The organism is uncultured Algibacter sp., assembly GCF_947487605.1.
GTDB lineage: Bacteria > Bacteroidota > Bacteroidia > Flavobacteriales > Flavobacteriaceae > Algibacter_D.
On sequence record NZ_CANKXK010000011.1, the window covers coordinates 1 to 115,343 of the forward strand.

Annotated in this window: 114 protein-coding genes, 2 tRNA genes and 1 pseudogene (1 of these 117 running past the window's edge); 63 read left to right on the plus strand and 54 right to left on the minus strand. The window is 32.2% G+C overall.

Translation table 11 applies throughout. The annotated features are described in order from the left end of the window. Nucleotides 1–106: 106 nt before the first annotated feature. The 4 genes from rocD to Q0739_RS12220 form a co-directional block, all read right to left on the minus strand. On the minus strand, nt 107–1,351 hold the full coding sequence (gene rocD, locus Q0739_RS12205) for an ornithine--oxo-acid transaminase (RefSeq protein ID WP_298239022.1): 1,245 nt from the start codon (nt 1,349–1,351) through the stop codon (nt 107–109). Between the two features lie 140 nt (nt 1,352–1,491). Continuing rightward, a complete protein-coding gene (locus Q0739_RS12210; RefSeq protein ID WP_298239023.1) occupies nt 1,492–1,878 on the minus strand; it encodes a DUF6768 family protein in 387 nt (128 codons plus the stop codon). Continuing rightward, the gene (locus Q0739_RS12215; protein WP_298239024.1) at nt 1,868–2,419 is read right to left on the minus strand and encodes a sigma-70 family RNA polymerase sigma factor; all 552 of its coding nucleotides are present in this window, start codon (nt 2,417–2,419) and stop codon (nt 1,868–1,870) included. Before Q0739_RS12215 ends, Q0739_RS12210 begins: the two co-directional genes overlap by 11 nt. A gap of 5 nt (nt 2,420–2,424) precedes the next feature. After that, nucleotides 2,425–2,904 (minus strand): hypothetical protein, encoded by a 480-nt coding sequence (locus Q0739_RS12220; RefSeq protein WP_298239025.1) that lies wholly within the window; start codon nt 2,902–2,904, stop codon nt 2,425–2,427. A gap of 121 nt (nt 2,905–3,025) precedes the next feature. On the opposite strand from Q0739_RS12220, the gene rlmD reads away from it, so the two are divergent. The 3 genes from rlmD to Q0739_RS12235 are packed head-to-tail and all read left to right on the plus strand — an operon-like array spanning nt 3,026 to nt 5,686. After that, complete coding sequence (rlmD, locus tag Q0739_RS12225) at nt 3,026–4,438, plus strand: 23S rRNA (uracil(1939)-C(5))-methyltransferase RlmD (protein WP_298239026.1); 1,413 nt, start codon at nt 3,026–3,028, stop codon at nt 4,436–4,438. An 8-nt stretch (nt 4,439–4,446) separates the two neighbouring features. Further along, nucleotides 4,447–4,989: a DUF6452 family protein gene (locus Q0739_RS12230; protein WP_298239027.1), complete on the plus strand. Its 543-nt coding sequence runs from the start codon at nt 4,447–4,449 to the stop codon at nt 4,987–4,989. Beyond that, the gene (locus Q0739_RS12235; RefSeq protein WP_298239028.1) at nt 4,955–5,686 is read left to right on the plus strand and encodes a DUF6048 family protein; all 732 of its coding nucleotides are present in this window, start codon (nt 4,955–4,957) and stop codon (nt 5,684–5,686) included. The genes Q0739_RS12230 and Q0739_RS12235 overlap by 35 nt, the downstream gene beginning before the upstream one ends. Nucleotides 5,687–5,706: 20 nt before the next feature. On the opposite strand, the gene ychF is transcribed toward Q0739_RS12235, so the two are convergent. Continuing rightward, nucleotides 5,707–6,801 carry a redox-regulated ATPase YchF gene (ychF, locus tag Q0739_RS12240; protein ID WP_298239029.1) on the minus strand — a complete coding sequence of 365 codons (1,095 nt, stop codon included), beginning with the start codon at nt 6,799–6,801 and terminating at the stop codon, nt 5,707–5,709. 128 nt (nt 6,802–6,929) lie between these two features. On the opposite strand from ychF, the gene Q0739_RS12245 reads away from it, so the two are divergent. The 3 genes from Q0739_RS12245 to Q0739_RS12255 all read left to right on the plus strand — a co-directional run bounded on the left by Q0739_RS12245 (nt 6,930) and on the right by Q0739_RS12255 (nt 9,914). Further along, on the plus strand, nt 6,930–8,405 hold the full coding sequence (locus Q0739_RS12245) for a carboxypeptidase-like regulatory domain-containing protein (protein WP_298239030.1): 1,476 nt from the start codon (nt 6,930–6,932) through the stop codon (nt 8,403–8,405). A 374-nt stretch (nt 8,406–8,779) separates the two neighbouring features. Then, nucleotides 8,780–9,274 carry an RNA polymerase sigma factor gene (locus Q0739_RS12250; protein ID WP_298239031.1) on the plus strand — a complete coding sequence of 165 codons (495 nt, stop codon included), beginning with the start codon at nt 8,780–8,782 and terminating at the stop codon, nt 9,272–9,274. A gap of 4 nt (nt 9,275–9,278) precedes the next feature. Further along, nucleotides 9,279–9,914, plus strand: a complete 636-nt coding sequence (locus tag Q0739_RS12255; protein ID WP_298239032.1) for a hypothetical protein — start codon at nt 9,279–9,281, stop codon at nt 9,912–9,914. On the opposite strand, the gene Q0739_RS12260 is transcribed toward Q0739_RS12255, so the two are convergent. The 7 genes and pseudogenes from Q0739_RS12260 to nirB all read right to left on the minus strand — a co-directional run bounded on the left by Q0739_RS12260 (nt 9,911) and on the right by nirB (nt 18,916). Next, nucleotides 9,911–10,501: a pseudouridine synthase gene (locus Q0739_RS12260; RefSeq protein ID WP_298239033.1), complete on the minus strand. Its 591-nt coding sequence runs from the start codon at nt 10,499–10,501 to the stop codon at nt 9,911–9,913. The two genes, Q0739_RS12255 and Q0739_RS12260, sit on opposite strands and share 4 nt — an antisense overlap. Next, complete coding sequence (locus Q0739_RS12265) at nt 10,488–12,782, minus strand: type IA DNA topoisomerase (RefSeq protein ID WP_298239034.1); 2,295 nt, start codon at nt 12,780–12,782, stop codon at nt 10,488–10,490. The genes Q0739_RS12260 and Q0739_RS12265 overlap by 14 nt, the downstream gene beginning before the upstream one ends. Nucleotides 12,783–12,923: 141 nt before the next feature. Further along, nucleotides 12,924–13,172, minus strand: a pseudogene (locus tag Q0739_RS12270) (cytochrome-c peroxidase); the annotation flags it as partial. A gap of 87 nt (nt 13,173–13,259) precedes the next feature. Further along, nucleotides 13,260–15,080, minus strand: coding sequence for an ATP-binding protein (locus Q0739_RS12275; RefSeq protein WP_298239035.1), 1,821 nt, complete (start codon nt 15,078–15,080; stop codon nt 13,260–13,262). Between the two features lie 12 nt (nt 15,081–15,092). Further along, nucleotides 15,093–15,677 (minus strand): DUF4202 domain-containing protein, encoded by a 585-nt coding sequence (locus Q0739_RS12280; RefSeq protein WP_298239036.1) that lies wholly within the window; start codon nt 15,675–15,677, stop codon nt 15,093–15,095. A gap of 24 nt (nt 15,678–15,701) precedes the next feature. Then, nucleotides 15,702–16,079 carry a nitrite reductase small subunit NirD gene (gene nirD, locus Q0739_RS12285; RefSeq protein WP_298239037.1) on the minus strand — a complete coding sequence of 126 codons (378 nt, stop codon included), beginning with the start codon at nt 16,077–16,079 and terminating at the stop codon, nt 15,702–15,704. Between the two features lie 323 nt (nt 16,080–16,402). After that, entirely contained in the window at nt 16,403–18,916 is a 2,514-nt protein-coding gene (nirB, locus tag Q0739_RS12290; protein WP_298239038.1) for a nitrite reductase large subunit NirB, read from the minus strand. Nucleotides 18,917–19,269: 353 nt separating this feature from the next. Between nirB and Q0739_RS12295 the strand changes: the two genes are divergently transcribed. Then, on the plus strand, nt 19,270–20,433 hold the full coding sequence (locus tag Q0739_RS12295; RefSeq protein WP_298239039.1) for a glycosyl hydrolase: 1,164 nt from the start codon (nt 19,270–19,272) through the stop codon (nt 20,431–20,433). Between the two features lie 7 nt (nt 20,434–20,440). Here the strand turns inward: Q0739_RS12295 and Q0739_RS12300 are convergent, their stop codons facing one another. The 3 genes from Q0739_RS12300 to Q0739_RS12310 form a co-directional block, all read right to left on the minus strand. Next, complete coding sequence (locus Q0739_RS12300; protein WP_298239040.1) at nt 20,441–20,668, minus strand: hypothetical protein; 228 nt, start codon at nt 20,666–20,668, stop codon at nt 20,441–20,443. A 115-nt stretch (nt 20,669–20,783) separates the two neighbouring features. Continuing rightward, nucleotides 20,784–20,858: transfer RNA gene (locus tag Q0739_RS12305), tRNA-Pro, on the minus strand. Next, complete coding sequence (locus Q0739_RS12310) at nt 20,849–21,088, minus strand: GIY-YIG nuclease family protein (protein ID WP_298239041.1); 240 nt, start codon at nt 21,086–21,088, stop codon at nt 20,849–20,851. The genes Q0739_RS12305 and Q0739_RS12310 overlap by 10 nt, the downstream gene beginning before the upstream one ends. Nucleotides 21,089–21,386: 298 nt before the next feature. Here Q0739_RS12310 and udk point away from each other — a divergent pair, with 298 nt between their 5' ends. The 12 genes from udk to Q0739_RS12370 all read left to right on the plus strand — a co-directional run bounded on the left by udk (nt 21,387) and on the right by Q0739_RS12370 (nt 32,267). Next, entirely contained in the window at nt 21,387–21,992 is a 606-nt protein-coding gene (udk, locus tag Q0739_RS12315; protein WP_298239042.1) for a uridine kinase, read from the plus strand. Continuing rightward, nucleotides 21,993–22,322: a septum formation initiator family protein gene (locus Q0739_RS12320; protein ID WP_298239043.1), complete on the plus strand. Its 330-nt coding sequence runs from the start codon at nt 21,993–21,995 to the stop codon at nt 22,320–22,322. After that, entirely contained in the window at nt 22,315–23,679 is a 1,365-nt protein-coding gene (locus Q0739_RS12325) for a methylmalonyl-CoA mutase subunit beta (protein WP_298239044.1), read from the plus strand. Before Q0739_RS12320 ends, Q0739_RS12325 begins: the two co-directional genes overlap by 8 nt. Before the next feature lie 21 nt (nt 23,680–23,700). Further along, entirely contained in the window at nt 23,701–24,372 is a 672-nt protein-coding gene (locus Q0739_RS12330; protein ID WP_298239045.1) for a hypothetical protein, read from the plus strand. Then, nucleotides 24,373–26,493: a methylmalonyl-CoA mutase gene (gene scpA, locus Q0739_RS12335; protein WP_298239046.1), complete on the plus strand. Its 2,121-nt coding sequence runs from the start codon at nt 24,373–24,375 to the stop codon at nt 26,491–26,493. A 113-nt stretch (nt 26,494–26,606) separates the two neighbouring features. Beyond that, the gene (locus Q0739_RS12340; protein WP_298239047.1) at nt 26,607–27,371 is read left to right on the plus strand and encodes an AAA family ATPase; all 765 of its coding nucleotides are present in this window, start codon (nt 26,607–26,609) and stop codon (nt 27,369–27,371) included. Between the two features lies 1 nt (nt 27,372). Beyond that, nucleotides 27,373–28,284 carry a ParB/RepB/Spo0J family partition protein gene (locus Q0739_RS12345; protein ID WP_298239048.1) on the plus strand — a complete coding sequence of 304 codons (912 nt, stop codon included), beginning with the start codon at nt 27,373–27,375 and terminating at the stop codon, nt 28,282–28,284. Continuing rightward, on the plus strand, nt 28,274–28,891 hold the full coding sequence (locus Q0739_RS12350; protein ID WP_298239049.1) for a DUF5683 domain-containing protein: 618 nt from the start codon (nt 28,274–28,276) through the stop codon (nt 28,889–28,891). The genes Q0739_RS12345 and Q0739_RS12350 overlap by 11 nt, the downstream gene beginning before the upstream one ends. After that, on the plus strand, nt 28,892–29,596 hold the full coding sequence (dapB, locus tag Q0739_RS12355) for a 4-hydroxy-tetrahydrodipicolinate reductase (RefSeq protein WP_298239050.1): 705 nt from the start codon (nt 28,892–28,894) through the stop codon (nt 29,594–29,596). Between the two features lie 67 nt (nt 29,597–29,663). Continuing rightward, nucleotides 29,664–31,241 (plus strand): signal peptidase I, encoded by a 1,578-nt coding sequence (gene lepB, locus Q0739_RS12360; protein ID WP_298239051.1) that lies wholly within the window; start codon nt 29,664–29,666, stop codon nt 31,239–31,241. A gap of 94 nt (nt 31,242–31,335) precedes the next feature. Then, on the plus strand, nt 31,336–31,953 hold the full coding sequence (locus Q0739_RS12365; RefSeq protein ID WP_298239052.1) for a WbqC family protein: 618 nt from the start codon (nt 31,336–31,338) through the stop codon (nt 31,951–31,953). Nucleotides 31,954–31,958: 5 nt separating this feature from the next. Beyond that, nucleotides 31,959–32,267, plus strand: coding sequence for a DUF6122 family protein (locus Q0739_RS12370; RefSeq protein ID WP_298239053.1), 309 nt, complete (start codon nt 31,959–31,961; stop codon nt 32,265–32,267). 92 nt (nt 32,268–32,359) lie between these two features. Here Q0739_RS12370 and Q0739_RS12375 read toward each other — a convergent pair whose 3' ends face one another. From Q0739_RS12375 to Q0739_RS12405, 8 genes are all read right to left on the minus strand, one after another. Continuing rightward, complete coding sequence (locus Q0739_RS12375; protein WP_298239054.1) at nt 32,360–33,385, minus strand: endonuclease/exonuclease/phosphatase family protein; 1,026 nt, start codon at nt 33,383–33,385, stop codon at nt 32,360–32,362. Between the two features lie 153 nt (nt 33,386–33,538). Beyond that, nucleotides 33,539–33,664, minus strand: a complete 126-nt coding sequence (locus Q0739_RS15070; protein WP_366140801.1) for a four helix bundle protein — start codon at nt 33,662–33,664, stop codon at nt 33,539–33,541. Between the two features lie 48 nt (nt 33,665–33,712). Then, nucleotides 33,713–34,555, minus strand: a complete 843-nt coding sequence (locus tag Q0739_RS12380) for a rhomboid family intramembrane serine protease (protein WP_298239055.1) — start codon at nt 34,553–34,555, stop codon at nt 33,713–33,715. Next, complete coding sequence (locus tag Q0739_RS12385) at nt 34,552–35,343, minus strand: rhomboid family intramembrane serine protease (protein WP_298239056.1); 792 nt, start codon at nt 35,341–35,343, stop codon at nt 34,552–34,554. The genes Q0739_RS12380 and Q0739_RS12385 overlap by 4 nt, the downstream gene beginning before the upstream one ends. Nucleotides 35,344–35,442: 99 nt before the next feature. Beyond that, the gene (mutL, locus tag Q0739_RS12390) at nt 35,443–37,293 is read right to left on the minus strand and encodes a DNA mismatch repair endonuclease MutL (protein ID WP_298239057.1); all 1,851 of its coding nucleotides are present in this window, start codon (nt 37,291–37,293) and stop codon (nt 35,443–35,445) included. A gap of 3 nt (nt 37,294–37,296) precedes the next feature. Further along, nucleotides 37,297–37,599: a hypothetical protein gene (locus Q0739_RS12395; protein ID WP_298239058.1), complete on the minus strand. Its 303-nt coding sequence runs from the start codon at nt 37,597–37,599 to the stop codon at nt 37,297–37,299. Between the two features lie 392 nt (nt 37,600–37,991). Beyond that, nucleotides 37,992–38,477, minus strand: a complete 486-nt coding sequence (gene ribH / locus Q0739_RS12400) for a 6,7-dimethyl-8-ribityllumazine synthase (protein WP_298239059.1) — start codon at nt 38,475–38,477, stop codon at nt 37,992–37,994. Nucleotide 38,478: 1 nt separating this feature from the next. Then, on the minus strand, nt 38,479–39,249 hold the full coding sequence (locus Q0739_RS12405; protein WP_298239060.1) for a tetratricopeptide repeat protein: 771 nt from the start codon (nt 39,247–39,249) through the stop codon (nt 38,479–38,481). A gap of 133 nt (nt 39,250–39,382) precedes the next feature. Between Q0739_RS12405 and recF the strand changes: the two genes are divergently transcribed. The 4 genes from recF (at nt 39,383) to Q0739_RS12425 (ending at nt 41,403) form a co-directional block, all read left to right on the plus strand. After that, nucleotides 39,383–40,462: a DNA replication and repair protein RecF gene (gene recF / locus Q0739_RS12410; RefSeq protein ID WP_298239061.1), complete on the plus strand. Its 1,080-nt coding sequence runs from the start codon at nt 39,383–39,385 to the stop codon at nt 40,460–40,462. A gap of 7 nt (nt 40,463–40,469) precedes the next feature. Continuing rightward, nucleotides 40,470–40,766, plus strand: coding sequence for a DUF721 domain-containing protein (locus Q0739_RS12415; protein ID WP_298239062.1), 297 nt, complete (start codon nt 40,470–40,472; stop codon nt 40,764–40,766). A 100-nt stretch (nt 40,767–40,866) separates the two neighbouring features. After that, nucleotides 40,867–41,058 (plus strand): cold shock domain-containing protein, encoded by a 192-nt coding sequence (locus Q0739_RS12420; RefSeq protein ID WP_042242688.1) that lies wholly within the window; start codon nt 40,867–40,869, stop codon nt 41,056–41,058. 153 nt (nt 41,059–41,211) lie between these two features. Next, the gene (locus tag Q0739_RS12425; protein WP_298239063.1) at nt 41,212–41,403 is read left to right on the plus strand and encodes a cold shock domain-containing protein; all 192 of its coding nucleotides are present in this window, start codon (nt 41,212–41,214) and stop codon (nt 41,401–41,403) included. Nucleotides 41,404–41,478: 75 nt separating this feature from the next. On the opposite strand, the gene Q0739_RS12430 is transcribed toward Q0739_RS12425, so the two are convergent. Beyond that, nucleotides 41,479–41,898 carry a nucleoside-diphosphate kinase gene (locus tag Q0739_RS12430; RefSeq protein ID WP_298239064.1) on the minus strand — a complete coding sequence of 140 codons (420 nt, stop codon included), beginning with the start codon at nt 41,896–41,898 and terminating at the stop codon, nt 41,479–41,481. Nucleotides 41,899–41,986: 88 nt separating this feature from the next. On the opposite strand from Q0739_RS12430, the gene Q0739_RS12435 reads away from it, so the two are divergent. From Q0739_RS12435 to Q0739_RS12455, 5 genes are read left to right on the plus strand one after another with little or no spacing between them, the layout of a single operon-like run. Next, on the plus strand, nt 41,987–43,006 hold the full coding sequence (locus Q0739_RS12435) for a bifunctional oligoribonuclease/PAP phosphatase NrnA (protein WP_298239065.1): 1,020 nt from the start codon (nt 41,987–41,989) through the stop codon (nt 43,004–43,006). After that, nucleotides 42,996–43,547 (plus strand): gliding motility-associated peptidyl-prolyl isomerase GldI, encoded by a 552-nt coding sequence (gldI, locus tag Q0739_RS12440; protein ID WP_366140802.1) that lies wholly within the window; start codon nt 42,996–42,998, stop codon nt 43,545–43,547. Before Q0739_RS12435 ends, gldI begins: the two co-directional genes overlap by 11 nt. A gap of 1 nt (nt 43,548) precedes the next feature. Next, nucleotides 43,549–44,676: a peptidylprolyl isomerase gene (locus tag Q0739_RS12445; RefSeq protein ID WP_298239066.1), complete on the plus strand. Its 1,128-nt coding sequence runs from the start codon at nt 43,549–43,551 to the stop codon at nt 44,674–44,676. 15 nt (nt 44,677–44,691) lie between these two features. Next, nucleotides 44,692–45,621: a prolipoprotein diacylglyceryl transferase gene (gene lgt, locus Q0739_RS12450; RefSeq protein WP_298239067.1), complete on the plus strand. Its 930-nt coding sequence runs from the start codon at nt 44,692–44,694 to the stop codon at nt 45,619–45,621. A gap of 1 nt (nt 45,622) precedes the next feature. Then, nucleotides 45,623–46,114 carry a DUF192 domain-containing protein gene (locus Q0739_RS12455; RefSeq protein WP_298239068.1) on the plus strand — a complete coding sequence of 164 codons (492 nt, stop codon included), beginning with the start codon at nt 45,623–45,625 and terminating at the stop codon, nt 46,112–46,114. Nucleotides 46,115–46,207: 93 nt separating this feature from the next. On the opposite strand, the gene Q0739_RS12460 is transcribed toward Q0739_RS12455, so the two are convergent. The 3 genes from Q0739_RS12460 to Q0739_RS12470 all read right to left on the minus strand — a co-directional run bounded on the left by Q0739_RS12460 (nt 46,208) and on the right by Q0739_RS12470 (nt 48,440). After that, a complete protein-coding gene (locus Q0739_RS12460) occupies nt 46,208–47,113 on the minus strand; it encodes a TIGR01777 family oxidoreductase (protein WP_298239069.1) in 906 nt (301 codons plus the stop codon). 122 nt (nt 47,114–47,235) lie between these two features. Then, a complete protein-coding gene (mnmD, locus tag Q0739_RS12465; protein WP_298239070.1) occupies nt 47,236–47,934 on the minus strand; it encodes a tRNA (5-methylaminomethyl-2-thiouridine)(34)-methyltransferase MnmD in 699 nt (232 codons plus the stop codon). Between the two features lie 2 nt (nt 47,935–47,936). Further along, nucleotides 47,937–48,440, minus strand: coding sequence for a DUF4920 domain-containing protein (locus tag Q0739_RS12470; protein ID WP_298239071.1), 504 nt, complete (start codon nt 48,438–48,440; stop codon nt 47,937–47,939). Nucleotides 48,441–48,534: 94 nt separating this feature from the next. Between Q0739_RS12470 and Q0739_RS12475 the strand changes: the two genes are divergently transcribed. Then, a complete protein-coding gene (locus tag Q0739_RS12475) occupies nt 48,535–49,602 on the plus strand; it encodes a branched-chain amino acid aminotransferase (RefSeq protein ID WP_298239072.1) in 1,068 nt (355 codons plus the stop codon). A 164-nt stretch (nt 49,603–49,766) separates the two neighbouring features. On the opposite strand, the gene Q0739_RS12480 is transcribed toward Q0739_RS12475, so the two are convergent. After that, nucleotides 49,767–50,153: a nucleoside triphosphate pyrophosphohydrolase family protein gene (locus Q0739_RS12480; RefSeq protein WP_298239073.1), complete on the minus strand. Its 387-nt coding sequence runs from the start codon at nt 50,151–50,153 to the stop codon at nt 49,767–49,769. Nucleotides 50,154–50,222: 69 nt separating this feature from the next. Here Q0739_RS12480 and Q0739_RS12485 point away from each other — a divergent pair, with 69 nt between their 5' ends. Further along, on the plus strand, nt 50,223–50,408 hold the full coding sequence (locus tag Q0739_RS12485; RefSeq protein ID WP_298239074.1) for a hypothetical protein: 186 nt from the start codon (nt 50,223–50,225) through the stop codon (nt 50,406–50,408). 270 nt (nt 50,409–50,678) lie between these two features. Here the strand turns inward: Q0739_RS12485 and Q0739_RS12490 are convergent, their stop codons facing one another. Beyond that, nucleotides 50,679–52,715, minus strand: a complete 2,037-nt coding sequence (locus Q0739_RS12490) for a dihydrofolate reductase (protein ID WP_298239075.1) — start codon at nt 52,713–52,715, stop codon at nt 50,679–50,681. A gap of 187 nt (nt 52,716–52,902) precedes the next feature. On the opposite strand from Q0739_RS12490, the gene Q0739_RS12495 reads away from it, so the two are divergent. Together Q0739_RS12495 and crcB are read left to right on the plus strand one after the other, a co-directional pair. Continuing rightward, nucleotides 52,903–53,922 carry a GyrI-like domain-containing protein gene (locus Q0739_RS12495; protein WP_298239076.1) on the plus strand — a complete coding sequence of 340 codons (1,020 nt, stop codon included), beginning with the start codon at nt 52,903–52,905 and terminating at the stop codon, nt 53,920–53,922. Between the two features lies 1 nt (nt 53,923). Next, entirely contained in the window at nt 53,924–54,289 is a 366-nt protein-coding gene (gene crcB / locus Q0739_RS12500; protein ID WP_298239077.1) for a fluoride efflux transporter CrcB, read from the plus strand. Nucleotides 54,290–54,389: 100 nt separating this feature from the next. On the opposite strand, the gene Q0739_RS12505 is transcribed toward crcB, so the two are convergent. Beyond that, entirely contained in the window at nt 54,390–54,995 is a 606-nt protein-coding gene (locus Q0739_RS12505) for a DUF1684 domain-containing protein (protein WP_298239078.1), read from the minus strand. Nucleotides 54,996–55,255: 260 nt separating this feature from the next. Here Q0739_RS12505 and Q0739_RS12510 point away from each other — a divergent pair, with 260 nt between their 5' ends. From Q0739_RS12510 to Q0739_RS12520, 3 genes are read left to right on the plus strand one after another with little or no spacing between them, the layout of a single operon-like run. Further along, on the plus strand, nt 55,256–56,506 hold the full coding sequence (locus tag Q0739_RS12510) for an MFS transporter (RefSeq protein ID WP_298239079.1): 1,251 nt from the start codon (nt 55,256–55,258) through the stop codon (nt 56,504–56,506). Beyond that, nucleotides 56,497–56,874 carry a VOC family protein gene (locus tag Q0739_RS12515; protein WP_298239080.1) on the plus strand — a complete coding sequence of 126 codons (378 nt, stop codon included), beginning with the start codon at nt 56,497–56,499 and terminating at the stop codon, nt 56,872–56,874. The genes Q0739_RS12510 and Q0739_RS12515 overlap by 10 nt, the downstream gene beginning before the upstream one ends. Before the next feature lie 14 nt (nt 56,875–56,888). Further along, nucleotides 56,889–57,299 (plus strand): hypothetical protein, encoded by a 411-nt coding sequence (locus tag Q0739_RS12520; protein ID WP_298239081.1) that lies wholly within the window; start codon nt 56,889–56,891, stop codon nt 57,297–57,299. 93 nt (nt 57,300–57,392) lie between these two features. Here the strand turns inward: Q0739_RS12520 and Q0739_RS12525 are convergent, their stop codons facing one another. Continuing rightward, nucleotides 57,393–57,836 (minus strand): Lrp/AsnC family transcriptional regulator, encoded by a 444-nt coding sequence (locus Q0739_RS12525; protein ID WP_298239082.1) that lies wholly within the window; start codon nt 57,834–57,836, stop codon nt 57,393–57,395. Nucleotides 57,837–57,959: 123 nt separating this feature from the next. Between Q0739_RS12525 and Q0739_RS12530 the strand changes: the two genes are divergently transcribed. Further along, complete coding sequence (locus Q0739_RS12530) at nt 57,960–58,355, plus strand: hypothetical protein (RefSeq protein ID WP_298239083.1); 396 nt, start codon at nt 57,960–57,962, stop codon at nt 58,353–58,355. A 7-nt stretch (nt 58,356–58,362) separates the two neighbouring features. Here the strand turns inward: Q0739_RS12530 and Q0739_RS12535 are convergent, their stop codons facing one another. Next, nucleotides 58,363–58,791, minus strand: coding sequence for a hypothetical protein (locus Q0739_RS12535; RefSeq protein WP_298239084.1), 429 nt, complete (start codon nt 58,789–58,791; stop codon nt 58,363–58,365). 247 nt (nt 58,792–59,038) lie between these two features. Then, entirely contained in the window at nt 59,039–62,476 is a 3,438-nt protein-coding gene (locus tag Q0739_RS12540; RefSeq protein WP_298239085.1) for a methylmalonyl-CoA mutase family protein, read from the minus strand. Between the two features lie 146 nt (nt 62,477–62,622). Between Q0739_RS12540 and purU the strand changes: the two genes are divergently transcribed. Both purU and Q0739_RS12550 read left to right on the plus strand, forming a co-directional pair. Continuing rightward, nucleotides 62,623–63,477, plus strand: a complete 855-nt coding sequence (purU, locus tag Q0739_RS12545) for a formyltetrahydrofolate deformylase (RefSeq protein ID WP_298239086.1) — start codon at nt 62,623–62,625, stop codon at nt 63,475–63,477. Nucleotides 63,478–63,615: 138 nt separating this feature from the next. After that, on the plus strand, nt 63,616–64,713 hold the full coding sequence (locus Q0739_RS12550) for an OmpA family protein (RefSeq protein ID WP_298239087.1): 1,098 nt from the start codon (nt 63,616–63,618) through the stop codon (nt 64,711–64,713). 59 nt (nt 64,714–64,772) lie between these two features. Here Q0739_RS12550 and Q0739_RS12555 read toward each other — a convergent pair whose 3' ends face one another. Next, nucleotides 64,773–65,900 carry a TlpA disulfide reductase family protein gene (locus tag Q0739_RS12555; protein ID WP_298239088.1) on the minus strand — a complete coding sequence of 376 codons (1,128 nt, stop codon included), beginning with the start codon at nt 65,898–65,900 and terminating at the stop codon, nt 64,773–64,775. Nucleotides 65,901–66,181: 281 nt separating this feature from the next. Here Q0739_RS12555 and Q0739_RS12560 point away from each other — a divergent pair, with 281 nt between their 5' ends. The 10 genes from Q0739_RS12560 (at nt 66,182) to Q0739_RS12605 (ending at nt 81,432) form a co-directional block, all read left to right on the plus strand. Then, on the plus strand, nt 66,182–66,892 hold the full coding sequence (locus tag Q0739_RS12560) for a DUF4197 domain-containing protein (protein ID WP_298239089.1): 711 nt from the start codon (nt 66,182–66,184) through the stop codon (nt 66,890–66,892). Nucleotides 66,893–66,985: 93 nt separating this feature from the next. Next, nucleotides 66,986–67,504 carry an RNA polymerase sigma-70 factor gene (locus tag Q0739_RS12565; protein ID WP_298239090.1) on the plus strand — a complete coding sequence of 173 codons (519 nt, stop codon included), beginning with the start codon at nt 66,986–66,988 and terminating at the stop codon, nt 67,502–67,504. Between the two features lie 232 nt (nt 67,505–67,736). Beyond that, entirely contained in the window at nt 67,737–68,915 is a 1,179-nt protein-coding gene (locus Q0739_RS12570) for a FecR family protein (RefSeq protein ID WP_298239091.1), read from the plus strand. Nucleotides 68,916–69,025: 110 nt separating this feature from the next. Further along, the gene (locus Q0739_RS12575; RefSeq protein WP_298239092.1) at nt 69,026–72,433 is read left to right on the plus strand and encodes a TonB-dependent receptor; all 3,408 of its coding nucleotides are present in this window, start codon (nt 69,026–69,028) and stop codon (nt 72,431–72,433) included. Nucleotides 72,434–72,445: 12 nt separating this feature from the next. After that, a complete protein-coding gene (locus Q0739_RS12580) occupies nt 72,446–74,044 on the plus strand; it encodes a RagB/SusD family nutrient uptake outer membrane protein (protein ID WP_298239093.1) in 1,599 nt (532 codons plus the stop codon). A 20-nt stretch (nt 74,045–74,064) separates the two neighbouring features. Next, on the plus strand, nt 74,065–75,756 hold the full coding sequence (locus Q0739_RS12585) for a hypothetical protein (RefSeq protein WP_298239094.1): 1,692 nt from the start codon (nt 74,065–74,067) through the stop codon (nt 75,754–75,756). Nucleotides 75,757–75,863: 107 nt separating this feature from the next. After that, a complete protein-coding gene (locus tag Q0739_RS12590; RefSeq protein WP_298239095.1) occupies nt 75,864–77,804 on the plus strand; it encodes a glycosyl hydrolase in 1,941 nt (646 codons plus the stop codon). Between the two features lie 326 nt (nt 77,805–78,130). Then, nucleotides 78,131–80,728, plus strand: a complete 2,598-nt coding sequence (locus Q0739_RS12595; RefSeq protein WP_298239096.1) for a glycoside hydrolase family 2 protein — start codon at nt 78,131–78,133, stop codon at nt 80,726–80,728. Between the two features lie 282 nt (nt 80,729–81,010). Beyond that, a complete protein-coding gene (locus Q0739_RS12600; RefSeq protein ID WP_298239097.1) occupies nt 81,011–81,205 on the plus strand; it encodes a Lacal_2735 family protein in 195 nt (64 codons plus the stop codon). A gap of 80 nt (nt 81,206–81,285) precedes the next feature. Continuing rightward, entirely contained in the window at nt 81,286–81,432 is a 147-nt protein-coding gene (locus Q0739_RS12605; RefSeq protein ID WP_298239098.1) for a hypothetical protein, read from the plus strand. On the opposite strand, the gene Q0739_RS12610 is transcribed toward Q0739_RS12605, so the two are convergent. From Q0739_RS12610 to Q0739_RS12640, 7 genes are all read right to left on the minus strand, one after another. After that, on the minus strand, nt 81,392–82,213 hold the full coding sequence (locus Q0739_RS12610) for a helical backbone metal receptor (RefSeq protein ID WP_298239099.1): 822 nt from the start codon (nt 82,211–82,213) through the stop codon (nt 81,392–81,394). The two genes, Q0739_RS12605 and Q0739_RS12610, sit on opposite strands and share 41 nt — an antisense overlap. A gap of 63 nt (nt 82,214–82,276) precedes the next feature. After that, nucleotides 82,277–83,104, minus strand: coding sequence for an orotidine-5'-phosphate decarboxylase (gene pyrF, locus Q0739_RS12615; RefSeq protein WP_298239100.1), 828 nt, complete (start codon nt 83,102–83,104; stop codon nt 82,277–82,279). 92 nt (nt 83,105–83,196) lie between these two features. Next, nucleotides 83,197–84,273: a peptide chain release factor 1 gene (gene prfA, locus Q0739_RS12620; protein WP_298239101.1), complete on the minus strand. Its 1,077-nt coding sequence runs from the start codon at nt 84,271–84,273 to the stop codon at nt 83,197–83,199. Nucleotides 84,274–84,725: 452 nt separating this feature from the next. Further along, nucleotides 84,726–87,281 (minus strand): adenosylcobalamin-dependent ribonucleoside-diphosphate reductase, encoded by a 2,556-nt coding sequence (locus Q0739_RS12625; protein WP_298239102.1) that lies wholly within the window; start codon nt 87,279–87,281, stop codon nt 84,726–84,728. A gap of 212 nt (nt 87,282–87,493) precedes the next feature. Further along, nucleotides 87,494–88,453 carry a DUF3078 domain-containing protein gene (locus Q0739_RS12630; RefSeq protein ID WP_298239103.1) on the minus strand — a complete coding sequence of 320 codons (960 nt, stop codon included), beginning with the start codon at nt 88,451–88,453 and terminating at the stop codon, nt 87,494–87,496. Nucleotides 88,454–88,590: 137 nt separating this feature from the next. Beyond that, on the minus strand, nt 88,591–89,769 hold the full coding sequence (locus Q0739_RS12635) for an AIR synthase related protein (RefSeq protein ID WP_298239170.1): 1,179 nt from the start codon (nt 89,767–89,769) through the stop codon (nt 88,591–88,593). A gap of 80 nt (nt 89,770–89,849) precedes the next feature. Continuing rightward, nucleotides 89,850–92,036, minus strand: coding sequence for a glutamine synthetase III (locus Q0739_RS12640; RefSeq protein WP_298239104.1), 2,187 nt, complete (start codon nt 92,034–92,036; stop codon nt 89,850–89,852). 260 nt (nt 92,037–92,296) lie between these two features. Here Q0739_RS12640 and Q0739_RS12645 point away from each other — a divergent pair, with 260 nt between their 5' ends. Beyond that, on the plus strand, nt 92,297–93,319 hold the full coding sequence (locus Q0739_RS12645; protein ID WP_298239105.1) for a glutamine synthetase beta-grasp domain-containing protein: 1,023 nt from the start codon (nt 92,297–92,299) through the stop codon (nt 93,317–93,319). A gap of 80 nt (nt 93,320–93,399) precedes the next feature. On the opposite strand, the gene Q0739_RS12650 is transcribed toward Q0739_RS12645, so the two are convergent. Continuing rightward, entirely contained in the window at nt 93,400–94,347 is a 948-nt protein-coding gene (locus Q0739_RS12650) for a calcium/sodium antiporter (RefSeq protein WP_298239106.1), read from the minus strand. A 293-nt stretch (nt 94,348–94,640) separates the two neighbouring features. Here Q0739_RS12650 and Q0739_RS12655 point away from each other — a divergent pair, with 293 nt between their 5' ends. The 3 genes from Q0739_RS12655 (at nt 94,641) to Q0739_RS12665 (ending at nt 97,471) form a co-directional block, all read left to right on the plus strand. Beyond that, nucleotides 94,641–95,000, plus strand: coding sequence for a BlaI/MecI/CopY family transcriptional regulator (locus tag Q0739_RS12655; RefSeq protein ID WP_298239107.1), 360 nt, complete (start codon nt 94,641–94,643; stop codon nt 94,998–95,000). A 2-nt stretch (nt 95,001–95,002) separates the two neighbouring features. Then, on the plus strand, nt 95,003–96,844 hold the full coding sequence (locus Q0739_RS12660) for a M56 family metallopeptidase (protein WP_298239108.1): 1,842 nt from the start codon (nt 95,003–95,005) through the stop codon (nt 96,842–96,844). Nucleotides 96,845–97,318: 474 nt separating this feature from the next. Next, nucleotides 97,319–97,471: an SsrA-binding protein gene (locus Q0739_RS12665; protein ID WP_298239109.1), complete on the plus strand. Its 153-nt coding sequence runs from the start codon at nt 97,319–97,321 to the stop codon at nt 97,469–97,471. 26 nt (nt 97,472–97,497) lie between these two features. Here the strand turns inward: Q0739_RS12665 and Q0739_RS12670 are convergent, their stop codons facing one another. Genes Q0739_RS12670 through Q0739_RS12680 form a run of 3 tightly spaced genes read right to left on the minus strand, consistent with a single transcriptional unit; the run spans nt 97,498 to nt 99,580 of the window. Next, complete coding sequence (locus Q0739_RS12670; protein WP_298239110.1) at nt 97,498–97,971, minus strand: DsrE/DsrF/DrsH-like family protein; 474 nt, start codon at nt 97,969–97,971, stop codon at nt 97,498–97,500. 38 nt (nt 97,972–98,009) lie between these two features. Beyond that, on the minus strand, nt 98,010–98,318 hold the full coding sequence (locus tag Q0739_RS12675; protein WP_298239111.1) for a TusE/DsrC/DsvC family sulfur relay protein: 309 nt from the start codon (nt 98,316–98,318) through the stop codon (nt 98,010–98,012). A 17-nt stretch (nt 98,319–98,335) separates the two neighbouring features. Beyond that, nucleotides 98,336–99,580 carry an FAD/NAD(P)-binding oxidoreductase gene (locus Q0739_RS12680; RefSeq protein ID WP_298239112.1) on the minus strand — a complete coding sequence of 415 codons (1,245 nt, stop codon included), beginning with the start codon at nt 99,578–99,580 and terminating at the stop codon, nt 98,336–98,338. A gap of 295 nt (nt 99,581–99,875) precedes the next feature. On the opposite strand from Q0739_RS12680, the gene Q0739_RS12685 reads away from it, so the two are divergent. After that, entirely contained in the window at nt 99,876–101,279 is a 1,404-nt protein-coding gene (locus Q0739_RS12685) for an outer membrane protein transport protein (protein ID WP_298239113.1), read from the plus strand. Nucleotides 101,280–101,626: 347 nt separating this feature from the next. On the opposite strand, the gene Q0739_RS12690 is transcribed toward Q0739_RS12685, so the two are convergent. After that, nucleotides 101,627–102,094 carry a c-type cytochrome gene (locus tag Q0739_RS12690; protein WP_298239114.1) on the minus strand — a complete coding sequence of 156 codons (468 nt, stop codon included), beginning with the start codon at nt 102,092–102,094 and terminating at the stop codon, nt 101,627–101,629. Between the two features lie 176 nt (nt 102,095–102,270). Continuing rightward, a tRNA-Arg gene (locus tag Q0739_RS12695) sits at nt 102,271–102,344 on the minus strand. Between the two features lie 83 nt (nt 102,345–102,427). Between Q0739_RS12695 and Q0739_RS12700 the strand changes: the two genes are divergently transcribed. The 6 genes from Q0739_RS12700 (at nt 102,428) to Q0739_RS12725 (ending at nt 106,641) form a co-directional block, all read left to right on the plus strand. After that, nucleotides 102,428–103,057 carry a Crp/Fnr family transcriptional regulator gene (locus Q0739_RS12700; RefSeq protein ID WP_298239115.1) on the plus strand — a complete coding sequence of 210 codons (630 nt, stop codon included), beginning with the start codon at nt 102,428–102,430 and terminating at the stop codon, nt 103,055–103,057. Between the two features lie 44 nt (nt 103,058–103,101). Further along, the gene (locus Q0739_RS12705; protein WP_298239116.1) at nt 103,102–103,650 is read left to right on the plus strand and encodes a YeeE/YedE thiosulfate transporter family protein; all 549 of its coding nucleotides are present in this window, start codon (nt 103,102–103,104) and stop codon (nt 103,648–103,650) included. A gap of 2 nt (nt 103,651–103,652) precedes the next feature. Beyond that, complete coding sequence (locus Q0739_RS12710; RefSeq protein WP_298239117.1) at nt 103,653–104,066, plus strand: DUF6691 family protein; 414 nt, start codon at nt 103,653–103,655, stop codon at nt 104,064–104,066. Then, on the plus strand, nt 104,067–104,858 hold the full coding sequence (locus Q0739_RS12715) for a sulfite exporter TauE/SafE family protein (RefSeq protein WP_298239118.1): 792 nt from the start codon (nt 104,067–104,069) through the stop codon (nt 104,856–104,858). 67 nt (nt 104,859–104,925) lie between these two features. Then, entirely contained in the window at nt 104,926–106,338 is a 1,413-nt protein-coding gene (locus tag Q0739_RS12720) for a rhodanese-like domain-containing protein (RefSeq protein WP_298239119.1), read from the plus strand. Nucleotides 106,339–106,374: 36 nt separating this feature from the next. Further along, entirely contained in the window at nt 106,375–106,641 is a 267-nt protein-coding gene (locus Q0739_RS12725; protein WP_298239120.1) for a heavy-metal-associated domain-containing protein, read from the plus strand. A 7-nt stretch (nt 106,642–106,648) separates the two neighbouring features. Here Q0739_RS12725 and Q0739_RS12730 read toward each other — a convergent pair whose 3' ends face one another. From Q0739_RS12730 to Q0739_RS12760, 7 genes are all read right to left on the minus strand, one after another. Then, nucleotides 106,649–106,924, minus strand: coding sequence for an ATP-dependent Clp protease adaptor ClpS (locus tag Q0739_RS12730; RefSeq protein ID WP_298239121.1), 276 nt, complete (start codon nt 106,922–106,924; stop codon nt 106,649–106,651). A gap of 65 nt (nt 106,925–106,989) precedes the next feature. After that, on the minus strand, nt 106,990–107,826 hold the full coding sequence (gene prmA / locus Q0739_RS12735; protein WP_298239122.1) for a 50S ribosomal protein L11 methyltransferase: 837 nt from the start codon (nt 107,824–107,826) through the stop codon (nt 106,990–106,992). Nucleotides 107,827–108,061: 235 nt separating this feature from the next. Then, the gene (tpiA, locus tag Q0739_RS12740) at nt 108,062–108,811 is read right to left on the minus strand and encodes a triose-phosphate isomerase (protein ID WP_298239123.1); all 750 of its coding nucleotides are present in this window, start codon (nt 108,809–108,811) and stop codon (nt 108,062–108,064) included. A 65-nt stretch (nt 108,812–108,876) separates the two neighbouring features. Beyond that, on the minus strand, nt 108,877–109,359 hold the full coding sequence (locus Q0739_RS12745) for a TlpA disulfide reductase family protein (protein WP_298239124.1): 483 nt from the start codon (nt 109,357–109,359) through the stop codon (nt 108,877–108,879). Between the two features lie 15 nt (nt 109,360–109,374). Further along, nucleotides 109,375–110,451, minus strand: a complete 1,077-nt coding sequence (locus tag Q0739_RS12750) for an ABC transporter permease (protein ID WP_298239125.1) — start codon at nt 110,449–110,451, stop codon at nt 109,375–109,377. 53 nt (nt 110,452–110,504) lie between these two features. Continuing rightward, nucleotides 110,505–111,599 carry a BT_3928 family protein gene (locus Q0739_RS12755; protein ID WP_298239126.1) on the minus strand — a complete coding sequence of 365 codons (1,095 nt, stop codon included), beginning with the start codon at nt 111,597–111,599 and terminating at the stop codon, nt 110,505–110,507. A gap of 3 nt (nt 111,600–111,602) precedes the next feature. Further along, nucleotides 111,603–112,142 (minus strand): DUF1599 domain-containing protein, encoded by a 540-nt coding sequence (locus tag Q0739_RS12760; RefSeq protein WP_298239127.1) that lies wholly within the window; start codon nt 112,140–112,142, stop codon nt 111,603–111,605. A 125-nt stretch (nt 112,143–112,267) separates the two neighbouring features. Here Q0739_RS12760 and folP point away from each other — a divergent pair, with 125 nt between their 5' ends. The 4 genes from folP to Q0739_RS12780 all read left to right on the plus strand — a co-directional run. Next, nucleotides 112,268–113,104 (plus strand): dihydropteroate synthase, encoded by an 837-nt coding sequence (gene folP / locus Q0739_RS12765; RefSeq protein ID WP_298239128.1) that lies wholly within the window; start codon nt 112,268–112,270, stop codon nt 113,102–113,104. A gap of 100 nt (nt 113,105–113,204) precedes the next feature. Further along, complete coding sequence (locus tag Q0739_RS12770) at nt 113,205–113,843, plus strand: hypothetical protein (protein WP_298239129.1); 639 nt, start codon at nt 113,205–113,207, stop codon at nt 113,841–113,843. Nucleotides 113,844–113,872: 29 nt separating this feature from the next. Further along, complete coding sequence (locus Q0739_RS12775; protein WP_298239130.1) at nt 113,873–114,658, plus strand: diadenylate cyclase; 786 nt, start codon at nt 113,873–113,875, stop codon at nt 114,656–114,658. Beyond that, nucleotides 114,658–115,343, plus strand: the 5' portion of a protein-coding gene (locus Q0739_RS12780; RefSeq protein WP_298239131.1) for a DUF3667 domain-containing protein. 109 nt of this gene lie beyond the right edge of the window; only the first 686 of its 795 coding nucleotides appear in the window; its start codon is at nt 114,658–114,660; the stop codon falls past the right edge of the window. Before Q0739_RS12775 ends, Q0739_RS12780 begins: the two co-directional genes overlap by 1 nt.

The window sequence follows — 115,343 nt, forward strand, 5'->3', positions numbered from 1 at the left end:
CGAAACCGATATTGATTATCAGTAAGTTAAAAATATTTCGACAAGCTCAATATGACATCGAACTTACTTTTTAGACAGCCTTTTATTATTAAACTACTCTATAAGCTTACTTTTCGAATTGCCTTAGCGTTTTTATAATAATAGAAACACAATCTAGCAATTGATCTTCTGTCATAACTAAAGGTGGTGCAAAACGGATAATATTACCATGCGTTGGTTTAGCCAACAATCCGTTATCACGGAGTGCTAAACATATATTCCAAGCAGTATCACTATCTTCATCATCATTAATAACTATAGCGTTTAGCAAACCTTTGCCACGAACCAAGTTAACAATAGTACTATTCTTAATATATTTATTTAACTCGGCTCTAAAAACCTTACCTAAATATTCTGAATTCTCGGTGAGTTTCTCTTCCTTAATTACTGTTAAAGCAGCAATCGCTACAGCAGCAGCTATAGGATTTCCCCCAAAAGTACTTCCATGATTACCTGGTCTAATAACATTCATTATCTCGTTATTCGCTAAAACTGCAGATACTGGATATACACCTCCACTTAAGGCCTTTCCTAAAATCAATACATCTGGTTTTACATTTTCATGATCTACTGCTAGCATTTTTCCTGTACGCGCAATACCTGTTTGAACTTCATCTGCAATAAACAATACATTATATTTTTTGCATAATGCCTTTGTTTTTGCTAAATACCCATCACTTGGAACATAAACCCCAGCTTCACCTTGTATAGGTTCTACTAAAAACCCAGCGATATTTGATGAGCTTTCTAAAGCTTCTTCTAAAGCATTTAAATTATCGTATTCTATTTTAATAAAGCCATCGGTAAAAGGCCCAAAGTTTTTACGAGCAACAGGATCGTTAGAAAATGAAATAATAGTTGTTGTACGTCCGTGAAAATTATTTTCGCAAACAATGATTTGAGCTTTATTAATATCTATTCCTTTAACCTCATAAGCCCATTTTCTACATAGCTTTAAAGCAGTCTCAACAGCTTCTGCTCCTGTGTTAATTGGCAGCACTTTATCGAACCCAAAATATTGTGTTATAAACTTTTCATACTTACCCAACATATCATTATAAAATGCACGAGATGTTAATGTAAGTGTTTGTGCTTGATGCGTCATCGCATCAACAATTTTTGGGTGACAATGCCCTTGATTTACTGAAGAATAGGCCGATAAAAAATCGTAATATTGTTTGCCTTCTACGTCCCAGACATGCACGCCTTTACCTTTACTTAATACTACTGGTAATGGGTGATAATTCTGAGCTCCATACTTGTTTTCTAATGCCATCGCTTCTTGCGACGTAATGTGGTCTAAAACAGCCATTTTAATTTAATTTTAAATTGATAAAATAACCATTCCTTCTGTACCTTTATCCTTTCGAAGAGTTCCGAAAATTCAGCGTGGGAGAGAAATCATCCCTAGGAGGGCGCAAATTACTAAATATTAATTATTCTACAAAAACCTTATTCGCACATCCTTCCTCTTAAAGAAGATACCTGCAACTCTAATCGTTTAATTTCTCTTATTATAGCATTTTTATCCATTTGCAACCAAGCAAAAACTTTTAACATACTAACACCAAACAAAAATACGAGTCCTCCAACCCCCCACTTAATCATTTCATTGGTAACATCAGTGTCAAAAAATTGAATAGTACAATACACAAATAATCCAAAGAAAATTAATGTCATAATATTCATTAAATACATGATCCATTTATTCTTTCCTTGAAACAAACCACCTACCATTTCGAAAACGTTTTGCTCGTCTAATTTATCGTAGAATTTTGCCTCTTCTTGCGTTAATGTTTCCTTTATTAACTTGTCAATATCTTCCATATTAGTTTTCATAATCTCTATATTTTATTAATTGTTTTAATTTTTCTCTTGCATGAAACAATCTTGATTTTGCGGTACCTACCGATATATTCAAAATATCGCTTATTTCTTTTAATGAATAGTCTTGTACATAAAACAGCTTAATAATCACTTGTTGATTCTTAGAAAGTGTTTTAATGGTTTTTAATAATTTGATTTTTATTTCTTCTGAATTATGTTCTTCAGATTTAAAGATTTCCTGTTCATGTTTTAAAGTTTCAAGGTTCTCTCGTTTGCGCTTATTATTTTTTAGCCAATCTAACGATTTGGTACACACTATTCGCGAAGCCCAACTCCCAAAACTTTCTGGATTTTTTAGATTATCTATTTTATTAATTATAACTCCCCAGCTATCTTGTGCTATATCTTTAGCAACATCGGCATCTTTAACCAACCAATAAGCTTTATTACAAAACGATTGATGCCAATTTTTTACTAATAAATTTAATGCCTTAACATTACCAGATTGGTATTGAATCACTAAAAGACTATCATTAGCTTTATTTCTTTCCACCTATTTCACTTTAGAATAAATCGCCATAAACGCACCCACATACTCCATTTTGTTACTATTTTTTCTTTTGAAAAATTATTCTCAATTACATCAAAAGCGTTTTCAATTAAGGCATCATGAAGCCATCTTATTATAGAAACCCATTGTAATGTTGCAAGCCCATGAGTTGTCATGATAATACTATGCTTGACTTCTGTCTTATTACCACTGGCTTTTATAATTTCAAATTTATGAATCCCATCAAATCCTTTGGGAGTTAAAAACCTAAAAACTATTAACTCCCCTTGAATATAATCTTCAACAGCATATCTTATTGTTCCATGACCACCTTTTTCTCCTACTTTCAAGCCGTTTTTAAACCTGATTTTTGGCCATTTACTATTTGGCCAAATTTTATCATTTTTTGCTGCTAAGGTTTCTAATAAAGGAGAAACTTCTGTTTTCGGTTGATTAATAATCCGCTTATGTATATTTACTACATGCATTATACTTAATAGACGACAAAAATTATAAAAGGTTCAGTTCATTTTTTAATTAAACTGAAATTCTCCTAAAGTTAATAGAAATAAAGTCATGATTATTTGATGCTATTATTATTTTTGCAGAATGTCAAGAAGAAAAGCAAAAAAACAAGTTTTTGAAAACCTAGAAGTAATTGATGCGGGAGCGAAAGGTAAAACTATTGCAAAAGCACCTGATGGAAAAGTTATTTTTCTTCCTAACGCTGTACCTGGAGATATTGTTGATGTGCAAACTTTTAAAAAGCGTAAATCTTATTATGAAGGAAAGGCTACTAACTTTCATAAATTATCCAATAAACGAACACAGCCTGCTTGCGAACATTTTGGCACCTGTGGTGGTTGTAAATGGCAAGACATGGCTTACGAGCATCAATTATACTACAAACAAAAGGAAGTAACCAACAACTTAACTCGAATAGGACATATAGAACTCCCTGAGGTTACACCTATTTTAGGTTCAGAAAAACAATATTTTTATAGAAATAAAATGGAGTTTTCATTTAGTGACAGCCGTTGGTTAACACTTGAAGAAATTCAATCTGATAAAGATTTAGGTGATAGAAATGCTTTAGGCTTTCATATTCCTGGAATGTGGGACAAAATTTTAGACCTTAATACATGTCATTTACAAGCAGATCCTTCAAATGCCATTAGAAATGCGGTCAAGCAATTTGCTGTTGAAAACGAATTAGAATTCTTTAATACTCGAAATCAAACAGGTTTATTACGTACTATGATGATTCGTACATCTAGTACAGGTAATATTATGGTACTAATTCAATTTTTCAAAGAAGATAAAGCTAAACGCGAGTTAATACTAGATTTTATTTCTGAAACTTTTCCGCAGATAACATCATTACAATATGTAATTAACGAAAAAGCGAACGATACCATTTACGACCAAGAAGTTATTTGCTACAATGGCGAAGATTATATTTTTGAAGAAATGGAAGGTTTAAAATTTAAAATAAATGCGAAATCTTTTTACCAAACCAATTCAGATCAAGCTTTTGAGCTTTATAAAATAACACGTGATTTTGCAGGTTTAACTGGCACTGAATTAGTTTACGATTTGTATACTGGCACAGGTACCATTGCTCAATTTATTGCCAAACAAGCACTTAAAGTCATTGGTGTAGAATCTGTTTCTGATGCTATTAATGCTGCAAAGGAAAATGCACAATTAAATAACATTAATAACGTTGAATTCTTTGTTGGCGATATGAAACATGTTTTTAATAACGAATTCATTAATTCGCATGGTGTACCAGATATTATAATTACAGATCCGCCGCGCGATGGCATGCACAAAGATGTAGTACAGCAAATATTAAACATTGCGCCAAAAAAAGTAGTTTATGTAAGCTGTAATAGTGCTACACAAGCAAGAGATTTAGCCTTAATGGACGCCCAATATAAAGTAACAAAAACCCAAGCTGTAGATATGTTTCCTCAAACTTTTCATGTGGAAAATGTTGTACTTTTGGAAAAAAGGTAAATTAATTAATGAAAAAAATAAGCCTACTAATTGCTGTACTATTTATAATAGTAAATTATAGTTGTGAACGTGACGATATATGTCCAGAAAACACTCCCACCACACCTCGACTTATTATTGATTTATACGACCTAGGGGATCAAGAAACACAAAAGAATGTTTTCGATTTAAGAATTCAAGGTGTTGGAAATGATAATGCATTACCAGGATTTAATGTTGCATCATCTGCAAACTCAATTATTCTGCCATTAAGAACTGATGCTTCATCAACCCAGTATAAATTACATATTAATTATGCAATAAATGATAACGGAACACCAGATAATCCAGATGATGATTTTACTGAAGGAAATGAAGACATAATAACCATAAGCTACACTACCGAAGAAATATATGTTTCTAGAGCCTGTGGCTATAAAACTATTTTTAAAAATGTGTCGATTATACTAGATACTAATGACACAGCCCCTTGGATATTATTAAGAGAAGCTATTAACGACAATCAATCTGTAGAAGATGAAACAACGACGCACTTTAATATATTTCATTAGTAGCATATCCCTTTTGCTTTTATTTAGTGTGTCTGTAAACGCACAAAACGATAGCATCCCTAATGCGGTTAATGATTCTATAAAGATTAAGCAAAAATACGGATTACGTTTTGGCGGCGACATAGGAAAGCTTATTCGTTCTTTTGTTGATGACGACTATACTGGCTTTGAAATTATTGCAGATTACCGTTTGAAAAATAGATTATATATAGCAGGTGAAATAGGTATTGAAGAAAAAACAACCATAACTGATTATCTTGATGTAACAACCAAAGGCACTTACCTTAAAGGAGGTATAGACTATAATTTATACCAGAATTGGTTAGATATGGATAACATGATTTTTGCAGGATTCCGTGTTGGCGCAAGCTCATTTAGTCATACAAGAAACAGTTTTCAAGTGTATAGTACAGACCAATACTGGGAACCCCAATTTACATCAACAGACGGAACTAAATTCAACGATCTTACTGCTATCTGGATAGAACTTATTATAGGTTTAAAGGCAGAACTTTTTAACAATTTATACCTAGGACTTAATTTACAACTAAAAGGATTAGCTAACGAAACAGAACCAGCAGGATTTGAAAACATTTATATACCTAGCTTTGGAAAAACTTTTGACAGTAGTGGTATAGGTGTTGGCTATGGCTACACCCTATCCTATCGAATTCCTCTTTACAAAAAGGATAAATAACCTTTTAGAATAAGTATTGGTTACACATTAAACAGGAAGTGCATTACATCACCATCCTTAACAATGTAGTTTTTACCTTCAACACGCATTTTACCTGCTTCCTTTACTTTAACTTCACTTCCATAAGTTACATAATCGTCATAACCAATTACTTCTGCACGAATAAAACCTTTTTCAAAATCTGTATGAATAACCCCCGCAGCTTGTGGTGCTGTTGCTCCAATATCTACTGTCCAAGCACGTACTTCTTTTACACCCGCAGTAAAATAGGTTTGTTGATTTAATAATTTATAAGCAGAACGAATTAATTTCGCAGACCCAGCTTCATCTAAACCAATGTCTTGAAGAAACATTTGGCGTTCTTCATAATCGTCCAACTCATTAATATCTGCCTCTGTGCCAACCGCAAGAACTAATACTTCTGCTTTTTCATTTTTAACAGCTTCTTTAACTAAATTAACATAAGCATTTCCATTTACAGCAGAACCTTCATCAACGTTACATACATACATAACTGGCTTATCTGTTATAAACTGAGAAGGTTTTACAAAATCATTATAATCATCTTCGCTAAATTCTAAGGCTCTAACAGATGTTCCTGACTCGATACCTGCTTTTATTTTCAATAAAACAGCTTCTTCCTTTTGAGCTTCTTTATTGCCTGTTTTTGCAGCACGTTTAACTTTATCTAACTTTTTTTCAACCGTTTCTAAATCTTTTAGCTGAAGCTCCATATCGATAGTTTCCTTATCGCGGATAGGATTTACATTACCATCAACATGTACAATATTATCATTATCAAAACACCGTAAAACATGAAGAATAGCATCAGTCTCTCTAATATTAGCTAAAAACTGATTCCCTAAACCTTCCCCTTTACTTGCTCCTTTAACCAATCCTGCAATGTCAACAATTTCAACCGTTGCTGGCATAACGCGTTCTGGATTAACTAATGACTCCAATTTCTCTAATCTAGGATCTGGAACGTTTACTACCCCAATATTAGGTTCTATAGTACAAAACGGAAAATTAGCACTTTGCGCTTTCGCATTAGACAAACAATTAAATAGAGTTGATTTCCCAACATTTGGCAATCCTACGATACCTGCTTTCATTTTAAAAAAAATTAAAAATTACCACCTATGCGGCAACTTGTTTTGCGAGTGCAAATGTAATCATTTCCTTAGTTATTATTTGTAACATTATTTAGCTTTAATCGTTGAATATATACAAACCATCACAAATGAAAAAAACTATTCTTTTAACCATCTTCATATTTAGTTTCTTTAGTGCCATATCCCAAAATTTAACAGCGAAACTAATTGATAAAAACACTAAAAACCCAATTCAGTATGCTACTATAAAAACCGGTGAATATAGTGGTGTTATTTCGAATGAAGAAGGATACTTCAGTATAAATTACGAAAAGGATAAGTTAAAATCTGTTACAATTTCTTGTTTAGGTTATCAGAATAAAACCCTTAGCATTCAAGATATAAGATCATTGAATTTTGTTATAACTTTAGACGAAGCCGTTAACAAGCTTAATGAAGTTTATATAAGTAATAGCAAACCCAATGCCGACTCTATTATTGCCAGAGTAAAAGCAAGAATTAATAAAAATTACGATAACAATCTAAACAAATACACTATTTTTTATAGAACTACAGATTATGTCGATTTTAAAAGTTTAGATTTTAAGATTGAAAAAGCATCGCATTTTAAAAAGCAAAGCTTAGAAGAAGCAAACACTAACTTAAGTGCCTTATCTAACAAAATTAAAGTGAGTGATATTAAAAGTTTTTCGGACTTTAAAGGAGAACTCCATTGTTTCAATAGTGACTCTAGCAAACTAATAATCAACAAAGCAACCAAGCTACTAGATTACAAAAACGATTTTTCTATTGACGATATTCAAAAAAAAGCGCAAAAAATTGTGCTTACTTATTTAGATACCACAAAAACATATAAGCTTAAAACTGGACTCTTTAAAATTGAGGACTCATTATCTCTTAAAAATGAAGACTTTAAACAAGAAGAAAATAATGAATATGAAATAAAACACCTTAATCATAATACCCGAAGGCTTTTAAAGAGATCTCAATTTCACAAAAACTCTTTTTTAAACACTATTTTACAAACAGACTTATACAAGTATATGTTTGAAGATTTTACCTATAATAATGGGGAACTCACATATATCATCAATTTTACACCCAGAAAAGGAAAAGCAAAATATTCAGGCAGACTTTTTATTACAGATGAATCCTATGCTATCACAAGAGTAAATTACACCTATTACAAGAACCGACATGGTCAAAAACTCAATCTGCGCTTATTATTAGGCATTAAATACATTGCTAACGTAAGTAAAGGCACACTTATATATGAAAAAAATAGCCGCAGTAAATACCATCCAAAATATTTAAAACGTACAACTGGTAGTTATTTCTATGTGAATAGAGATTTAAAATTTATTGAAAACAGTCCTGCAAAAAACAAAATAGGTTTTAGTTTTAAAATTGAAGGTGATAACCGAAACAAAGAAGAACTACTTTTTACTTCAAATAACAAATTAGAATTAGCAGATTTCAAAGCTATAAAACAGGATAGTATTATTACTTATAAAAAACTTAACAAGTTTGAAAAAACCATTTGGGAAAACGAAGAAACTTTGGAGCCTTTAAAAGAGATGAAAGACTTTAAAGTAGGCGAATAATATGCAGTTAAAAAATACAATTTACAAGAATAAATTAATCTTTCATCTTTTATAATTTCAATTATTATTAGAAGAATATCCTTTCCGAAAAGTTCTAATAAAATGCATTTTTAAGTAAAAAATAAGTTATAGATTTTATTTATAGTTAATACTCATCTTTTTTATTATCAATAAATTACAATGAATATAATAAACAATTAATTTAATATATTTAAATTTTAAAACTACTAACACTTCTACCTCTTTTCCACCTCAAGACACATCAATTAAAACACACTTTACCAATTTTAAACTGTTATTTTTAAAGTATTATTTTTGCAAGTATGTAACGTTTTTAAAATTTAAGCTACTTACACTATAACTAATCCATCACATTGAATAAAGAACTAGAACATAGCTTTGTTGAATTACTTGAAAAGCATCAAAACATCATACATAAAGTATGCAGATTATACACCAATAATTATGATGCTCACAGCGATTTATTTCAAGAAATAACCATTCAACTATGGAAGGCTTATCCTAAATTTAGAGGGGATGCCAAATTTAGCACATGGATGTATCGTGTAGGTCTTAACACAGCTATAACTCTTTACAGAAAATCCAAGCGCTCTATTAGAACGCAAGACTTTGAAGGTGTTGAGTTCAAAATGAAAGCCGAAGATTATGATGATACAGAAGAACAACAATTAAAACTGCTTTACAAGGCAGTATACAAACTAAACGATATTCAAAAAGCTCTTGTTTTTCTTTACCTAGAAGACAAGGACTACAGAGAAATAAGTGAAACAATGGGGATTAGCGAAGTTAATGCACGCGTGAAGATGAATCGTATTAAAAACAAACTAAGAACTATACTAAATCCGTAAAATTATGGATGAATTAGATTTATTAAAGAAGGACTGGAACAAGCAACAGCCTAAAGACAAACAATTATCAAGCAAGGATATCTATCCAATGCTTCATAAAAAGTCGTCTTCTATAGTTAAAACACTGTTTTACATTAGCATAGCTGAACTTATCTTATGGATACTAATAAACACTTTACCCTATATTTATTCTGAAGAATACAGAAACAAACTTGACGCCGTTTACACAAATGAGTACGTATTTACAGGAATTACAATTATTAGCTACGGCATTATACTACTATTTATTTACTTGCTTTTCAAATCACACCGATCAATTTCAGTTACAGATAGTGCGAAAAAGTTAATGGAAAACATTTTAAGAACTAGAAAAATAATTAAATACTATGTGCTTTACAATCTAATTATTGCTGGCATCTCATTATTAATCGGTTTTTACTATGCCTTTAAATTAGATCCAAAAGCCTCAGAAGCATTAGAAGGTCTTAATAACACCCAATTAGCACTTGTTAACCTCTTAATGATTGGAATTACAGCAATATTTATCCTTGTTATTTGGCTATTTTACAAGCTTATTTACGGACTACTACTTAAGCGTTTAAACAGAAATTACAGAGAACTCAAGAAACTGGAAATCTAGAGAAATTTATCAACTTCAATAACATCACCAGCCTTCATGTTGTTTAAATGAATCTCTCCTACCCTAACCCTCACTAAGCGAAGCGTTGGAAAACCAACCGCTGAGGTCATTTTTCGCACTTGCCTAAACTTCCCTTCAGATAAAGTAATGGAGACCCAAGAAGTTGGCCCATGCCTATCATCGCGTATCTTTTTTAATCGAGCAGGCAAAATTGGTTCGCTATCTAAAAGAAACACTTTACATGGCTTGGTTTTGTATTTTCCTCCGTTTAAACCAATTTCAACACCTTCAGATAACTCCTTAACAGCCTCCTGAGAAACAACACCATCTACCTGAGCATAATATTCTTTCTCAACCTTTCTACTGTTAATATAGTCGCTCATTTTACCATCTGTAGTAAGCAATAATAAGCCCTCCGATTTCTCATCTAACCGACCTATAGACATAATACCTTTAGGAAAATTAAAAAGAGTCCCCAAAAACTTTTTATTTTGTTGTTTTGAGGCGTTACTTATAAACTGACTTAAGTAACCATAAGGCTTATAAACAACAAAATGACTATGAATTGTTTGTTTATATGATTCCATTTAAAATATTATGGATCAGGTTTTTGGTTGGTTTATTTCCATTAATCTTACTTCTTACTAAATTATAAGTCATTTTAAAATCGCAACCCATTTTATAATGACTACAACCATATGCCGTTTTACCTTTTATTACTATTCCTTTTTTACATTTTGGGCAAGACAAGCTGTTCGATTTTTCTTTTTCAGCAGTTTTTTTAGGCTCAATTTTAAGTTTAAAATTATCATCAAAACAGAGAAGGCCTTCTATAGTTTCGGAATCTTTTTTAAACCCTTTTAAATTAACTGTAGAACCTTTTGTAAGCAATCTTATATACTGTTTGTCCGATATTTTTTTATTTAAAAACTTAAAAGGCAACACAAAATCACATCCTGATTTATATTGGCTACACCCATATCCTGTCTTTCCTTTTAAAAGCGTACCTTTTTTGCACTTTGGGCAAGCTTCACCTGTAACTCCAGCAAATTTTTTAACCGCAGCCTTAGATTCACGTTTTTTAACCGAAATCGCATGCGAAATATTAGCTCGTTTGGCTTCACTACGAACTTCATACACCAAGGCATCAACCATCCGCTTCATATTTTTTATAAAAGCACTAGCACTAAAGGTACCTTTTTCAATATCTTTTAATTGCTTTTCCCACGAACCAGTTAACTCTGCCGATTTCAATAAATCGTTTTGAATAGTATCTATTAACTGAATACCAGTAACCGTGGGCAATACTTGTTTCTTGTTACGCTTAATATATTTTCTCTTGAAAAGTGTTTCGATAATATTAGCACGTGTTGATGGACGGCCGATGCCGTTTTCTTTCATCAAATCTCTTAATTCATCATCTTCTACTTGCTTTCCTGCTGTTTCCATAGCACGTAATAACGATGCTTCTGTAAACTGATTTGGAGGTTTGGTTTCTTTTTCTAAAAAAGATGGCTCATGCTGCCCCTTTTCACCTTTTTCAAACTGAGGCAGTAATTTATCATTTGAGTTACTTAACGCTGTCGAAGTATCAAACACAATACGCCACCCCTTCTCTAAAACCTCTTTTCCTGTGGTTTTAAACAATACCTTAGCCGCATCACCAATAACTGTGGTATTCGACACTATACAGTCATTATAAAATACTGCAATAAAGCGTTTTACAATAATATCATACACCTGTTGTTGATTATACTGTAAATTGGTTTGCATTCCTGTTGGGATAATAGCATGGTGATCGGTTACTTTTTTATCATTGAAAACTTTAGCAGACTTCTTTATTTTTTTTCCTAGCAAGGGCTGTACTAGTTTAGCATAGTTTGTAAGCTTATTTAAAATACTAGGCACTTTAGGATAGATATCGTTAGGCAAAAATGTTGTATCAACTCTTGGGTAAGTCACCACCTTTCTTTCATACAAGGCTTGCACAATTTTTAAGGTTTCATCTGCCGAAAACCCAAACTTGGTATTACAATACACCTGTAAACCCGTTAAATCGAATAATTTAGGCGCATATTCTTTTCCTTTTTTCTTCGTAATAGATTGAATTTCGAAGTCACTTTCTTTTACCTTATTTGCTAAAACCTCACCATCTTCTTTTTTTAAAAACCTACCTTCTTCATAGCTAAACAACGTATCTCGGTACATGGTTTGTAATTCCCAATACGGTTGAGGCTTAAACTTCTCGATGTCTTTAAACCGATTCACTACCATAGCCAATGTTGGCGTTTGTACACGACCAACCGATAGCACTTGTTTATATCCACCATGTTTTACCGTATATAGTCGTGTAGCATTAATACCCAACAACCAGTCTCCTATTGCTCTGGAAAAACCAGCATAATACAAGTTATCGTAATCTGAAGCTGGTTTTAAGTTTTCAAAACCTTCTTTTATAGCCTCTGTAGTTAAAGAAGAAATCCACAAACGCTGTACTTTTCCCTTATAATTCGATTCATTCATTACCCATCGCTGGATGAGTTCTCCCTCTTGACCTGCATCGCCACAATTTATAACGACTTCTGCTTTATCGAATAAACTTTTTACAATCTTAAATTGTTTTTGTATTCCCGAATTTGCAACTACCTTGGTTTCAAATTTTACTGGAAGCATGGGTAGATTATTCAAATCCCAACTTTTCCAGTATGGTTTATAATCGTTAGGTTCTTTTAAAGTACATAAGTGACCAAAAGTATAAGTGACCGCATATCCGTTACCTTCATAATAACCATCACGTTTAGTATTTGCTCCCAGAACTGAGGCAATTTCCCGTGCTACACTTGGCTTTTCGGCTATACAGACTTTCATTTCTATTAGATAATATTAATTTGCAAAATAGAAATTTTGAAATGGATTTTGAAGCGTAGTTATTAGGAGTTATTAACTACTTTTATATAATAAATACTTTAATACCGAAGAAATACTTTATATCAACCATTGCAAGATTATTTAATAAGTAGCGAACTCTGAAACATCAGTAAGTGATTCCATAAAAACTATTATATCTGCTTTTTCTTGAGTAGTCAAGCCTAAAGGTTCGCTTGAAAGTGTTTGATTTTCTATATCTAAGCCCATACCTGCACCACCTCCGTGATTATAAAATTCCATAACCTCTTCCAAGGTATTAAAAGCACCATTATGCATATAAGGTGCTGTTAAAGCAATATTTCTAACAGTTACTGTTTTAAATGAGTTCTTAAAAAACGGATATTTATGTTATAGACTTGAGAACAAAAAAAAACATTGGTCATTTCTATGCTAGGAGAAATGACAAGCAAACTCCTTTTAATCATTCACCAAAGGAATATTCAAAGTAACCCGAGTACCCTTACCCGCTTCCGAAGATAAAAACAAACGTCCGTCAATATACTTAATACGCTCTTGCATAAAGGTCATTCCCATACCGCCATCACCTGTTTTAACTCGCTTTACTTCATCTGGATTAAAGCCTTTACCATTATCATCAATAACAATACTTAAAATATTTTTGCTATGTGATAATGACACAATTATATGGGTAGATTCAGCATATTTAATAGCATTATTAATAGCTTCTTGAGTTATACGATAAATATTAATCTCGGCAAGCGAATCTAAGCGTTGGCTAAAATCTGTCTTATTAAAAAGAACTATATCCTTACCTGTAAGTTTAGCTAACTCTAAAGTTAATTTACTTAAAGCAGGCACAATACCATGGTCTGTTAGTTCAGGAGGTGTTAGATTAAACGTTGCTGTTCTAACCCCTTTTATAATATTAGTAGTAAGTGCTTTTAAATGCTCAATCTTTGTTTTAGCCTTCTCAATATCTTTTGTATCAATACTTTCTAAATTATATTTTAAACCTGTAAGCATCTGCCCTATACCATCATGTACATCTTTAGCAATACGGTTTTGCTCTTTTTCTTGATTTTCAATAATTTTACTAGAAATAATTTTCTGCTGACTCATTTTTTCCTCAAAGCTCTTTTCAGTCAAGCGTTCAATTTCTAATTGGGCTTTTTTTCGTTTAGTAATTTCAGAAGCAATAATCAATAATTCAGATTTCTCTTCAGTAGGTGTATAAGGAATTACAGCCATTTCTAACCATACGTTATTCCCTTCTTTTGTAGTCGCTTTTACTTCGCCTTGCCAGCCCGTTTTTTTATGTTTATTAATTATATCTTCAATAGCTAGTTGTTCCTGTTCTTCAGTAGATAAAACAGTCCAAAACAGCGTAGCATCTTTAAATTTTGAAAGCTTGAATAGTCGCGAAAATTTGTTACCCATGTGCACTACACTTCCATTAGGCAAAATACGCGCAAAAAGCAAGGTGTCATCCATAGCGCGACTTAACGCACTTAATTCTTGAATATATTTTTCTTTGGCTTTACTCAACTCATCAGCGTCAAAAGCCATTTTTTTGGCACGTTTTTCAGCAAATAACAATTCTGCAAGAGTAGATTTTACAGACTTTGCCGCAGGCCAAAAAATAAACAAAAACTCACCTAAAAGAATCAATAAAGTAAGAGATGTTAACCATAATTCTAATTGACGCAACCACGCTACTTTTTCATCAGCTTCTAAATCGTATTGATTTACAATATCATCCATCATTGTTAAAAAAGCCCCCTCATTGGTCTTTACTTTTTCTATATCAGCCTCATAAAGCTCTAAATCTAAAGGCGGTACATTTTCTATCTTATCAATAATAGCTTTTGAAGCTTTACTTATGGTATCAAAAATGGGGTTTAACCGTTTAAATTTTTCTGTAACTTTTTTACTATTCTTTTTTGGCAACCCTAAACTATCATTACCGTTTTGCAATGCATTATGAGAGAGTTTCCATAAATGGAGTGTTTCTTTAATATTATTTTTTAGTGCTGTTTTTTGAGCAATATTAATTTCAGAAGATAAAGCTAAAATGTCTTTAGTAAGTTTCTGGCTCAACATACGCTGCCTACCTGCCACATTAATTACCGTTGAGTCACTTTCTTGCCCACTAAGATGATTACGAATAAGTAATTGACTTACAACCACTGAAACCGCAATCGTACTCAAAGCAATAATATACAAACGGCGTAGCTTATCAAAAGTCCTTTGGTCTAATGAATTGCCGTGCTTTGTCATACTCAAAAAAATTTATGAAATAGCTAGCTTTACAAGTGCCAAACTCTTATCAGAAAAAGGAAGTTTTAAAGCCGCCTCATGGCCTTTATCAGACATCTTTACCCACGTTTTTTTCAGAATATCAATTATCTTTTCGTCGTCATGCTTAGCAGCAAACTCTTCAAAATAATAATCTAAAAACACTAAGCATATAGTATCTTCTAAAGTTTGAGATTCTTCGTTCTTTTTAATCAACTTCTTTAAAATAATAGCTTTTACCCTATCTGTAAACTGATTATCGTAACCTACTTGCTTTAAAATATCAGCAGTTAAATCTCCGTGCATACGTTTTAAGGTTTCGCGCCATTTTAAATACCCCACACGATCCATTGGATATGTATCACGTGCAATTTTCCAACGACATATATGTTGTGCACGCGCCGCTATTTGCAATGCTTTAGAAGCATTAGGCTCAAATTGCAATAGTTTTCGTGTCATACGTTGCGAGTATAACAATTCCTTTGGGTAATCCATACCAGCAACCTGATAAGTATTTATATCTTCAGAGTTGGCTTTGTCAATTAATGCAATTGCGGTTTCAAATCTGGTAGGCTTCATAAGATGCGTATTTTAGACTGTTCATTAATCTGAAAAGCCAATATACACATTTCCCGCTTCAATTTTAACAGGATAGGTGGCAATTTTCAAATCTTCACCAGCTAAATTACTACCATCTTCTAAAGAGAAGTTCTTTTTATGCATCGGGCAAGCCACCTTCGGGATATCATCCTTATCCCCTATCATTCCTAACGACAAGACCATCTCCATTTTATGCGGACACAAATTTTGCGTTGCATACCATTTCCCTGTTCGTGCAAAATTATATACTGCAATCTGCTTGCTTTTATACTTAATACACGCACCACTATTCTCAGGAAAATCACTCGTCTCTCCCACTCTAAACCACTCTTTAACAGCGTTTTCAGAAACTGTTTCGTATCGACTCAATATATCTTGCATAATTCTATATTTTAATTTTTTGGGCGTTACCTTTTACTCATACCTGCCAGGTTTTTAGAAACCTTGCAGGATCGCAAAAGGTCGGGCTTTACGTTACAAGTCCTCGCTTCTGCACTAAGGTGCAAAAGCTGTGGGCTTTCCACTGCAATCCCTAACGCGAAACCCACCCCTAACCCCTCCAAGGAGGGGAACTCTCACTCATATGTTTATTTTATTCACAAACTAACTTCCACCTTCCAACTTCAAACTTCCACCTTCAAACTTCCAACTTCAAACTTCCACCTTCAAACTTCCAACTTCAAGCTTCCAACTTCTTCACTTCCTTAAACCCATTGCTTCGGCATCTTCTGTCCGCGCATTGGTACAAACTCTATATTATCATCTGCATCATCAGAGTTCACAAAATGCTTAAAGCGTTTCATCATTTCAGGATTTTCAATAGCCTCTTTCCACTCACACTGATATTTATTTACAAGTCCTTCCATTTCTTGCTCTAAATCTTCAGCAATACCCAAAGAATCTTCAATAACTACCTGCTTCAAGTAATCAATTCCACCTTCAAGCTTGTCTAACCAAGGCGCAGTTCTTACTAAAGGACCAGCAGTTCTTATATAATACATTAAGAATCTATCTAAGTATTTTATAGCAGTTACATCATCTAGTTGCTCTGCTAATAAAAGAGCGTGTTTTGGAGTAGCGCCACCGTTTCCACAAACGTATAAATTCCAACCACCCTCCACGGCAATTAATCCAAAATCCTTTCCGCGTGCCTCTGCACACTCTCTAATACATCCTGAAACACCACCTTTTAATTTATGAGGTGATCGTAATCCTCTATATCTATTTTCAATATCTATAGCAAAGGTTACACTCTCATGCATACCATATCTACACCATGTAGAACCAACACAACTTTTAACAGTTCTTAATGATTTTCCATAGGCATGCCCACTTTCAAAACCAGCATCAATCAATTCCTTCCAAATTAATGGCAATTCATGAATCTGCGCCCCGAATAAATCAATACGCTGACCTCCTGTAATTTTTGTATATAAATCATATTTTTTAGCCACTTCTCCAATCACTATCAATTGCTGTGGCGTAATCTCTCCACCAGCAACTCTTGGCACTACGGAATAGGTTCCGTTACGCTGAATGTTTGCTAAAAATCTATCGTTTGTATCTTGTATTGTGGGCTGTCTGTTAGCCGTTTCCATAGTAATCGTAGCAAAAATAGATGCTACTAATGGCTTACACGTTTCACAACCATGCCCTTCTCCAAATAAATCTAAGGCTTCTTGATAGTTAGGCACTTTATTAATTTTAATTAAATCATACAGCTCTTGTCTGCTAAAATTAAAGTGCTCACAAATGGTTTCTTTAACCTCTTTTCCTAGAGATTTTAATGTTTCGTTTACCAAATCGGTTACCATAGGTTTACAACCACCACAACCCGAAGTTGCTTTTGTTTTAGTAACAACATCACCAAAAGTAGTACAATCACCTTCTGTAATTGAGCAACAAATATCACCTTTACTTACACTTTCGCAAGAACATACTTGTGCATCGTCTGGTAAATCTAATACGCTTCCAAAAGACGAACCGCCCTCACTAGCAGGTAAAATCAATTGTGAAGGATCTTCAGGAATAGCCATACCATTTAAGTACACTTGGTGTAGCATATTATAGTCTGCAGCATCACCAACTAGAATTCCTCCAAGTAATGATTTACCATCAAGACTAACGTTTATGCGTTTATATAAATGTTGCGTTTTATTTTCAAAAATTATAGAGTGTCCTTTTGAAGCTGGCATAAAAGGTTCACCAAAACTTGCCACATCTACGCCAATTAATTTTAGTTTAGTGGACATATCAATAGCTTCGGGCATTACAGTTTCAGTATTACCTATAATTTGTTCTACTGCAACAGCTGCCATGTCATAACCTGGTGCTACTAACCCATAAATCATTTGGTTATATAAAGCAATCTCTCCAATAGCATAAATATTTTCATCCGAAGTTTTCATGGTATTATCTACCACAATACCTCCACGAACACCAACTTCTAAACCACAAGCACGTCCAAGTTCATCACGTGGACGAATACCAGCTGAAATCACTAGCATATCAACATCTAGCATATCATCTTCTCCAAACTCCATTCCTGTAATGGCTCCGTCTCCTAAAATCTGATTGGTAGCTTTACTCAAGTGAATATTTAATCCAATAGATTCTAATTTTAATTTTAACACCTGAGAACTTCTAGAATCCAATTGTCGTGGCATTAACTTAGGTGCAAACTCCACAATATGAGGTTCTAACCCCATATCCATTACAGCTTTACCAGCTTCTAAGCCTAACAAACCACCTCCTAAAACAGCACCTCTTGCATTGGGTTTTTCTTCCCTAAGTTTAGCTGCATAAGCTAGCATACCCTCTAAATCTTCAATGGTTCTATATACAAATACCCCTTCTTTTTCAACACCTTTAATTGGAGGCACAAAAGGCGAAGACCCAGTAGCTAAAACTAAGTAATCATAAGAAAACTCGCGGTCTTTTGCGGTAGTAATGGTTTTTGAACTTCTGTTGATATCAGCAACACGTTCTCCAGTAATTAAATCGATATTATTATCAGCATACCACTCTGCGGGTGCCATTTCTAAAGCTTTAGCATCTTGGTTTTCAAAAAACTCGCTTAAATGAACACGATCGTAAGCAGGTCTTGGCTCTTCACCAAACACGGTAATCTTAAAATTGACACTTTTAGCTTGAGCTACAAATTTTTCACAAAATTTATAACCAACCATTCCATTTCCAACGACAATAATTTGTTGCATAATTACGTATTTAAACACAAAACTAAGTATTTATACGTATTTTTTAAATGATTATGATATGAAATTTACGTAGAATGGGAATTATTGCATATTTCACAAATTGAAACATTAATAATTATTTAATAAGAAAATTAAGGGATGAGTTTTTGATGAAATACTAAAAAATAACCTTAAACACTTATTGAGAAATAATTCCATAATGCGCTTCCAGATTATATCATAAAGAATTAATGCTTTTGACTATAAAGTGCAATCTAATGATGTAAAAGTATTTGACAAGTAGTTTATATGTTTCTAAATTAGTACTTTCTATTAATCAAGGCTAACTACTTAAGGCGCGTAACATATTTATAATGAGCAAAATAAAAGCATTTTTATTATCCATTTTTATATTAATATACTCTGGATTAGCCTCACAAGAATTAATTGACAAAAAGGCTACTAAAGAAACAAAATCTCTATACAAAAGCTTGTATTTAATTGGACAAGAACACACGCTATTTGGGCAACAACATGCCACGGAATATGGACACCATTGGAAAGGTGATAAAAACCGATCAGATGTAAAATCAGTTTGCGGCTCTCATCCGGCAGTAATTGGTGTTGACCTCTTAAAATTTTATAATGGGTCTCCTGAAAAAATTGCAAAAGAAAGGGCGTTACTAAGCGAAAATATAATTGAAAACTACAACAGAGGTGCAGTTAATACTTTAGCGTGGCATTTTTCCAATCCGTTTTCAAAAGACAAAAATAAATTTGACTTCTATTGGAAAGACTCAATATCAGAACCAATTCTTCCTAGACTCATACCAGGTGGTGATGGACATGAGAAATACAAAACTATTTTAAATGAAATTGGCGAATGGGTAAAAACATTAAAAGGAAAACATGGAGAAGCAATTCCAATTATTTTTAGACCATACCATGAGTTTGATGGCGATTGGTTTTGGTGGGGAAAACCCCATTGTTCCAAAGAAGAATTTATTACAATGTGGAGGTTTACGGTCAGTTATATGAGAGACACATTAAAACTGCATAATATAATTTATGCGTTTTCGCCTGATTGTAAATTTAATACGGAAGAAGAATATTTGGATAGATATCCAGGTGACGAATGGGTAGATTTACTAGGTATGGATGATTACCACGATTTCAAATTAGGGGATTTAGAAGCTGTTGCTAAAAAACTAAAAATAGTATCTGATTACGCCATTAAAAAAAAGAAACTTGCTGCGTTTACAGAAACTGGATTAGAGTCTATACCAGATCCTATTTGGTGGACAGATAAATTGCTACCCATAATTAAAAGAGAGGATATAAAGCTGTGTTACGTTTTAGTTTGGCGTAATGATGAGGATAGCCCAACGCACTATTATGCCCCTTTTCCAAATCAAGTCTCAGCAGAAAACTTTGTAGCGTTTTATAACGATTCTCATGTTTTATTTGAAAACGATTTGAAGCACATCTATAACAGAAGATGGTGGAAGTTTTGGTTACGCAGATGGCGCTCTAAGTAAAGAAATCTTAAACTTTTTCAATAGTTATTTTCACGCTCTTTGATGCTGGTGTTTTTGCTGTATGAGCAAAACTATCAAGAGGCACTAAAACATTTGTTTCTGGAAAATAAGTTGCGCAACAGTTTTTTGGAATATCATAACCTACGACTTTAAAATTATTGGCTTCACGGATCACACCATTGTATTCTGATTTTAGATTTACAACATCGTGTGCTTCTAAACTGCGTAGTTTCATATCTTCACGATTCATAAAAATGTATCAATTCAATTTTTATGGTAGTCTAAAAACAATAAAACCTTGTAAATCATATGATTTACAAGGTTTTGGTTTCTATTGGCATTCATATTTGTCGGGGTGGCAGGATTCGAACCTGCGACCTCCGCGTCCCAAACGCGGCGCGATAACCGGGCTACGCTACACCCCGAAATGGTTATCTAAATATCTTTTCGCACCTCTTTTCTTAATTTTCTTTTCAAGAATTAGTGCTTCTCTTCTACTAAGAACTTCAATCTTTAAAATCAATTCCCATGGTAAACCATGTTTTGTTGATTTCACATAACCTAAATTATGCCTTTCAAGCCTTTTATCAAAATCTGCGGTTTGACCTACATAATATTTCGATAAACTTTGACTAAAAAGAATATATACAAACATAATAATGTTTCTTTTTAGTTGTGGTGGTCACGCTTCAAGCGTGACGACCTCCGCGTCCCAAACGCGGCGCGATAACCGGGCTACGCTACACCCCGAATTTTGGTTATCTATAACGGGATGCAAATATAGAGTTTTTCTTCAAAATCAAACTACATTTTATTTCTATTTTTAATAGTTTTAAATTTCTTCGATTAGACACATTATTTCTTTATAACTCATTATGAGAATTAATGCCAAAATTAAAAATCATTCTAAGAAATAATCTTAAATTTGTTTAGCTCAAACAAAATAAAAATTCATGCTTGTTATAGGAATTGCTGGTGGTACTGGTTGTGGCAAAACAACGGTAGTAAATCAAATATTAAATGAACTCCCAGATGGCGAAGTAGGCATTATTTCTCAGGACTCTTATTATAAAGATACGAGTCACTTATCTTATGAAGAACGTGTAAATATTAATTTTGACCACCCAAGATCTATAGATTTTGATTTGTTAGCCTCTCATTTAGAAAAATTAAAAAACAAAGAACCAATACACCAACCCGTTTACTCATTTGTTAAGCACAATAGAACTGGTGATACCATATTAACTCATCCCAGAAAAGTGATGATTGTAGAAGGGATTTTAATTCTTACTAATCCCGAATTACGAGATATGTTTGACATCAAAATATTTGTACATGCTGATAGTGACGAACGCTTAATAAGACGTTTAAAACGCGACATTTCTGAACGTGGTAGAGATTTAGACGAAGTTCTTAATAGGTATAAAACAACCCTAAAACCTATGCACGACCAGTTTATTGAACCAATGAAAGAATATGCCGATATTATTATACCAAACAATAAATACAATACAGTAGCTGTTGATATAGTTAGAACGATTATAACTGAAAAATTATAAATGGCCAATCTTAAAAATAAAAGTAAATATCTAAAACCATTTAAAAACTGGTTTGTTATTATTATAATTGGATTCGTTGTTTGGATGTTATTTTTTGATGCCAACTCATGGTTTATACACAACGAATTAAATACAGAAATTGATAACCTTGAAGATGAAAAAGACTATTACAAGCGAGAAATAGAAAAAGACAAAAAATCCATTAAAAAGTTGAAAACTGAGGAAGGTCTTGAAAAATTTGCGCGAGAAGAGTATTATATGAAGCGAGACGATGAAGAGATTTATATTATTGAATATGAAGACAGTTTAAAACTTAAAAAAGATGAGTAAAAACCTGTTTGACGATTTCAACCAAGTTTCTGCAAAACAATGGAAACAAAAAATCCAGTTCGATTTAAAGGGAGCCGATTATAATGAAACGCTAATTTGGCATATAAATGAAGATATAGCGGTAAAACCTTTTTACCATGCTGATGATTTTAGCAAATATCCAGAAGTAACTCACAAAGAGACTAAAGGTTGGAAAATATGCCAAAGTATTTTTGTGACTGATGCAAGAAAAGCAAATTCAAAAGCCATACATGCCATTAAACGTGGTGCTGAAAGTATCAAGTTTATTATACCAGATGACACCCATTCTACACTTGATTTAATCCAAAATATCAATCTGAAGTTAACACCTATCTACTTAGAATTACAATTTCTTTCTGAAGTATTCGTAAAAAACATTGGCAAATCCATTAATAATGAAAAAATTCAAATTGAGATAGATATCATCGAAAACTTGGCTAAAACAGGTAATTGGTTCAAAAACATAAAAGATGACTTTCAAAAACTAGAGAGCGTTATAAAAGAAACAAATTCAATAACTATTAACACCTCAACTTACCAAAATGGAGGAGCAACTATAGTACAGCAACTCGCCTATGCTTTGGCGCACGCTAATGAATATTTGAATTATTTTAAAACAAACAATCAAAAAATTCAAACTCTTAAAACAACATTTAATGTTGCGGTAGGCACCAATTATTTTTTCGAAATCGCAAAACTTAGAGCATTAAGACAGTTATGGAATATTTTGTCTTCAGAATATAACATCAACTCTAACTGTTATATTACTGTTACACCAACAAAACGCAATAAAACACTATACGACTATACCACCAATATACTACGAACTACTACCGAATGTATGAGTGCCATACTTGGTGGAGCAGATACTATTTACAACTTAGCTTATGATACCATTTACCATAAAGACAATGAATTTGGTGAGCGCATTGCTAGAAATCAGCTTTTAATACTTAAACATGAAAGTTATTTTAACATAGTTAATAATGCATCAGATGGGTCTTATTACATTGAGAGTTTAACTAATCAACTAGCAGAGAAAGCCCTAAGCATTTTCAAAAATATAGAGGCAAATGGTGGTTTTTTACATCAGTTGAAAGCTGGTACAATTCAGCGTAAAATAAAAGAGAGCGCTTTAAAAGAACAGCAACAATTTGATTCGGGTACTGAAGTCCTTTTAGGAACTAATAAGCATCCTAATGTAAATGATAAAATGAAAGATGAATTAGAACTTTACCCCTTTGTCAAATCAAAAACAAGGAAAACGCTAATAGAACCAATTATAGAAAAACGATTAGCCGAAACATTAGAACAAGAACGATTAAAAAAAGAATAAACCTTAAATTATATTATTAAAATGAAACCTCAATTATTAAAACTTTTTGTAGTTGCCTTAGTAATCAGTTTTACAAGCTGTAAAAAAGAAAAGACAACTTTATCTGAGTATATATATACCGATAAAGGTGTTGTTTTAACTTGCGATAGTTTAGACTCAAAGCTGTATAACGAAGCTCTTTTTGCTTTTGAAAATGATATGATTAATTTTTACAGTAAAGGGAAACCTAATATTTCAAGAGCATATTCCCAGTTTGTTCGTCAAGCTGTAAGCGGACAAGTAAAATATCAAGATATGATTACACCCCATACAATAGAAGTTTTTAACGTTTTAAAAAAAGAAAATGATTTATGGGATGCCAACAACTCAAATAGTCATTTAAATTATAACAGCAAACTTTTCAATTGTATTGCCACTAATATTCAAAACAAAGATTTAAATACTACTCTTAATGCATTGATTTCAACCAACAGCATGAGTCCTAAACTCTTTGGAACACCTTTAATTTCCAATTATAGTCAAGCTATTAGAGATAAATATTTATCGGCTTATATGGCTTTCGACTTATTTTACGCAAAACTTTTTGATGTTGATTTGTCTCAGGTTAACATGAATGAATCAGAAGAAAAAGTAGACTTTAATAACACACAGCAAGAAACAACACCAGATCCACATGCTGGACATAATCATTAAATGAGAAAAAATCTTCAACATATAACCCTTAATAATAAACCTGAAAGTATAAAAGATTCAGTACATGATTCTTTTTTAACTTCTGAAGGCATTGAAGTTAAATCCGTCTATTCTAAGAACGATATTGAAGATTTAGAACATTTAAACTTTGTCGCTGGAATTGCGCCGTATTTACGTGGCCCATATAGCACTATGTATGTTCGCAGACCATGGACTATTAGGCAATATGCAGGTTTTAGTACAGCTGAAGAAAGCAATGCATTTTACAGACGCAATCTAGCTGCTGGACAAAAAGGCTTATCGGTTGCTTTTGATTTAGCAACACATCGCGGTTATGATAGTGACCACAAACGTGTTGTTGGTGATGTTGGAAAAGCTGGAGTTGCTATTGATTCTGTTGAAGATATGAAAATTCTTTTCGATCAAATTCCATTAGATAAGATGTCGGTTTCCATGACTATGAACGGAGCCGTACTACCCATAATGGCATTTTTTATTGTGGCAGCAGAAGAACAAGGCGTTTCCATAGAACAACTTTCTGGTACTATTCAAAATGATATTTTAAAAGAATTTATGGTGCGTAATACTTATATCTATCCTCCTACGCCATCTATGAAAATCATTTCAGATATTTTTGAATTTACTAGTAAAAATATGCCAAAGTTCAATAGCATTAGTATTTCTGGTTATCACATGCAAGAAGCCGGTGCGACTTGCGATATTGAACTAGCTTACACCCTAGCCGATGGATTAGAGTACCTTAGAACAGGCATTAAAGCTGGTATGGATATTGACACCTTTGCTCCAAGACTTTCATTCTTCTGGGCAATAGGAATGAATCATTTTATGGAGATAGCAAAAATGCGTGCAGCTCGCATGCTTTGGGCTAAAATAGTTAAACAATTTAATCCGAAAAACGAAAAATCCTTGGCCTTAAGAACGCACTGCCAAACATCTGGTTGGAGTTTAACAGAGCAAGATCCTTTTAATAATATAGCTCGCACAACAATTGAGGCAGCTGCCGCAGCTTTTGGAGGAACACAAAGTTTGCATACAAACGCCCTAGACGAAGCAATTGCTCTACCAACCGATTTCTCTGCTAGAATAGCCAGAAATACACAAATATTTTTACAAGAAGAAACTAAAATAACCAAAACAGTTGATCCTTGGGCAGGCAGTTATTATGTTGAAAAACTAACTCATGATATTGCAAAAAAAGCATGGTCTCTAATAGAAGAAGTAGAAGAACTAGGCGGCATGACAAAAGCCATTGAAGCTGGAATTCCTAAAATACGCATCGAAGAAGCTGCAGCCAAAAAACAAGCGCGCATAGACTCAGGGCAAGATATTATTGTTGGTGTCAATAAATATCGCTTAGAAAAAGAAGATCCTATTACCACACTAGAAGTAGACAATAAAACTGTTAGAAATTCTCAAATAGAAAGACTAAACAATATTAAATCGGAAAGAGATTCTAATAAAGTAGAAACTGCCTTATTAAAATTAACAAAAGCAGCTAAAACAGGAGAAAAAAACTTATTATCTTTAGCTATTGAAGCAGCTCGTGAACGAGCAACATTAGGTGAAATAAGCGATGCCTTAGAAGCATCCTTTGGAAGACATAAAGCACAAATAAAATCCTTTTCAGGTGTGTATAGCAAAGAAATAAAAGACGATAAATCGTTTAAAAAAGCGCAAGAACTAGCAGATATTTTTGCAGAACAAGACGGTCGTAGACCTCGAATTATGATTGCAAAAATGGGACAAGATGGTCACGATCGTGGTGCAAAAGTTGTTGCAACAGGTTATGCTGATGTTGGCTTTGATGTCGATATTGGACCACTATTTCAAACACCACAAGAAGCCGCAAAGCAAGCTGTAGAAAACGATGTTCATATTTTAGGTGTTTCATCTCTTGCTGCTGGACACAAAACGCTAGTACCTCAAGTTATTGAGGCTTTAAAATCTTATGGACGCGATGATATTATGGTTATTGTTGGTGGTGTTATACCCAAACAGGATTATCAATATTTATTCGATGCTGGTGCAGTTGCCGTTTTTGGTCCTGGCACAAAAATTAGTGATGCAGCAATTAAAATACTTGAAATCTTGATTGATTAAGCTTAAAAATATCAATATCGTAATTGATTTTCTAATTATCCGTTTGTTAACAAGTTCCATTTTTATTCCTCGTAAATAATCGTATTTTTACCGCTTATTAAACCAAATCATTAATGGGTAAAATCATTGCAATTGCTAACCAAAAAGGCGGTGTTGGTAAAACAACAACGTCAATTAACTTAGCCGCTTCACTTGGTGTTTTAGAAAAGAAAGTGCTTCTAATAGATGCAGATCCACAAGCAAATGCTACATCTGGCATTGGTATTGATGTAGAGACTGTAGAAATTGGAACCTATCAACTTCTTGAACATTCCAATTCTGCAAAAGAAGCTATAGTAAAAACCGAAACACCTAATTTAGATGCTATACCAGCACATATAGATCTGGTTGCTATTGAAATAGAACTCGTTGACAAAGACAATCGCGAGTACATGCTTAAAAAAGCTTTAGAAGAGGTTAAAGATGCATACGATTTTATTTTAATTGATTGCGCACCTTCTTTGGGACTTCTAACACTTAATGCATTGACTGCGGCTGATGCTGTAATAATCCCAATTCAATGCGAATATTTCGCGCTTGAAGGCTTAGGCAAATTGTTAAATACCATTAAAAGTGTTCAAAAAATACATAACCCAGAATTAGATATAGAAGGCTTATTACTTACCATGTATGATTCTAGACTAAGACTTTCTAATCAAGTAGTTGAAGAGGTTCAAAAACACTTCAATAACATGGTGTTTCAAACAATTATACAACGTAATGTGCGTTTAGGTGAGGCACCTAGTTATGGTGAGAGTATAATTAATTATGATGCAAGTAGCAAAGGAGCTACTAATTACTTAAGTTTGGCTAAAGAAATTATCAACAAAAACGGTTAGTATGGCTAAGGCAACTAAAAAACAGGCTTTAGGTAGAGGTTTATCGGCTCTTTTAAAAGATCCAAGTAACGATATTCAGTCTGTTCAAGACAAGAATGCAGATAAAGTTATTGGAAATATTGTTGAATTAGATATCGATTTTATTGAAGTAAACCCTTTTCAACCTAGAACCAATTTTAGTGAAGAATCTTTGCGTGAATTAGCTTCTTCTATAAAAGAGCTTGGTATTATTCAACCTATTACGGTAAGAAAATTAGATTTCAATAAATATCAATTAGTTTCTGGAGAGCGTCGTTTTAGAGCCTCAAAATTAATTGGTCTAGAAACCATTCCTGCCTATATTAGAATTGCCAACGATCAAGAATCGTTAGAAATGGCTTTAGTTGAAAATATTCAACGCCAAGATTTAGATCCTATCGAAATTGCTTTATCTTACCAACGTTTAATTGATGAAATAAACTTAACACAAGAACAAATGAGTGAACGTGTTGGTAAAAAACGTTCTACTATTGCTAACTATTTACGTTTGTTAAAACTAGACCCTATTATTCAAACGGGAATGCGCGATGGTTTTATTTCTATGGGACATGGACGTGCTTTAATTGGTATTGAAGACCAAACGTTTCAATTAGATATTTACGAAAAAATACTTTCTAATAAATTATCTGTAAGAGAAACCGAAGTGTTAGTTCGCAATTTCAACAATAATGTAGATATAAAACCAACTACTCAAAAAGAAACAGAAAAAGATGTTCCTAAATATATTAAAAAAGGGATAACAGCATTTTCAGAATACTTTGGTCACAAAATTGACGTTAAAGTTTCTAATAATGGTAAAGGAAAAATAACAATTCCATTCCATTCTGAAGAAGATTTTAATCGCATTAAAAAATTAGTTCAAGGTGCGAAATAAATTAGTTACTACCAGTATATTTTCTTTTCTGTTTTGCATTTCCATATTTGCCCAAGACAAGAAAAAAAATGATAATGAAAAACTTCCTGAAGCTATAGAAATTGAAGAAGTTACAGAAATTAGAGAACCCATAAACCCATTATCTCCAGCAAAAGCTGCGTTTTACTCTGCCGTATTGCCTGGTCTAGGGCAGGCATACAATAAAAAATATTGGAAAATTCCAATTGTTTATGTCGCTATTGGAACAGGTGTATATTTCTATTTGAATAATAATAAAGAATATAACCGCTATAGAGATGCTTATAAAAGTAGATTAGCTGGCTTTACTAACGATGAGTTTTATTTAGACGCCCAAGGAAATCAACTTAGTTCGCCTCGAGTTTCTGATGATGGATTATTAAGAGCGCAAAAGCTATTTAGAAGAAATAAAGAGTTATCGCTTTTGGTTACAATTGGTATTTATGCTTTAAATATTATTGATGCAAACGTAGATGCGCATTTATTACAATATAATGTAGATGAAAACCTATCTTTGGCCCCTCATTATAAATTAAACGAGATTGACGCAACTGGCAATCTCGGATTAACACTAAATTTTAAATTTTAAATGAATATTGCTTTATTAGGATACGGAAAAATGGGTCAGACTATTGAAAAAATAGCAATTAGTCGTGGTCATAATATTGTACTTAAAATAGATAAAGATGATAAGGAGTATGATATTACTCAAGCAGATGTTGCCATAGATTTTAGCATCCCAAATGTTGCTTTTAATAATATAACAAACTGTATTAATAATAATGTACCTGTAATTTCTGGCACAACAGGATGGCTAGATAATTACGAAAAGGCCGTTGCTTTATGTAAAGAAAAAAATGGTGCTTTTATATACGCTTCCAATTATAGTCTTGGAGTCAATATTTTCTTTGAGCTAAATAAAACATTAGCAAAAATGATGTCCACGCTAAAGCAATACGATGTAAGTATGGAAGAAATTCATCATACTCAAAAGTTAGATGCTCCAAGTGGTACTGCAATTTCATTGGCTAATGATATTATTTCTCAAAGTGAAAAATATGGAGCTTGGGAATTGGATGGTGACACGAATTCCAAAATCCCAATAATTGCAAAACGTATTGAAGACGTTCCTGGAACGCATACCATAAATTACAAAAGCGAAGTAGATAGCATAACAATTGAACATATTGCCCATAACAGACAAGGGTTTGCTCTTGGTGCTGTAATTGCTTCAGAATGGATTGTTGGTAAAAATGGTGTTTTCACTATGAAAGATGTGTTAAATATAGGTTAATACCTAATTAACATGTAACATAAGTCTAAACTCCTACTACTAACCAAAATATTTTAAATTTTAAGTTATGACATTAACACAATGGTTTATATTCATTTTAATAATCCAATTAATTCATGGATTAGGGACTTGGAAATTATATATTAAAGCTGGTAGACAAGCTTGGGAAGCCTTTATTCCTATTTACAATGGTGTAGTATTAATGAAGATAATTAACCGTCCTTGGTGGTGGGTAATCTTATTATTTTTACCTATTGTTAACCTTATTATGTTTATAGTAGTTTGGGTTGAAACCGCTAGAAGTTTTGGAAAAAACACCTATGTAGATACTTTTTTAGCAGTTGCCACATTAGGTTTTTATAATTACTATTTAAACTATGTTGCCGATGTAGAATACATAGAGAATAGAAATATACATCCAAAATCTGGCTCTGGTGAATGGACAAGTTCTATTTTATTTGCTATTGTAGCTGCAACCATAGTACATACTTACTTTATTCAGCCTTTTACTATTCCTTCATCATCGTTAGAAAAATCACTATTAGTCGGTGATTTCTTATTTGTGAGCAAATTTCATTATGGCGCTAGAATTCCAATGACGACTGTTGGAGCACCTATGGTTCATGATACTATTCCTGTATTAAAATCAAAGTCCTATTTATTTGATGACCATATTGGTAGTAACTCATGGAAAAACAAATTACAACTACCCTATTTACGTATTCCTGGGTTTGAAAAAATAGATAGAAACGAAATAGTCGTTTTCAATCAACCAGCAGACACCTTGTTGGACATGAATGATTTTCATCCAGATAGAAACTACTACAAACCCATTGACAAAAAAACTAATTTAGTGAAGCGTTGCGTTGCTGTAGCGGGAGATTCGTTAGAAGTTCGCGATGGTTTTGTTTATATAAATAATAAAAAAAATGAGCTGCCAGATAGAGCACATTTACAGTTTAGTTACCTCGTACAACCAAAAACAAACCAGTTTAATCCAAAACAAATAAAAGACCGTTACGATATAACAGATGGCTTTGGTATTATGCCAAACTCCAATAATACATATTATTTCTCTGCTATTTCAGATGAGGCTTTGGCTAAATTTAAAAACCATCCTAATGTTGCTAGCATAACACCAAATAAAAAAGAAAAAGGTGTTCGAGATCCCAATATATTTCCACATGATCCAAATTATAATTGGAATGTCGATTTCTTCGGCCCACTTTACATTCCAGAAGAAGGAAAAACAATTGCTATTAACTTAGACGTTTTACCACTATATAAACGTGTTATCACAGAATATGAAGGCAACTCATTACAAGTTAAAGGAAATCAAATATTGATTAATGGTGAAGTTGCTAACACTTATACATTTAAACAAAATTACTATTGGATGATGGGAGATAATCGTCATAATTCAATTGATGCCAGAGCATGGGGTTTTGTTCCTTTTGACCATGTTGTAGGCAAACCTGTATTTATTTGGATGAGTTGGGATGGCCTTAAAAATCCGCGTTGGGACCGTTTTTTTACGACTGTTAGTGGTAGTGGTAAGGCAACGTCATACTTTATTCCATTTTTGGTATTACTCTTTGGATGGATTGGTTATAATAAATGGAGGAAACGCAAGAAAAATAGTTGATAAAGATTTGTCATTCCTGCGAAGGCAGGAATCTTATAAATTGAAACTTAATTATAAAAGTGGGTTCCTGCCTTCGCAGGAATGACATCAACAAATGAACATTTTATTACATCCAACTTACTTTCCTAACATCGCTCACTTTGTAGCCATAGCAAAGGCAAAGGAAGTTGTGTTTGAAATGCATGACAACTTTCTTAAACAAACCTACAGAAACCGCTGCTATATTTATGGTGCTAATGGAAAATTAGCTTTAAACATTCCTGTTATTCACACCCAAAAAAACAGACAGAAATACCGTGATGTAAAAGTTTTTAATGCCGAAAAATGGCAAAGCAACCATTGGAAATCATTACTGTCAGCATATAGAACATCACCATTTTTCGAATACTACGAAGATGACTTAAAACCTTTATTTACAGAAAAAGTAGATTTTATTTTAGATTTCAATTTAAGATGCTTTGAAATTATTTGTGAGTGTTTACAATTAGAATTAAAAACATATCATACAAAAGTCTACGAAAATACTTTAGAAGGTGTTAACGATTTTAGGCACCTTGTAAATGCCAAAAAAGAAACTATACATAGTTTTAAACCTTACACGCAGGTGTTTGAAAGTAAACATGGCTTTATATCAAATTTGAACATTCTAGATTTACTTTTCAATGAAGGCCCCAATGCCTTAAATTATTTAGAATCTCAAACTTTAAAATAATTCTAATGCTACAATCTATTGCTCATTATGGATGTCATTTCCTTATCCCTTTAGTTGTTGCCTTAATTTGGTATAGAGATACATGGAAAATGGCTTTTATAATAATGCTTGCTACTTTTCTAATAGATTTAGACCATCTTCTTGCAAGTCCAATTTTCGACCCAACTAGATGTAGCATTGGCTACCACCCGCTTCACTCCTTTTTTGCAATTACTTTTTATTTGTTTCTATTAATTCCTAAGAAATCAAGATTGGTTGCCTTAGGTTTGGTAATTCACATTACATCTGATCTAGTGGATTGTTCGCTTATGTGATTTTTCTTTTAAATTCTCAATGAAAAAGATTGCCACAGTCGATACCTCCTTCGCAATGACTCAATACTTAAAACTATGACTGCGACTGAAAACTAATCATCTAAACTTAGCGTCGTCATCACCGGATAATGATCTGAAAATCGCTCATCAAAAGTTTTATAGCCATTTACTGAAAAGGCATCATCTGCAAAAATAAAATCAATTCGCACAGGGAAAAATTTAAAATCGTAAGTGCGTCCAAAACCATTTCCAGCTTCCTTAAAAGTATCGTTTAAATCGCCTTTAATTTTCCGATAAACATAAGAGAATGCCGTATTATTAAAATCGCCACAAATTATCATTTTATGTTTGCATTGCGATTTATGCATCAAAAAAAGCTCGGTTTGGAATTGTTGCATTTTAAATGTATTTCCAACTCTTTTAAAAAGACGTTCGGAATCTTCTTTTTTTAAACTTTCAACATTGGCGTTAATATGCAACGATTCTAAGTGAATATTATAAACCCTAATAGTATCTGTATTCTTAAGTATATCGACAAAAACAGCGTTATTTCCTGTATTTGGAAACTCGATTGAACCATTATTAATTATTGGGAATTGAGAAAAAATGGCTTGCCCATACTTTGTTTTTTTTCCTGAAAGTTTTTCGAATTTATATTTAAAAAAAGATAAATCGATATTACTATGTGGATGATATTCTTGAATACTAAGAACATCTGGAGCTTCAGTTTTTATTAAATCAATAATTTTAGTTTCCACACCCTTCTCTGGAATCCAATCGTATAAATTAAAAAGGCGCACATTATAATTCATTACTTTAAAATTACCAGTGCTTTCAATGTTTTCTGAAAGAGAAAATTTATATAATGAACCAAAGAAAAAGTAGCCAATTAAAAGTATTACAAATGATAGTATAAATTGCTTCTTTAGTTTTACCAACCAATAAACAAAAAATAAAACATTAGTTATAATAAGAAATGATACACCTAAATTAAGAACAGAAAGAACTGAAAAGGTCTTAGGCGGCAAGAATGGCAAAGCATAAGACAATAATAATAAAATAGCAACACAAGCATTAATACTATATATAATTTTGTTTATGAAACTTAGTTTCTTCATTGAAATATTGCTAGCAGACCTAAGACAGATAACCGATGTTTTATTTTAGATTTCTTTTAAATGCAATCATCATATTCATAAGATGAAATGATTTGTTATAATATTTATCAAACTGTTCTTCAGAAATATTTAAAACTACTGAATCTATGGCTCTTAATAATTGAGTAGATAAATATAATATTCCCTTTTTGGAAATTTAACTATTAACAAATTAATTTCCTCGCCTAAATCCATCGCTTTTTGCCAAATTTGCAGTTTTTCAAATTTAAACTTCACCATAATATCAAATTAGAATATATACAAACTTCTGTCTTTTGTCTTTTAAAGTCACTTTCCCGCTTTAAACAAAAACTCTTTCTCTTCAGCCGTTAAACTATCATAACCACTTTTACTTATTTTGTCTAAAATAACATCAATTTTCTTTTGGTTATTAAACTCATTAAAATCTGCTTTATTATAACCTCCTACTTTACTTTTATTTTTATGAACTGTTTTTAATGGTCCTTTTTTGGATGTTTTAAAGAAGTTCGCAATCTTATCCATAAAACGTTCAAAACCTTTGCCTATGTCATTTCCTTTAAGCAATTGTTTAGCATAAAAATACCCAAGTGCTGCGCCTCCAAGATGCGCTAAATTACCTCCAGTATTATAACCGAAAAGTCCAAATAAATCTAGTATAATAATAGCTACACCAACATACCAAAGTTTTAAGTTAAATGTAAAAAAGTGCATGCTCTTATTTGGCATATAAGCACATAAAAATATTAGCAATGCACGTACAGATGCCGATGCGCCTACCAAGCGTGATTTACCTAATAAATCTGGAAATAAACTATATGCAACTAAATAAACTAAACCACCACAAATAGCTCCTAGAAAATAAATATTTAAAGCTAATTTCGGATTAAATAAATTGAGAAACCACCTTGCAATTACATACAGCCAAAGCATATTAAAGAGAATATGCAAAAAGTCGTAATGAACAAATGCGTAGCTAATCATTGTCCAAGGCTGTATTATAAACTCCCCTAAAGTACTTGGTAATTCCAGCCAGCTAAGGTTTGAACTAAATAGCAACCCTAAAACAAAAATCACAACGTTAATTGCGATTATTTTTTCTAAAACATTAAGCCTATTTAGCTTATCCTTTATATCATCTATCAAGGTCATAAGTCCCATCTATTTTTATTAAACTGCGTTTTTTTCCAATACCACATAATTAGAAAACCTGTTAGTGCTCCTCCAACATGTGCGAAATGACCAACATTGAAACCAAACATTGAACTCCCTCCTGCTACTCCAGATATGATTTCATAACCTAATAATAATGGAATAAAATATTTTGCTTTTATTGGGATAGGAAGAAATAATAACATTAATTCGCTATTGGGGAACATCATTCCAAAGGCTACTAATAATCCCATTAGACATCCAGATGCTCCTAAACTTTTTGTTCTAAATATATTCTTAATATTCTCCCAATCTACTTCTCCTATTATTTCTACCCATTCAGGATTGTATCTATTCATATTCATTGCAGATGTCAATGTTTCCAAATCTAATCCCTTTTCAACTAAAGGAGTTATTAATGAATAGAACTTAATATAATCAATAACCAATGGCAAAAGCATAGCTCCTAGTCCACATGAAATATAAAACAAAATGAATTTGTTCCTTCCCCAAATATTTTCAAGTGGAGAACCAAACATCCAAATTCCTAGCATATTAAATAAAATATGCAAAAAGAAAATGGAAGGTCCATTCCCCATATTCACATATGAGGCATGCATAAACATATGTGTAATGATTTGCCATGGCTTAAATCCGTCATTCATTGGAAAATGCATTGCAAATAAATTATCAAAAACATCTCCGAACTGACCTATCGACAACGTACCAACCCAAAAAACAATATTAATTATTATTATATGCTTAACCGTATTTGAAATTCTCATCATATACTTATCTTCTTTTTAAGACCTTTCGACTGCGCTCAAGGTGACATTTTAATAAAACTTCAACTTTTCTGTCTTCTGTCTTTTGTATTCAGTCTTAATTTATATAAATTTTTTATCCAACTCATCGACCGTCAATGTTATAAATGTGGTGCGATTAGTAGGTGAAACATTAGGTTCTTTGCAAGCAAAAAGCTTGTTAACTAAATGTTCTTGTTCTTCTTTTAAAATGGATTGCCCAGTTTTTATTGCTAAACTTTTAGCCATCGATTTCGCAAGTAGATCGGTAATACTAAAATGACTATCTGGCACTTCGTTTTCTATATCACTAATTAGCTGTTCTAAAATAATTGACACTTCACTTTCTGGCACACTTACTGGCACTCCTGTAATTTCAACTGTTTCATCAGAAATGCTAGAGAATATAAATCCTGTATTCTCTAAATCTTCCTTTAAATTATTTATGATAGCTGTTTCTTGATTAGAAAAATGAAGTTCTAATGGAAACAACAATTGCTGACTAACCGCTTTTTTAACCGTGATATGCTGAAGAAAATCTTCGTACAAAATACGTTGATGTGCCCTATGCTGATCTATAACTAACATGCCAGATTTAATAGTAGTAACAATATATTTATTGTGAAGCTGATAAGTAGAATTACCATTATCAATGGCTTTGTCTTTTTGAAAAATTGAAGCCGTAGATGCCTCGCCTTCAAAATTTACATCGCCAAAGTCACTTTCAATATTGTCATTATTAGTATCTAAACCTTGATACAAACTTTCCCATCCAGCCGTTGCTTCTTTTTTATAAGACATGGTGGATGTAAACGATCTTTTTTCTTCTTGAAATGGATTGAATTCTTTATCAACTTCTACTTTTGGGACAGCAACCACACCTTGATTATATTTGTAAGGCGTATCTAGAGTATTATCACGTTCGAAATCTAAAACTGGCGCAATATTAAACTGTCCTAAACTATGTTTAACAGCAGAACGTAACAAGGCATAAAGTGTATGCTCGTCATCAAACTTAATTTCTGTTTTAGTAGGATGAATATTAATATCTATAGTTTGCGGATCGACTTCTAGGTTTAAAAAATAACTAGCATGTGTTCCACTTTTTAGTAAACCATCGAAAGCTGAAGCAATGGCATGATTTAAATAAGCGCTTTTAATAAATCTGTTGTTTACAAAAAAGTACTGCTCGCCTCTGGTTCTCTTGGCAAATTCAGGCTTACCAACAAATCCCGAAATTTTAAGCACTTCGGTTTCTTCTTCAACGGGTACTAATTTCTCATTTGTTTTATTTCCAAAAATATTAACAATACGCTGTCTATAATTGCTAACAGGTAAATTAAATGTTTCACTTCCGTTATTATAAAGCGAAAATTGGATATCAGGATGTGCTAAAGCTACACGCTGAAACTCGTCGATTATATGTCTTAATTCAACTGCATCAGATTTCAAAAAATTACGTCTTGCAGGAATGTTAAAAAACAAATTCTTTACTGCAATTGATGTTCCCTTAGGTGTTACAACCACTTCTTGATCTACAACAATACTTCCTTCTATTTCTATATTAGTTCCAACTTCGTCTTGCTCCTGTTTTGTTTTTAACTCCACATGCGCAATAGCTGCAATACTTGCCAAGGCTTCACCTCGAAACCCTTTGGTGTGCAATTTAAAAAGGTCGTCTGCAGTTCTAATTTTCGATGTTGCATGACGTTCGAAACTTAAACGTGCATCGGTTGTACTCATTCCCTTACCATCATCAATAACCTGTACGAGGGTTTTTCCTGCGTCTTTTATAATAAGTTTAATGTTGTTAGCGCCTGCATCAATAGCGTTTTCAAGTAACTCCTTTACTACCGATGCGGGACGTTGTACAACTTCTCCAGCGGCAATTTGATTTGCAACATGATCTGGTAATAGTTGTATAATGTCTGCCATATATTACTTTGAAAAGAATATAGATAAATCGAAATCGATTATAAATAAGAAAATTAGAATAAAAAAGGCAATTAAGAATAAGATTGTTTTATTAAATCCTGAATTATCTCTATTTCTACTATTAACTCTGCTTTCATGCCATTGTCCTGAAAAGTCACTTTTATTATAATTATCGGCATATGCATCAAACTTTGTTGCATAATTTAATTCATCAGTATCGTCTTTCCCTTTGTAATATCGCGGCGTATAATTAAACCTTTTGTTTCTCGGCAGTCTTTTAATTAAAGTGAATTTTATAGGTCCCATAATATTAGTTTTTACTTAGTTGATTTTCGAGCCCAACCAAAACATACAAATCAATAATAATACCAAAACAATAATTAACGTTCGCAAAGACATACCGCCTCTTTGCTTTCTAGATCTTCCCTCTTTCCATCTAGAAACAAAATCTGGCTTATCCTTAGATTCATTTAAGGGGCTGCTTTCTTGATCTTGAGAAAACCTAGGTTTATAATTAAAGGTTTTATGCTTACGTTGTTTAAACAAAGTCTATAGTGCTTATCCCTCAAAAATACTTAAAATGTAACAGAAAGACAGGCTAGAAATGCTAAAAATTGTTAACAAAAACATACAAAGCTAGAAGTTGGAAGCACGATGTTAGAAGACTGCCCACTTGACACTGAACACTAAACTGAGTTCTAGCTGTTCCTACGCAATTCAGCCATTTTAATAGCTGCAACAGCAGCCTCGGTTCCTTTATTACCGTGTTTACCTCCAGATCTCTCTTGTGCCTGTTGCAAATTATTATCTGTAAGCACACAGAAAATAACGGGTGTTTCACGAATAACATTTAAGTCTTTTATACCTTGCGATACAGCTTCGCAAACAAAATCGAAATGTTTAGTTTCTCCTTGAATAACACTACCAATAGCAATTACAGCATTTACCATTTGCTCTTGCATTTTCTTGCAACCATAGATTAATTCGAAACTCCCTGGAACATCCCATCTAATAATATTATTAGGCAAAACACCATTCTCAATTAAAGTATTATATGCGCCTTGATATAAGCCTTCTGTAATGGTATCATTCCATTCTGAAACAACAATCCCAAACCGAAATTTATTCGCGTTTGGGATTGTTGCTTTATCGTAATTGGATAAATTTTTATTTACCGTAGCCATATTATTTGTTCGCTAATACTTGCGCTTTTCCTATAAAGACATCAACAGTTGATGCCTCTGTAGAATTAGGAAATTCCTCTTTAACACGCTCAAAATATGCCAAAGCCTCATCTGCTTTTCCTAAATCTAAAGCAATGGCTCCAGCTTTATATAAGTACATTGGTGTAGTGTATGTATTACTTCGCATTGCAGCAGCTTGATCGTAATAATCTAATGCATCTTCAGGTTGATTTAATTGCACAAATGCATCACCTATATTTCCTTTAGCTAAAGGTGCTAGAATTTCATCATCACTTTCAAAATTACTCAAATGAGTAACAGCATTTTTATAATCCTTTAATCTTAAATAAGCCGTACCTGCGTAATAGCTGGCTAGATTAGCCGATTTAGTTCCACCATATTCATTAATAATATCTAACAAGCCAAATTTCCCTTCACCACCATTTAATGCCAAATTATAAAGCGAATCTTTCTCGGTTCCGTTTACGGCCTCATTAAAATATTTCTGTGCTTGAAACATATCGTTCATGGCTTCTACTTGTTTAGGTTTCGCTACATATTCATTATAACCTAAATAGCCTAAAACAACCGCAGCAACAATTCCTATGATAACAAATATATACTTCTGATTTTTCTCAACAAACGCTTCGGTTTTTGATGCCGTTTCATCTAACGTATTAAAAACTTCTGCTGTAGTAGATCCATCTTCTATATTTTGCTCCTTAGCTGCCTTCGTTTTCGGTTTATATCCTCTTTTATTATAAGTTGCCATAAATTCTATATTAATGCGCCGCAAAAATATAATTTTTCTTCTTAACTAAAAGGTAATTTATTTGATATTTTTCAATAATTTGCAACTCTTTTATAGAGTTACTGCTTCTCAATAGCCATAAGTTATCTTTTTTATGATTTTAAAATCACTTTCACTTCTTAATTATAAAAATTTCGATAGTAAATCGTTTACGTTTAATAATAAAATAAACTGCATTGTAGGTAACAATGGCATTGGTAAAACAAATGTTCTAGATGCTATTTATCATCTCTCATTTGGGAAAAGTTATTTTAATCCTGTTGCTACACAAAACATTAAACATGGTGAAGATTTTTTCGTGATCAATGGCGACTATCAAAAACTCGATAAAGTTGAAAAAGTGATTATAAGTTTGAAACGAGGGCAAAAAAAAGTAATTAAACGCAATGCTAAAATTTACGATAAATTTAGCGAGCACATTGGTTTTTTACCATTAGTAATAATATCTCCCGCAGATAGAGACCTTATAACCGATGGTAGTGATACACGTCGCAAATTTATAGACAGTGTTATATCTCAAAGCGACAAAAGCTACTTAAGTAATTTAATAAAGTACAATAAAGTACTCGCTCAAAGGAATGCTTTACTAAAATATTTTGCACTAAACCACACCTATAATAACGATACTGTAGATGTTTATAACACACAACTAAGCGATTATGGTTCCGAAATTTTTAAAAAGCGTAGTGCTTTTTTAGAAGCTTTTATTCCTATTTTTAAAATGCGCTATCAAGCCATTAGTAATGGGAAGGAGCTGGTAAATTTAGTTTATAATAGCGATTTGCTTGAAGACAAGCTTGACAGTCTTTTAAGGCGTGTAATAAATAAAGACAAGGCTTTGCAATATACCAGTGTTGGTATTCATAAAGATGATTTACAGTTTAATATAGAAGGACACCCTATTAAAAAGTTTGGCAGCCAAGGGCAACAAAAATCATTTTTAATTGCTCTAAAGCTAGCACAATTCGATTTTATAAAAGAACAAAGTGGTGTAAACCCTATTTTATTACTTGATGATATTTTTGATAAGTTAGATGAACAACGAGTTTCACAAATCATTAAATTAGTGAACGATGAGAATTTTGGACAAATTTTTATAAGTGATACACATGCCGAACGAACTGAAAATGCTGTGAAACAAGTACATCAATCCTACGAGATTTTTAAATTATAATAGAATTATGGCCAAACGCAATAACGAACATAGAAGTATTCAAGATGCTTTAAAAGAATTTGTTGAAACCAACAAGCTTGAAAAAGGCTTGGATAAAGTGAATGTTGCAGACGCTTGGGTAAAACTAATGGGCAATGGCGTTAATAATTATACAACTGGTATTCAACTAGAGCGCAATACACTATACATACAATTAAGTTCTAGTGTTTTGAGAGAAGAATTAAGCTATGGAAAACAAAAAATTATTAGCATGCTTAACGAAGAACTAGGCAAAGAAATCGTTAAAAAATTGATTCTACGATAATTACAGGCAAAAAATATTTCTAAAAAAGACAACTAAAAGCACAAACATAAAGTAATTTGTAGTACCTTTGGCGCTTAATTATTATTTAATACATATTACAATGAGTAAAGGTACCGTAAAATTTTTCAACGATTCTAAAGGATTTGGTTTCATAGTTGAAGATGACAACAACAAAGAACATTTCGTACACATTTCAGGACTTATCGATGAAATTCGTGAAGGTGATGCAGTTGAATTCGATCTACAAGAAGGTAGAAAAGGATTAAACGCCGTAAACGTAAAAGTAATCTAAGATATATACTTTAACAATTACAAATTAAAAGTCTGTCGAATTTATTTGACAGGCTTTTTTTTATTTATTATCTTTTCAAAGCATATTTTTTGCGAATAATAAATTGGCACTAAGTTTGCAAAGTAATAAGTAATTAATTTAATATTATTAAACATGAGTAAAGGAACAGTAAAATTTTTCAATGACTCCAAAGGGTTTGGTTTCATCATTGAAGAAGGTTCAAGTAAAGAACATTTTGTTCACATTTCTGGATTAATTGACGAGATTCGCGAAGGTGATGAAGTTGAATTTGATTTACAGGAAGGTCGAAAAGGTCTAAATGCCGTAAACGTTAAAGTAATATAATATATTTATCACTTTACTAAAAAAGAAAAGCCTGCAAGTTGCAGGCTTTTTTAATAGTATTTTATTTCTATTTTATTAAAACATCTCTCTTCCAGAAAAATGAAATGCACTTTCAATAGCAGCATTCTCATCACTATCGCTACCATGTACTGCATTCTCTCCCATAGAAGCTGCATATAACTTACGAATTGTTCCTTCAGCAGCATCCGCAGGATTAGTAGCTCCAATTAAGGTTCTAAAATCTTCTACTGCATTTTCTTTTTCCAAAACAGCAGCCACAATAGGTCCACGTGTCATATATTCTACTAACTCACCAAAAAACGGACGTTCGTTATGTATTGCATAAAATGTTTCAGCGTCTGCTTTTGTCATTTGAGTTAATTTCATTGCTACAATTCTAAACCCTGAAGCTGAAATTTTATCTAATATTGCGCCAATATGTCCTTTTTCGACTGCATCAGGCTTAAGCATTGTAAATGTTCTATTTGTTGCCATTATAATTTTATTATTTTTTTGCAAAAATAACTTATTTCACATTATAAACAAGTTTATCCAATTTTAAAAAATTGTATATTCGTCTTCTATGAATACAGAAGAAATTGCTAGTATAAAACAACTACTTTTTACAAAAAAAAAGATAGTAATTGTACCACATAAAAACCCAGATGGAGATGCAGTTGGCTCTACACTTGCATTATATCATTATCTTATTAAAAGCAACCATGACGCTGTGGTAATAGTGCCAAACGATTTTCCCGAATTCTTAAAATGGTTACCAGGAGAAAATTCTATTATAAGATATGATGCCCAAACAGAAACTTGTAATAGTTTAATTAATGCAGCCGATATTATTTTTACATTAGACTTTAACGCATTTCATAGAACAGGTAATATGGAACCTGTTTTAACCGAAAGTAAAGGGCTAAAAATTATGATTGACCACCATCAAGCACCTGACGATTATGCCACTTATATGTTTAGTGATGTAGCCATGAGTTCAACCTGCGAAATGGTTTATCATTTTATCGATATGCTTGAAGACACTGGTAAAATTGATGCTACCATAGCAACTTGTCTTTATGTTGGTATTATGACAGATACTGGTTCTTTCAGATTTAAATCGACCACAAGTACCACCCATAAAATTGTAGCGGAACTAATTGATAAAGGTGCTAACAATACTGAAATTCATAATAATGTATACGATACTAATGGTTATGAGCGGTTACAACTTTTAGGATGTGCACTTAACAATTTAAAGGTGATTCCAGAATATAAGACCGCTTATATTTCTTTATCTCAAGAAGAATTGCATCGATTTAATTACAAAAAGGGTGATACTGAAGGTGTTGTTAACTACGGTCTATCACTAAATAATGTGGTATTAGCAGCCATATTTATTGAAGACAAACAAGAAGGTATTATTAAAATTTCGTTACGTTCTAAGGGAAACTTCTCGGTTAATGAATTATCCAGAACACATTTTAATGGTGGTGGACATACCAATGCCGCTGGTGGGAAAAGCTACGAATCGTTAAACAATACAATTGAAAAATTTATTAGTATATTGCCTAGTTATAATAAAGCCCTGAATGATGAATAAACTAATAACCATAGTACTTGTAGCACTTTCGTTGGTAAGCTGCAAGGCTCCAGAAGCACGTAAACCTGTAACTGTTAAAACAGGTTCTTTTATCGATGCCTCTGTAGAAAGAAATATAAAATTAAATGCTCAAGAAAAATCAAGTATCACTAAAGTAATGGAGCAACAACCAGAAATGGACTTTATAGCTTCAGAAAGCGGGTTTTGGTATTACTATAATTCAAAATCTGAGATTGACTCTTTAAATACACCAAATTTTGGAGATATTATTGATTATAATTACAATGTTAAATCTCTTAATGGAACACTCGTATATTCAAAAGAAGACATACAAGCACAACGCTATGTTATGGATAAACAAGAGTTGTTTACTGGTTTAAGAGAAGGATTAAAACTTATGAAAACTGGTGAAACTGTAACTTTCTTATTTCCTTCTCAAAAAGCCTACGGTTACTATGGCGACCAAAATAAAATTGGTAGTAATATGCCTTTAATATGTGAAGTTACGGTACTCGCCATTAAAGAAAATCAATCTAATTAATATGAAGCAAATAGAGTGTTCAATAAAATTTTTAATAATTGTAATTCTTTTAAGCCTTACTTCCTGCAAAGCGCAGTACCCAAATCTTGAAGACGGTATTTATGCAGAATTTGTAACGACTAAAGGTATAATGGTTGCTAAATTAGAACACGAAAAAGTACCAGTAACGGTAGCTAATTTTGTTTCGTTAGCAGAAGGCACTAATACTATGGTCGACAGTATTTATAAAGGAAAAAAGTTTTATAATGGTTTAACTTTTCATCGTGTTATGAATAATTTCATGATTCAGGGTGGCGACCCTTTGGCTAATGGTACTGGCAACCCAGGATATAAATTTAAAGACGAATTCCATCCTGACTTAAAACATGACAAACCAGGCATCTTATCAATGGCAAATCCTGGGAAAAACTCTAATGGTAGCCAGTTTTTTATCACTGAAATTCCAAAACCTCATTTAGATAATATTCATAGTGTTTTTGGGGAATTAATAATTGGATTAGACATACAAGATTCTATATCGAATGTTAAAGTAGAACGCGGAAATAAACCAGTTCAAGATATCCTTATTGAAGAGTTAAATATTATAAGAAAAGGAAACAAAGCCAAATCTTTCAATGCGCCTGATATTTTTGAAAATCATTTTGCAGAAGCTGAACGTCTCGAAAAAGAAAAAGCAGCAAAAGCAGCAAATATTTTAAAAACTACAAAGAATAAATTCGCAAATCAAAGAGCTAAAGCCATAAAACTTCCATCTGGATTAGAATATTATATTACTGAAAATGGCAGTGGAAATCCGTTAAAGGAAACATCGAAAGCATTAACGCATTATGCCGTTTATTTTGAAGATGGCAAACTACTTCAAACAAGTAAATTAGAAACGGCCGAAGCACTTGATGCTGTTAATGAAAGACAAAAAAAAGCTGGTGGTTACAAGCCTATTGAAGCAGATTGTGGACCAGACGCACGTATGATTCCTGGGTTTAAAGAAGGGTTACAGCAATTACACGTAGGCGATAAAGCTACATTGTTTATTCCTTATCATTTGGCATATGGAGAAGCTGGCGGCAATGGAATTCCACCTAAATCCAATATTATATTTGAAGTAGAAATTCTTGAACTTATAAAATAGTTGTAATAAAAAATTATGTATTTATTAAAATTTGACTGGAATCCAGTAACAGGTATCGACATTATAGGTAATTTTAAATTACACTTTTACAGCCTTATGTGGGTGATAGCTTTTGTAATTGGTTGGTATATTATGAAGCGTATTTTTACTAAAGAAAAAATATCTTTAGACTATCTAGATCCGCTTTTTATCTATACAGTATTAGCAACTATGATTGGGGCGCGTCTTGGCCATGTACTCTTCTACCAATCAGAATTAATATCACAAGATTTTTTTAGCATTTTCTTACCTTTCAAATTTAAAGGTGGATTTGAATTTACTGGTTTTCAAGGCTTAGCTAGTCATGGTGCTGCCATTGGGATAATTATTGGCATGTATTTGTATCGAAAAAAATATAAGTACAAATCGCTCCTTTGGGTATTAGATCGCGTCGTTATATCGGTCGCCTCTGGAGCAGTGTTTATAAGAATCGGCAATTTTATAAATTCTGAAATTATAGGTAAAGTAACCGATTCTAATATGGGAGTCCGATTTATTCAAGATTACTATTATAAAAGCCAAATTACACAATTAACAGGCATCAAAGATGTACAAAAAGCATACAATGCAGTAACAGATAATTCACAGTTTCAAAGTTTATTGGAAGCAGTTCCATTTAGACATCCAGCTCAATTGTACGAATCGTTTTCATATATTTTTGTATTTTTAATACTATGGTATTTTTATTCTAAAACCACAAAAAGAGATCAAACAGGTTTTCTTTTTGGCTTATTTTTACTACTTCTTTGGACCGTACGCTTCTTTGTAGAATTTGTTAAAGAACCTCAAGGTGACGAATATATTAACTGGCTGGGCTTTAATACAGGGCAATGGCTTAGTATTCCTTTTATTATTATTGGATTGTATTTTATGCTTATTTATAAGCCCAAAACGGTAGTGAATTAGTATGACTAACAGAAATTTAAAATTAATTAATTACATACTTATTATAAGTATTCTATTTGCATATACTTCTTGTAAAGACAATAAAAAACCAATAAAGCAAACCGAAGTTTTCTTCAAAAAAGAAGGCGAACTTACTTTGCATAAAATAACTTCAGACTCTACACAAATTAATTTAGACATAGAGATTGCAGACACAGAATTTGAAAGACAAACTGGGTTAATGTATCGAAGTTCAATGCAAAACAATCAAGGGATGCTATTTGTTTTTGATGATGAACAAGAACGTTCATTTTACATGAAAAACACAAAAATTCCTTTGGACTTAATTTATGTAAACAGTGATTTAAAAATTGTAAGTTTTCAAAAGAATGCACAACCTTTAAACGAAACATCTCTCCCGTCCAATGCTCCAGCCAAATATGTTATAGAAGTTAATGCTGGTTTATCTAATAATTGGCTGCTTTCTGTTGGAGATAGTTTATCTTTTAAATAAAGAAACTACAACTAATAAAATTTACTTTACATAAAAAACTTTAGGTTAGCGTTATTTTCTATGAAATAATTTGAAGTTAAAAAAAACATCCTACTAACCTAACAAATCCTCCAAGGCAGGTTTTAAATGATGAAATTTAAAATAGAACCCTTTGTTTTCAATTTTTTTAGAGCTTACACGTTGGCTATCGTATAATAACGTGTACATCTCCCCTAAAATAAATTTCATAAAAACCTTAGGAATATTAGGCAGAAAAAGAGGTCTCTTTAAAACAGTCGCTATTGTTTTAGTTAACTCATTATTAGTTACTGGATTTGGTGCCACACCATTATAAATACCTGATATATTTTTTTCTAAAACATATAAAAACATACTTGCTAAATCTTGAACATGTATCCATGATTGCCATTGTTTTCCAGTACCAAAAGAAGCTCCCAATCCAAACTTAATAGGCTTAACCATTTCTTGTAAGGCTCCTCCATTATTAGATAAAACTAATCCAATTCTAATTTTAGAAACAGTGATATTAAAATCTAAAAAACCATCGACTGCTTTTTCCCATGACTGTACTACCCTGCCTAAAAAAGCTTCACTATACTTATTAGAAGATTGATCGTAATAGTTGATAAGTGAATCTGAGTAAATACCAATGGCACTAGCCGAAATAATTTGCTTTATGGAATGTGTTTCACCCTTTAAACTATTAATTAGAAGTTCTGTTGATGCTATTCTGCTAGACAAAATTTCTTTTTTATAAGATGTTGTCCAACGTTTTGAAACACTTGCACCAGATAAATGAATTATTGCATCAACGCCTTTAAAACAATTTTCATCTATTTCTTGCTTATTTGGATTCCAATAAAAACCTTGATAATCATCTTTTTGTTGAATTTTAGAAACTCTTGTAGTTAAGTAATTTACCTTAATGTCTTTTTCGCGACATAGCTTAACAATCTCTTGTCCAACAAGTCCTGTAGCTCCTGTAATTAAAACGCGCATTTTCTTTTTTTATAAAATTACAAAATGACAAGTAAGATAACTAGGGTTTTGTATTAGGTTTAACAGAAAAATATAGGTGGCTACCAATTTTTAAATTTCTAACTATTGTATTTCATTACATACTATTTAGTGGCTCGTAGCATTTCTCTTTTACCTGGCGGACCAGGAAGCTTTTCAACACTAAAGCCCACTGCTTGCATAGCACGACGCACACTCCCTTTTGCAGAGTAAGTTACCAAAACTCCTTTTTGTTTTAGTGCATTATACATTTTTTTAAAAACCTTCTCTGTCCATAATTCTGGTTGTACTCTTGCTCCAAAGGCATCAAAATAAATGATGTTAAACTTATTTATATCCTCAACTTCATCAAAAAATTTCTTCTGCTTTAACAATGAAAAACAAGATGTTATTTGGTGCTTTTCTTCCCAAAATATACTATGTAGCTTTTTAAAATACTCTTGACTTTTATCAAAATTCAACTCCTTAGCGTAGTTCAATTGGTTTATCTCTTTCATGGTAACAGGATATCCCTCAACTCCAGCGTAATCAATATGAATAGCTAACTTTTCTGCTTCCAATAAAGAGATAAATGCATTTAGTCCTGTACCAAAACCTATCTCTAAAATAGAAACACCCTCACGAGATTCTGAAAAAACTTCAACACCTTTCGAAACAGAATTACAATAATAATGCAACCCATGTTTTATAAAAACATGATATGCCTCTTGTATAGCTCCATGCTTCGAATGATATTGCTCATCCCATTCTGGCAAATGAATTGTAGAAGAACCATCACCAGTTATAACAATTTTTCGTTCCAAAATTATTGAATTACTAGAACGCCATCTGCCTCAAACGAATAGGTTCTCTTGGGTTCTGTTATTTTGGCTATTTCCTCTGCAGATTTACCCGCATCTTTAGCATAATGACGTTGTTCATCAACAGAAACTTCTTTTACGTAAGCCTGTCCGTTTACAATAACTTCTTTACCTGAAATATCCTTGGGTACAAAAAAACCATAATCTTTAAACTTAACCATAATTTCACTCCCATCGCCAGTATTTAAAATCATCCAACAACCTTTTGCTTGACAAACCTCACTAACTTTTGCCTTCATTTTAGAATTGATACTATCTCCTGTCTGCATAGTCTTATAATGTGCAGCCATTGAGGTTACATCTATGGCATCATCAGCAATAATATCTTTACCAAAAGACGCATATTCTATTTTTTCTTCTTCTAGTTGTACCTCGGCGTTGTTAGCGCTTTTCTTTTTGCAAGAATTTAACACTAATACACTGATAATTAATAAGGTAATTCGCTTCATGGTATGAATATTTCAATTTTAAACGATTTATGTAAATATACCCCTTTTTTAAAAACGTTTTTGTATAAATTTGTAGTAATAAATTACTTGGCTTATGAATGCTATAATCAATGACATAGAGGTTATAAAAGCAAAAACTTCCAAAATTACAGAAGTTGACTTTAACAACTTAAAATTTGGAAATACATTTTCAGATCACATGTTAGTTTGTGATTATAAAGAGGGTAAATGGCAAGCTCCTAAAGTAATGCCATATCAATCTATTTCTTTAGATCCTTCTGCAAAGATTTTTCATTACGGACAATCTGTTTTTGAAGGAATGAAGGCTTATAAAGATGCTGATGAAAACGTCTGGTTATTTCGTCCCTTAGATAATTTTAAGCGTTTAAATATTTCATCAAAGCGATTAGCTATTCCAGAACTCCCTGAAAGTTATTTTATGGATGGTTTAAAAACGTTATTGCAAGTGGATAGTGATTGGATTCCAAAAAATGAAGGAAGTTCATTATACATTAGACCGTTTGTATTTGCTTCTGGCAATGGTTTTCATGCCTCACCTGCAGATGAATACAAGTTCATAATAGCAACTGCTCCTTCAGGATCTTATTTCTCAGGAAAGGTGCGCGTTTTAATTGAACAAAAATACTCTCGTTCTGCCAATGGAGGTGTTGGATTTGCTAAAGCCGGAGGAAACTATGCTGGTCAATTTTATCCAACCCAATTAGCGGTTGAAAAAGGGTATCAACAAGTTATATGGACAGATGATAATACACATGAGTATATAGAAGAAGCTGGAGCTATGAATATTTTTGTTCGTATTAACGATACATTAATAACGGGTCCAACAAGTGATAGAATTTTGGATGGTATAACAAGAAAGAGCATCATCCAATTAGCAGAATCTGAAGGTATTCCTGTTGAAGTAAGAAAACTTTCGGTACATGAAGTGGTTGCTGCTGCAAAAGATGGCTCGTTAAAAGAAATGTTTGGTGCTGGTACTGCAGCGGTAATTTCACCTATTTCTGGATTTGGTTATAAAGATAAAGATTATGATTTACCAGAATTGAAGGATACTTATGCTAGTTACTTAAAAAAGCGTATTACAGATATCCAAACTAATAAAGCTGAAGATCCATATGGATGGCGTTATGCAGTTAAATAGCTAACTTATAATATATTACAAAAAAAGAGGCTGTCTAAAAATTAAGTTAGATGTCATATTGAGCTTGTCGAAATGTTTTTAACTTACTAATTAGTCAATATCGGTTTCGACAGGCTCAACCTGACAAATCAAGCTATAAAGACTTTTTAGACAGCCTCTTTTTTTTATACTTTTAAAATAGATTCGATATTAGGTTTAAAATAATTAGGTCCTTTTAAAACCTTTCCATCTTCACGATAAATTGGTTGTCCGTCTTCGCCTAATTTACTCATATTACTTCGTTGGATTTCATCAAAAACTTCTTCTATTTTATACTGCATTCCATGTTCTATAATAGTTCCGCATAATATGTAAAGCATATCGCCTAATGCATCGGCAACTTCAATTAAGTCATTATTATTAGCAGCTTCTAGGTACTCTTCATTTTCTTCGCGCATCAATTTATAGCGTAACATATTTTTTGCCAAACCTAAATCTGCCTTAGGTGTTTCTCTATGCCCAATTTTAAATGCTGTATGAAATGCTTTTACTGCTTCTATTTTGTTCTTCATTAACAATATATTTTTCATTTCCCTAAATAAGGAAATCTGTTTTCATTAAATTTGTATAAAAATAACTATATGTTTAGTAAAGGTCAAATCATTTTCGGAGTTTTATTTTTTATTGCTTTTGCTATAATAATTGCTTTTACTTATCGAAAAGATTTAAAACTTCATAAACGATTCTACGCTGGTAGTGTTTGGATTCTTATTGCCTTTATAGCTTTTATCCTGTTTATTACTGCTATTAAATTTTTATTCAAATAAATTCTTTATCAATTTCGCAATAAATATTATGTGACTTAGTGGGAGAATTGTGGTCTAAACTGTTATATAATAAACCCCTTGAAATTAAACGCAACCAATCGATTTAATTTGTATCTATTTTATAACTAAATCAAACAGGCAATGAAAATACTTTTACTCGTTACAGTGCTTATTGTTATTAACCTACTTTTACTCGTTTTTAGCGTAAACAAAAAAACAGATCCTTGATTAAAGAATCTGTTTTTAAATAAATTTACAAACCTATTACCTCTAATTTACCTCGGGTAAAAAATTATAGTGTTTGCTATAATCTAACATTTGTCCAGAAAAGGTTTCTGGTTGCGTAACCTTTACTGCTGTTATTTCTCCAGCATCGTTAGTTTCTGGTATTAAAACTGGATTTACAAAACCACTGTAAGGAGCTGATGGGAACTGTTTATTTCTTTCTAAAACTTCGGTATGAATAGCTTGGTCTACTTTTACGCCATAACCTTCAACTAAGGCTTCAACGGCAGCATAATCGCCTTCCGATTTTATACGTTGTGTTTCACGTAGTAACTGTCCAAATAAATCATGAAGCTTATCATAATCATTAATATTAAAATAGGTTTTTCCATCACGCGTAACTTTTTCAATCACATTATCGGCTTTACCTTTTTCGTAAGCCCAAGCAGAAACCCATTGTCTGTTTCGCATATGCGCTTCTTCAACATCGTCTCCTAAGTTTAAACGTATTAATTGCGTCATTAATCCGTTTCTTATATAGCCATCGTAGGCTGCTTTTCCAATTGATTTCCAATCTTCAACCAAACCTAACTCTTGAAGCTTAGAATTGTATAAATAATATAACCCAACTAAATCGGCACGTCCTTCTTCTAAAGTAGAGGCATAATTTTTTAAAGTTTCCTTTGTTTCACCAACTCCAGGATTTAACTGCCCAGAGGCATGACCTATTACTTCGTGTAGCGCTGTATGTAATTTATCGGCTAATTGCCCATATTTTTCTTCTAATTCAAGCTCCTCTTTATCGTGAACAAATTCTTTAAGGCGTCCCGAACTCGATGCATTATTATAAGCATTTGTTATATTTCCTAGCGAGACCGACTTACTTCCAACTGCTTTTCTAATCCAATTGGCATTTGGTAAATTTACCCCTATTGGTGTACTTGGTGAAGCATCACCTGCTTCTCCTGCTACACTAACTACTTTATAAGTTATACCAACCACATTCTTCTTTTTATGTTCGTCCATTAGCGGTGAGTTATCTTCAAACCATTGTGCATTTTCAGATAAAACTGCCATTTTTTGAGACATATCAAAATCATTAATCTGGACGATAGTCTCATACGAACCTCTATAACCCAACGGATCATTATATACCTCAATAAAGCTATTAATATAGTCTATATCGCCTTCCGTAGCGCCTGTCCAGGCCACATTATAATCATCCCAAGTTTGCAAATCACCCGTTTTATAATAGTCTATTAATAATCCTAAGGCATTTTCTTGAGCTTCATTTTCAGCAACGCCTTTAGCCAATTCTAACCACTTTACAACCTCATCAATTGCCGAACCATATAATCCTCCAGATTTATAGACGCGTTCTTTAAGTGCACCATTTTCTTTAACCAATTGAGAATTTAATCCAAATGATAAAGGTTTATCAGGGTTTGGTGATACTTTAGCTTTATAAAAACTTTCAACATCAGCATTTGTAACATCTGGTCCATAAAAATTAACCGCAGAAAGAGCTACATTATCCACACCTTTGGCTTGATTTACTTTTTTACTATCGGCATCATTAAAAATAACATCAAACGCATCTCCTTCTAAAGTAGTATTTGTCGCAGCTAGTAATTGACTTAAATAATCTGACGAAAACTCAGGCTTTAATTTATCATTCGAATAATGATGATGAATACCATTACTAAACCAAACACGCTTTAAGTAGGTTTCAAAAGTACTCCAATCTTTGGAAGATTTGTCGCCGTCATAATTCGTATAAACATTTTCTAGAGCCTTTCTAATCTTTAAATTGTGACGATAATTTTGATCCCACATTATATCTCTTCCAGAAAGTCCAGCTTGCGTTAAGTAATAAACAAGTTTTTGTTGCTTTAACGAGAGGTTATCCCATCCTGGGATTTGGTATCGTAGAATTTTAATATCGGCAAATTGCTCTACATTATAATTAAATTCGGTAGGTTCAGCAATTGCTGGTTCTTCTTGTTTTTTAGATTTATCGTCCACGCATGACGACAAAAAGGCAGCAACTAATAAGATGCTTAAGAATGATTTTAGTTTCATAGTAATATTAATTTATTGTTCTTCAAAATATGGGCAATTAAACGATTAAAATTATTGATTAATCTGAATTTTAGATATTTAATTAGTGAATATTTATTTTTTGAACAGCAAATGTAATAATTTATTAACGGAAATTTAAAAATGATTATATTTGATTTTACATTTTAACTAAATTTAAAACCATATCATGAAAGCTTTTAAGTACATCCTTTTTTTATTATTAATTGCTATTATTGGCGGAGCCATTTATATTGCTGTTCAACCAGATTCTTTTGATGTAACAAGGAGTCGAACCATAAAAGCCCCAACCTCGGTAGCTTATAATAACATAATTGATTTTAAAAACTGGGAAGCTTGGTCTCCATGGGTTGAAAAAGAACCTAGTACTGTCATCACATTAAGTGAACAAACTAAAGGTGTAGATGGGTTTTATACATGGGAAGACAAAGACGGCATAGGTACTATGAAAACTATTGCTACTGAAATCAATAAAACTATTACTCAAGACATGCAATTTGCAGATTTTCCGCCTTCTAAAATAAATTGGACTTTCAACCCTAACAACGATGGCTCAACCGAAGTCATTTGGAATATGAAAGGTAAAGATTTACCCTTTGACTTTAAAGCCTACACAGCATTTGCAGGTAGTATGGACGAACAGGTTGGTCCAGATTTTGAACGAGGATTAGAAAAGTTAGACAGCATTTTAGTTGCAGATATGAAAAAATATAGTGTAGAAGTAAATGGCATCACGCAGCACGGTGGTGGCTATTATTTATACACAACAACCTCGTGTAAAATTTCTGAATTAGAAAGTAAAATGCAAGAAATGATGCCAAAAGTTGGTATGTATGCCATGAGTAATAATATTAAAATGGCTGGAGCACCTTTTACACACTATCATAAATGGGACGAAGCAAATAATGCTGTTATGTTTTCTGCTTGTGTGCCAACTACCGAAAAAATTATTACAACAGATAGTGAGATATTAACGGGACAATTAGCCTCTTTTAAAGCAGTTAAAACAACACTTAAGGGAAACTACAAAAACTTAAAAGAAGCTTGGGATGAAGCCATGAAATATATTCCAGAAAACGGATTAGAATTTGCCGAAAATGGACCAATGCTTGAAGCCTACCTTAACGACCCAATGAGCAACCCAAACCCAGCAGATTGGATTACTGAAATTTATATCGCCGTAAAATAGTATGAAGCAATTATTATTAGTTTTTGTTGGTGGTGGCTTTGGTAGTGTTTTACGTTTTATTATCGGGAAATATTTAAATAGCACCGAAACGGGTATTCCTTATGGCACCTTTGCTGCTAATATTTTAGGAAGTTTACTTATTGGTATTATTTTAGGTTTAGCTGCCAAAAATAATTCCTTATCCCAAAGTCAAACATTATTATTAGCAACAGGATTTTGTGGTGGCTTTACAACGTTCTCAACTTTTGCTTACGAGAACCATGTGTTCTTAAAATCTGGCGACTTTACAAGTTTTGCTTTATATACTATTGGCAGTTTTGTGGTTGGTTTTTTAGCAGTTTTTTTGGGGATGTTTTTGGCGAAATAAGCCTTGACTTAGTAAAAATTTCCAACCAGCTTCTTTAACGTATTTTGCACAAACAGCATCATAATAATAAGTTAGCAAAAGAACTTCATACAGGTATCATTCAATGCTTACTAAAAGACTTCTCCCCTGCTTCTACTCTAGTTTTTAAATAATTCTTTCGAGGTACGATTGGACACGAATATTTATCGTTGTAAGCACAGTATGGATTATAAGATTGATTAAAATCAATTATCATGGTATCGTCTTTAGGAATTCTAGCATCAATATAACGGCCTCCACCATAACTTTCTTGTCCATTTGTTTCATCTAAAAAAGGCAGAAATAGATAGTCTTCATAGCCCTCTTTTTCAATCAAATCTAAATTTTGATATATATTTAAAATAAAAATTTCTCCTTTTAAAATAAAATTAAGTTCGCCGTATTTTACATGACTAAGCTCTATATCTGTCGTCGTTTTCATTTTAAAAGTCTTTTCATTTGGTGTTCTTTTAAAACTAGCTTCAACAACGTAAGTAGAATCAAACTTAAAAAACTCTAATCCCTTAAATACCTTACGGTCTTTATCTTTTAGCGGTGATTTACTAGCATCTTTAAAGATGGCGTTCTGTTCTTTTTGAAAGGCAGTTTCACCTAAAACTGGTCGCTTTTTTTGAGCACAACTTGTGAGACAAATAATTGATATAAAAACACATATTCCAAATTTCATTTTTAAAATAATTTGATTTCAAAAATACAACTTAAGAAAATTTTACATAGCTTTGACCTTTCAAAAGAAATAAAAATGCGTTGTAACGTCACAATTTATAGAAAGCAATGGACCTCTTGTTTAAAAACAAGTAGTTGGGCTTATAATATATTGTGGTGATATGAATATAAAATATTACAATATTAAAAAGTCCGACTTCGCAGTCGGACTTTTTTTTTACCAATTCAAATAAAATTCAAATATGTAGAAAACTAGAACTCATGAACAAATTATTTAATAATTACCTAAATACCTTTAAAGGCCTATCGCAAGAAGTATGGTGGCTATCCCTAATAACACTTATAAATAGAGCTGGCACCATGGTAATTCCTTTTTTGTCCTTATACTTAAGAGAAAGTCTAAATTTCTCTTTTACTGATGTAGGCTGGGTAATGAGTGCTTTTGGATTAGGTTCTGTTATTGGGTCATGGCTAGGCGGTAAACTAACCGACAAAATAGGCTATTACAAAGTAATGGTTTACAGCTTGTTAGGAACAGGTGTCTTATTTATAACTTTACAATATTTAACAACTTTTTCTGGATTTTGCTTTGGCATATTTCTGGTAATGTTGGTGGCAGATATGTTTCGTCCCGCCATGTTCGTGGCGCTGAGTGCATACAGTAAACCAGAAAATAAAACACGTAGTGTAACGCTAATTAGGTTAGCTATAAATCTTGGGTTTTCGGCAGGACCAGCTATTGGTGGGCTAATTATTACTACATTAAGTTATGGTGGGTTATTTTGGGTTGATGGTATTACTTGTATCGCTGCTACTGCTGTACTTATTAATGTTTTAAACCCAAAAACAACTAAAACTTTAGATAATGTTAAAACTGAAAATCCTAAATCGGCTTATGGAGACAAAGCCTTTTTAATCTTTTTGGTTGCCATGGTACTTTTTGGAATTGTATTCCTGCAATATTTTTCTACCATGCCATTATACTATAAAGACGTACATGCTTTAACCGAATTTGAAATAGGTGTCCTTTTAGGAATGAACGGATTTATAATTTTTGCACTAGAAATGCCATTAATAAAATGGTTAGAAAATACCACGTTTACAAAATCTGGATTAATGCTTTTTGGAGCTATCTTAACCGGTTTAAGTTTTTTAATATTAAACATGTCTAATTGGGCAGGTGTTTTAATATTTGGTATGCTCTTGATGACTTTTGGTGAAATGATAGCCTTTCCTTTTTCTAATGCTTTTGCAATGGATAGAGCTAAAAAAGGAAATCAGGGAGAATATATGGCTCTTTATTCTATTTCATTTTCTATAGCACATATCTTTGGACATAATGCTGGTATGCGAATGGTAGATAATCTAGGATTTGATAACACTTGGTATATTGTAACAATACTTGCTGCACTTTGTGTATTTTTATTATTTATTTTAAATCAGTATTTAAATATTAAGAAAAAACAAAAAATGAAAGATATAGAAGAAGAAAAAGAAATTTTATGGATTTAAACCAAATAACAATTCCGTCATTAGATGTTGCAAGAGCAACAGAATTTTACAAAACTTTGGGATTGCATCTTATTGTTGATGCAATCCCAAGATATGTAAGGTTTGAATGCCCTAATGGAGACAGCACATTTTCTATTCATAAGGTAGAAGCTATTCCTAACAATTCTGGTATAAGTATTTATTTTGAAAATGACAATTTAGATGTTCTTGTTGAAGAACTTCAACAAAAGGGTATTGTTTTTACAGAACTAACAGAAGACAAATCTTGGTTATGGCGAGAAGCACATTTGCAAGACCCTGATGGTAATAACATTATCTTGTATTATGCTGGAAAAAACAGGAAAAATCCGCCTTGGCGAATTAATTAATTATTGTTAATACGATGGAAAAATGGGAAAAATTACCGGTTTTTAAAAAAGCCATGGATATCCAAAAATTAGTAAACTATATTGTTAAAAGTGTAGAAAATACAGATATTGATTTTGAACATGATATAGAAGCTGAAATGCTAAAAAGTAACCTTAATTATTTAAGAGAAAATTCTATAATTATTTCTGCAAAAATTGCAGGTGCTGCAGATGAAAACACGCTTTATGATATTAAAATGGAAAATGCTGCTATAATTAGAAAATCTGCTAGGGAATTAATAACTGATGTACAAGGTATAGAAATGCATGGATTTAAAGAGATTGAATACTTAGATTTATTGAGAAATGAAGTGGATGAATTTAGAATAATTTTTGCCGAATGGGTAAAAACTTTTGACTGCTGGAATTATAGTATAGATCGATGAGGACTTTTTAATCCTCCTGGTGTGAATTATGATGATATTCATCCTGATGATAATATTCCTTATAATCCTGAAGATTTTGAAGGGTTGTAAAAATTATTTTATTGGAATAACTTCTTTCTGTTTTACTACTCTAGATAAAACTATTTGTGTTTTTGATTCTCCATAAGAAATCAATTGGTCTATAAAAGCTTCAAGATGCTTTTGATTTTTTAAAACCACTTCCATAACAATGTTTTCATCCCCAGTAATGCGATAACAGTTAATTACCTCATCATAGGTTTTTACCTTTTCTAAAAAAGGTTTTAATTTCCCCATAAAAGCCCTTAAAGTAATTATGGCTTTAAGTTGATATCCAATTTCAAAAGGTGATACTATAGTTTTATACCCCTCTATAATACCAAGATCTTCCATCTTTTTAATACGCTCTGAAACAGCAGGAGAACTTATGCCTACTCGCCTACCAATTTCGGCATTAGACAGTCTTGCGTTTTCTTGCAAACACTTTAAAATCTTGCTGTTAATGGAATCTAGATTCATTTAAAGGAAAATTAATATAAAATAATTAAAATCCAAAGCAAATATACAATTTTACTTTAAAATCTAAAGTTGAATCTCGTTTCTTGTGACTAATTTTGGTAAAATTGCTTATAGAATTAGATTATGTTACACAATACCCCACCAAATCTATCGGATTTACCGGTTTATCAAAAGGCATTAGAGATTTTTGCGCTTTCTCAAAATATATCTACATACCTAAATCACGATCTATCTAATTTAAAAACAGATGGTTCTGAAGATTATAATATTTATTTTTCTGGAGATATTGTGCAACAATCTGTATCATTAGTTCCTGAAATCATGAATGCCGAACTAGAACGATACTCTGATAGAAAACATAAACACCTTGATTCTCTAAGACGACTTACCAATAAGCTTTACAAAAATTCTTACAGGTTAGAACGCTCAAACAGTAACGGGAAAGATTTTTTACCAATTCTTAGGAGTGAATTAAAGAAGTTTAAGAAGCTTCAAAGTTCTTGGATGCTAACTTTATAAGGCTGCTTTAAATTTTCTTGAATTTCTGCCCGCAACCTTCTATACATTGATACCAGAGTATTAAATTTCCTGTTATTGGTAAATCAAAATAAACCTTAGCAGAACGAGAAATACAAGTATTAGGTAATATTTCACCATCATTTTGTATATTATTATTAGTATCAGTGATTAACGTATAAGTTCCTGTTTCTACGTCACCAACTTCAGAAGACATAAAACACAATATGCCATTAGTTTCTACTGTTCCATCTTTAAAAAACTCGATTGTACGGTTACTATTTATAGGCTGAAAAGTTCCGCTACCATCTCCTGGGTCAACAAGTTGTTCGATTAGTCTCCATTTTCCTATTAATTCCGTTTCACCAGAAGGTTTTGCATCATCTGATGAACAACATAGAAAAACAATTGAAATAATAGTAATTATTAACTTTTTCATTTTAACAAGACGTCTTTATCAATAGATGAATAAAACTAGAAATGGTTGCTCTTAAAACAGAAAAAAAATGATTTTTATAAGTAAAATAAGATTCTTATGTCTTAATCTGGATAAGCGATTCACTCACTTTTTCTGAAATAGAAAAAGTGGTTCTAATAAATTTAATTTACATTTAAAAGATCCCGAGACTATGCTCGGGATAAGCGATTCACTCACTTTTTCTGAAATAGAAAAAGTGGTTCTCTGCTTACATATTTCTGCGATACTGCCCTCCTACTTCAAACAATGCCTTTGTAATTTGACCTAAAGAACATACTTTACAAACTTCCATTAAGGCTTCAAATATATTTTCGTTATTTATGGCTTTATTTTGAAGCGTTTTTAAAAGTGCTTCAGCGTCATTTGACTTATGAAGATTTTCCAAAGTTTTTATTTGAAACTCTTTTTCTTCTTCTGTTGCTCTAATAACTTCCGCAGGTAAAACCGTTGGTGATCCTTTACTGCTTAAAAACGTATTTACGCCTATTATTGGAAATTTTCCGTTATGCTTTAAGGTTTCATAGTACAAACTCTCTTCTTGAATTTTTGAACGTTGATACATGGTTTCCATAGCTCCTAAAACGCCACCGCGTTCTGTAATTCTATCAAATTCTAATAATACTGCCTCTTCAACCAAATCGGTTAATTCTTCAATAATAAAGGACCCTTGTATTGGGTTTTCATTTTTAGCTAATCCCAATTCTTTGTTTATTATGAGTTGAATTGCCATAGCTCTTCGAACAGATTCTTCAGTAGGTGTAGTTATTGCCTCATCATAAGCATTGGTGTGTAATGAGTTACAATTATCATAGATTGCATACAATGCTTGAAGTGTGGTTCTTATATCATTAAAATCAATTTCTTGAGCATGTAAGCTTCTGCCAGACGTTTGAATATGATACTTCAACATTTGTGCTCTAGCATTGGCTCCATACTTATGCTTCATAGCCTTTGCCCAAATTTTACGAGCAACACGACCTATTACAGCATATTCAGGGTCTATGCCATTTGAAAAGAAAAAAGAGAGATTTGGCCCAAACTTATTGATATCCATCCCTCTGCTTAAATAATATTCCACATAAGTGAAACCATTTGATAAAGTCAACGCTAACTGAGTGATGGGGTTTGCTCCAGCTTCTGCAATATGGTATCCTGAAATGGAAACAGAATAAAAATTACGAATATTATTTTCAATAAAATACTCTTGAACATCACCCATCAATCGTAGTGCAAATTCTGTAGAAAAAATACAGGTGTTTTGCGCTTGATCTTCTTTTAAAATGTCTGCTTGAACTGTTCCTCTAACTTGAGCAATGGTTTTTGTTTTAATAGCTTGATAAATAGCCTCAGGCAACACTTGGTTTCCAGTAACTCCCAAAAGCATCAACCCTAAACCATTATTTCCTTTTGGTAATTCGCCATTGTATTTTGGACGCTCTTTTTCTTTATAAATCTTAGAAATTTTAGCTTCTACTTCTTTTTCTAATCCGTTTTCTTTAATGTAGATTTCACATTGTTGGTCGATGGCTGCATTCATAAAAAAGCCTAACAACATTGGTGCTGGCCCATTAATAGTCATGCTTACAGAAGTCATTGGGTTTGCTAAATCAAAACCAGAGTATAATTTCTTAGCATCATCCAAACAACAAATAGACACCCCTGCATTACCAATTTTTCCATAAATATCTGGACGATAGTCTGGATCGTTTCCATAAAGTGTTACACTATCAAAAGCTGTTGACAAACGCTTTGCTGGCAAACCCGCACTGACATAATGAAAGCGTTTATTGGTTCGCTCTGGACCTCCTTCACCAGCAAACATACGTGCTGGGTCTTCTCCTGTTCTTTTAAAAGGATACAAACCAGATGCAAAAGGGAACTCTCCTGGAACATTTTCTTGTAAACACCATTTTAATATATCTCCCCAAGCTTGATATTTTGGAAGTGCAACCTTAGGAATTGGAGTATGTGATAAAGATTCGGTATATGTTTCAATTTTAATTTCTTTATCTCTTACTTTAAAAGAATATATTGGGTTTCTGTATTTATTAACTTTTTCATTCCAACCTAAAATAACTTCCCAATTGTAGGGGTCTAAGTCAAGTTTAACTCTATCAAATTCTGAAACTAAAAGTTTTATGAAATCTTTATTATCATCCTTAACCTGTTTCAGAATTTCATCATCCTTTAAACCTAATTTTCCAATAAAAGATCTTTGGACTGCGTTCATGGTGACATTCAAAACGGAACAAATGGTTTTATAGATTCCATAAAGCTTTTGAGCAACCTCAGTTTGCTCAATAACCTTCTTGTCATAAGCACGATTATTTTCAGCAATCTCAGATAAATATCGTGTTCTTGAAGGTGGGATAACAAAAATCTTCTCGCTCATTTCATTTGAAATCGTGAAAGTCGATTTTAAATCAGAATCTATTTTTTCAACTAATTTATCCATCACCGCTTTGTATAGCGTATTCATACCTGGGTCATTAAACTGTGATGCTATGGTTCCAAAAACGGGTAAATCATCTTGATGAACATCCCAAAGGTTATTATTACGCATGTACTGCTTTTTTACATCGCGTAGCGCATCCAAAGCGCCTCGTTTATCAAACTTATTTATAGCCACTAAATCTGCAAAATCGAGCATATCAATTTTTTCGAGTTGGGTTGCTGCACCAAATTCTGGTGTCATAACGTAAAGCGACACATTAGAATGTTCAATAATTTCAGTGTCACTTTGCCCTATTCCAGAAGTTTCAAGAATAATTAAATCGTATTCAGCAGCTTTTAAAACTTCAACTGCTTCGTTTACGTGTTTAGATAATGCTAAATTTGATTGACGTGTTGCCAAACTTCGCATATAAACTCTAGAGTTATTAATGGCATTCATTCTAATTCTATCTCCTAATAAAGCTCCACCTGTTTTTCTTTTTGAAGGATCAACTGAAATAATACCAACTGTTTTTTCTGGAAAGTCTATTAAAAAACGTCTTACTAATTCATCTACTAAACTCGATTTACCAGCACCTCCAGTTCCTGTAATCCCCAAAACAGGGGTATTAGATTCTTTATTTTTTAGATGAATTTTATCCAAAGTTTCTTTTGCGATTTCTGGAAAGTTTTCAGCAGAAGAGATTACTCTGGCAATAGATTTTGGATTTTTTTTCTTCAACGCATCCAATTCAACATTAAATTGATTGCCTATAGCAAAATCTGATTTTTCTACCAAATCATTAATCATACCTTGTAATCCCATTTCACGACCATCATCGGGCGAATAAATTCTACAAATCCCATAATCCATTAAATCCTTTATCTCTGATGGTAATATGACACCACCTCCACCTCCAAAAATCTTAATATGCTCTGAGCCTCTTTCTTTTAAAAGATCAAACATATACTTAAAATATTCGTTATGCCCACCTTGATATGAGGTTAAGCAAATAGCATTTACATCTTCTTGAATAGCTGTATTAACAACTTCCTCTACACTTCTATCATGCCCTAAATGGATTACCTCTACACCAGTTGCCTGAATAATACGCCTCATAATATTAATTGAAGCATCATGTCCGTCAAAAAGAGATGTGGCTGTAACTATTCTAACTTTAAATTTTGGTTTATAAGGTGTTTGTTGTATCATTCGTAATAAAAGTTGTTTTTAAGCGTTGTAATTTACGAAATATTTAAAAAATACATGTATTTACAACTGAATATCTAAAATTAATCTAAATGAAAAATCATCTAAGTTTTTAGATTAATTTTATGCGCTAAATAATTCAGAATTAAATGAATAAAATAATCATACTCATTCATTGTAAAGATAAACCAAATATTATTGCATCGGTAACTAATTTTGTTGCTGAAAAAGGCGGGAATATTGTATATCTAGATCAGCATGTCGATAGAGAGCAAGATGTTTTTTTCATGCGTTTGGAAAGCGAGTTTATTTCTGATGCTTTCTTGACCGAAGATTTTAAAAATGACTTTAAAGATATTTTAGCCGATAAGTTTGAAATGAAATGGCGCATCTATTCCTCAAAGAAAAAGCCAAAGATGGCACTATTTATTTCTAAATACGACCATTGTTTATACGATTTACTTGGTCGCTATAATTCTGGAGAACTAAATTTAGAGATTCCCTTTATTATTAGTAATCATACTAATTTAAAATCGATTGCAGATAATTTTAAAATTCCGTTTTATCATATTCCCGTAACAAAAGACACAAAAGACATTGCAGAAGAGAAGCAATTGGCTCTTTTAGAAGAATACAAAATAGATTTTATTGTTTTAGCAAGATACATGCAAATTATATCTAGTAAATTAATTAGCAAGTATCCCAACAAAATAATAAACATTCATCATTCTTTTTTGCCTGCTTTTGTGGGTGCAAAACCCTATCATTCGGCTTACAAGCGTGGTGTTAAAATTATAGGAGCTACCAGTCACTATGTTACAGAAGAACTTGATGCTGGCCCAATTATTGAACAGGATGTTGCACACGTATCTCACACCTACTCTATTAAAGATTTAATTGCTAAAGGGCGTGACCTTGAAAAAATTGTTTTAGCAAATGCTGTAAAACTTCATACCAACAGAAAAGTAATGACCTACAACAACAAAACCGTTATTTTTTCATAACGTAATCTTCTTATTATCAATTAACAAGAATACACTTATTAATTATATCATAAAATTAATAAAATTAATTGTGACTAATTAATTTTCCTTGTGTCTCATTGATGTGGAAAATATAACCATTAACTAAATTTTAATTTTATGAAAACAAATTTATTTTTATGTCTAGCGTTTTTGTTAGGCATCGGCTTCTCGCAAGCACAAGACTTACCAGCAAATCCTGATCCAGGTAAATGCTACGTTAAATGTATTACCAAAGACGAGTTTAAAGATGTTGAAGAAACTATAGAAGTTTATCCAGCATATACGAAGTTAGAAGTAGTACCTGCAACATATAGAACCGTTGAAGAACGTGTTTTAGTAAAAGAAACTTCTAAAAAATTCGTGTACGTACCAGCAACTTACGAAACTATTGAAGTTCCTTACATTAAAAAAGAAGGAAGAACAGATTTAAGCATTAATCCTGCAACTTTTGGTTCAGATTCTAGAACTTTCGAAGTATACCCTAAAACATCAGGTTGGGAGTACAAAGAAACTACTTGTGATTCACCAAACAAAGAAGACTGTGTTGTTGCATGTTTTGTTGAGTATCCAGCACAATTTAGAGATGTAAGTTTTACTACCTTAGCTAATGATGCTGGTACTAGCAATATTCCAATACCAGAAGTACCTACAGTATACAAAAAACGTGTTATTAAAACACCAGCTAGAATGGATGAGATAGAAATTCCAGCAGAATATACGACTATCAAGCGTCAAGTTGTAGCAACTCCTGCAACTACAAGAAGTGTAACTGTACCTGCAAAGTCTCAATCTATAACAAGAACTGTTTTAGCTAAAAAAGGTGGTATTACTACTTGGGAAGAAGTTGATTGTGGTCTTTTAAACGCGAACGTTTTACCAATATTTTATGAATTGGCTAGTGCTAGAATTACACCTGCATCTAAAAAGATAATTGATGAAACTCTATTACCATTACTTAACAGCAAGCCTGTAAGCATTGAATTAATGTCTCATACAGATTCAAGAGGTAATGATGATTACAACATGTCTTTATCACAACAACGAGCTAACTCTGTAGTAAACTACCTAGTATCTAAAGGTATTTCTAGAAGTAGACTATCTGCTAGAGGATATGGCGAGTCTAGATTAGTAAACCGTTGTGCAAATGGTGTTGAATGTTCTGAAGCAGAGCATCAAAAAAACAGAAGAACAGAATTTAGAGTAATTGGAAACTAAACAGTTGGTTAGGGTTAGCTAAATGTTGTTTAGTGGTTTGTTAATTGGACGTCCTTCTCTCAGGGCGTCCTTTTTTTTATCTCATATTGTTGGTAACTAACATTTTTCTTCGCTATTGATATCCCGTAATTATCAATCATATTAGAGACCATTAAATCGAAATACTTATAGTGTATTTGCCAATCATGCAATTCTGTAACAAACTTAGAATTTTCAATTACTATAGGTGTATTTAACAAATTAGCCAATCTGTAACTAACATCTTGTAATGATACATTATCGGCTTGAATTTCTGAGTCTCCAATTAAAAAATGTGGCGTCTCTACCCCCCAATCTATTTGATTCGTGTTCCAGAACCTTGGAGATTCAATATCAAAAACGAGTGCTTCTCCAGCAGTTTCTATACTTACATGACCTAAATTTAAAGCATCTAAAATCGTATTCGATTTATTAGAATAGGCTGAAGAGTCTAAATTAAATTGTACCTGATAAAAATTATTCAGCTCTGAAGGTATCTTTATTTGATTGCGATACACATTCAATGAATATGCTAGAATATCTTGTAGATTTCCTTTCAACTCTAAATAACTAGAGTGCTTTATAATTTGAAATTCATTTCTATGCTCTGTAGATTGTAATTTGGTAATACTAAAATCCTTTTTAGGAGACTCCTTAACTTTTACAACTTCCTTTACATAGGAATTAAGTTTAAACATTTTCTCCTTCGAAATTTTCTTACTGTTACTATTTAAAAACTTTCTTATGTGATAATTCTTAAAATCAGCAGGATGCCCTTCCCAAAGTTTCTTTCCATTAGCGTTAAATAAAATGCCCTGTGGTAAACTTTGTATATTATTATGTTTAAACGTTTCTCCTTCAAAATCTATAGCTACAGCTAAATTCATCTTATGTTTTTTCATAAAACGTTTTACAACATCGGCATTTTCTTGTGTAAGTGAAAGCACGTAAAAATTATTTGGGTACTGACTCTGTAAAGATTCTAAATATTTAGATACATGAATACAAGGCTTACACCAAGTAGCCCAAAACTCAACAAAATAGAGTGCATTATTATTGCCTTTTGCTATTTGAGACTCTTGAATATGTTCTGAAATTTTTATCTGTCCGAAAAAAAATATCGGAAACAAAAAACACAATAAATAAATAACTCTTTTTTTTATGCTCATTATTTAATTAAGATTTGATAAACATTAAAACTATTACTGATAAACATATAACAATAATTATGCTAAAATAGTATTTTTTGAAAATTAATGACATTTCCATAAAAGCAAACCATATTCTGTGACTAATTTCTTTTCTTGTGTCTCAATTATTAACACATGAGGTTTATAATATATCGCATTTAAATTATACGATTAATTATTATTGAACTATAATAGCATCTACTTAATACAAAATCTAAACCATAACTCTTATATTTGTTAAATCCACAAAATCCAAAATCATGATTCGAAAATTTTTAGCATTTTTCTTAATATTTAACCTTACTGCCTGCGCAGAATTACAAGAAGTTATTAATCAATTACCTCAAGGAGGTACTATAGGAAATGCTGAAATAGCTTCTGGTTTAAGACAAGCCTTAGATTTTGGAATTGACAAACAAGTAACCAAACTCACACAAACCGATGGTTTCTTTAAAAATGAATTGGTTAAAATTTTATTACCAGAAGAACTAAGAAAAGTTGATAAAGCACTTCGCGACATTGGACTTAGTAAATTAGCAGATGAGGGACTAAAAGTACTTAATAGAGCCGCTGAAGATGCTGTAAAAGAAGCAACACCTATTTTTATTGATGCCGTTAAGGGTATTACCTTTACAGATGCAAAAAACATCTTGCTAGGTCAAGACAATGCTGCGACGCAATATTTAACTTCGAAAACCGAAGCAGCTTTATACGCTAAATTTAATCCTGTTATAAAAAACTCTTTTAACAAGGTTGGAGCTGATGATATTTGGAACAACCTAATTAGCAAGTACAATAATTTACCATTCACTTCAGATGTAAATCCAGACTTAACAGATTATGTAACTGGTGAAGCTTTACAAGGTGTTTACACTATGATAGCTGTGGAAGAAAAAGAAATCCGTAATAAAATATCTTCTAGAACTACAGATTTATTGAGAAAGGTATTTGCTTTGCAGGACAGGAAGTAAAAGAAGATATTACTATCTAAGAAATTACTGCTATTTTCTTAATTTGCAATTTTTAAAATTAAATAGTTTCAATTTGTTGCAAAGAATAACAAAATGAATAAAAATGAATTAAAGCAAATATTTGACACATATTACCAAGCGCTCGTATTATATGCTAATCGTTTTTTATTTACAAAAGACGAATGTGAGGATTTAGTTCAAGATGTTTTTGTTAGTCTTTGGGAAAAAGAAACCACATTTCCAAATGACTTATCTTTAAAAGCTTTCCTATATAAAACAGTGCGTAATAAATGCTACAATGTTATTAAGCATAACAAAGTAAAAAATAAATATGCCGAAAATATCGTACAGTCATTAGAAGATGATAATTTATTTTTAAAACAAATTCTTGAAGAAGAAATTGTTCGCCAACTACATCAAGCCATAGAATTACTCCCCGCTAGAAAAAAAGAAATCATTAAGCTAAGTCTTAAAGGTCTAAAAAATGCTGAAATCTCCGAAGAACTTGGCATAAAACTACAAACGGTAAAAACGTTAAAATCCCAATCATATAAAATATTAAGAGAACAGTTTCAGGAATTAAGCACAATTATTTACTTTTTATTAACTTAATTCATTGAAATTTTATTATAAATACTTTATTCGAAGTGTTTTTTAGTGACATGCAATGATAAACCCTTAAAAATCAATGCCATTCGTTATTCATTCAAAACGAATCAACATATATTTCATTGTGAATTTAGCAATTTATACTAGTGATTTTTTATTATATCGCAAAAAAAACTAGTTTTAAATAGTACCTTATTAAAACTAAGTTGTTTTATAATTAAATACTTCAAATAGAATGAACGATATTTTTCATATATCAAAGCTATTAATTAAGAAAAAATTAAGGATTTTAACAGATTCTGGTAAATTACAATTAAAGAAATTTATCAAAGAATTTCCATTTACAAATGAAGTTAAAATTGAAGAATTAATAGATAAAATTGAATCTTATTCTACAATTAACAAAGCAGAGGCTTGGAAATCTATAGAGAAAAAATCTCAAAACAAGAAGTATACACCTGTTTTTACACTAAGAAACAAAACGTGGTATAAATATGCTGCTGCAGCTATTATTGTTGGTGTCCTTACCACTACGTATTTCTTCAAAGATAATTCATCAAACACACCTGTATCAAATACGCCAATAATAGTAAATTCAGATTCTAATACTATTAAACCAGGGACAGACAAAGCAACCTTAACACTAGAAGATGGCTCTCTTGTAACACTAGAAAAAGGAAATAATTATAAAACGCAAAACATAAATAGTAATGGAAAACAAATTGTTTACAAAGCGCCAGAAAAGGTTTCCTCTAAAATTAAATACAACTACCTAACCATTCCAAGAGGTGGACAATTCTTCATCAAGTTGTCTGATGGTACTCAGGTATGGTTAAACTCAGAATCTCAACTAAAATATCCAGTAGCTTTTGCCGATGGTGTTGATCGTGTAGTTGAATTAGTCTATGGTGAAGCGTATTTTGATGTGTCTCCTAGTACGGAACATAAAGGCGCTAAGTTTAAAGTATTCAACCAATCTCAAGAAGTTGAAGTGCTAGGTACAGAGTTCAATATTAAAGCCTACAAAGATGAGACTAATATTTACACCACTTTAGTTGAAGGTAAAGTTCTAGTAAGTTCCGAAAATCAATATCAAAACTTAACACCCAACCAACAATCAAACCTTAATTTGTTAAAGAATAGTATAACAATCGCTAATGTTGATGGATATGCAGAAACTTTATGGCGTAAAGGGATTTTTAGCTTTAAAGGGAAACCGCTAAAAGAAATTATGAAAGTTATATCTAGATGGTATGATGTTGAAGTTATTTTTGAAAACAAAGAACATGAAGATTTAAAATTTAAGGGGGTTTTAGGAAAAAACCAAGACCTTCAAGAAATTCTTCAAACAATAAAAAGCTTAAGTATAATTAAAAACCACGAAGTGCATGACAAAATAATAATACTAAAATAAAAAATAAAGGGAAAAAGAGTTTAGACCGTGGAAAGTATAAAAACTCAATCCCCTTTTTTATCGATTACCAATTAATTAAATGTTTAACCAACTAATAATTTATCAAATTTATGAAAATTAAACTAAACTATGCCCTTTTTTGTATAAGAAGGGAGTTACTAATTAACATGATGAGAACCTTTATCTTCTTGTGCTTTACGTTTGCCTTTAGCATTACACCAAGTAATATGTTATCTCAAAATGCGAAAATTAAAATTGAATCAAATAAAACATTAACCGTTGATGATGTTTTTGATTTAATTATGCAACAAACAGATTATAAGTTTATTTATCAAGAAGGAATTTTTAAAAACTTCCCTAAGGTTGAAGTTAAAAAGGGAACTATTAAAGCAAATGAACTAATAAGAAAAAGTTTATCTAACGGCAATTTTGAAATAACCGTTGGAAAAGATAATACAGTAGTTGTAAAGGAGAAAATAATAAGTACTAAACCTGAGCAGCAACATCAAATAAAAGGAACAGTTGTTGATGAATCTGGACTACCTCTACCTGGAGCCAATATTTTGGAGAAGGACACTACTAATGGTACTCAAACAGATTTTGATGGGAATTTTTCTTTGGAAGTGTCTAGTGAAAATGCCATAATAGTAATTTCTTATATAGGGTATGAATCTCAACAAATCACTGTTTCTAACCAATCTACTTTTAATATAGTTCTACAACCTGATTTACTTGGTTTAAACGAAATTGTAGTTATAGGTTATGGTTCAATGAAAAAAAGTGATTTAACCGGTGCTGTCTCTTCAGTATCTGGAGACGACTTACTAAAAGTAGCTTCAAACAGACCTGTAGAAGCTATTCAAGGAAGAGTAGCTGGTGTTTCTATTAACAAAACATCTGGACGCCCAGGAGCAGGCATGAAAGTAAGAATTCGTGGTGTTGGTAGTACAAATAACTCCGATCCTTTGTACGTAGTTGATGGTGTTCCAATTGGGAATGATATTGAGTTTTTAGCACCAGAAGATATTCAAAGCATTGAGATTCTTAAAGATGCATCTTCCACTGCAATTTATGGTAATAGAGGTGCAAATGGCGTCATTATTGTAACCACAAAATCAGGAAAATCTTCTAGTAAGCCTGTTTTTTCTTTTAACAGTTATTATGGTATTTCAGAAATTCCTAATAAGGTAGAATTATTAGATGCCACACAACAAGCTGGTTTAATTTTAGAAGCTGCAGCTAATGATGGACAAACACTTCCATCTGGTTTAGAAAGTCGTATAAATTATGTTTTGGCAAATAATGCTAAAGGAACCGATTGGCAAAGTGAAGTATTTAGAGAAGCGCATCAACAAAATTATAACTTAAATATAAGAGGAGGAATTTCATCTGATGATGATTCTGGAAGAAAATTTTTATATGCATTAAGTGGTACTTTGTTTGACGAAGATGGAACTGTAAAAAATACCGCATTTAAAAAATATATATTTAACACAAAAACAGAATATTATTTTAATGAAAAAGTAAATGCTGGAGTACAAATTAATATTTTTAGAAGTGAACTAGGTAATTTCCCTCAAAGCATTTTTAATGGCCCTATACCATTAGCTTTAACTTCAAGTCCAATTGATAGCCCTAGAGGTGTAGATGGAGAGTTTATACCTATGTTAACTGCTTTTGGCAATAACCCATCTTTATTAGTTGACCACTTAAAATATGGTAACAACAAAACAAATTCTTATTTACTAAGAACATGGCTACAATTTGATATTCTTGACGGGCTTAATTTTAAAACAAATTATCAAATTTCAAACGGTGCAATTCACAATAAAAACTATAGTCCAGCATATTATTTAAATGAGAATTTTAATAGAGCAGAAAGCCAGTTATATGAACAGAGAGGCGATTTTTATAGTTGGACATGGGTTAACTTATTAAACTATAATAAAACATTTAATGACGTTCATAAGGTTATAGCAACTTTGGGACATGAGTCTTCATATAACAGAAGTGGAGGTTTCAGTGGTGTTGGTATTAATGTACCAAGTGAACCAGATTTACAGCATTTAAATTTATCTAAAACGTTTAATGAAAGAATAAATGCATATCAAGGACAAGGTGGTACAGAATCTTATTTTGCAAGAGCCTTCTATTCCTTTAACAATAAGTATATGTTTACTGGTACTGCTAGGTACGATGGTTCAAGTAAATTCTCAGGAGATAATAAATGGGGGTTCTTTCCATCTTTTGGTGCCTCATGGAAAGCTGATGAAGAGTCTTTTATACAAGACCTTAATGTGTTTTCGGCTTTAAAGTTTAGAGTTGGTTGGGGACGAGTAGGAAATGAATCTAGTGCTCAAGCAGGATCTGATGTTGCTAATATTGGAAACTATTCAATGCAATATGTATTTAATGATGTTCAATATCAAGGAGGTACTACAACCAACATTCCAACCCCAGATTTAAAATGGGAGATTATTGAAACTCAAAACTTTGGTGTTGATATGGGCTTCTTAGATGGTGATTTAACCTTAACAGCAGACTATTTTATTAGAGACACCAAGGATATGATTACGCGTGTGGCACTACCTGGATATTTTCCAAAAGACAGACCTAACGCTAATATAGGAACCATGAGTAACAAAGGTTTTGAATTTGCTGCAAATTACGGAGCCAAGTTAGGTGAGGTCAACTTTAGCGTTGGTGCAAACATAACCTTCATTGATAATGAAATAGTTAAGTTAAACTCAAATGATGATGCGTTTATTGATGGAGGGTTTATTGATAAATTAGGCTTTACAACAAGAACAGAATCTGGTAGAGAAATTGCTTATTTCTATGGATACCAAACTGATGGAATTTTTAAGACTCAAGAAGAAGTTAATGCTTATGCTTCTATTCAGCCTGATGCAAAGGTAGGAGATGTTAGATTTGTTGATAATAGTGATAATGGAACAATTGATGCTGATGACAGAGTTTATTTAGGTTCTGGTCAATCTGATTTCTCATATGGATTTAATTTTAATGTTGAGTATAAAGGATTTGACTTATCTGGTAATTTCTTCGGTGTTCAAGGAGCAGAAATAGTTAATGGTTTAAATGTAAGGCTATTAGGTATTAGTGATTATTATAACTCCTATGCAGATAGAGTCAATCGTTTTCATCCAATAAATAATCCAACGGGCACACAACCAAGAGTAACCTTATCTGATGCTAATAATAATCTACGTTTTTCTGATAGATATGTAGAAGATGGATCTTTTTTAAGGCTAAAAAACTTACAGGTTGGTTACACTATACCTTCAAAATTTACTGAAAAATCAGGAATAGAGAAATTACGACTTTACGTATCTGGTCAAAACCTTTTAACATTCACGAAGTACAAAGGCTATGATCCTGAAGTAGGAGACTTAACTCAAGGAGCAAGCAATGACGTTAGAAGCCTTGGTATTGGAGTAGATCTAGGGAATTACCCTCAACCAAGATTATTCTATCTTGGAGTTAACCTTACATTTTAAAAACAATAAGTTATGATAAAAGTATTTAAAATATTGCTTCTATTAGCAGGAGCAATGGTTATATCTTCTTGTGAGAGTAACCTAACCGATTTAGAAAACATTGGAACACAAACAGCCGAAGTTTATTTTAATGACCCAGATAATGCCTTGGCAGGACTAAATTCTGTTTATGCAGCCACTCAAGATGATCAATATTTTGTGTACGGTGATATACTATCTGATGATAGTGTTAAAGGAGGAAGCTCTTTCTTTGACTGGGTAGATCGAGAATATCTAAGATCTTTTACCGCAAACTCTGGAAATGGAGTTTCAGGAGGAACATGGTCATTATTATATACTACTATAGTAAGAGCCAATGAAGTTATCAACTCTTTACCCGAGGCAACCTTTGATAGTGATTTAAAAGACAGAATAATTGGAGAAGCTAAGTTTTTAAGAGCCTACGCTTATTCTAAGTTGGTGCCTTTATTTGGAGGAGTTCCCTTAGTTACTGATAATTTTGAAGTAGATAATTTAACCGCACCAAGAAGTACTGAAGATGAAATATATGCTTTCATAAAACAAGATTTGGATGATGCAATTGCAAACCTACCTGAAAAAAGTGGTTATACGCTAGCAGATTTAGGTCGTGTTACCAAAGGGGCTGCAAGAATGTTAAAGGTTAGGGTTTTAATGCAAGAAACAGGGTATAGCTACAATTCTGTTTTATCAGCTTCAACAAATTATGCAGTAGATGTAGCCGCAAACTGGAACGAAGTTTATAATCTTACAAATGATATTATTACCTCTGGAGAATATCAATTGGTTGATAATTTTGCTTCAATTTGGGAAGAAGAAGGAGAAAATAATATAGAGTCAATTTTTGAAATCCAACACAAACAAACTAATAATGAATGGGGCGAAAGTGTTGGAAACAAAACTATAGTTCAAATGGGTAATAGAGACGACTGGGGTTGGTGCTTTAATTTACCAACAGATGCTTTGTATAATACTTTTTCTAGTTCAGACCCAAGATTATTGTGCACAATATACGGACAAGAATATGATATCTTATTTGGAGTTAAGCAAATTTGGGATAAACAAGTTTGGACCTTAACAGATGATAGTACTAAAGATGAAGTTAGCAACTGTAGATTAAATAGAAAATATGCACTTGCAAAAGAGGCTAGACATGGTAATCATAATAATCAAGATGTAAATAAAAGAGTTATACGTTATGCAGAAGTATTGTTAGCGCATGCTGAATCTGCTTACTATAAGGGGTTTGAAGGAGAAGCACGAGATTATGTAAATATGGTTAGAGATAGAGCTCAAAATTCAACCTTGCCATTAGGTTCAGCAGAAGGACAAACATCAAATTACACTTATGATACTTTAGCTGGCGCATCTGTTCCTCCAATAGTGAGTTCTGGTAATGCCTTACTAGAAGATATCTTAAAAGAACGCCGTCTAGAATTAGCAATGGAAGGTATTCGATATTTCGACATAATAAGAACTGGTAGAATCGATTTATTACCATACACAGACAACTACCAATCACATGACGGTCTTTTACCACTACCTATTGGTGACGTAAACACTTTTGGATTGCCACAAAACAAAAACTATTAAAAATTTAACAAACTAATAAGATGAATAAATATTTAAATTTTTCAACAATTATACTTTTAGTGTTGGTAAGCATCTTTGGTTGTCAAACAGATGATTCGACTTATGATGTAAACTGGCCAATCCCAACGATAACAAATGTAAGTAGCTATAATGATTTTTTATCAAGCACAATTACATTAACAGGTAATTTTACCAAAGTAAATAATATCACTTTTGGAGGCGTTCCAGGTGAGGATTTAGAAGTTGATAGCAATGGAACTTCGCTTAGCGTAAAAGTTCCAAGATCTATGCCTGTAGATGGCGGTGTTATTTTAGTAACTAATGAGTATTCACAAAGTTATGCAACAATAGAAAAGTTTGTTCCAATAATCCCTACTACTACGGTTGCAGAAGTTACCGATATACAGGTGGGGCTCACATTTACCGTTACAGGAGTAAATGTTGATTTATTAACAGAAGTAGCTGTTGATGGTGTTCCTGTTCCTGTTGTAGCTAAAACTACAGAATCCATAATATTATCCGTATCTGGATTAGACCTAAGAGCGGGTATGCTTGTTGATGTTTCGTTTACCAGTTTAGCTAAAAATGATATTCCTGTTGCTGAAAAAATTGAAGTAATCTATCCTTTTATTTCTTATAACGAAGTAGTTATCTGGGATTTTATGGATGGAACGCATCAGTACACAGGAGAAGGTACAGCATCTATTCAGAATGGTGACGTTTTAGGAGAAACAGCAAATTACTTTTCATTAAGAGCTCCTGGTTACGGATGGGATAAAACTACTGGCGAAATGATTTCTGATGATATTCCAGATATTAGCAAGCTTGTAAACCCATACATTACATTTGCCATTAGAACACCCGCTGGAAGTGCTGGCTACTTTCAATTAGAAGATCAAAATAGCCATTGGAGACATTTTGGTTACGGTTATGATACAGGAGGAGAATGGGTAATCATATCTTTACCACTTGAAGAAAGCTGGGAAGGTGGCGGAGATTTTAGTGCTGGGGCTTTTAAACCAAAATTAGGCTTTAAAGCTGGTAATGCTGGTGCTAATCAAGACGTTGATGTAGCTTTTGTAAAAATTACAGAAGGGCAGTATGACGGTAGTCAAGAAATAGGTGATGCATTAGTAGGTTCTACAAAACCAGCTAAACTAGTAGTAATGGATTTTGAAGACACCGAAAATTGGCCAAACATACTTAATGGTGGAAATCTTGTAGCATCTTTAGATTTGAGAAAAGATGAAATAGAACCGTTCTTTGGAAATGAGTTTTTTACTTACACAGATGATGGATCTCTTGGTGACTGGGGAGGTTACTGGGGACAAACAATTTCTAAAAGTATGGTAGATTCTCAACTTTCTGTTTTTGATGAGCCCTATTTATCCTTTGCATTAAATTGTATTGAGGGTAATGCGCAATATTTAATTGTAAGAATTTGGCAATATGACGAACAATTACAATTGATTCAAAAATTCTTCCCAGACTCAAACGGTAGTTGGGAGACTTTCCAATTTAGCTTATTTAACACAGACATGGAAAATTGGAGTGATGACAGCACACCACTAGGGGCGCATTACAAATCTTTAAAAAGATTAAATCGAGATGCACCTATAGATAGAGTAGAACTTATTGTTAGTAGAAATTCTGGAAATACTGTTGGCTTAAGTATTGATGACCTTGTTATTACTGAAGGCCCAAGGTACTAGTACAGAGTTTAAGTAGTTAGTTAGTTTAGTTTTTTTAGATAGGGCATTTATATAAATGCCCTATTCTAAAAAGTAACCAAAGAATCATTCCTTTTTTAATTACCGTTATGAAAATATTTATAAAAGTTTTATTAGTTGTTTTCCTAGTTTACTCTTGTTCAAAAGATGACGAAGCAGTCACGCTTAGTAATGAATCCAAATTAATTTCCTTTTCAATAAAAGAAATCTCAGAAAGCTTTAATATATCTAATAATAATATTGTTGAAACTATAATTTCTGAAGAACAAGATTTAACAAATCTAACAGCTATTTTTACTATTTCTCCTAATGCAAAAGCATATATAGGGAATGACCTACAAACATCTGGCTATTCTAGAAATAATTATTCTAATCCGGTAACTTTTGTTATTGAAGCCGAAGATGGAACTAAAACCAACTACACCATAATTGTGGACATAGAAGCAAACCTATTAACTTTCAGTGTCTTAGAGCTTCCTAGTATTCCATTTAACATAAATGACACAAATATTACCGCAACCGTACCATCAGGAACCGATTTAACTGAACTTACTGCAACGTTTTCTTTATCGGGTAACTCTGAATTATATATTGGTAGTACAAAACAGATTTCAGGTGAAACAAAAAATGATTTTAGTCAAGCTGTAACTTATGATTTAAAGAAAAACAATGAATTAGTTAAAGCATACACCGTAGCCATTGAAGAAGCTCCTAATACTAACCCAGTAGCAGAAGCAGGAGATGACAAAATAGCCATACTTGTTGGTTCAGCTACAACCGCAACTATAAATTTAGATGCTTCTAAATCATATGATGCCGAAGCTCCCCTAGCCTCTTATGAGTGGAAACTTGAAGGAAACACTATTAGTACAGAAACCCTAACAAGTGTTGAATTACCTTTAGGTATTCATGTTATAGAATTAACGGTAACAGATTCAAGTGGAACAATAGCCACAGATACTATAACTGTTGAAGTAAGAATGCAAGGCGTTTATATACCCATAGATTCAGAAGCTACTTTTGAGACAAAAAATTTGTATAATAAAATAGCTTCCTTAGCAAACAGTAGCGAATTTGCTTTTGGACAGGAGTTCCCAATGTCATTTCAATTAAATAATTTAAGAACAGATTTAAGTACATCTGATTGTAAAGATATTACTGGAGAACATCCAGGAGTTTATGGCATTGACCCGCATTACTTAATGTACAAAACTAGCGAACAAAAACAGCTACATATTGATGAGGCTAAATATGCTTATAACAATGGTTCAATCGTAACATTCGATTTTCATCAACAAAGTAGAAATGATCATAAAATTTATATCGATAATATTACCACTAGTACAGATAAAAGTTTAATGTACGATATTGTAAATAATCAAAATGGTTCACGTGAATGGTTTTATAGTGAATTAGATGAAGTTTTAGAAATAATAAATAACGATCTAGGGTTTCCCATAGTATTTAGATTATTCCATGAAATGGATGGAAATTGGTTCTGGTGGGGCTCAAGTGCAACAAATCATTCAACTCAATTATATATTGATTTTTACAGATTAGCTGCAGATTATATTAAAGAAAGAACGAATCTTGTGCTATTTGGATGGACACCTAATCAAAAATTAAACATAAATTACTATCCAGGTGATACTTATGTAGATGTTGTAGGTATAGATGTATATGATGGAGTAAGTGCTAACTTAAAAACCAATTTGATTGAATTAAGTGATTTTGCTTACAATCATGGTAAAGTGGCAATTTTATCAGAAACAGGAAAGCAAAATTATGTAAATAGCGATATCGATTTCTGGACAGGTAACATACTATCTGCTATTGAATCAGGGGGAAGTGATATTAGGATTGCTTGGGCATTAGCATGGTTTAATGCGCCATGGGATTCTAGTCAATCAAACCTGTTTATACCCAATACTAATAGTTCAGATGAAGTTAAAAATGATTTTATTTCATTTTATAATAGCCCGTTAACACTTTTCCAATCTGAAGTAAAAGCTCTGGATGTTTATAATTAGTATTAAACTTATCTGACTGTAGTTTTTAGAGGATTACGTTTCTCTTTCATCTCTTTAATTTTCTTTTTAGAAAGAAAGTATAGCGTAAATTCAACATAAATATTTAGGTATAACTATTAAATATTAGTAAGTTATCATTTAATGCCTAATTAAACCTTTCAGCAGTGCTAAAGAGTACAATGATTTTATCAATAAATGCTGTAAAGTTTAGATTCTAACGTTGAACTCACATCAATATAAATAGCATTTTAAGGTATTTGTAATTTGATTTTATAGAGAAAAAAAAGGTTTAGTGCCTAACTAAGAATTGTTAAATAAATATAATAATGTTAAAAAAAGTATCTTTAGTTGTTTTCGTATGTTTTCTAGTATTACTATCCTGCAATTCAAAACGAGAAAAAAACATGATTGTTCGAGAATTAAATACTAACTGGAGTTTTAATGAGGTTAATGGTAAGCTAGGAGGTAAAGCAACTATCCCTGGAACAATCCATACCGATTTGCTGGCCAACAATTTAATTGAAGATCCTTTTTATCGTGTTAACGAAAAAAAGCAACAATGGATTGACAAAAAAGATTGGGAGTACAATACCAGCTTTAATATTGATGAAGCTATTTTAAAGAAGCGAAATATTATTCTAGACTTTCAAGGTTTAGACACCTATGCAGATGTTTTCCTTAACGATAGTATAATTTTACAAGCAGATAATATGTTTAGATCTTGGGAGGTGAATGTAAAATCTATTGCAAAGTTGGGTGAAAACAAGCTTAGGGTTTTGCTACATTCACCAACAAAAAAAGGACTAGAGTTATTAAGTAAATCGCCATATCCGTACCCAGCAATAAATGATCAATCCGAAAATGGAGAAATGGGCGATGATAAAGTGTCCATATTCACAAGAAAAGCAGGCTATCATTATGGTTGGGATTGGGGACCAAGGTTAGTAACTTCTGGTATTTGGCGTCCGGTAGTTTTAAAAGCATGGAACCATACCATCATAGAAAATGTATTTGTAAAACAACCAAAAGTCACTAAAAAAGAAGCATTATTAACTTTTGATATCTCTGTAAATATTGACGAGGCATTTTCTGGGGAGCTGCGTATAATAAACTCAGAAACACAGGCAATATACCATTCTGCAGAAGTAAATTTTAAAGAAGGTAGCGATATAGCTTCGATGTCCTTTTCAATACAGAATCCTAAATTATGGTGGTCTAAAGGCTTAGGCGAACCAAACATGTACAATTTTACAGTTCAAGTTCTTGATAATAAAGGCAATGAGATTACAAAAAAGGAAATTGCAACAGGTATAAGAGATATAAAGTTAATAAGAGAAAAAGATGAGTTTGGTGAATCTTTTTTATTTAAAGTGAATGGTATTTCTACATTTATTAAAGGCGCAAACTATATACCCAACGATAATTTTTTACCCAGAGTTACTAAAAATGATTACGACAAAGTAATTAAAGATGCAGTAGATGCCAATATGAATATGCTACGAGTTTGGGGCGGCGGTATATATGAAAATGATTATTTCTATGAGTTGTGTGATAAAAATGGACTGCTAGTATGGCAAGATTTTATGTTTGCATGTTCTATGTATCCTGGAGACGATGCTTTTTTAGAAAACATAAAGCAAGAAGCTATAGATAATGTAATACGATTACGAAATCACCCAAGTATTGCGCTTTGGTGTGGAAATAATGAAATAAATGCAGCTTGGAGCCATTATAATGATGGTGGTTGGGGATGGAAAGAAGAATATACATATGAGCAGCGCGAAGAAATTCAAAAAGCCTATTTAGATATTTTTCATGAAGTACTACCTAATGTCGTTAAACAATATACTGATGGTGATGATTACTGGCCTTCTTCCCCACAAGCTGGTTTTGAACCTGAAAAGCATGCAGGTTATGAAAACCCATCTGGAGACATGCATTATTGGGGTGTTTGGCATGGGCAGCATCCTTTTGAAGATTTTGAAAAATATAAAGCGCGTTTTATGAGCGAATATGGTTTTCAATCATTCCCCAATATAGAAACCGTTAAAAAGTATGCCATTCCTGAAGATTACGATATTGAGAGTGAGGTTATGGCGTCTCATCAAAGAAGTGGCATTGGTAATCTTAGAATTAAGGAATATATGGGGTGGGATTACAAAGTTCCCGAAAATTTTGAGGTATTTCTATATATGAGTCAAGTACTGCAAGCCCGTGGAGTAAAAATGGCAATCGAGGCACATCGTAGAGCTATGCCCTATTGTATGGGAACTATGTATTGGCAAATAAACGATTGCTGGCCAGTAGCAAGTTGGAGTAGTACAGATTATTATCATAAATGGAAGGCTTTACATTATGCTGTAAAAAAAGTATACAAACCAATAATTTTAACTGTACACGAAGAAAATAAAGAATTAAAAATTCATGCCATTTCAGATGAATTGGTAGCTAATAAAGGAGAATTAAAGCTAACTGTTATAGATTTTAATGGTAATACATTATCAGAAAGTATTATTAACACCGTTATAAACCCTAACACCAGCACAAACCTTTTTAAAATTGATACTGCAAAATTTGTAAAAGGATTTAATACAAAATCAATAGTTTTAAAAGTAGCATTTATTAAAGAAGGGCTACAAATTGCCGATAATTTATATTATTTCGAAAAACCAAAAAATCTTGCCTTTGAAAACCCGACCATCTCAAAGGAAATTATAAAAGAAGAAGGGAAAACATATTTAAAACTTTCAACCGATAAGTTGATAAAAGATTTATACATTAATTTTAAAAACCACAGTGTATTTTTAGCTGATAATTATTTTGATATGATACCTAATAAAGATAAACTAGTAGAGCTAACTGGAGATGTAGATCATATTGATATCAATAACATGGATTTGCTTTACTTATCCAAGGCTGAATAAAATAATCTAAACACCCTTCATTATATTCTAAACTGATATCAAATATATAAACACAAATAGATTTTATATAGGGAAACACGAAATGAGCCTACAAGCTCTTAGTGTTTCCCTATCTTCACAAAACCATACGTGTATAAACCCTAAGTGATTTTAGCATAAAACATGCTATTCATATTTTTATTATTTACAGCATATTTTTTTTGAATAATAAAATAAATCGCGTCCATTCTTTTGCCTATCAATAAAAAAATGTATATTTAAGTACTTGTTTATCAAGACATCATGGATAGAATAGTTGATATTAAAGACCAACAAGACAAACTCAACACAAAGTATAAACTTTTAGTAGAGCAAGCTTATAATCTTAGACAGACAGACTCTGCTTTAAGTGATATTTCTGAATACAGAGCTATTAAACTACTCAATAAGCTTAATAGGCTAAAATATCTTTCCAGAGGACAAAATCAATCCGCGTAAATATTTAGCATTTCTTTAACCTTTTCTTTACATCTAAAAGACTCATTTACACGTACTTTATATATATAAAAAGAACGGAAATGAACACACAATTTTGTAGAGTTGGAAAAATAAAACCCAACCTAAGTAAATCAATTAGTTTAAAAGAATTGGAAAAAAGAATAGCAAATTTTGTAGATGATACTACTAAAGTGCATTATTCTGAAGATTTAAATGGAGCGTTTTAAAGTAAGTAAATGCTTTTGTTAATCTAGAGCCATACCAAGAAAACATCTCACCATCAACTAATATGAAGGTTGCATTGGAATAAATTTCTTGTAACTCTTTTTCATGCATATCTTTAAAAGGAAAAGGTTCTGAAGAAAGCATAACGATATCTACACTTTCATTTTTTTTAGAATCTGTTAACTCAATTTCTGGGTAGCGCTCTTTGTCTGAATATACATTTTGAAATTTATTTAATTGAAGTAAATAGTTTATAAATGTATGGTTTCCCGCTACCATCCATGGATTCTTCCATATAAAATAAGCAACTTTTAATGAAAACTTGTTTTTAGTAAACATATTAAAGCTATTTAATTCAGCTTTAATATTATAGATGATAGATGATGCGTTTTCTCTACAATTAAATATTTCTCCATACTGCTGAATTAAACCTAAACTGTCAGAGATATTATAAATATCAGAAACATGTACTGCACAAATTTGTTCGCATGCTTCAACAATGTCTTTAGTATTCTCCTCTTTATTACAAAGAATGATATCAGGCAGTAATCCCTTAATCTTATCTAAATGAATTTGTTTAGTCCCCCCAACTACTGCAACATTAGATTTAATATGATGTGGATGCACACAGAATTTGGTTATGCCTACTAGACTAGCTTCCAAACCCAAATCACATAATAATTCGGTTTGACTTGGCACTAATGAAATGATGCGTTTTGGAGTTTCTTTTAAATGAATACTTCTGTTGAGTTGATCTTGAATTTTAACAGGAGTCTTTTTCATTACGAGAAAAATTATTGATTTTACGTGACAATCTTTAAACTATTAACAGATTCCCACGTTATTTCATTCCTCAGAATGGTAGCTTAATTCATGCTTCATTTGCGCCTGTAGCTCCTCAGCTTTTAAAGCCGCCGCTTTTGTAAAATCAGTACCATTTGAAGCATAAAGAATACCTCTTGAAGAATTGATTAATAAACCTATATTCTCGCTCATGCCATACCTGCAAACGTCTTGTAAATTACCGCCTTGAGCTCCAACACCAGGAACAAGTAAAAAACTGTCTGGAATAATTTTTCTAATATCAGCTAAATACTCCGCTTTTGTAGCGCCAACTACGTACATTAAGTTTTCAGAATGCTTCCAAGATTTTGAAATCTCTAGAACGTGTTTATATACCTCTTTATTTTCAATGTTTTTAGTTTGAAAATCGAAAGCCCCTTGATTTGAAGTTAATGCTAAAAGAATAGTGTGCTTATTTTCAAAGGCTAAAAAAGGTTCTACTGAATCTTTTCCCATATATGGTGCTACAGTAACAGAATCAAACGCTAAATCTTCAAAAAAAGCTTTAGCATACATGGTACTTGTATTACCAATATCACCACGTTTTGCATCAGCAATGGTAAAAATATCTGGGTGATTTTCGTTTAAATAATTAATCGTTTTTTCCAGAGCTTGCCAGCCTTTTATACCATAAGCTTCGTAAAAAGCCGTATTGGGTTTGTATGCCACACATAAATGATGAGTAGCATCAATAATAGCCTTATTAAAAGCAAAAATGGGATCGTCTTCTTTTAAAAGATGCTCAGGAATTTTATTTAAATCAACATCCAATCCAATACATAGAAAGGATTTCTTTTTTTTGATTTGCTGTATTAGGTCGCTAGTTGTCAATTCTAATAATATTTGTCATTCCTGCGAAAGCAGGAATCTAATTTTACATTGATTTTTAATGAAATGGAGCCTGTCTTCAGAGGAATAACAGTCTATATCACATCATTACTAGCCTTTAACTTCTCTGTGTTTTCAGCTAGTTGCAATTCGTCTATAATTTTTTGAATATCTCCATTTACAATGTTCTGTAAATCATAAAGCGTTAAACCAATTCTATGATCAGTAACGCGTCCTTGTGGATAGTTATACGTTCTAATTTTTGCACTTCTATCACCACTAGTAACCATGGTACCACGTAAAGCGGCATCTTCTTCCATCTTTTTAGCTAACTCCAAATCATATAAACGAGAACGTAATACTTTAAAAGCTTTCTCTTTATTTTTGTGTTGCGATTTTTGGTCTTGACACTGGGCTACCAAACCTGTAGGCTCATGCGTTAAACGAACAGCTGAATAAGTTGTATTTACAGATTGCCCTCCAGGACCAGAAGAACAGAAAAAATCTATTCGTACATCTTTTGGATTAATTTCAACATCAAACTCTTCAGCTTCAGGAAATACCATTACCGTTGCAGCACTGGTATGTACACGACCTTGAGTTTCTGTTTGCGGTACACGTTGCACTCGATGTACACCAGCTTCAAACTTTAAAGTCCCATAAACGTCTTCTCCAGAAACTTCAAACTGAATTTCTTTAAAACCGCCGTTAGTACCTTCACTAAAATCTACCGTATCAACACGCCAGCCTTTGCTTTCACAATATTTAGTGTACATTCTAAATAAATCGCCTGCAAAAATACTCGCTTCATCACCACCAGTTCCTGCACGTAATTCCACAACTGCGTTTTTAGAATCTTCAGGATCCTTTGGTATTAAAAGAACTTTAATTTCTTCCTCTAGTTTTGGAATACCTTCTTTAGCTTCATCATATTGCATTTTAGCCATTTCTACCATTTCGGCATCACTACCATCCGCAATTATTTCTTCAGCTTCAGCTAAATTATTGGTGAGTTCAAGATAGACCTCACGCTTATCCATTAAAATTCTTAAATCTTTATATTCTCGATTAAGCTCAACATAACGCTTTTGATCTGTGATGATATCTGGCTGAATAATTAAATCACTTACCTCATCAAAACGTTGTTTTACTATTTGTAATTTCTCTAACATCTACCTTTTTTAATTGGTGACCAAAAATACGATAATTTATGAATTTTAAGGGCTTCCCTATAACCAGAATAAATGAAAATTAAAAATAATATGATGTATTTGACGTTAATAAAGTTACTATGCAACAGTTATCATCAATCTTTCTGTTTTATAAACCTTTCCTTATTTGGTCTTTTGGAGTAAATATTTTTTTATTGGTAATAGGTATTAATATTTTAAGCATTGCTTTTACAAAAATATTACTAACTCTTTTTTTATGGCACATTATTGAAGATACCAAAGAAAAGAAAATCCTGAAAATTCTAAAAAACAAAGGGTTTACTGCGTTTAAACTATTTTCTATTATTTACCTTATAGATATTTTTTTAAGCGTCCCTTTTCTACTAGTTCTGAATGAATTTATTTAACCTTTACAACTTATATTAAACCAAGTAGAGCCTAATCTATCAAGATTATCCACACTTAGAAGACCCGCAATCTTTACAAGTTAAACAACCTTCTTGATAAATTAAATTTTCTGATTTACAATTGCTACACGTCTGTCCTTTAGCTTTAGTACCATCGGCAACATAACGTTTTAAAGCTCTTACCACACCATTCTTCCAAGTATTGATTGAAGCACTATCTAGTTGCAGACTATTAATTAAATCTACTATTTTATCTATTGGCATACCATGCCTTAAAGTACCAGATATTAGTTTGGCATAATTCCAAAATTCAGGATTAAATTTATGAGATAATCCTTCGATAGTTGTTTTATAACCTCTGGTATTTTTATATTGAAAATCATACCGAGAACCTCCTTCTTCATTTCTATTTTTAATAATCAAACCATCATTAACCCAACGTGGTATTAAAATACCATCTTCATCATCAGCAAGTCCTGTAAATATTTCATAAGGCTTATCATCGACTAGCCCTACAAATGCAATCCATTTTTCTTTACTGTTTTGAAAACGCACAACATCGGCTTCTAAAACTTGAGGCCTTTTTTTAGGAAACACGGTTAAGATACGGTTAGAGTTATCCTTTTTTTCATCATCATTAGAAATTAAAACCCCAGAGCGCGAACCATCTCTATAAACGGTAACACCTTTACATCCTACTTCCCAAGCTTTTAAATATAATTCACCTACTAAATCTTCGCTGGCATCATTAGGTAAATTAATAGTAACACTTATAGAATGATCGACCCACTTTTGAATAGCTCCTTGCATACTTACCTTACTCATCCAATCAACATCATTTGATGTAGATCCGTAATAAGGTGATTTTTTTATAAGTACATCTAACTCTTCCTGTGTGAAGTTTTTAGAGGCGTCTATACCATTCACTTCCATCCATTGTTTAAACCTATGGTGGAATACCACATATTCTTCCCAAGAATCTCCAACGTCATCAACAAAATCAATACGTACATCTTTATCTCCTGGGTTTACCTTTCTTCTTCGCTTATAAACTGGCAAGAATACAGGTTCTATTCCCGACGTGGTTTGCGTCATTAAGCTAGTAGTTCCTGTTGGAGCAATGGTTAAAAGCGCAATATTACGTCTGCCATATTCTAACATTTCATAATACAACTTACTATCAGCTTCTTTTAATCTATTTATAAACGGATTTTCTTTCTCTCTATCCGCATCAAAGATGTTAAACGCTCCGCGTTCTTTTGCTAATTGTACAGACGCTCTATATGCTTCAATTGCAATGGTTTTATGAACTTCTAAGGAAAAAGCATTACCTGCTTCACTTCCATACTGAATTCCTAAAGCAGCTAACATATCGCCTTCTGCAGTAATTCCTATACCAGTTCTTCTGCCTTGTTCTGCCTTTCTTTTAATGTTAATCCACAAATTACGTTCAATCGCTTTTACTTCATCTAACTCAGGATCGGAATCTATTTTTTCAAGAATCACATCTATCTTCTCTAATTCTAAATCAATAATATCATCCATTATTCTTTGCGCGTAAGACACATGCTTTTTGAATAATTCAAAATTGAAAGATGCGTTATCTGCAAACGGGTTTTCTACATAAGAAAACAGATTAATGGCTAGCAAACGACATGAATCATAAGGACATAATGGAATCTCTCCACAAGGGTTTGTAGATACTGTTTTATAACCTAAATCTGCATAACAATCTGGCACAGATTCATTAATAATAGTATCCCAAAACAGAATTCCAGGTTCGGCAGATTTCCAAGCATTATGCACTATTTTTTTCCAAAGTGCATTCGCATCGATAGGTTTTGAAACTTTAGGGTTAGCACTATATATGGGGTATTTTTGAATGTAACTGTTTTCGTTTTTAACAGCTTTCATAAAATCATCATCTATTCTAACCGACACATTAGCTCCAGTAACTTTTCCTTGCTCAAGTTTTGCATTTATAAAGTCTTCAGAATCTGGATGATTAATTGAAACCGAAAGCATCAATGCTCCTCTACGTCCATCTTGTGCTACTTCTCGGGTAGAATTGGAATAGCGCTCCATAAACGGTACAATTCCAGTTGATGTTAGTGCAGAATTTTTAACCGCAGACCCTTTTGGACGTATATGTGACAAATCATGCCCTACACCTCCACGACGCTTCATGAGTTGTACTTGCTCTTGATCGATTTTCATAATTCCTCCGTAAGAATCAGAGTTTTCAGAATTACCAATTACAAAACAATTAGAGAGTGATGCAATTTGGAATGGATTGCCAATACCAGCCATAGGACTACCTTGCGGAACAATATACTTGAACTCTTTAATTAAATTGTATACCTCTTCCTCGGTTAGTTTATTAGCATATTTAGTTTCAACTCTCGCTATTTCTTTTGAAATTCGGCGGTGCATATCGTCTGGAGTAAGTTCGTAAAGATTACCGTCAGAATCTTTTAAAGTATATTTATTGAGCCAGACCCGAGCAGCTAAATCGTCGTTTTTGAAGTATTTTAATGAAGCTTCAAATGCTTCTTCATGAGTGAAAGTTTTGGTGAATGATTGGGCAAGTTCGAGATTCATTATTATCTAATAGTTTTAAGTTAGTGATAGTTTAAATTTTGAAAAACATAAAGAAACTAAAACACAACAACTTAAAACATGACAAAAATCATAAACCCCTCCAGCAAAACCAATTAAACTATTGATTATAAGTATTTTATATTTTTATCAACAATAAAAAGTTAACAAATTTCAGAAAGAAAAATTACGGCACATTATTCAAGATAAAGAATTTAAAAATCCATTGCAACCCCAACACCCAGAAACTGCTTCCACTGCACTTTGGCTCCAGCTTCATCAAACTCGCCTTCAATTTCTGTTGGAACTTGGATTTTTACATCATCATCATAACGCAGATGGGAACCTAAAGTAGCTCTTACAAAGCTATTGACTTTAAAATCGAAATCGATGCGCCAATCCAGATCAATATTGCCAAAATTATTTATATAATCGGAATACAAACTCACTTGATGCTTTAAACCAATATTTTCAACAATTTCCATTTCGTAGCTGTTTGTCATCAAAATACCAACTTCACGACGAACGCGTTCACCTTTTTTAATGATATTTCCAAGAGCATCAAAAGTAGCTGGTGTAACACCAAATGCTCCAGCATTAGCAAGGTCTTCGTCTAGAACAAACGTTGCCTTTAATGTTAAAGGTGAAAAATAAAAAGACAATTCATCTATTTGTTTTCCGTACTCCATTCCTCCTCCAAAAAAAACGTACCCAGGAGCCAATAATCTAGAAATAGGATTCTCTTTATTTGGATAATTATATCCATTTGTTAGCTGGGTTCTAAAGTTTAACCTTGCAGAATAAAACCAATTAGATAAACTATCTGGTTTGTAGCCCATATTAGAATTTATCTCGATTAAATCATCTGTTTTTCTGAGTTCTCTGGCTTCTTGCTTGTTTACGCCATAGCGAACCTCTACATTATTCTTCCAATTAAAATACTTGTCTTTATAATTGAGGTTAGATTTTATTCCTAATAATCCAGAAATTGAATTTGTACCACCAGAATTCCAGTTTACAAAAGCTACCTCACTCAAATCTAAAGAAGCTCTGTTTTGTTGCGTCCATTGAGGGCCTGTGTATTTTTGTGTTTTCTCTTGTATGAAGAGTGAATCTGGTTGTCCAAAACCTAAATTAAAGAATAAACAAATAAGGATTACTTGAATATGTTTCATGGTTGTGTTAGGTTATTTTTAATTTTACTTATCAAAAACTGTTCCATTTAAGACATTTGCTTTTATATTCTCTCCATCAAAAAGAATATCAATTTTAAACTATACCTCAAGACTGAACTTTGATAATTTTTTTTAAATTAATAACTAAACTCTCCGTACTCCGATTTTATTGTTAGCTTTTTAGTTTCTGAAGCTTCCACCCTACCAATAATTTTAGCATCCACATTGAAAGATTTGGAAATTGATATTATGTCGGCTGCTACTTCTTTAGAAACATAAAGTTCCATTCTATGACCACAATTAAAAACTTGATACATTTCTTTCCAGTCCGTTTTTGATTGCTCCTGAATTAGTTTGAACAACGGAGGTATAGGAAACATATTATCTTTTATAATATGAAATTTATCTACAAAATGAAGAATTTTAGTTTGAGCTCCACCTGAACAATGTACCATACCATGGATACTATCGCTGTTGTATTGAGATAAAATTGCTTTTATAATTGGTGCATAGGTTCGTGTTGGCGACAAAACCAATTTACCAGCGTCGATAGGTGCATTTTTAACAGCATCAGTTAATTTAACGCCTCCTGAATACACCAATTCTTCAGGAACCGAAGGATCGAAACTTTCTGGGTAATTTTCGGCAAGATATTTACTAAACACATCATGTCGTGCAGAGGTTAATCCGTTACTGCCCATACCGCCGTTATATTCCTTCTCATAAGTTGCTTGACCAAAACTCTCTAGCCCAACTATAACATCTCCTGCTTTTATATTTGCATTGTCTATTACATCACTACGCTTCAGCCTTGCTGTTACAGTAGAATCTACAATAATAGTTCGCACTAAATCACCAACATCGGCAGTTTCGCCTCCTGTAGAATGAATTGTTACACCAAAGGATTTTAAATCTTCTAGTAACTCTTCTGTTCCGTTAATGATTGCTGAAAGTACTTCGCCTGGAATTAGGTTTTTATTCCTACCTATTGTAGAAGACAACATAATATTATCTGTAGCGCCAACACATAATAAATCGTCTATATTCATTATTAAGGCATCTTGTGCAATTCCTTTCCAAACAGAAATATCTCCCGTTTCTTTCCAGTACATATATGCCAAAGATGATTTTGTTCCAGCACCATCTGCATGCATGATTAAACAATAATTGTCATCATTTGTTAAATAATCAGGAACAATTTTGCAAAATGCTTTTGGGAATAATCCTTTATCAATATTTTTTATTGCGTTGTGGACATCTTCTTTCGAGGCCGAAACACCACGTTGCGCATAACGTTTAGAAACTTCTTGACTCATATGGTTGTATTGAGCTGCAAATTTACTTTTTTGAATCAAAAAACCCTTATTTTAATGCAGGAATTAAGAAACTTTAAACACTATCGTGTAAAAAGCATCTCTCTATACTTCGTTAATGGCCAAATTTCGTCATCAACTAAAAGTTCTAGCTTGTCGCAATGATAGCGAATTTCATCAAACATAGGCTTTACTTTAAAAGAATAATTAAGGGCTTTCTTTTCTAAATCACTCATAGAATTAGATTTTTTACGCTCGTCAATCATCTTTGTTACTTTCGCATTAATAGCTTCAATGTGATTTGAAATTTCTTCTATTAAATTAATTTGTTCTTTAGATACGGCATTATATTTTTCTTCGAAAATCTCTTTTAGTCCTCTTACATTTTCAATTAAAATGTTCTGATACCTTACTGCAGTTGGCACAATATGATTGCGTGCAATATCACCCAATACGCGGCTTTCAATTTGAATATGCTTAATATAGGATTCCATTTCAATTTCATAACGTGCTTCAGTTTCTACTTTACTCATAACTCCCATTTCTTGAAAGAGCGATATTGACTGTTTAGAGACTCTAGCTTTTAAAGCTTCTGGAGTCGTTTTGTTATTACTTAATCCTCTTTTCTTAGCCTCTTTTTCCCAATCTTCACCATAACCATTACCCTCAAACAAAATATCTTTACAAGACTTTATGTATTCTCGAAGTACATTAAAAATAGCCTCATCCTTTTTAAGACCTTTTTCATCGATTAATGTGTCAACTTCAACTTTAAAATCTTTCAATTGTTTTGCTACAATAGTATTTAAAACAGTCATTGGGCTGCCGCAATTAGCTGTTGAACCAACAGCTCTAAATTCAAATTTATTTCCTGTAAATGCAAAGGGAGATGTTCTGTTTCTATCTGTATTATCTAATAAAACATCTGGAATTTTACCTACTACATTAAGTTTTAATTCTGTTTTTTCTTCGGGTGATAATTTACCTTTTGTTACACCCTCTAATTCTTCTAAAACTTTGGTTAATTGGTTACCAATAAAAATAGACATTATTGCTGGTGGGGCTTCATTAGCTCCTAATCGATGATCATTACTTGCCGAAGCTATAGTTGCTCGTAATAATGCTTCATACTCACGAACTCCCTTAATTGTATTTATAAAAAAAGTGAGGAATTGCAAATTACTCATTGGGGTTTTTCCTGGACCTAATAAATTCACTCCAGTATCTGTTGTAAGCGACCAATTATTATGTTTCCCAGAACCATTAACTCCTGCAAATGGCTTTTCGTGTAAGAGCACTTTAAAATTATGACGTGATGCTACACGTCCCATAACATCCATTAATAAGGAATTATGATCTACGGCTAAATTTGCTTCTTCATATATTGGTGCCAATTCAAATTGATTTGGAGCCACCTCATTATGCCTTGTCTTAACTGGAATACCTAAAACAATACATTCGTTTTCTAATTCGCGCATAAAATTTAAAGCTCTACTAGGGATAGAACCAAAATAATGATCGTCTAATTGCTGACCCTTAGCAGATGAATGCCCTAATAGAGTTCTACCTGTTAAGGTGATATCTGGACGGCTTGCAGCCATCATTTTATCAATTAAAAAATATTCCTGTTCCCACCCTAATGATGATGTTACCTTCTTTACATTTTTATCAAAATATTTACAAATAGCTGTGGCTGTATTATCTACCGCATGTAAAGCTCTTAACAGCGGTGTTTTATAATCTAATGCCTCTCCCGTATATGCAACAAATATGGTAGGAATACATAAGGTAGTTTCGTAGATAAAAGCTGGCGATGAAGGATCCCACGCAGTATACCCTCTAGCTTCGAAGGTGTTTCGAATTCCGCCACTAGGAAAACTTGAGGCATCTGGTTCTTGTTGTACTAGTTGTCCGCCATCAAATTTTTCAATAGCCAAACCATCTCCAATTGTTTCAAAGAAGGCATCATGCTTTTCTGCAGTTGAACCAGTTAAAGGTTGAAACCAATGCGTGTAATGTGTTACACCTTTCGATAGTGCCCAATCTCGCATTGATGAAGCTACTTGATCTGCTATTTTTCTATCTATTTTTTTCCCGTGTTGAATCGCATTTATAACCCCATCAAAAGCATCCTTTGTTAAATATTGACGCATTTTCTGTTCGTTAAAGACATTTTTACCGAATAAATCGGAACGTCTTTCCTTTTCTTCAAAAAAAATTGGCTTAGATGCTAAAGATTCTTTTATCGCATGAAATCTTAATGTAGGCATTGTCTTAATAAATTGATTTAATTTAGTTTACAAAAATAACTATCTACTATAAATATAAAGTAAAACAGAAATATCTTGTTAACAATTTTTCAGTAATTATATAAAATAATATACTTTTTCTAAAATATACCTTAAAAAAATGGGGTTTAAATAAAAATAAGTTAGGTTTTTATTAAAACACCCCCTAAAATTTATAGTATCTTTTTAATGGTATATATTTGTGTGATTACTTTTAATATTTCAATTATAATATATTCATTATGGCAAAAATTAAATTAGAATACCTTTGGTTAGATGGGTATTATCCAACTCAAAACTTAAGAAGCAAAACTAAGGTAGAAGAGCATGAAAACTTTCAAGGTACTTTAGAAGAATTAGGAATGTGGTCTTTTGATGGATCTTCAACAAGACAAGCTGAAGGTGGGTCTTCTGACTGTTTATTAAAACCTGTAGCTATTTATCCAGATCCAGACAGAATCAACGGATATTTAGTTATGACTGAAGTTTTAAATGCAGATGGAACACCGCATACATCTAACGGTAGAGCTACTATTGATGATGATGATAATGATTTCTGGTTTGGTTTCGAGCAAGAGTATTTTATAATGGATACAAAAACAGGATTACCTTTAGGTTTCCCTGTTGGAGGTTATCCTGCACCACAAGGTATGTACTACTGTTCTGTAGGTGGTAAAAACACACACGGTAGAGATTTAGTTGAAGAGCATGCAGATTTATGTATTGATGCAGGTTTAAACTTTGAAGGAATTAACCAAGAGGTTGCTTCTGGACAATGGGAATTCCAATTATTCGCAAAAGGCGCTAAAAAAGCTGGAGACGAAATATGGATTGCTAGATATTTACTAGATCGTTTAACAGAAAAGTATGGTTACTACATTGAGTACCATCCAAAACCTCTTGGAAAAGACATGGATTGGAATGGTTCTGGTATGCACGCCAATTTCTCTAACACAACACTAAGAACTTGTGGTTCTGAAGAAATTTACGGAAAAATCTGTGAAGCTTTTCGCGATGTTGTAGATGAGCATATTGCTGTTTATGGTGAGTTTAACGACCAACGTTTAACTGGATTACACGAAACTGCAGCTATTACAGATTTCTCTTGGGGAGTTTCAGATAGAGGTGCATCAATCCGTATTCCAATTATTGCTGTAGAGAAAGGATGGAAAGGTTGGTTAGAAGATAGAAGACCAGCTTCTAATGGAGATCCATACAAAATTGCAGGAAGAATTATAAAAACGGTTAAATCAGCTAAAATATAACTTAGCCTATATAAGTTTTGTTCATAAAAAAGCGCTTACATTTAAAATGTAAGCGCTTTTTAGTTTCTAACAGTTTCTATTTACTTACCTGAAGTAAAAACCATAAACATAAATACGCCATATGCAAAAACTAAGAAAAACCCTTTTGCTCTACTAATTTGTAATTTTTTGGGAATAAAAATAATTGGTATTAGAATCGCTGCAAATCCAAGCATCCAAAAAATGTCATTAGAAAGTATTTGTAATTCTGTAACTGGTATGGGTTTTATTATAGCTGTTAAACCCAAAACAGAACCTATATTAAATATATTAGAACCAATTAAGTTTCCTAATGAAATAGCTTTTTCTTGTTTTGCTGCAGCAATAACTGAAGCTGCAAGTTCTGGCACACTCGTTCCTACTGCAATTAAAGAAACTCCTATTACAGCTTCGCTAACACCTATTGAACGCGCAATTTCTTTAGATCCTGTTACTAACCATTCACTGCCAAAATAAAGTGCTAAAGCACCAATTACTAGCCATAATATTATTTTGAAGTTTGAAACTACCGATAAAGCTTCATCGACCTCCTCAACAACCATATCTTTTCTTGAGTTTCTTATTAAAAAAATTAAAAAAAGAATGAGTGCTAAAAATAAAATACCTCCCTCTATTGCTGTCAATAGGTAGTCATTAATTAAAAAATAATACAGTATTATAGAAAAAATCATCATGACTGGCCAATTCACTTTGTAAAATGATTTATCTACAGCAATTACTCCAACCATAGCAGTAATACCAAGTACTAGACCAATATTCGCAATATTAGACCCGATAACATTATTAATGGCAATTGCTGGAGAACCAGATAATGCTGCTTGTAAACTAACAAGTAATTCTGGTGCAGAGGTTGCAAATGACACAACCGTCATGCCTATAACCATTTTTGAAATATTAAACTTAAAAGATAATGCCACCGAAGAGCGCACTAAAAACTCACCTCCTACTACTAACAGTATAAATCCAAGAATTACCAATAGCAAATTCATAAAATATTTTTTTGCGAAGATAAATGAAAGTAAAAAGTCAAATGTGAAAAGTGATTTTTTTTTTTAAAACTTAAAATTTAGTTAAATAACTATCTATTTAGTTGTATAACTATAAAAATAGTTATAGGTTTGTAATGCGTTAGGGATTGAAGTGAAAAGCCCACAGCGAACAGATTTTTATCTGGAAGCGAGGACTTGTAGCGTAAAGCCCGACCCTTGTGGTAACGCCCAAATATTTTTAACTAAAACTAAAAAGATTTCCTTATTCGGGGAGCTAAAAAAAATACGTTTTTATGGAGAAGCTTACAAATAAAGAGGAAGAAATTATGCATATATTATGGAAGCTTAAAAAAGCTTTTGTAAAGGACGTATTAGCAGAAATTAAAGACGATAAGCCTCACTACAACACCTTATCAACCATTATTAGGAATTTAGAAGATAAAGGATATGTTGCCTACAATGCATATGGAAAGACCCACCAGTACTACCCTGTTGTAAGTAAAGAAAATTATAGAAAGAAGTTTATGAATACAGCGATAAACAACTATTTTAATAATTCATATAAAAATATGGTGTCGTTTTTTGCTAAAGAAGAAAAGATAAGTGTTGACGAACTTAAAGAGATTATTAACCTTATTGAAAAAAACAAATAGCTATGGAATATTTAATTAAAGTAAGTGCTGTTATAGCTATTTTTTATATTATTTATAAAGTGTTTTTAGATCGATATACTTTTTTCGAATCTAATAGATGGTTTTTATTGTTTGGACTAATAACTGCTTTCGCTATCCCTTTTTTAGTTATTCCTGTTTATATTGAAAGTTCACCTGCAATTGTACCAGACTATTTATATGCTGGAACAACAAGTAATGTTGTGGAGCAAAGGGCAACATTTAATCTAGTAGACACCATAACCAGCATTTATTTACTTGGTTTAGTGGCGTTTAGTATTCGGTTTATAATTCAAATTGCTGCCTTATTTTTGATTATTATTAAAAATAAGAAAGAAAAAGAAGGTCATTATATCTTTATTAAAACCAATAGTAACATTTCGCCATTTTCATTTTTTAACTGGATTGTTTACAACCCGAAAGACTATTCGCAGACTGAGCTAAGTCTTATAATAGCTCACGAAAAGGTACATGCGTGTCAATTCCATTCGGTTGATGTTTTACTTACTCAATTGTCTTGTATTATACTTTGGTTTAATCCTTTTATTTGGCTGTATAACAAAGATTTAAAACAAAATTTAGAATTTATTGCAGACAAAAATGCGCAACAAAATTCTAATTGTAAAAAAAGCTATCAATACACATTACTTAAAACAAGTATGCCAACTCATCAATTGGCTTTAAGTAATAATTTTTATAATTCATTAATCAAAAAACGAATCGTTATGTTACAGAAATCAAAATCTAAAAAAATTAATCAAATTAAGTACATCTTGGTTGTACCTTTATTGACTCTCTTTTTAATGAGTTTTAATACCAAAACTATTTTTATAGAAAAAGAAAATCCTCTCATTAATGAGCTTAATTCGTTTAATTTTAATGAAGATAAGCCAGAAACTGAACAACAAACTAACTTAATTGCAGAAGAGCCAATAATAAACAAGGAATACGGTAATACCAAAGAAACTAAAAAAGAGTCTAAACCATCTATTGTAAATAATAACCTTGATAAAGCTAAGAATGTTCAAGATTTTATAATAACTAAAAATAGTAGTGATGCAGATTTAGATAAATTAATTTCAAAAATTAAAGCCGCAGGTGTAGACATAAAATTTAAGGGTGTTAAAAGAAATAGCAAAGGAGAAATTACATCAATTAAGATAGAAGCAAAATCTAAAAACTCTAACGCTAGCTTTAATCTTAACTCAGATGAGACCATCGAACCAATAAAAATCTCTTTTAAAAAAGGCGGTAAAAACCTATCTATAGGAAACACGTCTGCTATTCATCGCCTTCATACATCTGGAAAAGACCATAACGTTTTTATTTATTCTGATGAAGATGATGACCGCAAAATCCATAAAATAACTGGAGATTCAATTCACTATACTTACGCGACAAAAAAAGGCAAATACCATGTGTTAAGTAAAAATAAAAAGGTAGAGATAATATCTAGTGACGATAGTGATGGTGAAGTTGAAGTAATTATTGAAAGTGATGACGACAATGATGAGAACCATGAAGAAGATGCTATTATAATTAAAAATGGAAAAACGATTACAACATCAAATAAAGGGAGTAATACTTTTAAAGTAAAAACCTTAGGAAATAGTAAAAGTGATAGTAAAATAATTATCACTTCAGACGATAAAGAGCAACCATTATTCATTGTTGATGGAGAAGAATACGAAAAAACAGGAATCGACGATATAAAACCAGATAACATTGAAAGTATTAATGTATTAAAAGGAGAATCGGCTGAAAAAAAGTATGGTAATAAAGGAAAAAATGGGGTTGTTGAAATTATAACAAAAAAGAAAAAATAACCTTAACAAAATATCATTTTAAAGACACTCAAGTATGAGTGTCTTTTTTTTGTTTTTACTTTTCAAAAAGATGAAAAGTTAAAAAAACAGCATTTTTAATATAAAAACGCCCTTGGTTTAAAAAATTCTTATTAAAAATAGCCTATAATTATTACAAATAGTAACATTATTTAAACAATTTGATTTCGATTTAATACTTGTTAAAAGTAAGTCACACTAATATTAAAATCAATTCTATAATTTTACTTACATATCTATATTCAAATTCATGGATTTAAGCTAAAACACTTGGAAGATAGATTGCCAAAAATATATATTGGAAACTCAATCAAGAAACAATAACTATTTATTAACCTTAAAACCTAAAATTATGATGACACTTGCCACTCTTATAATCGATTTAATCTTCTCGATTATATTCTAAACCAAAAAATGTAAAACTTAGTCTAGAATAAGTTTTACTATTTTTGTTACATGCAAAAGCAGGTTTTCAAAATTTTAGCAAAGGTTAACAAAATCATCCTACCAAGTTATTCTAAACAACAATTAGATTTAGCAAAAGCTAATAAACTGCAAATGGCAATTATTGGCTGGCGTTGGTTTATTACAAAAAATGCATTGGATTAGATTTAAATATAAACTGTTATTACGTTTTAAATAAATAGTAGCTGACAGCCTTCTTGATCTGCTCTACTATAAAAATCTCCTATGGTTAGTATGCCATCTAATTCATCAATTAAATCTTCATCTTTTAAATGAAACATATCTACCGCCAATTTACATGCCCAGAGCTTACAACCTGAGTCTGAAAGAATTTCTAAAAACTCACCTACAGGTGGCATGTCTAATTTTTCCATTTCTTTTTTCATCATTTTTGTAGCTAAAGCTTCCATTCCTGGTAAACCGCCTAACATGGTTGGTATGTGCATCCCTGGATTACCTACTGTGGCTACATGTAAATGTTCTAGCTTTTTCTTTTGAATAGCTTCCAGTCCAAAAAAAGTAAAAAATATTTCGGATTCTATCCCTTCCATTCTTGCACCGTTGGCCATTACAAATGCAGCATATGCATTTTCTATAGTTGCTTTTGATAAGATGAAAAGCATTTTTTTAACTTTTGTGCCCATAATTATATGTTTTAAATTAGTCTTTCGTATTTATTAAATTAAATACAACTTTTTGGTTTTGGTACACCAGCAATTTTAGTTGAAATTTTTAATGGCCCTTTAGGAAAGAGTGCATAGAATTCTTTGATGTCTAATACACCACTTTTTTTAATACCTCTAATAGATAAGGCTACGTCATTTTTTACTTGCTCTTGAAGCCAAGAAACCACTTCCCAATGCCTATCTGTCATTTCAATACCTTCATTCTTAGCTATCTCAAGTCCAATGTCTTTATTCCATTGAGATACGTCTGTTAAATATCCGTCTTCCGTGACGTCTAATCTAATTCCTGCAATATTTAAATCCATAATATTTAGTGTTTTAATTAATTCCTTTTTATATCAAATATTTTTCCTTTAAAACTCATATTCCTTGAAACAAATGGAATGGCAATACCTTTTAAAAGCATATTCCAATAAATCCATCTAAAAGCCAATTTTCCCCAGTGATTAAAAATACTTTCTTTTAATAATTTTAGAGGTCCGATTTTTGGAAAAGGGAAAGTTCCATGTACTGGTTCTGTATTATAATTAAAATCAATAAGTAAAGCCTTGTTATTTCCGGTCTCTATAAAGCAGTTTGCATGTCCATCAAATTCTTCTTTTAAGGTATATCCTTTTATATATAAAAGAATGTTATCGGTTAAAGTTTCAGCTTGAAAGTGTGCTACAGATCCTGCTTTAGAAGCTGGCACATTGGTCGCATCACCAATTACAAATATGTTTTCGTGTTCTATAGATTGTAAGGTATGCTTATGTGTTGGAATAAAGTTTAAATCATCTCCCAAACCAGAGCGTTCAATAAGCTCATCACCCATATTTGTGGGAACTGTTACTAATAAATCAAACGGGATTGTTTTATCTCCGTAATCAACAATTTCTTTTTTTTCATTGTCTACTCTTTCTATTGCAAAATCAGCTTCCATATGGATTCCTTTTTCAGATAAAAGATAGCTTAATGATTTAGAGCAGGTAGGCTTTGTGAAAGCCCCAGACAAAGGCGTAACATAAGTAATTTCTACTTTATCTCTCATGCCTTTTTTAGTAAAATAAGAATCAGCCAAAAACGCAAATTCTAAAGGTGCTACTGGGCATTTAATAGGCATTTCTGTTATGTGTATAACCAGTTTCCCACCATCCCATTCACGCAATTTATTTCGTAATGCTAAAGCACCTTCAAACGTGTAAAAATCGAATATATCTTTTTTCCATAGTGGTCCTAATAAACCTTCGGTTTCCTCTGGTACAATTTTAGATCCTGTAGCAATAATTAATAGGTCATAATCTAAGGTTTCATCCTCAAGAACGACTTGATTATCTACTGGTAAAATTTTATCTATTTTTTTTTGAATATAATTAACGCCTTTGGGAATAAACTTTTTACCAACTTTTTTTACTTGATCTTCTGTATAGGTATCAAATGGAAGAAATAAAAACCCTGGTTGATAATAATGTGTTTTATATTGATCGATAATTGTAATGCTCCAATCTTTTTTTGGGAGTTTAGAAACCAAATGATTTGCCATCATAGTTCCAGAAGTTCCAGCCCCTAATATTATTAAATTTTTCATTTTATTTAATTTTAAACTTCCTATTAAAATTTCTAGAGTAGTTTATTTCTTTGGTAAAAGTAAACGAATTAGCATATAAATAATATGACAAAAATCATGTAAACCCTTGTGTAACAAAGGTTACACGGGTAATAAAATAACAATGACCCTCAAAATAAAATATAAAAAGTGATAATTATCATAGTTAAAGATACCTTCTAAAAGTAGCTTTGTTTAAATATTAGAAACAATAACATCTTGTAAAAAGAACTAAAAGACAACTATTTTTTTACGATGTTCTTAAATACTTTTTATTATGAAAACTAAACTAATAAACCTATTATTACTATTATTTTTTTCGCCAGTAGCTTTTTCGCAAGCTGGTCACATTATGCAAGGTGCAGGAGCCGTAAACATGTCTATGGGGGGAGCTTCAACAGCACAACCACTAGATATTTCTGGAGCTTTACATTGGAACCCTGCTGCCATATCTGCTTTTAACGACAAAATTATAAAGCTTGATGTTGGTTTATTCTTTTCTTCTCCAGAATTAAGTTCTGGTTTACCTGCTAATATTCTATGGCAACCAGGAGATTTTGGCCCTGGTTCTCCTGGTGCTCCTCCAGTCTCTGGAATAACTAAAGATGATAGAGGTATGTCTCCAATGCCTGCTTTAGCCATGCTTTGGGGAAAAGAAGATAGCAAACATACTTTTGGTGTTTCTGCTTTTGGCATTAGTGGCTTTGGTGTAACATTTCCACAAGACAATAATGCTCCTGTAGACTCACAAGGTAATCCAAACCCAAATTTTAACCCTATAGGTAATTCTAATCCCATTAATTACCCACAAGCCGCACAGGGGTTTGGACATATAGAATCTGATTACATGTTATTACAAGTAGGATTATCTTATGCTTATGAAATAACCGATAAGTTCTCTATTGGTATTCAGCCAAATATAGATTATGCTGCATTAGAACTAGCACCTAATCCAACTGCAAAACCTAATATGTTTGGATATCCAAACACAGATAGTGCAACAGCTATTGGTTTTGGTGCTCAATTTGGAGTGTTCTATGATTCAGGATTAGGATTAAAACTAGGAGCATCCTATAAAACAGCACAAAAATTTAGTGAATTTGAATTCGATAATACATATCCAGACAATACCACTGCTAAAAATAAATTCCAAATGGATTATCCTGCTATTTTCTCTCTTGGATTGGGATATTCACAAGGAGATATTGATTTAGCGCTAGATTTTAGACGTGTTGATTATGAAAATACAGATGGTTTTGCTGAAACAGGTTGGACAATAGATCAAAACATGTTACCTTCTGTAGCTGGATTTGGGTGGGAGAATATATCCATTATCTCTGCAGGGTTACAGTATAAAGGCATTGCTAAATTACCTCTTCGTTTTGGCTATACTTACAGTTCTAACCCTATTCCAGAGGATATTGCGTTTTTTAATGTTCCTGCCACAGCAATTATTAAAAATGCTTACCAATTTGGTTTAAGTTATAAGGTAAATAAAACTTGGAACATTGATGCCGTTTACCATTATGGAGATAGTAACGGAGCGACCGAAGGTCCATTATTAAACCCTCGTAATATTTCTTCAGGAAATCCTACAGGAGCTGTTTCAGGGTCGTTTGTATCTTACGATATGACAACCTCAATGATACAATTTGGTATTAGTTATACATTTAACAAATAAATTTATTATCCCAAAATAATAACCCCATAAACTGTAATTAATGTTTATGGGGTTATTAAATAATTTAGATAAAAAGAGGCTGTTTAAAAAGTAAGTTCGATATCATATTGAGCTTGTCGAAATATTTTTAACTTATACTGATAATCAATATCAGTTTCGACAGGCTCAACCTAACAAATCAAACTATAAAGACTTTTTAGACAGCCTCTTAACAATCAATCAAAAAACAAAGCGCCTTTATCTCCTTCAATTAATTAAAAACAAGCAAAAGACATATGTTACTTTAATCGACCAACCAACCATGCTATTAATCAGTTAACAAATACATTTTTTTTATTTTAATATCATTAGTTTATTATCTCTTTTCTTAGTAAGAACCCTTTCTTTCTTTGCTCGTTATAATGTTTATCAAACCAATCTGGTTTCTCTATATCATTATCATATATATAATCTGAAATTTGTTTTAACTTTTCCTCAGAAACTTCAAGCTTGGGCATTAATCCAAATCTTTTCACAGCACCATACATTTTTGCATTAGCTTCTGTTGGATTTTCAAACCAAGCATAGATATCGTTAATAAAATCTTCTTTATTTGTTCCCTCTAAGATATATCGTTTTTTTACTGCTATCATTGGTGGCGCTAATCTTTCATCATGACTTGCAGTTGCGCTATGGCATATATTACATTGGTTCTCCATAAGCTTTTTACCAGGATGTATTTCTTGATTATTATGCTGTACAAAAGGCGGGTATTTTTTTGTCTTCTGGCAACTAACTACAAACACCAAAGCGGTTAATAAGATAAGAGGTTTCATAAATTTTGTATTATACAATCAAAGATACCAACTCATAATAAAATTTAACGTAACCTAAGTTACAGATGGATTATTAACATTTAAAAAGTCGAAACTTTACACGATAAATTTTACAAAATAATGGAAATAAAAAAAGACCTTAATATTCATAAAAAGAATATTAAAGTCTTTGTCTGTGACCACGGCAGGATTCAAACCTGCAACCTCTTGAGCCGTAATCAAGTGCGCTATTCAGTTGCGCCACGTGGCCGTTTTTAATGGGTGCAAATATACTATTAATTAAAACTTTAACAAACAATTTATTTCAAATTTATAAATCCGTATTTTTGAACCATGACTAATGAAATATTACATCAAAAATTTAATCATACCCTCGATAGCAATCTTTTAAATGAAATTGCAAATGTTGGTACGTATAAATCTTTTTTAAAAGATGATATAATTATAGATATTGATCAACCATTAGAAAATATACCACTCTTATTAAGTGGCCATATTAAAATACTAAGAGAAGATGACCAAGGAAATGATTTACTTATTTATTTCTTAGAAGCTGGTGAAACTTGCACCATGTCACTTACTTGCTGTATGGGGACATCAAAAAGTAAAATAAGAGCCGTTGCAGAGCAAGATTCTAGCCTCGTTATGATACCTGTACAAAAGATGCAAGAATGGTTTCATAATAATGAGAGTTGGCGTAACTTTATTTTGAGTAGTTATCAGATTCGTTTTGATGAAATGCTTGATGCTATTGATAGTATTGCGTTTTTAAAAATGGATGAGCGTTTACACAAATACCTAGTCAACAAAACGGTACTAAATAGCTCTAATACTATTTTAATGAAGCACCAAGATATTGCTGAAGATTTACATACTTCTCGAGTTGTTATATCAAGACTTCTTAAGCAACTTGAAAACGAGAATAAAATAAATCTTGGCAGAAATAAAATCGTGGTTTTATAAACTTATTCATCTAAAACTTAACAAGATATTTAGACTAAACTATTATGGAATACATATTAAACCCTTGGCCGTGGTATATATCTGGCCCATTAATAGCCATTATAATGGCCTTGCTTTTATATTTTGGAAAAACCTTTGGCATGTCTTCTAATTTAAGTACGATGTGTACCATTTTGGGTGCTGGAAAGCGCATAAATTTTTTTAAAATGAACTGGAAAGATCAATCTTGGAACATAACTGTTGTTATTGGTGCCATTATTGGAGGTTTCATAGCTACCCAATATTTAAGCAATAATAGTATTACTAATCTAAATTCTACTACGATTACAGAACTACAACAAATGGGATTTAAAAACTCAGGGGTTTCCTTAGTTCCAGATGAAATATTTAAGTTAAGTTCAATAAAAGAATTACTAATCTTAATAACTGGAGGTCTACTTGTTGGGTTTGGAACACGGTATGCTGGCGGATGCACCTCTGGCCACGCTATTTCTGGCCTTAGCAGTTTACAAAAACCATCGCTTATTGCAGTTATTGGATTCTTTATTGGTGGCCTAATTATGACTAATATTATTTTACCTCTAATATTTTAAATATGAAATACTTAAAATTTTTGCTTGTTGGTGTTTTCTTTGGAATTATACTAGTTAAATCTGAAGCTGTTTCTTGGTATAGAATTTATGAGATGTTTAGATTTCAATCTTTCCACATGTATGGTATTATAAGCACTGCAATTGTGAGTGGTATTTTATTTTTACAGTTTTCAAAAAGAGGTTATATTAAAAGTATAAAAGGAGCCAATATTTTTGTCCCTAAAAAAGAAAAAGGTATTACAAGATACTTCGTTGGAGGCATTATTTTTGGTCTAGGATGGGCATTAATAGGCACATGTCCTGGTCCCATGTATATATTATTAGGCACAGGTGTTTTTAGCATGTTTATTGTAATTGCTGCTGCCATATTGGGCACTTTTATATATGGCGTCTTAAAAAACAAACTCCCTCATTAAATGGATAACACCCAACTATTTGGATATATTGGTGCGTTAATAGTAGGATTAGTACTAGGATTAATTGGAGGAGGCGGATCCATCTTAACAGTGCCTATATTGGTGTACTTACTAGGCTATAATCCAATAGTTGCTACTGCCTATTCTCTATTTGTTGTTGGCACTACATCCATGGTTGGCACGTTTCAGAAATACAAAAAAGGGTTGGTAGACTTTAAAACGGGTTTTGCTTTTTCTTTTCCATCGTTTATAGCAGTTTATCTTTCGCGAAGATATTTGGTACCTAATATTCCTGATAGACTTTTTAATATTGATGATTTTACATTTACTAAAGAAATGGGAATTATGATCTTTTTTGCAATCATAATGATTATAGCGTCCTATTCTATGATTAAAAATAAAACAGACAATAGTTCACTAAAAGAAAAGCAAGCATATTACAAAACTTTTATTCAAGCAATAGTTATAGGAACAATTACAGGATTTATAGGCGCAGGAGGTGGATTTTTATATGTACCAGCACTTGTAATTTGGGCAAATATTCCAATGAAAAAAGCAGTTGGCACATCATTAATAATAGTTACCATCAACTCATTAATTGGTTTTATTGGCGATATTCAAACCTTAGAGATAGATTGGGTATTCCTTTTATCGTTTACACTAATATCTATAGTTGGCATTATTTTGGGTGTATTTCTGTCAAAATTTATTAGTGGTAAAAAACTTAAAAAAAGTTTTGGATTTTTCACTTTAATAATGGCTGTTTATATTATATATAAAGAAACCAATTAAAGTAATGTGACAAAAATCACAAATCAACCCAATATGATTTATTATTTTTGAATGATACTTTTTTAAAATGAAAATAGAGCAAATATATACAGGCTGTTTAGCACAAGGTGCTTATTACATAGAATCTAATGGAGAAGTTGCGATAATTGATCCGCTTCGTGAAACCCAACAATATGTAGATAAAGCCAATAGAGAAAATGCAAAAATTAAATATATTTTTGAAACACATTTTCATGCCGATTTTGTTTCTGGTCACGTAGATTTAGCAAAAAAAACTGGTGCTATAATTGTTTATGGGCCAGGGGCAGAAACCAATTACGATATACATTGTGCTAAGGATGAAGAAAAATTTAAATTAGGAAATATTACTATAAAAGTTTTACACACACCGGGACATACATTAGAGTCTTCTACTTACCTATTAATTGATAAATCTGGAAAAGATTATGCTATTTTTTCTGGAGACACTTTGTTTTTAGGCGATGTTGGAAGGCCCGATTTAGCCATAAAGTCTGACCTAACAAAAGAAGATTTAGCAGGAATGCTCTACGATTCGCTTAGGAATAAAATAATGCCATTAGCAGACGATGTTATTGTTTATCCCGCTCATGGTGCTGGTTCTGCATGCGGAAAAAATTTGAGCAAAGAAACCATTGGAATTTTAGGTGATGAGAAAAAAACAAATTACGCATTAAGAGCAGATATGACCAAAGCAGAATTTATTGAAGAAGTTCTTGATGGCATAGCGCCACCACCACAGTATTTTGCAAAAAATGCGATGATGAATAAATCTGGGTATGATACTTTTGAAACAGTTTTAAAAAAGGGAGACAATGCGTTAACCCCTGAAGCCTTTGAACATTTAGCAAACGAAGGAAATGCTTTAGTGCTGGATGTAAGACATGAAAAAGATTTTATAAAGGGCCATATTCCAAACTCCATTTTTATTGGCATCCATGGTGGGTTTGCACCTTGGGTAGGTGCTTTAATTACAGACTTAAAACAACCTATTTTATTAGTAGCTCCAGAAGGTAAAGCAAAAGAAACTGTTACTAGATTATCTCGTGTAGGGTATGATAACACACTTGGCTATTTAGAAGGCGGTATTGAAGCTTGGGTAGCTTCTGGAAGAGATATAGAAACTTTAGACTCTATTTCGGTTAACACCTTTAAGAATGTGTTTAAGGACAAAAGCATTCATGTTTTAGATGTTAGAAAAGATGGTGAATACAAATCGGAACATTTAGATGGAAATTCTGTGCAGCACTTTGCTTTAGATTATATAAATGATAACATGAATAAAATTGATGTAAGGAAAACATATTACATTCATTGTGCAGGTGGTTATCGATCTGTAATTGCAGCTTCTATACTTAAAGCTCGTGGCTTTAAGAACTTAATAGATGTCGCAGGTGGTTTTGGAGCCATGAAAAAAACAGATTTACCAACTACAGAGTTTGTTTGCCCTTCAACTTTATAAGTAATTTTTGATATCAAGTTGATAAAGAAATATAAAATGAAAACAACTTTAGAAATACAAAACCTAAAATGTTCTGGTTGTGCTAATACCATTACCAAAAAGGTTTCTAGTTTAGAAGGTATCACAGAATTAAAGGTTTATACAGACACTAACACTTTATCTTTTCAATATGAAAACGAAGCTACTGCAGATAAAGTAAAAGAGCTTCTTTCTATTATTGGATACCCTGTTGTAGGAGAAAAAAATGCATTAACAACTAAAGCAAAGTCTTTTGTAAGTTGCGCAATTGGGAGAATAAAATAATTAGATTTTAAACAATTTCGGCACTTAAACCAGCCTCCAATAGCATGGAACAACGTGGTTTTAAATCGTCGTACAAACCCGTTTTAACAGTACATTTACCTTTATAATGAACTATTAAGGAACATTGCTCTGCTTGTTCTGAAGTATGCTCACATGCATAGATTAACGTTTCAATAACATGATCGAATGTATTAACATCGTCATTGTATAAAACAATTTCGTTTTGTGTTGACACTTCTTCTTGAAGTAATAATTCTACCGATGTTTTTTCTTGTGAACTCATCCTATTGTCTTTCAGACATTTTCCAAAGGGGAAAATTATTATTAATATTTTTTGTAATTATACTACTAATTTAAAAATTTTAATGAAACCCAATTATTTCTTTCTAACTTTTCTTGAAATTTTAACAGATATTTTTCACATAAACCTTGAATTATTGGAATATCATCATTATAAAACCCGCTTAAAAATAGGCTGCCTCCTTTATTTAAACAAGAAACATAAATTTCCATATCTTGTAATAAAATATTCCGATTGATATTGGCTATAATAATGTCGTAAGTATTCTTTCCTAATACCGATGCATCACCTTCTATAACTGTAATGTTCTCACAATTATTACGTTCTACATTTTCTAAACTGTTTAAATAACACCAATTATCATAATCTATGGCATCTATAGCAGTTGCTCCTTTCATTTCTGCTAAAATTGCTAAAACACCCGTTCCACAGCCCATATCTAAAACCGACTTATTTGTAAAGTCATTTTTTATAATATGTTGAATCATCATATGAGTTGTTTCATGATGCCCTGTACCAAAACTCATTTTTGGCTCTATGATGATATCATATTCAGTGTCAAATTTTTCATGAAACGGTGCGCGAACAGCACAAACATTATCTACAACTATGGGATTAAAATTCTTTTCCCATTCAGCATTCCAATTAGTTTGTTCGATATCTTCAAAAGTGTAAGTAATATTGAATTCTCCAGATTTTAATATTTGAATATCATCAAGAATTGATTTATTCCATTCTACTTTTTGAATATAGGCTGTTACCCCTTCATCAGTTTCTACAAAACTTTCGAAACCAGCGTATCCTAATTCTGCTATAAGAATTTCTACTCCGGGTTGTATGGGTTGTACTTTAAAGTAATAACCAATGTAAATAGTATTAGACATTGCTTGAGAAATATAATTTACGGGTAAGCCCGCGTTAGCGATTGTAGTGAAACATTTATGTTCATGAATTCATTCATATAAAATAGAAATGCATGAATAAAATCCCACTGGGAGCCCCATTACCAGGGTGCTCAAGGACTTGTAACGTAAGGCGCAACCCACGTGTTAAACGTGGGTAAGGCCATAAAAATTTATACAGATTCCATCTTCATGGAAATGAAAAAACTATTTTTAATTAAAACGCGTTTACTATTGCGTAAAAATCTTCTGCATTAAGCGATGCACCACCAATTAAACCGCCGTCAACATCTGGTTTTGAGAAAATTTCTTCAGCGTTTGCTGGTTTTACACTACCACCGTAAAGAATTGACACTTCGTCTGCAATATTATTACCATATTTATCTGCTAATGTCTTTCTTATAAATGCATGCATATCTTGCGCTTGCTCTGGACTTGCAGTTTCGCCAGTGCCAATAGCCCAAACTGGCTCATAAGCCAATACAATGTTTTGAAATGCCGCTGCTTCTAAATGAAATAACGCATTTTTAATTTGACCACCAACAACAGCTTCTTCATTACCAGATTTTCTGTCTGCTAATTCTTCACCAAAACAAAAAATAATACGCATACTATTTGCTAAGGCTGCATCTACTTTTTTAGCTAGTAGCTCATCAGTTTCATTAAAATATTCGCGACGCTCGCTATGACCTAAAATAACGGTTTCTACACCTACACTTTTTAACATACTAGCACTAATTTCTCCAGTATAAGCACCGTTAGCTGCAAAATGCATGTTTTGAGCTACAACTTCAATATTTGAAGTTCTTAATGCTTCGAATGCATGATATAAATTTGTAAAAGTAGGTGCTACCATTACTTCTGCATTTGAAGATTGGTTTTGCTTTTTTAAATCTGACAACAACGCTTCAGTCTGCGCTAAATCGTTATTCATTTTCCAGTTTCCGGCAACAATTTGTTTTCTCATAAATATTGATTTTTTCTTCTATAAAAGAAGGTATTTAAGTATTTACTAATTCAATGCAAAAATACTTAATTTCTTAGAGCTTTTATTAACTTATCATCATCAGCTTCAATAACATTAAATACAACGATTTCGCCAGCTTTATTTATAACCATGTATCTAGGAATCCAACTAATATTTACAAAATCGCCAAAGTCACATTTCTTTTGATCTTGCATGTAATAATGTTCTCCTTCTACACCATACTTTTTTATACCGCGTTTCCAACGGTCTTCTCCTCTATCTAATGAAAAGAACAGGTAAACCACATCGGTATAATCTTTTTGTAGTGCTTTTACTTTAGGCATACCTTTAATGCAATCGCTACACCAAGAAGCCCAAATATCTATTACAATAGTTTTGCCTTTATGCTTTTTTAAAATTGATTTTAAAGTTACTTGATTGCCTTCTAAAGTAGTAAAGGTATCATTTAGAGCTTCTGGTGAAAACTTCGTAGGCTCTACAGTATTACAACTTAAAAAACTGACTAATAGTAATATTATATAACTCATTTTTTTCATAATTTGCTATTGCAATTTAACTTTTGGATCTAACCAAACATAGATTAGGTCGACAAAAATATTGATAATTACAAACATAGTTGCAATAATTAAAACTGCTCCCATAATTACTGGTAAATCAAGTGTGTTTAAAGAATTAACAATTTCTTTTCCGAGACCATTCCAACCAAAAATATATTCCACAAAAACTGCTCCTGCCAACATGGATGCAAACCAACCTGAAATTGCTGTAACAACTGGATTTAATGCGTTTTTTACCGCATGCCTTTTAATAATTTGAAATTCACTAAGTCCTTTTGCTCTTGCCGTTCTTATATAATCTTGATTAAAAACTTCTAATAAAGAATTGCGCATTAATTGAATAACCACCGCTAATGGACGAATACCTAATACGATTGCTGGTAATATTAAATTTTTCCATTTTATATGCATTGCTTCACCAAAATCGTCCAATTCATAAAGACTTCCTGTCATTTCTAAATTGGTGTATTTATGAAGCAGATAGCCAAAAAACCAAGCAAATAAAATAGCACTAAAGAATGATGGTATACTCATACCTAGTGTGCTTAAAACCTGAATCGTTTTATCTAACCAATTATCCTTAAACAAAGCAGAAATAACTCCTAAAAAGACACCAAAAATAATGGCAATTACTATGGCTGCAATAGCCAATACGAAAGTATTAGGGAGTGTTTCTTTTAAAACCTGACTTACTTGTTTTCCTTGTTTTGTAAAAGACTCTCTTAAATAAGGTAATTTTAATACTGTGGTCGTACCTCCAATTGAAAACAATTTGGTTGCAGTGTATTTTCCTGCTTTTAAAAATGTATAATCTGCATCATTATTTGAGTGAAAAGAAACTGGAGACAAATCGTTAAGATAATAAAGGTATTGTGTAGAAATAGACTTATCAAAACCATATTTCTGTTTTACTAAAGCTAACTGCTCGCTATCTTCATTTTGTCCAAGCATCATTTGTGCAGGATCTCCTGGAAGTACATTAAATAAAAGAAAAATAACGGTCACTACTCCAAATAATGTGAGTAAGGAATACGTTATTTTATTTAGCAGATAGTTTATCAATAAAAAAGTTTAATTGTTGATGTGTTTATTTATATGAGAACTAAAACCAAAAACTATAATTTTAAATCACCAATATCATTCCAATGTACCTTTTGCTTTACTGTACCATGAGCTAATTCTAAAATCCCTGGATTAGCACGCACTACAGTCTTTAATGCTTTTTCATCGCATAAATACCAATCGAAATCAACATTATAAGCCTCTTTAATATGCTGTTTTGCCTCGTCTCCAGATGCTGTTAAGCCAATAATTGTATAACCCTTTTTAATAGCTTGATTTTGCAATTCTCTTAACTTTAAAGCACCATCGCTTTCAATTTTTTCGAGACTATATGAAACGACCACAATTAAGTTTTCTTGCTCTAGATAGTGTGAAGTTAGATCTTCATCGTTACTTTCAATAGAAAAATCTACAACAGGTGGTGTATAGCCTTCTTGTATAACTTTGGTTTCTACACTAACAAAATCACCATCCACAGAAGGGTATTGACCATTTGTTTTAATAACCTTTTCTTCTCCACCAATATTAAATTTCCAACTGTACTCTTGAATAGGTTTAGGAGCATCCTCAGGAATTTCCATACCTTCTTTAATATTGTTACCAATTTTATAAGCTCTAAAATCTATTGAAGGCAGGTGCATTAATACATGATAACCAAACCATAAACTTAAAATGAATCCCAAAAGTGCTAATACTGTTGTGGGTAGTTTTCCAAATATGGGTTTTATGTGCTTAACTCCAAAAAAGAGTATAACAATAAAAACTAAGAGAATAACATCTTTCCAAAAGGTTTCCCAAGGTTTAAGCTTTAAGAAATCACCAAAACATCCGCAGTCTTTTACTTTTTCGAAATAAGCAGCATAAAAAGTTAGGAATGTAAAAAAAACAATCATCCCTAAAAGGCTCCAAACTGTAAATTTAGGCTTATAGCCTATAAGTAAAAAGACGCCTAATACAACTTCGAATACAACAACAAAAATCGAAATCATTAATGCATAAGGTTCCAAAGAAGGAATATTTAAAACATCTTGACTAAAATATTCTTGAAGTTTATACGAGAACCCTAATGGATCATTGAGCTTTATAAAACCAGAGAATATAAATAATACACCTACTAATATTCTTGATATGCTTACTATTGCTTTCATATTTTAGTTTTCATTTAAATGAATCATAGCAAAAACAGCATAATTAATCATATCTTGATAATTAGCATCAACACCTTCACTTACCAATGTTTTTCCTTTATTATCTTCAATTTGCTTTACGCGTAAGAGTTTTTGCAAAATTAAATCGGTTAAACTGCTAACTCGCATATCGCGCCACGCTTCACCATAATCATGATTTTTATCCATCATAAGTTGTTTGGTAATTGCAACTTTTTCTTCGTAAAGGTTAGTTGCCTCCTCTGTAGTCATATCTGGTGTTTCAACAACTCCTTTTTCTAACTGAATTAAAGCCATGACGCAATAATTTATAATACCAATAAATTCGCTTACTTCACCTTCATCTACCTTTCTAACATCGTTTTGTTGCAGACCTCTAATACGCTGTGCTTTAATAAAAATTTGATCTGTTAACGATGGTAATCGTAATATTCTCCATGCACTACCGTAATCGGACATTTTCTTAATAAATAAACTTTTGCACGTATCGATGACGGCATTATATTGTTTTGAGGTATCTTGCATATGTTGAACTCATTTTGATTTTTTCTATTTCAATTTTCCGTAAATTTCGCATAAATAATTAGAAAGTTCAAAGTTTAATGTTTAAAGTTTTAAACTATGTACAAACACCCTAGAAAACTGTATAAATGACTATAAATTGTAAAGGAGAAATAATTGATTTAGCTTCACCAAAAGTCATGGGAATCTTAAATATTACTCCAGATTCTTTTTACGATGGCGGTAAACATAAAAACGAAACGGCTATTTTAAAACATACCGAATCGATGCTTAACCAAGGTGCTACCTTTATAGATATTGGTGCTTACAGCTCCCGGCCTAATGCCAATCATGTTCATGAAGATGAAGAACTAAAACGAATTATTCCTGTTGTAAATTTAATTCTTAAAACTTTTCCAGAAGCGTTATTATCAATAGATACTTTTAGAAGTAAAGTTGCCGAAGCTTCTGTAAAAGCTGGTGCAGCTATGATTAATGATATTTCTGCTGGTAAATTAGATAACAATATGCTTCAAACTGTTGCAAGTTTAAACGTTCCATATATAATGATGCATATGCGTGGAACCCCTCAAACCATGCAACTACAGACGAATTATGATGATTTAATTAAAAACATAATCTATTATTTTTCTGAAAGAATTGCTATAGCTAAATCGTTAGGAATTATAGATATTATAGTCGATCCTGGTTTTGGGTTTGCTAAAACTTTAGAACAGAATTATGAGCTGCTCAGCAAATTCGAATTACTAAAGATAATCGACAAACCAATTCTTGCTGGAATATCAAGAAAATCAATGATATATAAAACTCTAAAAACCTCAGCCGAAGAAGCTTTGAATGGCACTACAATTTTAAATACTGTTGCGCTTCAAAAAGGTGCTTCCATTTTAAGGGTGCATGATGTTAAAGAAGCGATGGAATGTATCAAATTGGTTGAATCATTAAGACCTCCTTATGAAAATTAATTGTTTACACCTCCCTTACTCCCTCCCTTTTAGGAGAAAAACTGTTAAGCTAATTTTTCTAACATTTCTTATTTTTTCCTGCGGAAAAGAAAAAATTATATTGCTACCAGAAATAAGTCATTCAAACATCACAGAATTAAATGATGTTTCTGCGGCCTATTTATTTTATGATGAAACTAAACCCGACAGTGTTGAGCTGAATAGAAAAAACTTAATTAGCACAACAAACTGGTTAATAAATGTAGATAAACGTTTAACATTAAAACAAGTAATTCCGCATATTAAGTTTCTGCAGGAAAAAAAGGCGAATTCAAGCCATAAAAATAAGAATGCTAAAAACTATTTTACTTGTAATGATACAAGTAGAAAGAATCTTGGATTTATTGAGTTTACAGATATCATGTATTCCAACCAAACCGTTAGAGATTTTTACGAAAAATATTCAAAAAAAGAAAGGGAAAAGATCGATCAAATAATTTATCTCGAATTAATTTCTTTAGACTCAATTCCTGTGCATTTCGATACTGGTAAATGTGGAACTAGATATTTGACAAACGAAAATGATTTGCTTAATGGAATAAAATCAGACTTATTGCATTATGGAAACATAAAAGTAGATATTGGCTATAATAAAAATCTAAGTTTTCAAGACTATATTCGAATCAAATCGAAATTAAAAAGTTTTGATTTAGGTCATGCTAAAATATCAAATCACGAATTTATAATAGATTCGCAGTAATTTCATAAATTTACCAAAACCCACCACCATTGGAAATATTTGATGACCTTTTAAAATTCACAGTAGTAGATATTATCGATGTTGTTCTTGTGGCGCTACTACTCTATTATCTTTACAAACTTGTAAAAGGTACAGTAGCCATCAATATTTTTATTGGAATTATAATAATTTACGGAGCTTGGAGGCTTACAGATTTCTTAAACATGGAACTGCTAACAGGCATTTTTGGTGGTTTTATGAAAGTAGGAATCATTGCCCTTATAGTCGTTTTTCAACCAGAAATAAGGAAATTTTTGTTGATGGTTGGCTCTACCAATTTTAATAGAAGGCGAAAATTTTTAAAGCAATTTAGCTTTCTAAAAACGGAAACACTTAATGAAACCGATGTTGACGCTATTATTTCGGCTTGTAGCAAAATGTCTATGTCTAAAACAGGTGCACTTATTGTTTTAGAACGAAACAATAACCTTGATTTTTTATCTTCTTCTGGCGACGAAATGAATATTAAAGTTACACAGCCAATTATAGAAAGTATCTTTTTTAAAAATAGTCCGCTGCATGATGGCGCCATAATTGTTAGTAATAATGTTGTAAAAGCTACCAGAGTTATTCTTCCTGTTAATAACGAAAAAAACATACCTCAACGTTTTGGTTTACGACATAGAGCTGCCATTGGCATTACCGAAAAAACAGATGCTTTAGCACTTGTTGTTAGTGAGGAAACAGGGCATATTTCATATATAAAAGATGGTGAGTTTGTTGTTTTTGAAGACAACAATCAACTAAACCAATTGATAAAGAACGATTTAGTTTAATGCATTGTAAAAACTGTAATACTTCACTATCAACAGAAAGCAATTACTGTAATGCTTGTGGAGGCAAAATAATTCGTAATAGATTAACACTTAGAAATCTTTTCGAACACTTTGGCGAAACTTTTTTAAATTACGATAATAAATTCCTCCAAACTTTTATAACACTTATAACAAAACCTGAAAACGTTATTGGTAGTTATATTAAAGGTACACGAAAAAAATATGTGAATGTTATTAATTATTTTGCTTTAGCTCTTACTATAACAGGTCTTGAATGGTTTATTTTAAAAAAATATTTCCCTGAATCTATAGATTTATCGAATCTTACGTTTGGTGCAAGTAAAAATATGTCCAATAGTATTTTTCAAACAATTCAAGAGAACATGTCTATAGTTATGATGCTCTTTGTTCCAGGATATGGCATTATTTCAAGGTTGGTTTTTTTTAACCGAAAAGAGTTCAACTATACTGAACACATAGTGATTTTTATGTACATACTAGCTCAACTTTCTATTTTAGGAACTATATTAAACCTTGTTGGCGTAATGACAGGTACTTCCATAGGGCAACTTGCTTACATCAATTTACCTTTACAAATTTTGTATTCTGCTTATTGCTTAAAACGTTTGTACAAGCTTTCATTTACAGACATTGTTATTAGAACATTACTTTTTGTTGCTATATT

Coding starts and splice junctions, on each gene's coding strand:
- rocD (WP_298239022.1), bottom strand. CDS start 1,351: ATGGCTGTTTTAGACCACATTACGTCGCAAGAAGCGATGGCATTAGAA.
- Q0739_RS12210 (WP_298239023.1), bottom strand. CDS start 1,878: ATGAAAACTAATATGGAAGATATTGACAAGTTAATAAAGGAAACATTA.
- Q0739_RS12220 (WP_298239025.1), bottom strand. CDS start 2,904: ATGCATGTAGTAAATATACATAAGCGGATTATTAATCAACCGAAAACA.
- rlmD (WP_298239026.1), top strand. CDS start 3,026: ATGTCAAGAAGAAAAGCAAAAAAACAAGTTTTTGAAAACCTAGAAGTA.
- Q0739_RS12230 (WP_298239027.1), top strand. CDS start 4,447: ATGAAAAAAATAAGCCTACTAATTGCTGTACTATTTATAATAGTAAAT.
- Q0739_RS12235 (WP_298239028.1), top strand. CDS start 4,955: ATGAAACAACGACGCACTTTAATATATTTCATTAGTAGCATATCCCTT.
- ychF (WP_298239029.1), bottom strand. CDS start 6,801: ATGAAAGCAGGTATCGTAGGATTGCCAAATGTTGGGAAATCAACTCTA.
- Q0739_RS12245 (WP_298239030.1), top strand. CDS start 6,930: ATGAAAAAAACTATTCTTTTAACCATCTTCATATTTAGTTTCTTTAGT.
- Q0739_RS12255 (WP_298239032.1), top strand. CDS start 9,279: ATGGATGAATTAGATTTATTAAAGAAGGACTGGAACAAGCAACAGCCT.
- Q0739_RS12260 (WP_298239033.1), bottom strand. CDS start 10,501: ATGGAATCATATAAACAAACAATTCATAGTCATTTTGTTGTTTATAAG.
- Q0739_RS12265 (WP_298239034.1), bottom strand. CDS start 12,782: ATGAAAGTCTGTATAGCCGAAAAGCCAAGTGTAGCACGGGAAATTGCC.
- Q0739_RS12275 (WP_298239035.1), bottom strand. CDS start 15,080: ATGACAAAGCACGGCAATTCATTAGACCAAAGGACTTTTGATAAGCTA.
- Q0739_RS12280 (WP_298239036.1), bottom strand. CDS start 15,677: ATGAAGCCTACCAGATTTGAAACCGCAATTGCATTAATTGACAAAGCC.
- nirD (WP_298239037.1), bottom strand. CDS start 16,079: ATGCAAGATATATTGAGTCGATACGAAACAGTTTCTGAAAACGCTGTT.
- nirB (WP_298239038.1), bottom strand. CDS start 18,916: ATGCAACAAATTATTGTCGTTGGAAATGGAATGGTTGGTTATAAATTT.
- Q0739_RS12295 (WP_298239039.1), top strand. CDS start 19,270: ATGAGCAAAATAAAAGCATTTTTATTATCCATTTTTATATTAATATAC.
- Q0739_RS12300 (WP_298239040.1), bottom strand. CDS start 20,668: ATGAAACTACGCAGTTTAGAAGCACACGATGTTGTAAATCTAAAATCA.
- Q0739_RS12310 (WP_298239041.1), bottom strand. CDS start 21,088: ATGTTTGTATATATTCTTTTTAGTCAAAGTTTATCGAAATATTATGTA.
- udk (WP_298239042.1), top strand. CDS start 21,387: ATGCTTGTTATAGGAATTGCTGGTGGTACTGGTTGTGGCAAAACAACG.
- Q0739_RS12320 (WP_298239043.1), top strand. CDS start 21,993: ATGGCCAATCTTAAAAATAAAAGTAAATATCTAAAACCATTTAAAAAC.
- Q0739_RS12325 (WP_298239044.1), top strand. CDS start 22,315: ATGAGTAAAAACCTGTTTGACGATTTCAACCAAGTTTCTGCAAAACAA.
- Q0739_RS12330 (WP_298239045.1), top strand. CDS start 23,701: ATGAAACCTCAATTATTAAAACTTTTTGTAGTTGCCTTAGTAATCAGT.
- scpA (WP_298239046.1), top strand. CDS start 24,373: ATGAGAAAAAATCTTCAACATATAACCCTTAATAATAAACCTGAAAGT.
- Q0739_RS12340 (WP_298239047.1), top strand. CDS start 26,607: ATGGGTAAAATCATTGCAATTGCTAACCAAAAAGGCGGTGTTGGTAAA.
- Q0739_RS12345 (WP_298239048.1), top strand. CDS start 27,373: ATGGCTAAGGCAACTAAAAAACAGGCTTTAGGTAGAGGTTTATCGGCT.
- dapB (WP_298239050.1), top strand. CDS start 28,892: ATGAATATTGCTTTATTAGGATACGGAAAAATGGGTCAGACTATTGAA.
- lepB (WP_298239051.1), top strand. CDS start 29,664: ATGACATTAACACAATGGTTTATATTCATTTTAATAATCCAATTAATT.
- Q0739_RS12365 (WP_298239052.1), top strand. CDS start 31,336: ATGAACATTTTATTACATCCAACTTACTTTCCTAACATCGCTCACTTT.
- Q0739_RS12370 (WP_298239053.1), top strand. CDS start 31,959: ATGCTACAATCTATTGCTCATTATGGATGTCATTTCCTTATCCCTTTA.
- Q0739_RS12375 (WP_298239054.1), bottom strand. CDS start 33,385: ATGAAGAAACTAAGTTTCATAAACAAAATTATATATAGTATTAATGCT.
- Q0739_RS15070 (WP_366140801.1), bottom strand. CDS start 33,664: ATGGTGAAGTTTAAATTTGAAAAACTGCAAATTTGGCAAAAAGCGATG.
- Q0739_RS12380 (WP_298239055.1), bottom strand. CDS start 34,555: ATGACCTTGATAGATGATATAAAGGATAAGCTAAATAGGCTTAATGTT.
- Q0739_RS12385 (WP_298239056.1), bottom strand. CDS start 35,343: ATGATGAGAATTTCAAATACGGTTAAGCATATAATAATAATTAATATT.
- mutL (WP_298239057.1), bottom strand. CDS start 37,293: ATGGCAGACATTATACAACTATTACCAGATCATGTTGCAAATCAAATT.
- Q0739_RS12395 (WP_298239058.1), bottom strand. CDS start 37,599: ATGGGACCTATAAAATTCACTTTAATTAAAAGACTGCCGAGAAACAAA.
- ribH (WP_298239059.1), bottom strand. CDS start 38,477: ATGGCTACGGTAAATAAAAATTTATCCAATTACGATAAAGCAACAATC.
- Q0739_RS12405 (WP_298239060.1), bottom strand. CDS start 39,249: ATGGCAACTTATAATAAAAGAGGATATAAACCGAAAACGAAGGCAGCT.
- recF (WP_298239061.1), top strand. CDS start 39,383: ATGATTTTAAAATCACTTTCACTTCTTAATTATAAAAATTTCGATAGT.
- Q0739_RS12415 (WP_298239062.1), top strand. CDS start 40,470: ATGGCCAAACGCAATAACGAACATAGAAGTATTCAAGATGCTTTAAAA.
- Q0739_RS12420 (WP_042242688.1), top strand. CDS start 40,867: ATGAGTAAAGGTACCGTAAAATTTTTCAACGATTCTAAAGGATTTGGT.
- Q0739_RS12425 (WP_298239063.1), top strand. CDS start 41,212: ATGAGTAAAGGAACAGTAAAATTTTTCAATGACTCCAAAGGGTTTGGT.
- Q0739_RS12430 (WP_298239064.1), bottom strand. CDS start 41,898: ATGGCAACAAATAGAACATTTACAATGCTTAAGCCTGATGCAGTCGAA.
- Q0739_RS12435 (WP_298239065.1), top strand. CDS start 41,987: ATGAATACAGAAGAAATTGCTAGTATAAAACAACTACTTTTTACAAAA.
- gldI (WP_366140802.1), top strand. CDS start 42,996: ATGATGAATAAACTAATAACCATAGTACTTGTAGCACTTTCGTTGGTA.
- Q0739_RS12445 (WP_298239066.1), top strand. CDS start 43,549: ATGAAGCAAATAGAGTGTTCAATAAAATTTTTAATAATTGTAATTCTT.
- lgt (WP_298239067.1), top strand. CDS start 44,692: ATGTATTTATTAAAATTTGACTGGAATCCAGTAACAGGTATCGACATT.
- Q0739_RS12455 (WP_298239068.1), top strand. CDS start 45,623: ATGACTAACAGAAATTTAAAATTAATTAATTACATACTTATTATAAGT.
- Q0739_RS12460 (WP_298239069.1), bottom strand. CDS start 47,113: ATGCGCGTTTTAATTACAGGAGCTACAGGACTTGTTGGACAAGAGATT.
- Q0739_RS12470 (WP_298239071.1), bottom strand. CDS start 48,440: ATGAAGCGAATTACCTTATTAATTATCAGTGTATTAGTGTTAAATTCT.
- Q0739_RS12475 (WP_298239072.1), top strand. CDS start 48,535: ATGAATGCTATAATCAATGACATAGAGGTTATAAAAGCAAAAACTTCC.
- Q0739_RS12480 (WP_298239073.1), bottom strand. CDS start 50,153: ATGAAGAACAAAATAGAAGCAGTAAAAGCATTTCATACAGCATTTAAA.
- Q0739_RS12485 (WP_298239074.1), top strand. CDS start 50,223: ATGTTTAGTAAAGGTCAAATCATTTTCGGAGTTTTATTTTTTATTGCT.
- Q0739_RS12490 (WP_298239075.1), bottom strand. CDS start 52,715: ATGAAACTAAAATCATTCTTAAGCATCTTATTAGTTGCTGCCTTTTTG.
- Q0739_RS12495 (WP_298239076.1), top strand. CDS start 52,903: ATGAAAGCTTTTAAGTACATCCTTTTTTTATTATTAATTGCTATTATT.
- crcB (WP_298239077.1), top strand. CDS start 53,924: ATGAAGCAATTATTATTAGTTTTTGTTGGTGGTGGCTTTGGTAGTGTT.
- Q0739_RS12505 (WP_298239078.1), bottom strand. CDS start 54,995: ATGAAATTTGGAATATGTGTTTTTATATCAATTATTTGTCTCACAAGT.
- Q0739_RS12510 (WP_298239079.1), top strand. CDS start 55,256: ATGAACAAATTATTTAATAATTACCTAAATACCTTTAAAGGCCTATCG.
- Q0739_RS12515 (WP_298239080.1), top strand. CDS start 56,497: ATGGATTTAAACCAAATAACAATTCCGTCATTAGATGTTGCAAGAGCA.
- Q0739_RS12520 (WP_298239081.1), top strand. CDS start 56,889: ATGGAAAAATGGGAAAAATTACCGGTTTTTAAAAAAGCCATGGATATC.
- Q0739_RS12525 (WP_298239082.1), bottom strand. CDS start 57,836: ATGAATCTAGATTCCATTAACAGCAAGATTTTAAAGTGTTTGCAAGAA.
- Q0739_RS12530 (WP_298239083.1), top strand. CDS start 57,960: ATGTTACACAATACCCCACCAAATCTATCGGATTTACCGGTTTATCAA.
- Q0739_RS12535 (WP_298239084.1), bottom strand. CDS start 58,791: ATGAAAAAGTTAATAATTACTATTATTTCAATTGTTTTTCTATGTTGT.
- Q0739_RS12540 (WP_298239085.1), bottom strand. CDS start 62,476: ATGATACAACAAACACCTTATAAACCAAAATTTAAAGTTAGAATAGTT.
- purU (WP_298239086.1), top strand. CDS start 62,623: ATGAATAAAATAATCATACTCATTCATTGTAAAGATAAACCAAATATT.
- Q0739_RS12550 (WP_298239087.1), top strand. CDS start 63,616: ATGAAAACAAATTTATTTTTATGTCTAGCGTTTTTGTTAGGCATCGGC.
- Q0739_RS12555 (WP_298239088.1), bottom strand. CDS start 65,900: ATGAGCATAAAAAAAAGAGTTATTTATTTATTGTGTTTTTTGTTTCCG.
- Q0739_RS12560 (WP_298239089.1), top strand. CDS start 66,182: ATGATTCGAAAATTTTTAGCATTTTTCTTAATATTTAACCTTACTGCC.
- Q0739_RS12565 (WP_298239090.1), top strand. CDS start 66,986: ATGAATAAAAATGAATTAAAGCAAATATTTGACACATATTACCAAGCG.
- Q0739_RS12570 (WP_298239091.1), top strand. CDS start 67,737: ATGAACGATATTTTTCATATATCAAAGCTATTAATTAAGAAAAAATTA.
- Q0739_RS12575 (WP_298239092.1), top strand. CDS start 69,026: ATGAAAATTAAACTAAACTATGCCCTTTTTTGTATAAGAAGGGAGTTA.
- Q0739_RS12580 (WP_298239093.1), top strand. CDS start 72,446: ATGATAAAAGTATTTAAAATATTGCTTCTATTAGCAGGAGCAATGGTT.
- Q0739_RS12585 (WP_298239094.1), top strand. CDS start 74,065: ATGAATAAATATTTAAATTTTTCAACAATTATACTTTTAGTGTTGGTA.
- Q0739_RS12590 (WP_298239095.1), top strand. CDS start 75,864: ATGAAAATATTTATAAAAGTTTTATTAGTTGTTTTCCTAGTTTACTCT.
- Q0739_RS12595 (WP_298239096.1), top strand. CDS start 78,131: ATGTTAAAAAAAGTATCTTTAGTTGTTTTCGTATGTTTTCTAGTATTA.
- Q0739_RS12600 (WP_298239097.1), top strand. CDS start 81,011: ATGGATAGAATAGTTGATATTAAAGACCAACAAGACAAACTCAACACA.
- Q0739_RS12605 (WP_298239098.1), top strand. CDS start 81,286: ATGAACACACAATTTTGTAGAGTTGGAAAAATAAAACCCAACCTAAGT.
- Q0739_RS12610 (WP_298239099.1), bottom strand. CDS start 82,213: ATGAAAAAGACTCCTGTTAAAATTCAAGATCAACTCAACAGAAGTATT.
- prfA (WP_298239101.1), bottom strand. CDS start 84,273: ATGTTAGAGAAATTACAAATAGTAAAACAACGTTTTGATGAGGTAAGT.
- Q0739_RS12625 (WP_298239102.1), bottom strand. CDS start 87,281: ATGAATCTCGAACTTGCCCAATCATTCACCAAAACTTTCACTCATGAA.
- Q0739_RS12630 (WP_298239103.1), bottom strand. CDS start 88,453: ATGAAACATATTCAAGTAATCCTTATTTGTTTATTCTTTAATTTAGGT.
- Q0739_RS12635 (WP_298239170.1), bottom strand. CDS start 89,769: ATGAGTCAAGAAGTTTCTAAACGTTATGCGCAACGTGGTGTTTCGGCC.
- Q0739_RS12640 (WP_298239104.1), bottom strand. CDS start 92,036: ATGCCTACATTAAGATTTCATGCGATAAAAGAATCTTTAGCATCTAAG.
- Q0739_RS12645 (WP_298239105.1), top strand. CDS start 92,297: ATGGCAAAAATTAAATTAGAATACCTTTGGTTAGATGGGTATTATCCA.
- Q0739_RS12650 (WP_298239106.1), bottom strand. CDS start 94,347: ATGAATTTGCTATTGGTAATTCTTGGATTTATACTGTTAGTAGTAGGA.
- Q0739_RS12655 (WP_298239107.1), top strand. CDS start 94,641: ATGGAGAAGCTTACAAATAAAGAGGAAGAAATTATGCATATATTATGG.
- Q0739_RS12660 (WP_298239108.1), top strand. CDS start 95,003: ATGGAATATTTAATTAAAGTAAGTGCTGTTATAGCTATTTTTTATATT.
- Q0739_RS12665 (WP_298239109.1), top strand. CDS start 97,319: ATGCAAAAGCAGGTTTTCAAAATTTTAGCAAAGGTTAACAAAATCATC.
- Q0739_RS12670 (WP_298239110.1), bottom strand. CDS start 97,971: ATGGGCACAAAAGTTAAAAAAATGCTTTTCATCTTATCAAAAGCAACT.
- Q0739_RS12675 (WP_298239111.1), bottom strand. CDS start 98,318: ATGGATTTAAATATTGCAGGAATTAGATTAGACGTCACGGAAGACGGA.
- Q0739_RS12680 (WP_298239112.1), bottom strand. CDS start 99,580: ATGAAAAATTTAATAATATTAGGGGCTGGAACTTCTGGAACTATGATG.
- Q0739_RS12685 (WP_298239113.1), top strand. CDS start 99,876: ATGAAAACTAAACTAATAAACCTATTATTACTATTATTTTTTTCGCCA.
- Q0739_RS12690 (WP_298239114.1), bottom strand. CDS start 102,094: ATGAAACCTCTTATCTTATTAACCGCTTTGGTGTTTGTAGTTAGTTGC.
- Q0739_RS12700 (WP_298239115.1), top strand. CDS start 102,428: ATGACTAATGAAATATTACATCAAAAATTTAATCATACCCTCGATAGC.
- Q0739_RS12705 (WP_298239116.1), top strand. CDS start 103,102: ATGGAATACATATTAAACCCTTGGCCGTGGTATATATCTGGCCCATTA.
- Q0739_RS12710 (WP_298239117.1), top strand. CDS start 103,653: ATGAAATACTTAAAATTTTTGCTTGTTGGTGTTTTCTTTGGAATTATA.
- Q0739_RS12715 (WP_298239118.1), top strand. CDS start 104,067: ATGGATAACACCCAACTATTTGGATATATTGGTGCGTTAATAGTAGGA.
- Q0739_RS12720 (WP_298239119.1), top strand. CDS start 104,926: ATGAAAATAGAGCAAATATATACAGGCTGTTTAGCACAAGGTGCTTAT.
- Q0739_RS12725 (WP_298239120.1), top strand. CDS start 106,375: ATGAAAACAACTTTAGAAATACAAAACCTAAAATGTTCTGGTTGTGCT.
- Q0739_RS12730 (WP_298239121.1), bottom strand. CDS start 106,924: ATGAGTTCACAAGAAAAAACATCGGTAGAATTATTACTTCAAGAAGAA.
- prmA (WP_298239122.1), bottom strand. CDS start 107,826: ATGTCTAATACTATTTACATTGGTTATTACTTTAAAGTACAACCCATA.
- tpiA (WP_298239123.1), bottom strand. CDS start 108,811: ATGAGAAAACAAATTGTTGCCGGAAACTGGAAAATGAATAACGATTTA.
- Q0739_RS12745 (WP_298239124.1), bottom strand. CDS start 109,359: ATGAGTTATATAATATTACTATTAGTCAGTTTTTTAAGTTGTAATACT.
- Q0739_RS12755 (WP_298239126.1), bottom strand. CDS start 111,599: ATGAAAGCAATAGTAAGCATATCAAGAATATTAGTAGGTGTATTATTT.
- Q0739_RS12760 (WP_298239127.1), bottom strand. CDS start 112,142: ATGCAAGATACCTCAAAACAATATAATGCCGTCATCGATACGTGCAAA.
- folP (WP_298239128.1), top strand. CDS start 112,268: ATGACTATAAATTGTAAAGGAGAAATAATTGATTTAGCTTCACCAAAA.